The organism is Urechidicola sp. KH5, from assembly GCF_054661455.1.
The window spans coordinates 346029-461371 of the sequence record NZ_BAAFSW010000003.1 but is presented as its reverse complement, the minus strand read 5'-3'; the positions used below and the strand labels follow the sequence as shown (position 1 = coordinate 461371).

Here is a 115343-nt window from a genome sequence, read left to right as displayed (position 1 = left end):
GTTAGAAACTACAGAGAAATTAGAACAATTACGCTTTATAGCTCACGGTATAAAGATTAAAATGGTTCCAACACACGAGCAACCAATAGGTATTGATACTCCAGAAGATCTTCAAGAAGCCATTAAAAAATTAACCAAATGAAATCTTACAAAACAGACAAAATATCTTTAAAAGCAATTCAAGCAATTTATGCCGCATTAATCGTGGGGGTTGTAATTGCAATCGTGGTATTTTATTTTTCTGTAGAGCAAACAATTTTTGTAATTGATGCCGCTAATAGTAAAACTATTTTGGTACCCGTTGGTGCTTTCTTTGGTCTTGCGATTAATAATTTCTTTTTTAATAGAACAGTAAATGCCATTGATAAAGATGTTGATTTGCAAGTAAAATTAGCGCAATATCAAACAGCCAATATTTTGAGAGCCGCCCTTTTGGAAGGTCCAGCATTTTTTGCAATATTTACTTTTAGCAATACAGGAAACATCTATTTTTTAATGTTTGCCATAGCCTTAATAATTGTTATGGCTTTTCATTTTCCTACCAAAGAAAAATTTATTGATGCTTTTGATTTAAGTTTTAAAGAAAAATCAAAATTAGAACACTAATCATACGCCATTTATTTCAGATATTTGCATCGATTTTAATTGTACCATTTTCATGAAGCCAAGTATTCCAAAAGGAACCAGAGATTTTTCGCCAGAGCAGTTAGCAAAGCGAAACTATATATTTAGCACTATTAAAACAGTATTTGAACAGTTTGGATTTCAACCTATAGAAACTCCAAGCTTTGAAAACTCAAGTACTTTAATGGGTAAGTATGGTGAAGAAGGAGATCGTTTGATTTTTAAAATTTTGAATTCTGGTGATTACTATAAAAAATTGAGAAGAATCAAAATAAGTCAAGCTTTGGAGTGGAATAATTTTGATAAGTTTAGTTCAAAGTTTGATGAAATTAATTTGTTTCAAAATTCTATTGAAAGAGATTCTTTATTAGAAAAATATTTTAAAAGTGATATTAATAGGAGTAGAATTAGGAAATACTTGGATAAGGTTAAGGGGGAGTTTGAAATAGAATTTGAAAAGGTAAAAAATTATCCAGAAGAGGCTAAAAAGGTTCATAGAAGTTTAAATCTTAATTTTCTACTCGATATTATTTTAGATTCAGAAAGTGATTCTTCTGAAATTTCTGAAAAGGCCTTGCGTTATGATTTAACGGTGCCATTTGCACGATATGTAGTTCAACATCAAAATGACATTACGTTTCCTTTTAAACGCTATCAAATTCAACCAGTATGGAGAGCAGATAGACCTCAAAAAGGGCGATTTAGAGAGTTTTTTCAATGCGATGCAGATGTAGTAGGCAGCAAGAGCTTACTACAAGAAATAGATTTTATTCAGTTGTATGACACGGTATTTGGTAAGCTTAAATTAAATGGTGTTACCATAAAAATGAACAATCGTAAGATTTTATCTGGTATTGCTGAAATTATTGGTGCTTCTGATAAGTTAATTGACTTTACGGTGGCGCTTGATAAGCTCGATAAAATTGGTAAAGATGGCGTTGTAAATGAAATGATTTCAAAAGGAATATCTGAAGATGCGATTGCAAAAATAGATCCGTTGTTTAGTTTTAATGGTACCAATCAGGAAAAGTTACAACAACTGAAAGGTATGTTATTAGGGTCCGACCAAGGCTTGAGCGGTGTTGAAGAGTTGCAAACCATTGTAGATGCTATAGAAGCTGTTGGTTTAAATTCAGCAACATTAAGTTTAGATGTTACCTTAGCTAGAGGACTAAATTATTATACCGGTGCTATATTTGAAGTAGCTGCTCCAGAGGGTGTAAAGATGGGTTCTATTGGAGGTGGCGGTAGATACGATGATTTAACCGGAATCTTTGGATTAAAAGATGTGAGTGGTGTTGGAATTTCGTTTGGTTTAGATCGTATTTACTTGGTACTAGAAGAACTTGGTTTATTTAAGGAAGTAGCTTTACCACAGCCAAAGGTTGTGTTTTTAAATTTTGATGAAACATCCTTTAAAGCACAATTAAAAGCGATTAGTGCTTTGAGAAAAAATAGTATTTCTTGTGAATTGTATCCTGATACTGCCACAAGTAATAAACAACAAAAGAAACAGTGGAAATACGTTACCAATAGAGCAATTGAATTTGTTGTTCAAAAAGTTGAAGGAGATGTGTTTACACTAAAGAATATGAACTCAGGGGAACAAAAGGAATGTAATTTAAGCGAGTTAATCGAAAACCTTAAATAATTCGTACCTTTGCCCTCCAATCATAAGATTATGTTTGAATTAAAGAACGGAATGAGTAAACAAGAAGAAGCAGATATCATAGGAGATAATCATATATCAACATCTGCAGAAACTCCATTGAGAGAAGATGCATTTGAATTGTCTGATGAAGAAAAAATTGCACGCATAGAAGAAAGTATGCGTGATGTTTTGCATACACTTGGTATGGATTTAACAGACGACAGTTTACAGGGTACGCCAAAGCGTGTTGCAAAGGCTTTTGTAAATGAATTATTTGGTGGTTTAAGACCAGACAAAAAGCCAAAGCTGTCTACTTTTGACAATAAATATAAGTACGGTGAAATGTTGGTAGAAAAGAATATTGTTGTGTATTCTACCTGCGAACACCACTTATTACCAATAGTTGGTAGAGCGCATGTTGCCTATATTTCTAGTGGAAATGTTATTGGTTTGTCTAAAATGAACCGTATTGTAGATTATTTTGCAAAAAGGCCTCAGGTGCAAGAGCGATTAACGATGCAAGTAGTACAAGCTTTACAAGAAGCATTGGGTACAGAAGATGTAGCTTGTGTTATAGATGCTAAGCATTTATGCGTAAACTCTAGAGGAGTGAAAGATATTGAAAGTAGTACTGTAACTTCTGAATTTGGTGGTCAGTTTAAAGACCCACAAAAGAAACAAGAGTTTTTAGAGTATATCAAGCTTGATACAAGTTTTGAATAAACCAAAATATAAATAATTAGAGCCTTGAGAAATCAAGGCTTTTTTTATGGTTAATTACCACTAAGAGGCGTGCCAAAGAGTCCAACTCCTAATTCCGCCCATATAGCAAAAAATAAGAGAATGATTGCCACTATAATTAAGGGGGCAAATTTCTTTCCTTTTAATTTATTGAAGATTAATGTTAACGCAATGCCTAAACAAAATAAAATGATGCCTGCTATTGCAAAGTCCATAAGATCCCAATTAACGTCGCCTTCTAATTGCATAGCAAAAAATGGGATTAATAGAATTAACCAAACGATTATTAAAATTCTTATGAGATCTTTTCTTGTCATGTTATAAAGGTATAAAAAACACACTTAAAATAATTCATGAGAAGATATGCATTGATTGTAAGTAATTTTAATTTCTTTTGACTGTTGCTAGGAACACTACAAAATACCACATGAAAAACGCCTTACTTTTTTTACCAGACATTTTCAGGATTCACAGAGTTTGTTCAAACAACAGAAGTAAACCACAGTCAACATGTAATAGCTGAATTGTTAGAAGTGCTAATTGCTACTAATACACAAGATTTAATTCTTGCTGAGGTAGAAGGCGATGCATTGTTCTTTTCTAAAGAAGCGGTCCCTTCTTTAGAAAAATTATTGGCTCAGATAGAAACAATGTTTACGACATTTTCTTCTCGTTTGAAGTTGTCGTTTAAAATCAGAAGTTTATTTCGAATTTGGATCTATTTTTCAAAGAATGTTGTTTGTATTGGTTATTAAGAAAGCGTTCAAGAAAAACCTTGAAATAAGAATGGTAAACTTATATAATTTTACGACTAATAATTTTATGTCTGTTGTGCAAAATAGTGGTAATCTTTAATTATGGTTTTAATAAAATCTCCAGAAGACAACTTGGGCTGCACATCTAACATGTCACTTATCTTTATTTGAAGCTTAGCAAGTACCTCTTGATTACCTGGTTTTATACCCTTTCTATAAATATCTGTAATAGTTTGTAGATCTTTATCCGTAAGAATTGTTACCTGAGGATATGTTGGTACATAATTTTCGGGTAACTCGACCCAAATTTTTTTTCTTAATTGTTTTTGAGGTTTTAAACTTATAACAGTGGTTCCAGCTGCAATATCGCCTAGACGTTGCCCTTTACCATTAAATAAAATTGTTAATATAGCAATAGATCCAGAGGCTAAGCTAATATCAATAATTCTTAATAGCCACCTCGTTAGGTAACTTCCCATGGTAGGTTTAGATCCATCTAATTTTACAACTCGTATATGGTTTGTTCTTTTACCTGGTGTTTGACCATTCCATAAAATTTCAAAAATTAAAGAATAGAACATAGGTGGTAGCATAAAAATTAATCCTATAGCCCAACTTTCAATAAAATCTAGATTCATGGCATTAAATGCGAGAATAATAATTAAATAATACACACTAATTATCAATGCGTCAATAATGTAAGCACCAATGCGAGTACTTAGATTAGCAACGTTTTGATTAAGAGTAACATTTTGTGCAGTTTCAATTTGAAAATTGTTCATATTTTCACTTAATTTGATGGGGTTTTATTTGTAAGTAGGCGAATATATCAAAATATAATTTGAATACGTATATATTAACTTCTTAGAACAAAATACAACTTTCAATCAACTAATCAACCTCTATGCGTGAAGCGGCATTTGTAAAAAGAAATCAAGAACGTTGGCATTTATTTGAGCAAGTATTAGAAAATAGAGATACAATTGCTCCTGATAAATTAGCTGATTTATACGTTGAAATTACAGATGATTTAAGTTATGCAAAATCATTTTATCCAAATAGTCATGTTGAGATTTATTTAAATTCACTCGCTACAACGGCACATCAAAAAATTTATAAGTCTAAAAAAGAAAGTAAGAATAGGTTAGTTTCTTTTTTTAAGTCTGAATTTCCATTGGAAATGTATCAACATCAGAAACAACTATTAATTGCTTTTTTAACCTTTTTGTTCTTTGCTATAGTTGGGGCGTACTCGGTTTCAGAAGATGGTAATTTTGTACGTGTAATACTTGGTGATGCCTATGTGAATATGACTTTAGAGAATATTGAGAATGGCGACCCTATGGCAGTGTACAAAAAAGCTGGAGAAACAGAAATGTTTTTGGGTATTACTATTAATAATATTAGAGTTGCAATGTATGCTTTTTTATTGGGCATGTTATTCTCGGTAGGCTCACTTTTTATTATGATGCAAAACGGCGTAATGTTAGGGTCTTTTCTATACTTTTTTTACGACAATAATTTGTTTTGGGAATCTTCAAGAACTATTTGGATACACGGCACTATAGAAATTTCTGTTATCATAATTGCCAGTTGTGCAGGCATGGTGCTAGGTAATGGTTTGTTGTTTCCAAAAACCTATTCGAGAATAGACTCATTTAAACGTAGTTTTAAAAGTGGAATGAAAATTATGGTAAGTACCATTCCATTTTTTATTGTGGCCGGATTTTTAGAAGGTTTTGTAACACGTCACACAGAAATGCCAGATTGGTTGGCAATAACAATAATAATAAGTTCATTAGCACTTATACTATTTTATTATGTATGGTATCCAGTTAAAGTGTTTAAACAGCATAATATCAACTAACTAAATAATTATTTTTCATGAATTCAAATTTTATTCAATTTAAAAAAGAACGCGATTTAGGAGCAATTATAAGTGATTGTTTCAATTTTATTCGTCTAAACTGGAAAGGCTATTTCGGAACCATTTTTAGAATAGCAGGTCCGTCTTTAATAGTGTTAATAGTAGCCTTAGGGTTTTATATGTATTCATTGGGTGGTTTTGTTGAGTTGGGTATTAGTGGTAATTTTCAAGATGTATCTGATGGAAATTTCATAGGTATAGCATTATCTCTAGCAGTCGCTTTTATATCAGGAATAGTGTTTTATGTGTTAACTCAATTATCTTCTATGTATTATATAAGAATGTATATTGCAAATAAAGGAGAAGGTATTATTGATAGTAAAGAAGTTTACAAACTAGTAATCGATAAATTTTGGTCGTTTTTAGGATTTGGTATAACAATGATTATTTTAGTTATGCTAGGAACAATGCTATGTATATTACCTGGTATATACTTAGGTGTTGTACTTTCTTTAGGAATACCAATTATGGTGTTTGAAAACAAAGGTATTGGTGATACTTTAAGCCATTGTTTTAGATTAATAAAAGAGCATTGGTGGGAAACATTTGGAATTATGTTTGTTGTAGGATTATTAGTTGGTATTATAGGACAAGCATTTTCTGTGCCTAATTTAATTTATTACTTCTTTAAGATTGGAACATCTGCAATGGATAATGATCCAACAGCGATATTAGATATTTTTTCAGACCCAATTTATTTGGCCTTATTAGCATTCGGATATATCGGTCAGTTCTTTTTATCAACAATTACCTACTTGTCTAATGTATTTATTTATTTTGATTTGAACGAACAAAAAAATATGACGGGTACTCTTGAGTCTATTGATAGTTTAGGCGCTTAGTGCGAAAATATATTCTATATATAGTTTTATTTATAGCAATTGGAGTACATGCTCAAATTGATAGTATTTCTGTGCCAGTAGATAAAAATTCTGAATTAACGATTCGACAATTTGACAATAAACAATTTGAGGCGTATAAAAATGATCCTGATTTTAATTATACCGAACCAGAGAGTAAAACAGGATTATTTAACCAATTCACCAATTGGTTGATACGAGTATTAGAGCGATTGTTTGAATGGCTTTTTGGTGTAGAAGAAGCAGTTGGTTATCTAGCTTCATTTTTAAGATGGCTGCCATATATTATACTTGGGATATTAATTTTAGCGATCGTTTACTTTTTTGTAAAACTCAATGTTAAATCAATAGAAAATTCAAAGAGAGAAAAAGCTTCAGTTTTTTTATCTGATGATGAAGAGATTATTAGAAAACAGCAAATAGAAGCCCTAATTAAACAAGCGGTAAGTGATAGTAATTATAGGTTGGCGGTACGTTTTTATTATTTGTTAATTCTACAAAAACTACAAGAAAAAGAGTTGATAGTTTGGCAACAACAAAAGACCAATGCAGATTATATTCATGAACTTAATTCAAGTGATCTAAGAGTTAAATTTATAGACATTACAAGACTGTATGATTTTGTGTGGTATGGTAGTTTTGAGATTGATGAACAAGATTACTTAAATATTTCACACAAGTTCGAAAGTATAAAAGTAGAGATTGGTGTATGAGTAGAAAGCAAAAAACATACATCGTATTATTATTGTTGCTAATTGGTGCAATCATTTTTTATGAAGCGAGTAAACCTACACCTGTAAATTGGTCACCCTCGTATTCAAGTAAACACAGCATTCCGCTAGGGGCAAAAGTTATGAGAAATGAATTGCAAACGCTTTTTCCGAATAGTAATGTAGTTGATATTAAAGAAGCGCCATATTATTTCTTAAAAGATACAACGCTGAAGGGTACCTATATTTTTGCCAATAATCACATTCCAACAGATGATACTGAATTTGAACATATATTAAAATTTGCGGCTAGGGGTAATGAGGTTTTTATGTCTTCTGAAGGGTTTAAAATAGATACACTAAATATTGATACTGAGCTACTCATTACTTACAATTATTCAGAAAATTTAGTTTACAAGTTTTATCATCAATCATTTAAGAATACAGAATTTTATTTTAATAAATCTTATGATAATTTTCACTTTACTAAGGTAGATACTTTAAAAACTGAAATTTTAGGTGCAACAGGGTATTTAGATAATGAGAACACGCTTTCTGATGAAGGAATTAATTTTATTAGAATTAAAATTGGTAAAGGATATGTTTATTTACACACTTTTCCAATGTTGTTTTCAAATTATGCATTGCTAGACGATTTTGAGAACTCAGACCATGTGAGCATTGTATTATCTTATTTAAATGTAGACACGCCTACTGTGTATTGGGATGAGTATTACAAGGCAGGTAAATCACGTATAGCTTCGCCAATGCATTATATTTTAACCAATCCTGCACTTAAATGGGCATATTATACCGTTATTATTGCGGTATTGCTATTTGTGATTTTCGAAGGAAGAAGAGAACAACGAGTTATACCCATACTATCTCCATTAAAGAATCAAACACTTGCGTTTACAAGAACCATTGCTAATATGTACTATGAAAAATCAGATCATAAACGTATTGCTGAGTATCGAATTAAACATTTGCTAACATATATAAAAAATCAGTTAAGAATTAACCCGCAACCAATCTCTAAAGATTATTATATCAAAGTTGCTGCACGCAGCGGCAATGAATTAGAAGTTATTGAACGACTATTTAATTATTGCAATCGTTTGCATCAAAAAAACACTGTGAATAAAGAAGAATTAATGAAACTAAATCAAATGATAGAATCTTTTAAGAATTCAATCAAAACAAATAGATAAGTATGAGTGAAACAAACGAATCACAAGAACAAAATCTGGAGTCTAAAGAGTCTCTAAACTTTGAATCACGAATTAATTTAGATCCTTTAAAAAAGGCCGTAGCTAATATAAAAACAGAACTTTCGAAAGTAATTATAGGGCAAGAATCTTTTATAGAATTTTTAATTATTGCGTTGCTTTCTGATGGGCACGTTTTAATAGAAGGTGTACCTGGAGTTGCTAAAACAGTTACCGCAAAATTATTGGCTGCAAGTGTAAAGACTAATTTTAGCAGAATTCAGTTTACACCCGACTTAATGCCTAGTGATATTATAGGTACATCTGTTTTAAATATGAAAACATCTGAGTTTGAATTTAAATCGGGTCCAATATTTTCTAACATGGTGTTGATAGACGAGATAAACCGTGCACCTGCTAAAACACAGTCTGCTTTGTTTGAAGTTATGGAAGAACGACAAATAACTGTTGACGGTACTCGATATGCAATGAAAGAGCCTTTTATGGTGTTAGGTACACAAAATCCAATTGAACAAGAGGGTACTTACGCATTGCCAGAAGCTCAATTAGATAGATTTTTATTTAAGATTGAAGTTAATTACCCTAAGCTAGAAGAAGAGATTGCCATTTTAGATTTACATCAAAGTAGAAAAGGAGCTTTGCCACAAGCGGTTATTAGTCCGGTTATTACTGAAAAAGAATTACGTTCGTATAAAATACTATTAAAAGAAATAGTTGTAGAAGAGAAAATTAAGCGATACATAGCCGAAATAGTACATAAAACTAGAAATCATCCACATTTGTTTTTAGGTGCGTCACCTAGGGCAAGTATTTCTGTATTAACCGCATCTAAAACAGCCGCGGCAATAGACGGTCGTGATTTTGTTACGCCAGAAGATGTTAAAAAAGTAATTTACCCAGTAGTTAGACACAGAATTATTTTGACACCAGAAAGAGAAATGGAAGGGGCAACAACAGATCAAGTAATGCAAATGATTGTACAATCTGTAGAAGTGCCACGTTAATTTGAAACAACTTAAATCCATATTTCTACACCAAATAGTATACAAGGTTTTAGCTTTTATTTCTACTATTTTTTTAATTGGTTTTTGGTGGTCATTTAGCTACCAAATAGCAAGGGTATTGTTTCTAGTTTTTGCAGTGCTTTTGGTGTTGGATATATACTTGTTATTCAATTTAAAAGATGGTTTAGTTGGTAAAAGAATGATGACTGAAAAGTTTTCTAATTCTGATGAAAATCCAGTTTTAATTAATTTGAGGAACCAGTATAGATTTAAGATCTTTATTAAAGTTATAGATGAATTACCTTTTCAATTTCAAAAAAGAGATTTTGGAATTCAAACTGAAATAGATTCTTTACAAGAAATAGATTTAGAATACCAACTTAGACCAGTTGAAAGGGGCGAGTATGAGTTTGGTAGGTTGCAAGTATTTGTTTCTTCACCATTTCGATTATTATCAAGAAGATTTACCTTGTCTGTAAAAGAAAAAATTGCCGTGTATCCTTCCTTCATTCAAATGAGAAAGTACGAATTTCTAGCAATTAGCAACAAGTTAAATGCTTATGGATTAAAAAAAATAAGACGTATTGGTCATACCATGGAATTTGAGCAAATTAATGAGTATGTTTTGGGAGATGATATAAGAACTATTAATTGGAATGCTACAGCTAAACATGCAAAATTAATGGTAAACCAATATCAAGATGAAAAATCGCAACCAATTTATTCTTTAATAGATACAGGGCGTTTGATGAAAATGCCTTTTGATGGTTTAAAATTATTAGATTATGCTATCAATTCAACCTTAGCATTTTCTAATATAGCCTTGAGAAAAAATGATAAAGCTGGTATGCTTACCTTTTCTAAAACTGTTGAAAATACTATTGCTGCCAGTAATAAAAAAACGCATTTAAATATTATAAATGAGGCTTTATATGCAGTAGATACAAACTTTAGCGAATCAGATTTTTCTTTATTATATACCCATATAAAAAGAAAATTGAGCCATAGAAGTTTGTTAATGCTTTACACCAATTTTGAGCATATTAACGGTATGAGGCGTCAGTTACCCTCTATTATGGCTTTATCAAAATTACATTTACTAGTAGTCGTGTTTTTTGAAAATACAGAATTAGAAGGTTTAATTAATACCAATTCAGAAGATATTGAAGATGTATATCATAAAGCAATTGCTGAAAATTTTGCAAACGAAAAACAACTGATCGTTAAAGAGCTGCAGGCTAGAGGAGTTCATTGTATCTTAACAAAACCTCAAAGTTTAACCCTAAATGTAATAAATACATACCTAGAGTTTAAAGCTAAAGGACTTATTTAGTTTTAAATGAAAAACTACTGCAATAGGAAGTATTTTATTGCAGTAGTAATTCAACTAACCAATGATAAGGATGAAAACTTATTCAGAAAATCATTTAAATAAATATTAAATCAACGATGTTTGAACTTTTCATAGCTTTTTTTTCCCCACATGCTTTATATAGTTCTTTTCTGAATTCCTTACTATTCAAACATACTTTAATTTGTAATTGAATTACTTGATTTTTCGATTATATGTGATTTAAGATCGATGAATTGTAATTTTTTGTCGATTAAATACTCGTAAACCTATATCTCTCATTTTTAGTGAAATTATTTAAGAGATATGAAAATCTACATTAAAAAGCTGTCTATAATAACATTACTATTAAAATAAAAAGCCTCAACAATTTGTTGAGGCTTTTTATTTAATTATTCTTTAAGACATTACTCATCGGTTAATACCCATTCTCCTTTTTGTAGTAAAGGTATTGCTTGTTTGTATTTTAATTCTTTACTTTCTCCTGTTGCAATACTTTTAATAGTCACACGATCGTTTCTACCAATTTTACGTTCTGTACGAACAAATGTTTCAACTTGTTGTGCTTGTTGAGGTTGGTTGGTAGAAGTCTCAGATCGATTGGCAAACTCTTCTTTTGTTAATTGTACCTTTTCACGTCTAGGTTCTCTAGCAGCAGATACTTGGTCTGCACTTCTTGTAGGAAGCTCTCCTTTAAATAAGAACGACAATACTTCTTTATTAATTTTTTGAAGATTGCTGTTAAACAACTCAAAAGATTCAAATTTGTATATTAACAATGGGTCTTTTTGCTCGTATTGTGCATTTCTAACTGATTGCTTTAACTCATCCATTTGACGTAAATGATCTTTCCATGTATTATCAATAATGGCAAGCGTTACATTTTTCTCAAAATCGTTAATCAACACTTTGCCTTCAGAATTGTAAGCTTCTTGCAAATCAGTAACAACTTGAATAGTTTTAGAACCGTCAGTAAATGGTACAACAATACGTTGGTACTTATTATTTGGATTCTCATACACATCTTTAATTACTGGGAATGCAGTTTTAGCGCTGCGCTCCATTTTATCTTGATAATGCTGATAAACCGATTGATAAAGAGCATCGGTCAACTCACCTTCAGATTTAGAATTAAATTCTTCTTGATTAAATGGCGATGCCATTGAAGAGAAACGAATCAATTCAAACTCAAAGTTATTATAGTCATTCGCAGCTTTATTTTCTTGAACAATCGCAGCGCACGTATCGTAAATCATATTTACAATGTCTACCTGCAAACGCTCACCATATAATGCATGCTTTCTACGTTTGTAGATTACTTCACGTTGCGCATTCATTACGTCATCGTACTCAAGTAAGTTTTTACGAATACCAAAGTTATTCTCCTCTACTTTCTTTTGAGCTCGCTCAATAGATTTCGTAATCATTGAGTGTTGTATGACCTCGCCTTCACCAAGACCCATACGGTCCATCATTTTGGCAACACGCTCACTGTTAAACAAACGCATTAAGTTATCTTCTAAAGAAACATAGAATTGAGAAGAACCAACATCACCTTGTCTACCGGCACGACCTCTCAACTGACGGTCTACACGACGCGAATCATGACGTTCTGTACCAATAATTGCTAAACCTCCTGCATTTAATACATCATCAGATAATTTAATATCGGTACCACGACCTGCCATATTGGTTGCAATAGTTACAACTCCTGGTTGACCCGCTTCAGCAACAATATCTGCTTCTTTCTTATGAAGTTTTGCATTTAATACATTGTGCTTAATCTTGCGCATTGCAAGCATTCTACCCAACAATTCCGAAATTTCTACGGAAGTAGTACCTACCAATACAGGGCGACCTTGCTCTACTAATTTTGTTACTTCATCAATAACAGCATTGTATTTTTCACGAGCTGTTTTATAGACTAAATCTTCACGGTCATCACGTGCTAAAGGTTTGTTAGTTGGAATCTCTACAACATCTAATTTATAAATTTCCCAGAATTCTCCAGCTTCTGTAATCGCAGTACCAGTCATACCTGATAATTTACGGTACATTCTAAAGTAATTTTGTAAAGTTATGGTTGCATACGTTTGCGTAGCAGCCTCAATTTTTACATTCTCTTTAGCCTCTAATGCTTGGTGTAATCCGTCAGAGTAACGGCGACCATCCATAATACGACCTGTTTGCTCATCTACAATAAGAATCTTATTGTCCATTACCACATACTCCACATCTTTCTCAAATAGGGTATAGGCTTTTAGCAATTGGTTCATGGTATGAATTCGCTCACTCTTAACACCAAAGTCTTTATAAATTGCTTCTTTCTCAACCGCAGCTGCTTCAGGTTTTAATCCTTTAGCATCAATTGATGCAATTTCTGTACTCAAATCAGGAAGTACAAAGAAATGATCATCATTGTGATCTTGCGAAAGATGCGCAATACCTTTATCTGTTAATTCGATTGAATTGTTTTTCTCTTCAATTGTAAAGAATAATTCAGCATCAACTTTTGGCATTTCTCTGTTGTTGTCTGCCATGTATTGATTCTCCGTCTTTTGGAGTAATTGTTTTACACCTTCTTGACTTAAATACTTAATTAATGCTTTGTTTTTAGGTAAACCTCTGTAAACTCTTAAAAGTTTGAAACCACCTTCTTTCGTATCGCCTTCAGCAATTAACTTTTTAGCTTCAGATAAAACGCCAATTAAATATTTACGCTGAATATTCACTAATTTGTCGACACTAGGTTTTAATTCGTTAAACTCATGACGATCTCCTTGTGGTGTAGCACCAGAAATAATTAACGGTGTTCTAGCGTCATCAATTAATACAGAATCTACCTCATCTACAATAGCGTAGTTATGGCGGCGTTGCACCAAGTCTTTTGGCGAGTGCGCCATATTATCTCTCAGATAGTCAAATCCAAATTCATTGTTTGTTCCGTAGGTAATATCTGCGTTATAGGCATTTCTACGAGCATCTGAATTTGGTTGATGGTAATCAATACAATCAATACTCAAACCATGGAATTCAAAAATTGGAGCCATCCACGCAGCATCACGTTTTGCCAAGTAATCGTTTACTGTTACAACGTGCACACCTTTACCAGTTAGGGCATTTAAATAAATTGGTAATGTTGCTACCAAAGTTTTACCCTCACCAGTCATCATCTCTGCAATTTTACCACTGTGTAGAACAGAACCACCAATTAACTGAACGTTATAGTGAATCATATCCCAAGTAATTTGCTTACCGGTAGCATCCCAAGTATTGTAATAAACAGCTTTATCTCCTTCTAATTCTACATTGTCTTTTTTGGCAGACAATTCGCGATCGTAAGCAGTAGCAATAACTTCCACAGTTTCGTTTTGTGTAAAACGTTTTGCCGTTTCTTTAACTAGAGCAAAAGCTTCGGCAACAATTTCGTTTAAGACAGCCTCTGAAGCTTCATACGAAGCGTCTTCAAGCTGATCAATTTCATTATAGATTTCTTCTTTACGATCTATGTTTGCGGTTTGCGTTTCTTCTTGTAACGCTTTGATTTGATCTTCAAAAGAAGCAGTAGCTTCTTGAATACGGTTTTTGAACGCAGTTGTTTTAGCTCGTAATTCGTCATTTGACAAAGCTGCCATTTCATGCTCAAATGCTAAAACATTGGTTACAATTGGTTGTAATGCTTTAAGGTCTTTCTTGCGCTTATCGCCAACAAAAACTTTTAAAACAGAATTCAATAAACTCATAATTTTTCTAAAAATTTAGGTGCTCAAAATTAAGCAAAAAAAAAGCCTCAAATGAGACTTTTAATTGATTTTTTATTGTTGATTTTAATACTCTTCTTCGTTCCAAAGATAATCATCTTCAGTAGGATAATCTGGCCAAATTTCTACAATTGACTCATATGTCTCTCCTTCATCTTCTAGGTCTTGTAAGTTTTCTGCAACTTCTAAAGGTGCACCGGTTCTAATAGCGTAATCAATTAACTCGTCTTTCGTTGCTGGCCAAGGAGCATCTGCCAAGTATGAGGCTAATTCTAGAGTCCAATACATAATTTTTTCTTGTTTAGATTTTCTGCAAAAATAATTTTTTTACAAAAACAGCCAAGATAATTAGGATGTTTTTTTAATATTTTTAAGAACTTACTCTTTTTGTTTAGGAATCCATTTGATTTCCTCGATTTTGTTGTCATAAGTCAATTTCCGTGCCAGCACAAAAAGGTAGTCTGAAAGCCTATTTAAATATTGAATAATTGAATGGTTTATTTCTATTATGTTATTGAGCTTTACTGTGTTACGCTCAGCTCTTCTACATACACATCTTGCTATATGACAATATGACACCATTGGGTGGCCACCTGGTAACACAAAGTGGGTCATAGGAGGAAGAGAGGAATCTAACAAATCAATTTGTTGTTCCAGCTGTTGAATATGTATGTTGGAAATTCGATTTATGTTTAATCTATCTTTTCCATTTTTGAGTATTTCCTTCTCTTTTGGAGTTGCTAACTCAGCACCTAGGACAAAAAGGTTATCTTGAATATTTACAATAAGCTCAAAGAGATTTTTACACGAAATATGATCTCTCAATAAACCCAAATAAGAGTTAAGCTCATCAATTGTACCATATGCTTCAATTCGAATATGATCTTTAGATACTCTAGTTCCTCCAAATAGAGAGGTTTCTCCTTTATCTCCAGTTTTTGTATAAATTTTCATACTTAAAAAATAGTTTATTAAACTCTTATTGTAAAGTGTTCTTTAGCCTGCTCTTTTCTAAAAAATACAATTCCCCAAAAAAAAGTATCTATAGTAACGGTTACTTTTGGGTGTTGTTTTATTTCTTTCCATGCTTCTTCCATATCTTTAGTCCAATGTACATCATCAAAAATGAAAACACTGTTGTTATGAACAGAAGATAAACATTGCCTAAAATAATTCAATGTTGGTTCCTTTTGATGGTTGCCGTCAAAATAAATCAAATCATATGTGCCAGCCTTTAAGACTTTTGGTAATGTGTTTGTAAAATCGCCAACAACAAAATTTACATTTTGATAGTCGAAATAATCAAAAGTTTCTTTCGCTGTTTGAATCGTTTGAGGGCAACCTTCAAGGGTCGTTATTTTAGCGTTGGTACTTCCAAGGTGCAAACTAGCGGTACCAATGCCAAGTGAGGTGCCAATTTCTAATATTTTATTTGAATTAAAATATGAAACAATTCGAGCTAATAATTCAGCTCTTTTTTTTGATATTCCTGCCACTTTAGCAATTTTGGATATTTGACGTTGATTGGATTTAAAAATTTTAGAACCTTTTCCAAAATCAGTCACTTCTATTGTATTATTGTTCTGTAATAATTTACTACGATAGTTGTTTAATAATTCAACTTTATTTCTCGATGATTTTTGATAAAAGCATTTTGTAACTAAGTTATAAACAAATGGAGAATGAACTCCGTGTTGATTGGTTGCTTTTTTTAAGAATTTTAGATAAGAAACAATTTGATACCACATAAAGTATTACTGAAATTTAAGCGAAAATAATAGAAATATTGGTGATGTTATCGATTAAAAATTATATTTGCTTACTACTAAAATGGATTTGTTGCATTTAAGTAACTAAAACTAGATTTAATTAAATTTTAAATGATAAAAAGAATTTGTGTGTTGGCTTGCCTTTTGGCGTGTTTTACTAGCTGTTTATCAACTAAGAAGACCAATTATTTTCAAGGTGAACCTACTAAAAATAACGAATTGTATAAATTCAATAATACTCCATACAGGCTTCAAGTAAACGATATCTTACAAATTACCATTAAGTCCAAAAATCCTGAATTGGTTTCTCTTTTTCAATCAGGACAAACGAATAGTAGTGGAGCAAATGCAGGGCAGGGATTATATTTTAATGGATATACAGTTGATTTACATGGTAATATTAGAATTCCATACATTGGAGAATTAAATGTATTGGGGTATACGGAAGAAGAAGTTAGAGAGAAAATAGAAGTAGAATTAAAGAAGTTTATCAAAAACCCTGAAAGTATTTTCGTAACGGTTAAATTATCTGGAATTCAGTTTGTTGTTACGGGAGAAGTAGGCAGTCCAGGTACAGTTACTTTACAGCAAAATCAAGTAACCATAATTGAAGCTTTGGCAAATGCTGGTGAAATTTCAACTTTTGGAAATAGAGAAAAAGTTCAAATACTTCGCAAGACTTTTAATGGTGTTGAAACCTATACTATCGACATGACGGATATTGAGGTTTTTAATAACGAGCATTTTTACATTCAACCAAATGATGTTATTTATGTTGAGGCTCTTGAGCGAAAATCATGGGGTCTGGGTACCAATGGTTTCCAAACATTTACTACTATAGCCTCAATATTTACAGTATTGGTAAGTACAATTTTATTAATTGACAATTTATAAGCCCCTTTGATGAGCAACGAATTTGATTTTTTAAAACCAGGTAAGGAAGATATCACAGATTTAAAAGACTTTCTATTTCGAGTTATTTCTCATTGGAAATGGTTTTTAGTAACCATTCCTATTGGATTGGGAATGGCTTATTACCTTAATATTTCTTCAGAAAAAGCTTATGGTCTACATGCAACTATTTCTGTAAAAGAGCAGCAAAACCCATTATTTGCTACTGGTACAAATATAGCCTTTAATTGGGGTGGTGTTAGCGATAAAGTAGAATCTTTAAGAAGAGTAATTAGTTCACGTTCTCATAATGAACAAGTTGTTCGAGAATTGGAGTTTTATGTGGAATATTTGCAAGAGGGACGATTTAGAGTTGAAGATGTTTATGGTAAAACACCTTTTAATGTGGTATTAGAGCCAAACGGGTTTCAACTATTAAATACACTCATTTATATTAGTTTTATTGATAATGAACGATTTAAACTAACTGTTGATTTTGGTGAATCTAAGGAGGCTAGAATGATTAATTACAATTCAGATGAGCAACATATTTACCCTATTACTCAATCTGTTTTTAAAAGTGAGTTCAGTTTAAATGAACCTTTGACGTTACCTTTTATGCGTTGTGCATTACAGTCAATTCCAGGTAGAGGTAATTTAGCAGGTAAGGAGTACATGATACGATTTAAACCTGTGAATGCTGTTGTTGGTAAATATCAAGCGGTGAGAGCAGAACCGATTAGAAATACTTCTCTTTTATCTGTAACACTTACAGGGCCAAATAAGAATAGATTGGTTGATTATTTAAATGAAACTGTAGAATTATTAGCTGAGAAGCAGTTAAATGATAAAACTAACTACGCTAGACAAACCTTAAAATTTATTGAAGAACAGTTTAAAAATACCCAAGATAGTTTGCGTTTAATTGAAGTAGACATGGGGGTTTATAAAGAAGAACAAGACATTTATAATTTATCAGCTGAAGGGAGTAATATATTTTCAAATACCTTAGATATTGATGAAGCTCAATTAACTTTAAATGAAAGATTAGAATATTATGAGAATCTCATAAATTATATCAATAATCATCAGAGTTTTACAAGTATTCCAGCTCCGGCAGTAATTGGAGTTGAAGATGGTTCTATTGCCGGAGAGGTACAAGTTTTGACTTCCTTATCCTTGAAAAAGTTAAAATTAGCTTCTGAGGTTACTGAGAATCATCCATCACTTGTTAGTTTAAATCAAGAGATTGAAGCTGCTAAAATTGTTTTGCTCGAAAACATTGCTTCGGTTAAGAAGATCTTGGAGGTAGATATAAAGAATAGCCAAAAAAGACTTAATATCTATAATACTAAATTACAAGAATTACCAGAAAAAGAGCAACAATTGTTGAATTTTCAAAGAAAATACGCAATGACAGAATCAAATTATAAATATTTGCTTCAAAAAAGATATGAAGCGGATATAGCAATTGCAGCTAGTGTTTCTGACATTACAATATTAGATAGAGCCAAAGATATGGGACAAGCTTCTATGTTACCAAGAACAGGATTCAATTATATGGTAGGCTTTATGTTAAGTATCATTTTACCTTTATTTATTATTGTAATTAAGGAAGTTTTTGATACGAAAATTCAGACTGTTGAGTCTATTGAGCGTTTAACCTCAATTCCAGTTTTAGGGGTTGTGGGTAGAAAAGTAATTGAAAGTAATTTGGCAGTATTTGAGAAGCCTAAATCTTCAGTTGCTGAGGCATTTAGGGCGCTAAGGTCAAATATTCATTTCTTATTTAGTAGAAATACTAATTTAAATAAATCAAAAACCGTCGTTTTTACTTCTTCAGTAAGTGGAGAGGGAAAAACTTTTTGCTCTATTAATATGGCTACAGTTTTTGCTCTTAGCGGCAAGAAAACTGTATTGGTAGGACTAGATTTAAGAAAGCCAAAAATATTTGGAGAATTTAATTTGGATAGTAATTTAGGAGTGGTGAATTATCTTATTGGCCAATCATCTTTAAAGGAGGTAATTCAAAAAACTCAAATTGAAAATTTAGATTTAATAATATCTGGACCCATCCCTCCAAATCCTTCAGAACTTTTAATTAGTGATGCATCAGCCTCGATGATTAAACAGTTACAAGAAGATTATGAATATGTCATATTAGATACACCCCCAATTGGTTTGGTTACTGATGCCTTTGACATTATTAAATTTGCAGATGTAACGTTATATGTCATTAGACAAGGATTTACACAAAAAGGAATGATCAAAATGGTGAATAGAAAATATGAAATGAATGAAATGAAGAATATAAGTATAGTATTAAATAATTTTAAGGTGAAGTCAAAATATGATATGGGTTACGGTTATGGAAATGGTTATGGTCAAGGTTATCACGACAACGGAAAACGATCTTTATTCCAAAGAATATTTAATAGGTAGAGCATAAACGATGAAAAAGATAAGGTTTGCTATCGTAGGTTGTGGGCATATTGGGAAACGTCATGCTGAAATGGTGTTAAGAGCAAATGAAGCCGAATTAGTTGCCCTTATAGATGTAAAGTCAAAAGCAGATTTGCATATTGAGAATTTTGATGTTCCATTCTTTGAAAGTTTAAATGAATTTCTTTTAAGTAAAATAGAAGTGGACGTAGTTACCATTGCAACTCCAAATGGATATCATGCATCCCAAGCATTGCAAGTTCTAAATTCAGGCTCACATGTTGTAATTGAAAAACCAATGGCATTAACTAAAGCTGATGCTGAGAAGGTTATATTTAAGGCATTACAATTGGATAAACAGGTTTTTGCTGTTATGCAGAATAGATATTCACCACCCTCAGTATGGTTAAAAGAGATTATTGATTCCAATGCACTAGGTGATTTATATTCCGTGCATATCAATAGTTTTTGGAACCGAGATGAACGTTATTATACGGAGGATTCTTGGCATGGTGACAAAAAATTGGATGGTGGTACATTATTTACTCAGTTTTCACATTTTATTGATATAATGTATTGGTTGTTTGGAGATATAACCAATATCAATGCAGTAATGAAAGACTTTAAACATCAAAACATGACCGATTTTGAGGATACAGGTATTGTTAACTTCGAATTTGTTGATGGAGGTTTTGGTAGTTTTAATTTTTCTACAGCAGTTTGGAATAAGAACATGGAAAGTTCAATGACAATTATAGCTGAAAAAGGATCTGTTAAAGTGGGTGGACAATATATGAATGAAGTAGAGTATTGCCATATAGAAGATTATAAAATGCCCGATTTGGAGGCCACCAACCCGGGTAATGATTATGGTACTTACAAAGGATCTGCCCAAAATCATCATTATGTTATTCAAAATGTAATAGATGTCTTAAATAATAAAAAGACTATTACTACAAATGCTTTAGAAGGTATGAAGGTGGTCGATATCATAGAGCGTATTTACCAAAGTGCTAAATAATGCTCTCAAAAAAGCAACAAATTTTTAAACGCCTTTTTGACTTTACCTTTGCCTTGGTAGGACTTTGTTTTGCAATAATTCCTTTATTGATTTTAATATTGATAGCTTCTTTTTCAACTCGATCTTTTGGAATTTTTAAGCAAGAACGGGTTGGCCAGTTTGGTCAAATTTTTGTTTTGTACAAAATTAAGTCAATGAGAAAAGGCGTTACTAAAGGTCATATTACAACCTCTGCAGATATTAGAATTACAAGTTTTGGTAAATTTTTAAGAAACACTAAACTTGACGAATTTCCACAGCTTATTAATGTATTATTTGGTTCTATGAGTTTTGTAGGCCCTAGGCCAGATATTAAAGGGTATGCCGATAAATTGGAAGGTGATGACAGAATTATTTTGTCAGTAAAACCAGGTATTACGGGGCCAGCTACGTTGTATTATTCTAATGAAGCAGAACTTTTAGCAAAACAATCAGATCCTATTAATTATAATAATACCGTTATTTGGCCACATAAAGTTGAGATGAATAGACATTATGTTTTAGAATGGAATTTTCTGAAAGACTTGCGATATTGTTGGAGATCTATTCTACAGGTTTTCCATTAATAAAAACGCTCTCAATTAAATTACTGCCAAAAGCATAAGGTAAATAACCATAACTAGGAATTTCTTTCGTTAAAATAAGATTTGCTTTTTTACCTTTTGTAATACTACCATGGGTTTTTTCTAACCCCATTGCATAAGCACCATTTATAGTTGCTGCATTAATAGCTTCTTCAGGAGTCATTTTCATTTTTATACAAGCTTCCGAAACTACTTGATTCATATTTCCTGAAGGGGTAGAACCAGGGTTGAAGTCTGTAGCCAAGGCAAGAGCTAACCCTTCTGAAATCATTTTTCTTACAGGGGTATACGGAATGCTTAGGAAATAGGAGCATAGCGGCAAGGCAACTGGCATTGTGTTTGAATTTTTTAGAGCATTTATATCTTCAGTTCTCATTAACTCCAGATGGTCTACAGATAAAGCATTATGTGCAATACCTGATTGGATACCCCCAATTGCTGTAAATTGGTTCACATGAATTTTTCCTATCAATCCAAATTCAGCAGCTGCTGATAATAATCGATTTGTATCTTCTACTGTAAAATATCCGGTTTCACAAAAAATGTCAATATATTCCGTAATTTTCTCTGCAACTATAACAGGTAAAAAATCGCTTATTACTGCATCAATATAAGCCGATGAATTTCCATTAAAACTTTTTGGAATAGCATGAGCGGCCAAATAGGTGGCTTTAATGTCAATAGGATAATTTACTTGTAGCTTTTTTATAACACGAAGCATTTTTAACTCTGTCTCAAGCGTTAATCCATAACCAGATTTTATCTCAATAGCTCCCGTACCTAATTTCATAACTTCTTCGAGTCTTTTAGAAGATTGTTGGTATAAATCAGATTCTGAAGTTTCTTGTAGTTTTTTTGCAGAATTAAGTATGCCGCCACCTTCATTGGCTATTTGTTCATAGGTTTTACCTTTTATCCGTGCAACAAATTCTTGTTCTCTGTTTCCAGCATAAACAATATGTGTATGTGAGTCGCACCAAGCTGGTAAAATCATTTTTTCAGAAGCATCAATATTCTTGTCTGCATTGATTTTCGGAAAATCAGACATTTTACCAAAGTCTTTTATAATATCATCTTCTAGAAGTAGATACGCATTTTTAATTGTTGGTAATACTGCCATTTTTGAACCTGACACTTTATCAACTTGCGTTTCTCTTACTTGCAATAATTCTTTGATGTTTGTTATTAATGTCGTCATAATTCAAATGTATAAAAAAAGGCAAAACCTAAGCTTTGCCTTTTTAATAAGTATTTTACTTTATTATTTCAAACTTCCAGTCATATCTGCAGGAATTACCCAAGCGTCATATTCTTCGGCAGTTACATAACCTAGATTGATTGCTTCTTCTTTTAATGTTGTTCCATTCTGGTGCGCTGTATTGGCGATTTCAGCCGCTTTGTAATAACCAATTTTTGTATTCAATGCTGTTACTAACATTAAAGAGTTGTTAAGTAATTGGTTGATTACTTTATGATTTGGTTCAATACCAACAGCACAATTTTCATTGAATGACACACATGCATCACCTATTAATCTAGCTGATTGCAAAAGGTTTGCTGCCATCATCGGTTTAAATACATTCAGCTCGTAATGTCCTTGGGTACCACCAACTGTTACTGCAACATCATTACCCATTACTTGCGCACAAACCATAGTAATCGCCTCTGCTTGTGTAGGGTTTACTTTCCCAGGCATGATAGAAGAACCAGGTTCATTAGCAGGAATGATTAATTCACCAATACCTGATCTAGGACCAGAAGCCATCATACGAATATCGTTGGCAATTTTATTTAATGAAACTGCAATTTGTTTTAAAGCTCCATGTGTTTCAACTATCGCATCATGGGCTGCTAATGCTTCAAACTTATTCTCTGCAGTAACAAATGGTAAACCTGTAAATTCTGCGATATATTTAGCAACTAGTACATCATAGCCATTTGGCGTGTTTAAACCTGTACCAACAGCTGTTCCACCTAAAGCTAATTCAGATAGATGTGCCAAGGTGTTTTTTAGCGCCTTTAAACCATGATCTAATTGAGAAACATAACCAGAAAATTCTTGACCTACGGTTAAAGGTGTAGCATCCATTAAGTGCGTTCTACCAATTTTAACTACATCTTTAAATGCTTCAGCTTTTACTGCTAACGTATTTCTTAAGGTTTCAATTCCTGGGATAGTAGTTTCAACAACCATTTTATAGCATGCTATATGCATACCGGTAGGGAAGGTATCGTTTGAAGATTGCGATTTATTCACATCATCATTTGGTTGAATAGTTTTCTCTCCTTCACCAATTACTTTACCAGCCATTTCATGTGCTCTATTGGCAACAACTTCATTTACATTCATGTTGCTTTGAGTACCAGAACCTGTTTGCCAAATAACTAATGGAAATTGATTGTCATGTTTTCCTTCTAAAATTTCGTCGCAAACCGCACCAATCAAATCTCTTTTATCTTCAGAAAGAACACCTAACTCACAGTTGGTGTAAGCAGCGGCTTTTTTAAGGTAGGCAAAGCCATAAACAACTTCTAGAGGCATAGATGCCGGTGCTCCAATTTTAAAGTTATTTCTAGAACGTTCAGTCTGCGCGCCCCAATACTTGTCAGCAGGAACTTTAACAGTACCCATAGTATCTTTTTCTATTCTATATTCCATGATTTATAAGCTAAATAATTGTGTTACAAAGGTACTAAGAAGTGAGAATTTTTTAATGATTTATAGATAATATTTTGACGTTGAAAACTTAGAAAAAAGTATAAAAAGTACTTGTGTTAAATAAAAAATAAATACTACTTTTGTACTTGTATTAAAACGAAACTTATGGACTTTTCACAATATTCAGGATTTTTACTTTTCTTAACCATTTTTACAATGGGATTTTGGTTAATGATTTTCTTATTGACTTTTGTAATTCCTTATTGGATTATCGGTTATTTAAGAGAAGAGTGGAAACTGCGTAAAACTGAAAAAGCAGTTATTGAAGAATAACGATCCGCTAAAATATTTAAAAGGCTTGTCAAATGTGACAAGCTTTTTTTTTGACTTTTAATTACATATTGTATAAAAAAAACCGAAGCAAATAAGCTTCGGTTCTATTTTATAAAAGTATTTTTCTTTTAGAATCCCATATCTTCACCACCTCCATCATAGTCGCCGCCACCATTTCTTCGGCCGTTGCGTTTTTTCTGTTGGTTGAATCTATAGGTAAATGTTGCTCTAATTTGACGTTGTCTGTACTGAAATTCACTATACCTGTAAGAGAATTCATCAAATGTTGTGGTAGAAATTCTTTTACGAGAATTTAGTAAGTCGCTCACATTTAATGAGATTGTCGCATTCTCTTTTAAAACATCTTTACTAAATGCTAAATTTATTCCTACACGTCCATCCGTTTGTGTTTGAAAGTTTTGAGAAGGAGCTCTATAGTCTACAGTAGTTTGCCAATCAATACCATACGGTAAGTTAACTCTTGAGTTTACTCGAGCAAACCAACTATCGTTATCGTAATCAGGAACTTCACCATTACCATCTCTGGCAGATTTAAAGAAATTTAAACTAGTTGTTAATCTCCAAATTTTAAACGGGTTGTAGTTAAATGAAAACTCCCAACCTAAACGCTGCTCAGATGCAATATTACGAGGTGTTGTAATAGCAATTCCATCTTCATACTCAACAATGTAATCAAATACATCTGTTGCGTAATTATAGTATACAGAAGTATTGAATGTGAATTTATTGAACTTATGTAAGTATCCAATGTCTACTCCATTAGAGATTGAAGGATCTAAATCTGGATTTCCTTTAAAAATGTTTGTCTCACTAACACGAGATGGAAACGGGTTTAAAAAACGTCCTCTAGGTCTTCTTATTCTTCTGTTGTAACCTAATGTTAAACTTGATTCATCATTAATTTCATAAGCTAGGTTAGCAGTAGGGAATAGGTTGGTATATTTTTTCTCGTCTTTGAAGTTAGTGTCGGGCAATTCACTTTCACTTTCAACTTGAACATCAATATTTGTATTCTCTAATCTCAATCCAAATAAAGCAGAGAATGCTCCCCATTTTGTGCCGTATTGCGTGTAAACCGCATTTACATTTTCATTATAAATAAACAGGTTAGATAAATCTGGATTAAATATAAAATCGCCATCATCATTCATTTCTTCAAGAATGTTGTCAGATTCATTATTGTTAATGATAATTCTAACTCCTGCTTCAAACTGTTTTGATTCACCTACAGGCCACACATAATCACTTTGAAGTAAAATTTCTGTTTGATCTTCTAATACGGAAGTACGCTCAAATCCTAATTCTGTAGTTGGAAAAGTTATGGCTTCAATAATATCAGCCATTTCATCATCTTGACTTTTTTCATGTCGAAAATCAACAGTAAGTTTGTGATCGTCTTTGTCAAAAGATTGAATAAAGTTTAGATTAAATTCTAGTTGTTTGTCTAATTCATCTTCTAATTCAAGTCTGTATCCTAGTTGTGTTTCAATCCAATTTTCGGTATAATTAGCATTATCAGCACGAGCTTCATTATCTCTTGTAGCATAGTTGTATAAAGCACTACCAGTTAGCGATGCTTTATCTGTAAACATATATTCTAGACCAAATTGAGTGTTAAAACCTCTTCTTATTCTTTTATATGTCCTGTCTTCAATACTATAGTAATCATCAATGTTTTGCATATCTACAGTTTCGAAATAACCATTACCTGGAGAGTTGCTGTAGTTTAAACCAGTATTTGTAAAGAAATTAACTTTTTTAGTTCTCCAGTTTAAGTTACCAGATAACCCGTAGGCTTCTGGAGTTCCAATAATAGCATTGACAGTACCATTAAATCCTTGGGCTTTTCCTTTTCTTAATATGATATTTAAAATACCTGCAGTACCTTCTGCATCGTATCTGGCTGATGGTGATGTTATAACTTCTACTTTTTCAATAGCCTCAGCAGGTAATTGTTTTAATGCATCGTTACCCAATCCAACCATAGCAGAGGGACGTCCATTAATTAATATACGTACATTTTCATTACCTCTTAAACTAACAGCACCTTCAACATCTACGGTAACAGATGGCACATTGTCTAGTACATCTACCGCATTACCACCTTTAACAGTCATATCTTTACCTACATTAAAAATCTTTTTATCTAACCTTATTTCTACGGTACTTTTTTCGGCAATAATTTCTACTTCTTCTAAAGCTTCTGCGCTTGCATTAAGTGCAATCGTTCCTAAGTAGGTATCTTTTGTTAAATCTAGATTATTTAAAGTTTTTGATTCAAATGATAAAAATTCAATGGTTATATCGTAGTTACCTGCATTTATTTCGATATCGAATCTACCATCTACACCTGTAACGCCTCCGGTTACATTGCCACCATTTGTAGGAGTAATGATTATCGTAGTATATTCTAAAGGTTGACTTGTTTCCTCTTCTGTTACAGTTCCCGAAACATTAATTTTTTGAGCAAATGCAGTGCTTACTAATAAGAGCAATATTAAAAGGTTGAAGTATTTTAACATTGGTTGTAATTTGTTTTCTTTTAAGGATTGCAAATGTAACCGCAGGCATAACCTACTTTCGTTAAAGTACTGTTAAAACAAGTGTATAAATTACACATAAATAATTTAGGAATATTGCTACATGATTTCTTCTATAGCTTCTGCCGGTCGACCAATAACAGCTTTATCACCAATAATAATAATAGGGCGTTCAATTAATTTGGGATTAATTACCATAGCCTCAATAATTTGACTATCAGAAAGTTCTTTACCTTTAAAATTCTCTTTCCAAATAGCTTCTGATTTTCTGACAAGATTTTTAGGGGAGATTCCTAATTTATTGATAATATCTGTTAATTCTGAAGGAGTAGGGGGAGTAGTTAAATAAAGTACCGTTTCAAATTCAATTTTTTTCGCTTCTAGATATGCAACGCCCTCTCTACTTTTTCTGCATCTTGGATTGTGATAAATCTTAACCATTGTTTAATATTTTTCTTCGTCGTCTTTCGAGTCAAAATTAAGGTTTTTATCTTGTTTACTCTGGTTGAATCTCCAAGTAAAAGATAATAATACCTGAGGCTGTTTCCACTGGGTATTTGTATAGGAAATAACATTATCAGGCCAACGAGTTCTTTTTGTTCGATTTGAGTTGAAAACATCTGTGGCAATTAGCGATATTGTTGCCTTGTTATCAAACAAATCTTTATTTGCAGCTATATTCAAATAGGCGTAAGCCTCACGCTCAGAATATGCAGCTTTTGAATTTAAAAAATATTCACCTGTAACTTGTAATGCCACTTCATGTGGCAGATCCATAGCACTTGTAACTTTAGCATTTCCAGTTACATTTGTATTACCGTAATCAAGAATTATAGTTTCATTATTAGAATCTTGATAGGTGAAAATTCCTTCTTGTGTAACATAACGCAAGTCAAATGTCCCCGTTAAATTCCACCAATCATTTGCAGCATAGGTCGCTACCATTTCTGCTCCCAAGAAACTTAAGAAACCAAGGTTTACAGGCGAATTAATCAATTTAGGAACACCATTTACAATTTCACCATTTTCGTAAGTTACAAATTGCCAAATATCGTCGTAATGTCTAAAATATAAAGTGGGATTAAAGTTGAGTTTTGCTTCTTCATTTTGGTTTAAAAAGCTCAATTCGATTGAATTGATATAATATGGTAGTAATTTTTTGTTTCCAACATACGAGGTAGTTTCACTTATTCTTTGCTCAAACGGATTAATACTTGGGTAATCTACACGTTGTAATCCTCTTCTGTAGGAAAGACTCAAACCATGATTGTCAGATAATTTATAATCAATATTAAAGCTTGGGAAATAATCGGTGAAGTTGGTTTTAACTTGTTCTTCTGAATCTAATAATTGAGCATCTAAGCGAGTGTGTTCAATACCAAGCCCAATACCATAAGACCAATTCTCTTGTTCTTGATCAAATTGAATATATCCTCTGTGCCAATCTTCTTTAAAATCAAAAACATTAGAGGTTGAAGGGTCAATTACAAAATCACCGTTTTCAATTATTTTGTTGATAAATGTAGTTTCAATCTTACCCAAATTAGCTTCATACCCAACACCCAAAATCGTTTGGTCATTTATTGGGTAATCATATCCAACGAACCAATAAGTATTTCTTAGTTTTAAATGATCATAAATCAATTCATTATCTAATATTAATTCTTGATAAGGATATAAATCGCGATTAAAAAGTTTTCTGTCTTTTATTTCATTATCATACGAATAAGAGAACTCTGCATAAAATAATTCTCCCAAGCGATCCGTATATTTCTGATAAATACCAGCTATTTCATAAATATCATCATCAAATTGAGTTTCTAATTTTCGTTCAGAAATTAAATTTAGGATATCGTCTTGATCATAATATTTTGTTGTATTTAGATTGTTGTAATCACCATTAAAGAGCGAATAAGTTCCTTCAATATTTACAACTTCATAATCACTTAAATAATAATCGGCTCCAATGGTAGTCTCAAAAACTACATTTTTACGTTCATAGTCTCTTAGTTCTTTTATACTGTTATCTAGAGTTGCATTGGTAAAATATTTGTTTTTTACTTTGGTGTTAGCTGCGGGCTTTCTATGAAATAGATTTGTGTTTGTGTAAAGATTTAGATTACCATTTCTATAATTAATACTTGTGGCTCCTCCATATACTTGTGTTTCATCTAAAGATACAGTGCCAGTAACAGACCCATTTAAACCGTTGTCTATTCCTTTTTTAAGAACAATATTGATAATTCCAGAACTGCTGTCACCACTAAATCTGGCTGATGGGTTGGTTATAACTTCTATTTTTTGAATACTACTGGCGGGGAGGTTTTGCAAAGCCTCAAGTTTTGTTTGAGTAGAGATTCTTCCATTAATCATAATTTTTGGTCTACTACCTCTAATCATAGGTATACCCTCTGCAGTAACAGTAACAGAAGGTACATTACCCAAAACATTGATTGCAGTACCTCCATTAGACACTACATCTTTATCAACATTATATGTTTGTTTATTTAAACTTAAAACTGTTGCAGTATTCGATGTTTGTGTAACTGAAATTTCATTTAAGGCTTCAGTTGAAATTTCTAATTGAATTTCACCTAAGTCAAAATCGTTATTTGATATAGTAATATTTTCAGAGAATGAAGTATAGCCCAAATATTCAAAAGTAGCCGTGTAATTTCCGTTTGAAGCATTCAATTTAAAGCTCCCATTTTTTGATGTAACAGTTCCACTATGCAATGAGTCGGCATGATATAAAGCAACAGTCGCGTATTGCAACCCTTTTTTTGTTAAAGCATCTACTACTTTGCCTTTAACAAAAAAGTCTTGTCCGTACATCAATAGGGAACAAAAAGAAACAAAAAATAAACAAAGGAATTTTTTGGTCATTTAGTAGGGTTGATCACTGGGTTGAATGTTGATTTTTCATGCAAAATTCATTAAAGGTGGCAATATAATTAATTAATGTGAAAAATTAACAAAACGTTAACCGAAATGAACCATTTGTATATAATGGTTAGCATATTGTTCGTTTAAATCATAATCTGATATTCAGATAACAAGTCTTTTAATGGTCTAGCTCCAGTAAATTGTACTGATGCCAATCCGTTTTTTTTGGCAGCTTTAACATTTTCTGGATTATCATCAATAAAAATGGCATTTTCGGCAGAAATGTCAAACCTGTCTAAAATTAATTGGTAAATTTCATCGTGAGGTTTTCTCATTTTTTCATATCCAGAAACGATAACTCCTTCAAAATCTTTAAAGAAAGGGAACAATTCCAATGCTTTATCCCATTTTTCACTACTCCAATTTGTTAAAGCATAAACTCTAAAATCTGTGTTCTTAATTAGGTGCTGTTGTAGTTTAACATTGGCCTCAATAGTACCTTCAAACATTTCTTCCCAACGTTCATAGAATAGTTCTATTTGACTTTTGTAATTAGGGAATTCCTCTATTTTTAATGCTACAGCATCCTTAATAAGTCGGCCACCATCTTGTTCAATATTCCATTCAGATGTACATACATTGTCTAGAAACCATTTTGCTTCCTCTTGAGTATCGAACACATTTTTATACAAATTCATTGGATCCCAGTCTACCAAGACACCTCCTAAATCAAATATTATTGTATCTATATTAGAGTTCATTTGCTGTTTCTTTTTGTCCGTTTAACATTAAAAATGCTTTTAAAAAAGAATCTATATCACCATTCATAACAGCATCTACATTACCTGTTTCATGCGCTGTTCTTACATCTTTCACTAATTTATAAGGGTGCATTACATAATTTCTTATTTGTGACCCCCATTCTATTTTCATCTTACCAGCTTCAATATCATCTCGTGCTTCTTGACGTTTTTTTAGTTCAATTTCATACAACTGTGATTTTAACATTTGCATAGCACGATCTCTATTTTCATGTTGCGAACGTGTTTCAGAGCAAGAAATTTGAATACCTGTAGGTTTATGGGTAAGCTGCACTTTGGTTTCTACTTTATTAACATTTTGACCACCCGCACCACTAGAACGTGCTGTGGTTATTTCTATATCGGCTGGATTAATTGCAATTTCAATAGTATCATCTACCAATGGATAAACATAAACAGATGCAAAACTAGTATGTCTTTTAGCGTTGCTATCAAATGGCGAGATTCGCACCAATCTATGAACTCCATTTTCACCTTTTAAATACCCAAAAGCAAATTCTCCATCAATCTCAATTGTAGCCGTTTTTATACCTGCAACATCACCATCTTGATAATTCAATTCACGCACTTTAAAACCTTGTCGTTCACTCCACATTATATACATACGTAGTAGCATTGCAGCCCAATCACAACTTTCAGTACCGCCAGCACCAGCTGTTATTTGTAACACTGCACTAAGATTATCACCCTCATCAGATAGCATATTTCTAAACTCAATATTCTTTAAAAGTTCTATGGTAGTTTCGTGTTGCTTTATAACATCAGCTTCTTCACCCATATCTTCCTTGTAAAAATCATAGAGAACTTCTAAATCTTCTAAATGTGTTTTTAAAGTATTGTAATCTTCAACCCATTTCTTTTTGCTTCGAAGTCCTTTCATAAAAACTTCTGCCTCTTTAGGATTGTTCCAGAATTCAGGGTTTGCTGTCTGCTCTTCTTCATTCGCTATTTCAATCAACTTTCTATCGATATCTAAGTAGGATCTCAGTTTTTCAATTCGTTGCGAAATATCTTTAATCTGGTCGCTTGTAATCATAAAACAAAAATAGAATTTTATTTAGGATTGCATGGTGCACTGCGTTGAAATTGTCCAACGATTTAATTACTTTTAAGCAAATTTTCAAACAAATGAAACAACTACTTCTCAGCATGTTCTTATGCTTAGCTGTGCAGTCTGTTTTTGCACAATTTTTATCAGATAAAAATGAGGTTATAAAATTCGGTGGTTATTTTGACTTTTACTATGTAGGTTCAGAAGATAAAATCTACTTAGAAGTTTCCGAAATAGACGCAGAATTTCTATATGTGCATGCCATGGCTCAAGGAATTGGTTCTAATGATATTGGCATTGATAGAGGGCAATTGGGTAACGGAGTGGTAGTGAAATTTCAAAAGGCAGGAAATAAATTACTCTTGGTCCAGCCTAACCAGCGATATAGAGCAATAACTGATAATGAGGACGAACGTAATTCAATTACTGAGGCATTTGCAAAATCGGTTCTACACGGGTTTAAAATTATTGAAACTAAAAATAATGTACACTTAATTGATGCTACTGATTTTTTTATGAGAGATGCCCATGGCGTTTCAAATACCTTATCAAGAAATAAACAAGGGAATTATAAATTAGATAAAAGTAAAAGTGCTGTATATCTAGACAGAACAAAGGCGTTCCCTAAGAATGTCGAATTTGAAACAATATTAACTTTTACTGGGAAACCTACAGGAGGTCACATTAGAAGTGTTGCTCCAGATGCATCGGTAGTTACAGTGCATCAACATCATTCATTTGTAGAATTACCAGACAATCAATATAAACCACGAGCGTTTGACCCTAGATCTGGTGGGTATCCAATGAGTTATATGGACTACGCTACTCCTGTAAATCAATCAATCATCAAACGCTTAATATATAGACATCGTTTAGAAAAGAAAGATCCTTCGGCAACTGTGAGCGAGGCTGTAGAACCAATAGTTTATTACTTAGATAGAGGAGCTCCAGAACCTATACGTTCTGCCTTGTTAGACGGTGCTCGTTGGTGGAATCAAGCATTTGAAGCTATTGGTTATAAAGATGCTTTTCAGGTTAAAATGTTACCAGAAGATGCAGATCCTTTAGATTTAAGATACAATGTAATTCAATGGGTACATAGATCTACAAGAGGGTGGAGTTACGGCGGAAGTATTTCTGATCCTAGAACTGGAGAAATAATAAAAGGTCATGTTAGTCTAGGTTCATTGCGAATTAGACAAGATTTTTTAATAGCCCAAGCATTGCAAGCTCCTTATAAGACAGCAACAACTCAAGATCAATTTGCTTTAGAAATGGCCTTGGCTAGAATAAGACAGTTATCGGCACATGAAGTAGGTCATACCTTAGGGTTTGCACATAACTTTTCGGCAAGTACAGTAAATAGATCGTCGGTTATGGATTATCCGCATCCATTGTTAAAAGTAGTTGATAATAAAATTGATTTTTCAAATGCCTATGCTGTTGGTATTGGTGATTGGGATAAGGTTACAGTAGCTTACGCTTATCAAGATTTTGTAGAGAATGAATCTGCGGAGTTACAAGAAATTTTAGATGCAGCCTTTGAAAACGGACATAAATATCTATCTGATGCTGATGCACGACCAACTGGAAGTGCAAGTGCTACAGCCCATTTATGGGATAATGGATCGGATTTAGCTGAAGAGTTAGAAAGTATTTTGGAAGTAAGGTCTTTGGGCTTGGAAAATTTCTCTTTAGCAAATATCAAATCAAAAGAACCATATAGTGTATTAGAAGATGTTTTTGTGCCGTTATATTTATTTCATAGATATCAAACCGAAGCAGTTGTAAAATTGATTGGAGGTTTAGATTATTCGTATGCAGTAAAAAATGGGCCTCATCAAAAAGTAACAAGAGTCGATGGAAAAACAGAACGCAAAGCGCTAGAAGCTTTGTTAAATACATTAGATGTAGAAAACTTAAAAATTTCAGAAGAACATTTAGCACTTTTTCCTCCTAGAGCAATTGGGTACAATAGAACTAGAGAGTCTTTTAAAAGTAAAACCGGTGTGGCATTTGACTACTTTAGTACAGTAAACACAGCTGTTGCGTTACCATTGAGCTTATTACTACACCCAGAGCGTACCAACAGATTAATTCAGCATAAAAGCTTAGAAGATAGTCAATTAGGATTGGATGAACTTATTGATACGTTAATTAAAAACACATTCAAAAAACAGCATAAAAACAATTACAGCAATGAACTTCAGTATGTTGTTAATATTGAATTTTTAAATCAACTTATGGCATTGGCCGTAAGTGACAATTCCTTTTTGCAAACCAAAGCAATTGCCAATGCTAAAATCAATGAAATTAGTTCGATATTAAGTGAAAGTAAAAACATAACGCAATCAGTATATAATCAAGAATTATTAAGAACTATTTCACAATTTAAGAAAGATCCAAGTAAGTTTAAAAAGTCTAGTGCGCCAAAAATGCCAGATGGCTCACCAATTGGAACAAATTAATTATATGACAGTAAATTTTATAAGTGACACAGTTACAAAACCAACATTAGAAATGTTGGAGGTAATGATGCATGCTCAAGTAGGAGATGATGTGTTTAAACAAGATCCGAGTGTAAATGAACTTGAAGCAAAAGCTGCAGCTATGTTTGGTATAGAGGCCGCCTTATTTTTTCCTTCAGGCACCATGGCAAACCAAACAGCTATAAAAGTTCATACGCAACCAGGTGATCAAATGATTTGCGATAAATGGGCGCATGTATATAATTTTGAAGGGGGTGGAGCTGCTTTCAATTCAGGTGTTACATCAGCATTAATTGATGGACATAAAGGTATGTTTACGGCCGCTCAAGTTGAAGAGAAGATTCACCCTAAAGACAATATTCATCTAACCTACTCTAAATTAGTTGCTGTAGAAAACACAACTAATAAAGGTGGTGGTGCTTGTTGGGATTTTGAGGAGTTGAAGAAAATAAGGGCAGTTTGTGATGCCAATAATTTAGGATATCATTTAGATGGAGCGCGCTTATTTAATGCCTTAGTTGCAAAAAACGAAACACCTGCTCAATACGGCGCTTTATTTGACTCTATTTCTATTTGTATGTCTAAAGGTTTAGGAGCTCCTGTAGGTTCACTATTATTAGGTTCTGAAGATTTTATTGCTCGTGCTTTGCGTGTTCGTAAACTATTTGGTGGAGGTATGCGTCAAGCGGGATATTTGGCCGCTGCTGCAGCCTATGCCTTAGATCATCATGTAGATCGATTGGCAGAAGATCATCAAAAGGCAAAATCATTGGAAACTTGCTTGCAATCTGTAAATTGGGTTTCTAAGGTAGAGCCAGTAGAAACCAATATTGTAATCTTTAATGTAAGTGAAGGAGTTCATGAAGATACCTTTATAAAAAATATGGCAGATAAAGGTATTTTGTTAATTGGCATGGGAGAAGGCAAGTTGCGATTGGTTACTCATTTAGAGGTTACGGATGAAATGATGCAAAAAGCAATACATGAATTTAAAAATTATACTCCATGAGAATTTTAATACTACTTTTTAGTTTTGTTGTAGCTACGAGTCTAGCGCAATCAGAAGTTGATTTAAAATTGCAAGCAATAGCTAAGGCGACTTCTCCAGAGCGGCTTGCAAATGACATAGAAACTCTTGCCAATTTTGGTACGCGCCATACCTTGTCTGATACTATTTCGGAAACAAGAGGAATTGGAGCTGCTAGAAGGTGGATTAAAAGTGAATTTGAACAGATATCGCAAGACTGTAATAACTGTTTAGAGGTATCATATAATAGCGATATTGTAAAAGCCGATGGTAGACGTATTGTTTTTGATACGAAGGTAGTTAATGTGGTAGCAATTCAAAGAGGAACAAAGTATCCGAACAAATATGTAATAATGTCTGGAGATATTGATTCTCGCGTAAGCGACCCTAACAATTATACCTCGGATTCTCCTGGAGCAAATGACAATGCTAGTGGAATGGCAGGAGCTCTTGAAGCAGCTCGTATATTGTCTAAATACGAGTTTCCAGTTTCTGTTGTATATGTAGGTCTATCAGGTGAAGAGCAAGGATTGTATGGTGGTAAAATATTAGCTGCTCATGCCAAGGCAAACAATTGGGATATTATTGGAGTGCTAAATAATGATATGATAGGTAACATTCATGGTATTGATGGTGTGATAGACAATAGTACCTTTAGAGTGTTTTCTGAAGCCATTTCTATGGAAGCAACAGATCGCGATAAGCGTTTAATGCGTTTTTATGGTGGAGAAGTTGATGGACCTTCAAGACAATTAGCGCGCTACATAGATAAATTAACAGATGCCTACATGGAAAACCTAGATGCCATCATGATTTATAGACTGGATCGTTTTGGTAGAGGGGGACATCACAGGCCTTTTAATGACGAGGGTTTTGCAGGTGTTAGAATTATGGAAACACATGAAAATTACAATAGACAGCATCAAGATATTCGAACTGAAAACGGAATAGATTATGGTGATGTGCTTTCAGGGGTAAATTTTGATTATGCTGCTAAATTAACTGCTGTAAACTGTATTACATTAGCTGGTTTGGCTTGGGCTCCAGAGGCTCCTGCCAATGTGCAAATAGGTGGAGCGGTGCAACCTTCAACTAGATTAAAATGGGATAAAAGCGATGATAGCGATATTGTTGGGTATAAAGTGTATTGGAGAGCTACGACAAGCGCACAATGGGAGTACAGCACATTTGTAGGCAATGTTCAAGAATATACACTAGAAAATATTGTAATAGACAATTATTTATTTGGTATTGCGGCAGTAGGCAAAAACGGTGCAGAGAGTTTGGTATCGTTTCCTTATGCGTTGATACCAAGAGGGGAGTGATTTTAATTGAATTTTGAAAAGTTTCGCTTAACAACCTGCTAAACGTAGTTCTGTGTTTTAAGAGTAAATATAAAGAATTTGAACAACTATTATCGGAGTAGTGGACTTCCTATTTCACTTCGATAATAGTTCGTCAAATAGATAATTTAATTATCAATATTTGTCAAATTCTGATTATTGAGAACGCAAAATACAGATCCAAATTACGTTTAGGTATAGTTGAGACATCGTTTCGGCTCGATGCCCAACTAGCGTTGATATTTTATAGATAGGCGATTGTGTAATTTGGTTTAGCAGTTTGTTGAAACACATTTCTTTTGGGGTGGGAGTGCAAAGCACGTAGCAACAAAAGTTCAACGTTAGTTGAATGTGTTTCAACGTTTAGTATATGGAAAGTAGGCGATTTAGAAGTACCAAACTTTCGGTTAAGCATTAAGTTGGAAACGGGCCAAAAGCTTTGATTATATTACTATTTCGCCTATTTTTTATATACATTGTTGGCGGTAGTTTTTATTCGACATTTAAATTTTGGTTGTCCACTATAAAATCAAAAGATAAATCTGATAAGCTTTTTCCATTCACAGTGGCACCCCAGGGACCATGACCTTTGCCCTCTAATGGATAATAAACAAAATCAATTTCATTTGTTTCACATATATTTTTTAAATCTTCAGCACTACTAAAAGGTACGGTGGGGTCTTCTGTACCATGAGCTATAAACATTGCTGGGTCATTTGAGTCAAACCTTTCGTATCCATAAATCAATTCTAACACTTCAATTGTATTGTCAGAACCCCAAAAGTCTAAAATCGTTTGCACTTCATATGTTTCAAAAAGGTTAGTTGATGACAAAGTAAAGTCTTCATTTAGAGTGAGTTCGTCCTTATAATCACCTAAATCTGACACCCCAATTCCTATTGATATTGTTGCTCCCGCTGAACCACCACCAATTGTGATATAGTCTGTATTTATATTATAATTATATGCGTTGGCTACTATCCATCTTAAAGCAGCTTTAGCATCCCTTTGTGCAGGGTATATAGCAAAAAATTGGCCAAGATTCGTAGGAGGAATATCGGAAGATCCGTCTATCCATTCTTGTGGTACAGTTCCTTTATTATCTCTAAGTCGATAATCTATTGAAAACACGACAAAACCCCTTGCAGAATAGTAATGAGCCATATCAACGAGGGGTTCCTGTTGCTTTGTCCCTCCCACAAATCCTCCACCATGAATTAACATAAGCACAGGTCGATTTTGTGAATTGTTGTTTGGAACATAAGAATCCATCAATAAAGGCATTACCGAGGAATTAATACTATTCAAGCTGTCATGGCTTAATCCTTCTGCGTAAGTGATGTCTTCCGTAATAGTTACTTCATAGGTAGCATTCCACTTCACTGTTGGTATTGAGGTTTCTGGTATAATTATATTATTATCATCTTTATCACATGAAATCAAAGAAACCATAATTAGTAAACTTGCAAAAATCTGTTTCATTATAATTTAATATTTCATTTTTAGACTCTTAAAATCAGATAAAGTTTAATGTAATTACCGCCAATGTTCTGATATGGTCTGTTTCAATTGATTATATCAGTAGTTAAGCGAGGGTCGTTATTTTTAATTCAAGAGTCAATTAAATTTAATAACATCTAATCTTTCCTCCTCCCAAAATACCACATTAAAAATCCTGAGGTAAAAAACATTATAAGGGAATAAACCACTGCAGGTACACCAATTTCGGCACGTTGTAAAATACTTAAAGCGATAACAATAGCCAATGTTCCGTTTTGAATACCACTCTCTATTGTAATACTAATTGATTGCTTTAAATTAAGCTTAAATAGTTTAGATGTATAATAACCAATTAACATGGTGAGTTCGTTTAAAAGCAAAACTATATAGCCTATTTTTACAAAGGAATCAGCAATGATTTCAGTATTTGCAACTATTAACCCAACAACTACGGCAATAAAAATAACGGTAGATGCAACACGCATGGGTTTTTCCATTCGCTTAGCAAAAGCTTCATTTTTATGTTTTATAAACATACCTATGCTAACTGGTAAAATAGTAATTCCAGTGATTTGCCCCATGGTTTGTACTACTGGTAATTCTATTACAGTCCCACTTTCGTTAACAAAATGAGCTAAACCAAAAGATAGAATTAATGGTATTGTAAAAACTGTCGCAATACTTGTAATGGCGGTTAGAGAGATAGATAGTGCAATGTCTCCTTTTGCCACATGCGTAATTAAATTACTCGTTGCGCCTCCAGGGCATGAAGCAATTAATAATACACCGATAGACAATATCGGATCTATATTAAATATGGTAGCAAACAGAAAACCAATCAGAGGTAAAATCAGCATTTGATTTGTTAGGCCTAGTATGGTTGCTTTAGGGTTTTTAAAAACATTTTTAAAATCATTAATAGTTAGAGTTAATCCCATGCCTAGCATTATAATCGCTAAAGAAATTGGTAAAACTACTGTAGTTAAAATAGAATTTTCCATAAAAACAGATATCCATTAATTGGATAGAGTTTGGTTGTTATAAATATAGCCATAAATGTTAAGGATATGCCAAGAAACCACTTTTTAAAGTGTAAGTTTGTAATAAGCAAATGCGTGCCTCGACTGAAGCACGAAATAATTACAAATGAAAAAATATTCAGTATTGTTAATGGTTTCATTTATTGTAATAGCTTGTTTTGGAACAAATAATTCTAAAAGTGAGCGCAATGAAACTGTTAAAATAGAACCATTAGAATTTATGGAAAATAGGAGTTATGCAACCTTTGGTGGAGGTTGTTTTTGGTGTACGGAAGCCATTTTTGAGCAATTAGAAGGAGTAGAAAAAGTAGCATCAGGTTTTTCTGGTGGGCATATTAAAAATCCTGCTTATAGAGAGGTGATTTCTGGTAGAACAGGACATGCTGAGGTAATACAAATTACCTACAATCCGCAAGTAATTAATTACAATACATTGTTAGAAGTATTTTTTAATACGCACGATCCTACAACATTAAATCGTCAAGGAGCTGATAGAGGTACTCAATATCGTTCTGCAATTTTTTACCATAACGAAGAACAACAAAAAGCTGCAAATAATTTAATAGAAGCGTTGGAAGAAGCCAAAGTTTTTAAAGATCCTATAGTTACAGAAGTGACGCAATTTGATGCTTTTTATGAAGCAGAGCAATACCATCAAGATTATTATGCAAATAATCAAAGTCAGGGGTATTGTCAGGTTGTGATTCGACCTAAATTAGAAAAGTTTCAAAAAGCGTATCGCGATAAACTCAAAAAATCGATGTAATCAAAAAAATATAAGGGAAGTAAAATACTTCCCTTTTTTATTAGTTATATTGTACATATGAAACCCAAATACAAAAAGCTTTTACTCAGTATCTTATTAGATGGTGTTGGTATGCTATCTTTTCTGATCCCAGGTCTAGGTGAATTATTTGATGTTATTTGGGCTCCGTTATCTGCTTATCTAATTTTAAAAATGTACAAGGGAGCATTCTCAAAAGTTGCGAGTATAATCTCTTTTGGAGAAGAAGCAGGATTTATTGGCACAGACGTCATACCAACCTTTACCTTAAGTTGGGTTTATGAACAACTATTTATGAAAGAATCGACAGTAATAGTAAAAGATGTAGAAAGACCTTCTTAGTCTTCAGGAAAAAAACGTTTGAATCCCATTCTTCGCAACATTTTCTTTTCAAAATTCCAGAAAAATTGAAACTGTCCAAAGCACCATCCCACAAGAGGTAATGTAAGTTGGTACACCGGAAAAATTAAGATAATTCTTAAAAACAAATACCAAGCATATGGCTTTGTGGTTTCAGAAGATAGGCCAAGAAATTCAGTAATGGGGCCTGCAACCCAGGCGGCAAAAGAACCATTAATTGCAAATACGATTAATATTGCAACAATTGCCCAGTTTGATTTAATTCCCCATCGTTCTTTTAATTTTTCCATTTCTAAAATTTGGCTCAAAAATACAATTTCAATTGATAATCAAACTAAAAATAGGACTCAATTTTATAAGAGATTAAGCCTATAGATTTTTAAAAATATTGTTAACTTTCAAAATTGTAAAATAAGGATAGATATAGATGAAAAAACTTGCACTGCATTGGAAAATTTTGATAGGAATGGTAATGGGTATTCTCTTTGGTTTATTCATGACATCAGTTGACGGAGGAGCTACTTTTGTTACTAATTGGATAAAGCCTTTAGGGACCATTTTCGTAAAACTATTAAAGTTAATTGCAGTTCCATTAATTATTGCTTCTTTGGTAAAAGGAATATCAGATTTAAAAGATATTTCAAAATTTAAGAACATTGGTATAAGAACTATTGGTATCTATATTGGTACTACTGTAGTAGCAATTACGATTGGTTTATTATTGGTAAATGTTTTTCAACCAGGTAATGGAATTTCTGAAGAAACTATAGAAAAATTAACATCTACATATGCTAATAATAGTAGTGTACAAGCCAAGTTACAAGAAGCAACAAATCAAAAGAATTCGGGACCATTGCAATTTTTAGAAGATATGGTGCCAGATAATGCTTTTAAAGCATTGTCTGATAACTCTGCTATGTTACAGGTTATATTCTTTACTATTTTCTTGGGTATATCAATGCTTTTAATTGGTGAGAAAAAAGCAAAACCTTTAAAAGACTTTTTCGATTCTATGAATGAAGTGGTTTTAAAAATGGTAGATCTAATAATGCTTTCTGCTCCGTATGCTGTTTTTGCGCTTTTAGCAAATGTTGTAGTAACGTCTGATGATCCAGATATTTTATTGGCGCTGCTTAAATATGCCGGAACTGTTGTAACTGGATTGTTATTAATGGTTACATTTTATCTTACCATGGTTGGTTTGATTGCTCGTAAAAATCCTTTGTGGTTTTTAAAAGAATTATCTCCTGCTCAATTGTTGGCGTTTTCAACAAGTTCGAGTGCAGCAACATTACCTGTAACAATGGAACGTGTTGAAGAACACATTGGAGTAGATAAAGAAGTGTCTAGTTTTGTATTGCCAGTTGGAGCAACAATTAATATGGATGGTACAAGTTTGTATCAGGCAGTAGCAGCTGTTTTTATTGCACAAGCGTTGAGTTTTGATTTGACTTTTTCAGATCAATTAACCATAATTTTAACAGCATTATTAGCATCAATTGGGTCTGCTGCAGTACCTGGTGCAGGAATGGTAATGTTAGTTATTGTATTAGAATCTATTGGGTTTCCACCTGAGAAACTGGCTATAGGTTTGGCATTGATATTTGCGGTAGACAGACCATTAGATATGTTGCGCACGGTAATTAATATTACAGGAGATGCAACCGTATCTATGTTGGTGGCAAAATCTGTTGGCAAACTTGGAGATCCTAATATAAAAGAGTGGGACGATCATTATGATGAGGTGAAGTAATGGAGTCATTTAAACTTGTGGGCATATATGTAAGAACAATTAATAAAGATTATCAATCTCGAATAGATATTGGTGCTCTTTGGAAGTGTTGGTTTGAAGAGAATTGTTCTGAAAAAATTTCTTCAAAATTAAATGAAGATATTATTAACTTGTATACCAATTATGTATCTGATGAACATGATTATTACACCACAGTTTTAGGACACCGAGTTGACCAGTTTGCCAATATACCTGAGGGTATGATGGCCATTGAGATTCCCAAATTAAATTATGAGGTTTTCGAATCTAAAGGAATATTACCCCATTGTGTTTTGGATACGTGGGAACATATTTGGAAAAGTGATTTAAATAGAGCTTATATTGCCGATTTTGATGTCTACGATAATAACAGTTTTCATACAGAGCAAGCAGAAGTAAAAACATTTGTTTCAATAAAATAAAATAAACACCTATGAATATTTGTTTTTTAATGTATCCGTGGGAAGAAATAAACCCAGACAACGATACTAGTTTAACTTTGATACACGAATGTGTAAAGAGAGGACATGGAGTTGCACTTTGCACTCCAGAAAGTCTAATGATACAAAATAGTGTAACCAATGCATTTTGTAAAGTGGTAAATAGAATGGAAAAAGTTCCAGCTTCAATGAAGTCTTTTTACAACAAAGCTAAATTGAGAGACGAGATGTTACCGCTCGCAGGTTTTGACGTTTTATTTTTTAGAGCAAATCCGCCGTTAGATCCAATAATGCTAAACTTTTTAGATTCTGTAAAGGACGATGTTTTTATTGTAAATTCTTTGCAAGGTATGCGTGAGGCTAATAATAAACTATATACTGCAGCTTTTGGCGATTCTCACAGCAATATCATTCCTGCAACGCATGTGTCGAAAAACAAAGAAGATTTAGTGCGACAAATCAAACAGTCTAAATCTGACAAAATGATCTTAAAGCCATTAAATGGTTTTGGAGGGTCTGGGGTTATTTTGATTGAAAAATCCGCTAAATTAAATGTCAACTCCTTATTAGATTTTTACATTACTAATAGCGATGGTTCTTCAAACTATGTAATTTTGCAAGACTATATTGAGGGAGCAGATCAAGGAGATATTAGAATTTTACTTTTAAATGGTGATCCTATAGGTGCCATGCGAAGGGTTCCAGGTACAGATGATCATCGTTCAAATGTTTCTGCAGGAGGTTCTGTACAACGTCATACTCTAACAAAACAAGAAAAAGCTTTATGTAAACAAATTGGTCCTAAGTTGGTAAACGATGGATTGTATTTTGTGGGGATTGATGTTATTGGTGGTAAACTAGTAGAAGTGAATGTGATGAGCCCGGGAGGTATTACTTATATCAACAAGGTTTATAAAACCAAATTACAAGTAAAAGTTATTGATTTTGTAGAGAGCAAAGTATTAGACAAACTACAAGCCTTTGAAAAACGTTCGCGTTTGCGTAAAACTGTAGAGGATGCTTAAAATACCTGCACCAATTGTTTCTGTTGAGTGGTTGAATTCAAATTTGGATGCTGATAATTTATTGGTTTTTGATGCTACCATTACCAAGGTAACAGCAAAGAATGAAGGTGCGGAATCCTTTGAATTTATTGAGAATGCACAGTTTTTAGATATTAAAAATGTGTTTTCAAATACCGATGCTACATTTCCCAATACCATGCTTGCATCATCTGAGTTTGAGATAAAAGCGCAAGAAATGGGAGTGAATAACAATAGCTGCATTGTTGTGTATGATCGTTATGGTTATTATTCTGCTGCACGGATTTGGTGGATGTTCAAATCAATGGGGTTTCATAATATTGCTGTTTTAGATGGAGGCTTACCAGAATGGAAACTTAAAAGTTATCCTACTCAAAAAAATGCGAGTACCATTTCAGTTAAAGGAAATTTTAAAGCTGTTTGCACAGAAAATAAAATTATTGACCATCATTCAGTTTTAAAGGCAATTGAAAGCAATGACATAGCCATTATAGATGCTAGAAGTAGCGATCGCTTTTTGGCTCAGGTGGAAGAACCGCGATCTGGTTTGAGAAGTGGACATATACCCAATTCAGAGAATATTCCGTATACTACTTTGTTAAGTGGAACCAAAATGAAATCAGAAAATGAATTGAAATCAATTTTTGAACCAGTAATGAAAAAAGAAGTTATTTTTTCTTGTGGTTCAGGAATTACAGCTTGTGTGCTTGCTTTAGGAGCAACTATAGTAGGATATAATAATTTAAAAGTGTACGATGGTTCTTGGACAGAATGGGGGAGTTTACACGAACTACCAATAGAAAAATAGGATGGAAAGATTATCGGTAGCAAATATCATTAATAAAATAAATGCAGAAGAAACCTTTGAAGCAGTTTCTTATGACTATGCTTTTACCATAAAAATTGAAAGCTATGTTCCATATGTTTGTGGGGCAGTGCACGATGGTCATCAGTTTAGAAAGTCACTTTGGGATAATTGTACTCATACTGAATACGAACGTTGGTTTGAAGAAGACCCAGAAACCAAAGAAATGGTGGCTTGGGCGCCAATAGTAATTGCTGGCTGCGATTCACGGTTTGAATACGATTTAAATAGAGCCCCAGATACGGCTATTTATGAGGATGCTTGGGGTAAAAAATTGTGGCATGAACCAATTTCTATTGAGGAAAAGGCTTTAAGTTTAGCCAAACACCAACAATTCTATAAGGTACTACATGCCTTAATTTCTAAATTAGAAAGTAAGCATGCCTCAGTAATTGTTTATGATATGCATTCGTATAACTGGAAACGATGGACGCGTGAAGTGCCTACGTGGAATTTAGGAACTGCTAATGTAGATAATAAACGATTTAAAAAAGATATAGAAAGTTGGAGCAATATATTAGGCTCTATAGAATTACCGAACAATATAGAGAGTACATCTTTAATTAACGATACTTTTCAAGGCAATGGTTATTTTTTAAAATTTATAACCAATAATTTTGATAACACTTTGGTGTTGGCCACAGAAATTAAAAAGATTTATTGTGATGAATTGGAGCAAATTATGTTTCCAGAAGTAGTGAGAGCTGTTAAAGAACAATTACAAGAATTGCTCCCAAAACACGCGGCAAGATTTAGTGAGAACCACAGATAATAAGGTACATGCATAAGACACAAGAAGAGATATTATTTGAGATAGATGAGCAGATAGATACGCTGGTTAAGAAAATAGAATTACTCAATTATATCAACCCAATAAATATTGAAAAACAGCGCAAAAAGTTTTTTAACTCTAATTTTACTACAGAACCAAAATTTAAATACCCAGAGGTTGATTTTGATACGTTTGAAACCCAACGTGCCTTATTTGCGATTAAAATTAATCTAATAGAAGACCCAATTATTAGGCAGTTGTATGAAGATATAATTTATGAATATTCTGGATTGATTGAGTGTATAAGTACTATTGGTCAGGGTAAGAAGTTTTATTACAACAGTTTACGTTGTTTTGGTACACCTACTGAAAAAACAGTGGAAAATGCAAAATTCATCTTGCATTTTACAACAGATAAGGATGCTAAATTGCTTCCTGAATTTGATGTTGTAGCTACAGAAAAGCAGTTTAGAACTTATTCTAAACGATATGATTTTCAATACAATATTGAACATTCAGATAAGCTGTCAGCCATTGCTATGGTACTTAATAATACACAAACCTTAGTGTTAAATTCAGAATACACATTTTCTCAAACAGACATCGATATATTGACCAACCACGAAATTGGCGTACATATGGTTACTACTTTTAATGGTCTGTTAAATCCATTAAAAATTTTCTCACACGGATTTCCTAGTTATACAGAAACGCAAGAAGGATTAGCAGTTTTTTCTGAGTATATGTCAGATAGCCTAAATTTAAATCGGATGAAGCGTATTGCGTATCGTGTTTTGGCAGTAGATTCGTTAGCGAAAGGGTATAGTTTTTCTGAAACTTTTAGAATGCTACGTGACTATGGTATGAAGAAAAAAGATGCTTTTACCGTGAGTGTTCGTGTACATAGAGGTGGAGGCTTCACCAAAGATTACCTCTATTTAACCGGATTGAAAAAAGTGTATGAGCAATACAAAACGGGGCAGGATCTTTCACCTTTATTAATGGGTAAGGTAACTTTAGAATATAAAGATCAAATAAATTATTTGTTGGGTAAAAACTACGCAGTGGCTCCAAAGCATTATACAGATTCGTATACCGAAAACAACAATTCTAAAAAGGTGTTGACATTTATTTTAGAGAATTTGAAGTAGTTAAATGAAAAAACAATAGCAATTAATCCAAAAAGCGTGCTTTTAAATCAGGTGTAGGTATCATACAATTTTCTCTTTTCCCATACCACTTATACCTATTTTTAGCAATATAATCGTATATAGCATCTCGCAACCTATTTGGTAATATATAGCCAATCTTTGCTAACTTGAATCTTCCACCTAATACATCACAAACCTTTAAAATAGCTTTCGATTTATGATAGAGTTCACCTTCATAAATTAAAATAATTGAATCTAAATCTGAATTATTTTTAGAAAACTGTAACAAAATTTCTTTGGCGGCGTCTGATTGTAAAGAAGCGAATAGGAATTGCTTTTTGTAATCGTTTTTAAGTACAAATTGTACTGAAGTATTACAGAGATTGCATACACCGTCAAAGAGTATGATTGGTTGCTTATTACCTTTTTTCATAAGGCAAAGTTACAAAATCAAAGCCTATTCGTCTTTTAACAAAATCTTAATAGAAAGATGAAAGCGAAATTTTAATTTCGTTAACAAATAATCAAATCAACATGATCAAAATTAAAGGACTACATAAATCCTATCCGATGGGTAACGATTCACTTCACGTACTTAAAGGGCTGGATTTGCACATTAAAGAAGGTGAATTTGTATCTATTATGGGTTCATCAGGATCTGGTAAATCAACCTTGTTAAATATTGTTGGACTTTTAGATGTGCACGATGAAGGCGATTACTACTTAAACGGTCAGTTAATTGAAAATTTAAACGAAAAGAAAGCGGCAGTTTTAAGAAATAAATTTCTTGGATTTGTTTTTCAGTCGTTTAATCTAATCTCGTATAAAACAGCATTAGAAAATGTGGCGTTGCCATTGTACTATGCTGGTATGAATAGAAAAGAGCGCTTAAAGATTGCCTTAGAGTATTTAGATAAAGTTGGTTTAAAAGATTGGGCAAATCATTTGCCAAATGAATTATCCGGTGGGCAGAAACAGCGTGTTGCTATTGCTAGAGCCTTAGTAACAAAGCCAAAAGTAGTTTTGGCCGATGAGCCAACAGGAGCCTTAGATTCTACAACAACAGATTCTGTAATGGATTTGTTGACAGAAATTAACAATGATGGTATGACTGTTTTCGTTATTACACACGAAGAAGAAGTAGCTGCACAAACCAAACGTATCGTTAGGTTGAAAGATGGTGTAATTATTAGTGATGAAGCTGTAGTTCCAACTGTAAGTGCATAATTATGTTTGATTTAGATCGTTGGAGAGAAATATTTGAAGCCATAGGTAAAAACAAGTTACGTACTGTTTTATCTGGGTTTACCATTGCATTTGCAATTTTAATTTTCACCTTGTTATTTGGCGTTGGTAATGGATTAAAGCACACTTTTGAAAGAGAGTTTGCTGGAGATTCTATGTTATCAATTTATCTATGGCCGGGGCGTACTACCAAACCTTATAAAGGTATGCAGAGTGGTCGTAGAATTCAGTTTAAAAATGATGATTTAGACTATATCAATAAAGAATTTGAAAAGAATTTAAATGCGGTTAGTCCAAGAATTATTAGACAATCTCAGGTTATCTACGAAAACAATCAAAATTCTTACCAAATAAGAGCAGTTTACCCTAGTTATCAAGTGTTAGAGTCACTTGAAATGATGGAGGGTAGATTTATTAATATGCTCGATTTAGATAAACGATCTAAAATCGTTGTTATTGGTAGAATGGTAGAGAAAGACTTGTTTGGTGAGTTGAGTGGTATCGGGAAACAAGTAAATGTAAATGGTATATCTTTTAAAGTAATTGGAGTATTCTCTGATCCAGGTGGAGATAATGATGAGCGCTATATATACACTCCATTTACAACCATTCAGCATCTTTACGGTAATACAGATCATTTAGATGGATTTGGTATGACCTATAATCCAGAAATGAGCGTGGATGCGGCCATTGCTTTTGGTAACCGTTTAGAGCGCGCTATGAAAGAACGTCATTTTGTAAACCCTAATGATCAAGGTGCTGTGCGTGTAAATAATTACGCAGAAGGAAATAGAGATGTAAGTCAGTTTATGATGGTGTTGAATATAATCATACTTTTTATTGGTATTGGAACTATGGTAGCAGGCGTGATTGGTATTAGTAACATCATGGTATATATTGTAAAAGAACGAACAAAAGAATTAGGTATTCGTAAAGCATTAGGAGCACAACCAAAGAATATTGTAGGTATGATTATGATGGAATCCATCTTTATTACTGCGGTTTCTGGTTACTTCGGTTTGTTATTGGGTACTTCAATTCTTGAAGCATTAGGAGATTCTTTAGAAACATATTTCATATTGAATCCTAGTGTAGAAACTTATGTGGTTGTTGGTGCAACTATTGTATTGATTATTGCAGGTACTATTGCTGGTTATATTCCAGCCAAGCGTGCTGCGCGTATTAAACCAATTGTAGCTTTAAGAGAAGACTAAGATGAAAATATTCATATTTGACAGAGATACATGGCAAGAAATTTATGGAAGTATCCGTAAAAATAAATTGCGTACCGGTATTACAATTATTGGTGTTATGTGGGGCATTTTCTTGCTTGTTGTGCTTTTAGGAGCCGCAAGAGGTATGGAGAATAACTTTAATAGAATGTTCGGAAACTTTGCGACTAATAGTGTATTTATTTGGGGGCAAAGTACAAGTGAGCCATTCAAAGGATTTCAGGCAGGTAAACGAATAAGTTTAAAAATGTCTGATGTAGAGCATCTGCGTCGAGAAATTGATGGAATAGAAATGATTGTTCCGCGTTTCCAATCTCAAAGTTTGATAGTCAATAATTTTAAAACGGCTACTTTGGGAGTTTATGGTGATTTTCCAGAATTGGATAAAGTTCAAAAAGTAAATTTATTGTACGGGCGTTTTATCAATGATGAAGATATTTTACAAAAACGTAAAGTTTGTGTTATCGAAGAAGAGACATATAAGCAATTATTTGATGTTGGAGAAAAAGCTGTTGGTAGTTATATCAAAATTAATAATGTAAACTACATGGTCATTGGTCATTATCAAAATAAAAGACAAATGGGAGGGCCTTCAGGTGGTGTGCATATTCCTTTTTCGACATTCCAACAAGTGTATAACCAAGGTGATAAAATTGGTTGGATGATGGTTACTGGTAAGATTGATCATGATATCAAACAAATGGAGGCTGATGCTAAATTGATGTTAAGAAATTTGCATAATGTACATCCTGAAGATGAACGTGCATTTGGAAGCTTTAATCTAGGTAACGAAATTAAAAAAGTAACAGGGTTCTTAACAGGAATGCAGTTCTTAACTTGGTTTGTTGGTATAGCAACTTTAATTGCAGGTGTATTTGCAATTGGAAACATATTATTAATTACAGTTAAGGAGCGAACAAAAGAAATTGGTATACGAAGAGCTTTAGGAGCAAAGCCAGCTGAAATTAGAAGACAAATAGTTTTAGAGTCAATTTTCTTAACCACATTAGCAGGTTCTTTAGGGATTATTTTTGGTGGAGTTATTCTAATGTTATTGGATATGTTTGCGACGGGTGGTGAAAATCCTATATTAACAAATCCAACAGTTAATATACCTGTTGTTATGACAGCTTATGCATTCTTAGTAATAATGGGAACCTTAATAGGATTAATTCCTGCTCAAGTAGCAGTGAGTATTAGACCAATAGAGGCTTTAAGAGATGAATAAAGAAATAAAATAAATTTAGAAATCAACAAGAATAAATAATCAAACACATGAAAAAAATTATCATTTTTGGTTCAATAGCAGTTTTACTAGTAGTAGTTTTACTTTGGTTTGGAAAGAAAAATCAAGCAACTGTAGAAACCTATACTACTGATAAATTAATAACAGCCACAATTGAAAATAAAACGGTGGCTACAGGAAAAGTAGTTCCGTTAGAAGAGGTAGAAATTAAACCTAATATCTCTGGTATTATTGATAAGATATACCTAGAAGAAGGTGCAATTGTTCAAAAAGGAGATTTAATTGCTACAGTGAAGGTAGTTCCAAATGAGCAATCTCTAACTTCTGCTAAGGGTAGAATTAGCTCGGTAGAAATTCAGTTGAGCAATGCAAAAATTGTTTACGACAGAAATAAATCTTTATACAATAAAGGTGTTATTTCTAAGCAAGATTTTGAAAACTCTGAATTGGCTTATGATAGAGCAAAGCAAGATTTGCAGAATGCTAAGAACGATTACGAGATTATATTAAAAGGATCTACCGGATCGTCAGGTACAGCAAATACAAACATTAGAGCTACTACTTCAGGAATGATTTTAGAAATCCCGGTAAAAGAAGGCTATCAGGTTATTCAAGCAAACAACTTTAATGCGGGAACAACAATTGCTTTTATTGCAGATATGAGTAAAATGATTTTTGAAGGTAAAGTTGATGAGGCAGAAGTAGGAAAGCTGGATGAAGGAATTGATATTGAAGTTGGGTTAGGTGCTATAGATGAGAAGAAATTCCCTGCTACTTTAACCTTTATTGCTCCTAAAGGAACAGAAGAAAATGGTGCAGTACAGTTTAAGATTAAAGCAGATGTTCAGTTAGATGAAAACTATTTTGTGCGTGCTAACTATAGTGCAAATGCAGAGATTGTATTAGAACGTAAAGACAGCATCCTAGCGATTAAAGAATCATTGTTGCAATTTGATAGAAAAACAGAAAAACCATATATCGAGGTTAAAACTGGAGAGAATCAATTTGAAAGAAGAGATGTGGAAGTTGGATTATCTGATGGAATCAATGCTGAAATTATTAGCGGTGTGACTGAAGAAGATGAAATTAAAGTATGGAATAAAGCCTCTAGAGAAGATACTAATAGAAATTAATATTTCTTAAAGGATATTGATTTTAGTTAGTAAAAAACGCCGAATCCTTTGGATTCGGCGTTTTATTTTTATATCAAATTTTAGTGACTAACTAAATTGTTGCGATACTTTTTCAGCCTTTCGGCTTTCAGAATAATCATAGAATCCTTCTCCAGATTTTACTCCTAATTTTCCGGCTTGAACCATATTTACTAACAATGGACATGGAGCATATTTTGAGTTTTTAAATCCATTATATAATACATTTAAAATTGAAAGGCATACATCTAAGCCAATAAAATCAGCTAATTGCAAAGGCCCCATAGGATGAGCCATACCTAACTTCATAACTTCATCTATTTCTTTTACACCTGCTACACCATTATATAAAGTCTCTACAGATTCATTAATCATAGGCATAAGAATTCGATTAGCCACAAATCCAGGGTAGTCATTTGCCTTAACTGGAATCTTATTTAGTTTTTTAGATAAGTCCGTTATAGTTTCTGTTGTTTCTTTGCTTGTAGAATAACCGTTAATAATCTCTACCAATTTCATTATTGGCACAGGGTTCATAAAATGCATACCAATAACTTGTGCAGGTCTTTTTGTAACTGATGCAATCTCTGTGATAGATATTGAAGATGTATTGCTTGCCAAAATAGTTTCAGGCTTGCAATACATGTCTAATTCTTTAAATATTTGAAGTTTTAAATCAGTATTTTCTGTGGCAGCTTCTACAACAATATCTACATTTTCAACACCTGCTTTTAATTCAGTATAAGCTTCTATGTTCGCTAAAGTAGCAACTTTAACAGCGTTAGTAATTTTTTCCTTAGCAACCATTCTTTCTAAGTTTTTAGCAATGGTAGCTATTCCTTTGTCTAATGCTGTTTGAGATACATCTACTATACGTACTTTGTAACCAAACTGCGCAAAAGTTTGTGCAATACCATTACCCATGGTACCAGCACCTATCACAGCAATATGTTTCATGTTCTCTTATTTAAGATTTTGGAGGCATTGTGCCAAAAACATAGTCCCAAAACGGACTAGAAACACCAAAACATTTGTTAGGGTATTTGTAGTGGTGCAATATATGGTGTCTCCAAATGTATTCAAATCGTTTAGGTGGTGCCATAGTATGAGTAGCCCTGTGCAAGAAAGAATAGAGTAGGTACCCTAAAAAGAATCCAGCAAAAAAGCCCCATGTAAATTCTGCATAACCTATTATGCTAAAAATTACATAGTAAATTCCGAAAAGAATTGATGCCATAATCAAACCAGGAACAGGAGGCATTAACAAACGCTCTGTATCTTTAGGATATAAGTGATGGGAGCCGTGCATAACAAAGTGAAAGCGTTTAACAAATTTATTTTCACTTACCCAATGAAATAGATAGCGGTGCAATAAATATTCAACTAATGTCCAAAAGAAAAACGCAAAGAAAAATAAGCCTAAAAACATTGTTACAGGGGTGTTCTTTATGAAAATAGCTACATAAATAAGTGCCAATACAGCTGAACCATATACAACAATACTTGTAGTCAAGTTTGTTTTAGTTAATGCTTCAAGAATAGGGTTCTTGAAAATCGTTGCTTGTCCTTTGTGATGTTTTGTAGATACTTTTGCCATGGGTTAAAAACAATTAATTATTTGATGTGCAACACGCAATGCTTTTGTACCATCTGTTAATGTTACAATAGGTTTTATATTGTTTACAATTGCGTTTGCAAAGGTTTCTAATTCATCTAAAATAGCGTTGTTTGGAGTGATGTCTGGATTTTCGAAATAAATCTGCTTTTTAACACCCTCAGCATTTTGAAGAATCATAGCAAAATCATCAGGATTTTCCGGCACATCTTTCATTTTCACAACTTCACTTTTCTTCTCTAAAAAGTCGACCGAAATATACGCATCTTTCTGGAAAAATCGCGATTTGCGCATGTTTTTTAAAGAGATTCTACTTGCCGTTAAATTCGCAACACATCCGTTTTCAAATTCAATTCGGGCGTTCGCTATATCAGGTGTTTCAGAGATAACAGATACACCACTAGCATGAACACTTTTGACCTCAGAATTTACAACACTTAGAATAATATCGATGTCGTGAATCATTAAGTCTAATACCACAGGTACATCTGTTCCTCTTGGGTTAAACTCTGCCAACCTATGAGTTTCGATAAACATAGGTGTATCTATTTTATCTTTTACCGCTGTAAATGCTGGATTAAAACGTTCTACATGCCCTACTTGTCCTTTCACGTGATTTTGACTCACTAAGGTTCTAATAGCTTCTGCCTCTTGAAGTGTATTTGTAATCGGCTTTTCTACAAAAATATGTTTACCAGCAGCAATCGCCTCTTTGGCACAATCAAAATGAGATAGAGTAGGAGTAACAATGTCTACTACCTCCACCTTATTAATTAATTCTGTAACAGAATCGAAAGCTCTATATCCAAATTCTTTAGCAACATTTTCGGCGTGTTCTTTTACTGGATCGTAAAAACCAACAAGTTCATATTTAGACGATTGTTGAAGAAGTTTTAAATGAATTTTCCCCAGGTGGCCAGCACCTAAAACACCAACTTTTAGCATGAATTTTTTCTTTGTGCAAAAATACTATTTTTTGACTTGAATTTTAATACTTTTAGGCAAGCAAATTTTAAAAAATATTGAGAGATACCTTAAAACATCAAGGGCTTAGAAATAAGTTGATCGACATTCTGGAGCAAAAAGGAATCAAGCAAGAGGGAGTATTAAACGCAATAGCACGAATACCTAGACATCTTTTTATGGACTCTAGTTTCGAAAATTTTGCCTATCAAGACAAGGCTTTTCCAATTGGTGCAGACCAGACCATATCACAACCTTATACTGTTGCTTTTCAAACTGAGCTTCTAGAGGTTAAGCCAAAACAGCAGATTTTAGAAATTGGTACTGGTTCAGGTTATCAAACAGCAGTATTGTTAGAATTAAATGCTCGTGTTTACTCAGTGGAGCGTCAGAAAGAGCTGTACACAAAAACAAAGACATTTTTACCCAAACTGGGGTATAAGACAAAACAATTAATTTTTGGTGATGGTTATAAAGGCTTACCTGAGCAAGCACCTTTTGATGGTATTATTGTTACAGCTGGTGCACCCTATGTTCCAAAACCATTGTTGAGTCAACTAAAAATTGGCGGCCGCTTGGTTATACCTGTTGGCACAGATTCTCAGATTATGACTTTATACATCAGAAAATCGTCTAAAGAATTTCAAAAATTTGAATTTGGAGATTTTAAATTTGTTCCTATGTTAAAAGAGAAAAACTAGAACTTGTAACTAAAAGCATTAACATTCATTCCTGCTCCAACAGAAGCAAATAATGTTATATCGCCTTTCTGTAATGTATGAGGTTCTAATTCACCATTTAAAATTAAATCTAGTAGGGTAGGAACCGTAGCTACCGATGAATTCCCCAGCCATGACACTGTCATGGGCATTATATCTTCAGGAGCTTTTTTACCGTATAATTTGTAAAAACGTTCTAAAATAGCTTCATCCATCTTACCATTCGCTTGATGTATCAACACCTTCTTTAAATCGTCAATTTCAATATTGGCTTTTTCTAAACAGCTTTTTAAAGCTTTTGGTACTGTTGTGAGGGCGTAGATATACAAACGTCTTCCATTCATTTTAATGTAACGTTCTCCTTGGTTGTGTCCGTTTACATGATAAGATTCTCCCATCACCAGCATTTCAGAAAACTCTAAGGTATCAGATCGCATGGCATGTGATAATATACCAATAGGAGTTTCACTTTCGGTAGCTTCTAAAACGACAGCCCCAGCACCATCAGCATAAATCATTCCGTCTCTATCATGCTGATCGTAAACTCTTGAAAGCACATCAGCACCAATTACCAAAATTCGTTTTGCATCTCCAGATTTAATAAAATAATTGGCTTGAATTACTGCTTGTACCCATCCCGGGCAACCAAAAGTAATGTCATACGCAACAGTTTCAGGATTTTTGATTCCTAATTTATGTTTCACCCTTGCTGCGAGGCTTGGTAAGATATCTACTTGTCTATTATCTGCAGTTATTTCTCCAAAATTATGAGCAACAATAATATAATCCAAACTTTCTTTATCTATGCCAGCGGAAGCTATTGCTTTTTCTGAAGCAAAGAATGCTATATCAGAAGTATTGAGGTCATCAGTAATATATCTACGTTCTTCAATTGTAGTAATTTCCTGAAATTTTGAGATTATTTCTAAATTGTCTTTGGTAATTTTACTTCCATCTCTTTCATAAAAATCGTTTTGTAAGAAATAGTCATTCGAAATTTTCTCGGTAGGAATATAGGCTCCGGTACCTTTAATAATAGAATATAACATAGGGTAGCTACTTTTGCCAAAAGTAGAGTTAAATGGTGTGTACACTTATTTTTGATAAATTCTTCTACGATGCCCAAATACAATATTAGTGCTATATAATATCTTAATATGTTGTAAATAAAAGGAATAAAATAAATATAAATACTATGCCTAAATCAAAATTAAAATTATGCACGCATAGTAAAATGTTGATTTTTTATAAATGTGTTATATTTACACAATACAGATAGCTATGTGCAATAATATGATTTATCATCTTAAGATTTACAAAGAATAAATAGTACATTACATTTACGCTGCTTATATTTAACAAATTAGAACAATTTTTATTTATGAAGAAATTAATCATACTATGTTTGGTTGTTATAACCATGATAGCTTGTAGTAAAAAACGCTATGGTAACCCAACGGTTCTTGTCTTTACCAAAACTGCTGGCTTTGTGCATCCATCAATTCCTGATGGAGTGAAAGCCATAAAGAAATTGGGAGCAGAAAATAATTTTAATGTTGAGACTACAGACAATGCCTCAAAATTTACAGATGACTATTTAAGTCAGTTTTCTGCTGTTGTTTTTATGAGTACTACTGGCGATGTTTTGAATAGTTCTCAAGAAACAGCCTTTGAACGATATATTCAAGCCGGAGGTGGGTATGTTGGTATTCATGCGGCTGCTGATACAGAGTATGATTGGAATTGGTACGGTAGGCTTGTAGGAGCATATTTCTTGAGTCACCCACATAATCAAGAGGCAGACTTTCACATTAAGGATAAATCACATGGAGCTACAAACTTTTTTACTGAAAATGTTTGGAGAAGGTTGGACGAGTTGTATAACTATAATAAAATTTACGATGGTATAAATGTTTTAATCACTATAGATGAAAGTACTTACGAAGGAGGAGAGAATGGGGATTTTCACCCGATGGCTTGGTATCATGAATACGATGGAGGAAGATCGTTTTATACAGGATTAGGACATACAAAGGAAAGTTTTGAAGAACCACTTTACCTTCAGCATTTACTTGGAGGTATTCAATACGCGATTGGCGATAATTTAAAATTAGATTATAGTAAAGCAACATCTAAATATGCTCCAGATGCTGAGCGCTTTTCTAAAAAAATGCTTTCAAGAGGTCAGTTTTTTGAACCGACGGAAATGACCATTTTGCCAAATTTGGATGTACTTATCGCTCAGAGAAGAGGTGAGATTATGCATTATAGTAATAATACCGGCGAATTAAGACAAGTAGCAAAATTAGATGTGTATCACAAAACTTCAACTCCAGGAGTGAATGCAGAAGAAGGTTTAATGGGGTTACAAAAAGATCCAAATTTTGAAGAAAATAATTGGGTATATCTTTATTACTCACCAAAAGGTGATGATTGGGTAAACAGGTTGTCTAGATTTACATTTAAAAATGGAGTTTTTGATTTGGATTCTGAAGTAAATATTTTAGATGTTCATTCACAACGTGAAATTTGTTGCCATACAGGAGGTTCTATTGCATTTGGAGGAGATGGGTTATTGTATTTATCAACCGGAGATAATTCTACTCCATTTAATGAAGAAGGTGCTAAATACGTTAATAACGGTTTTGCTCCTTTAAATGATTTACCAGGTAGTGAGCAGTTTGATGCTCGTCGATCATCGGGTAATTCAAATGATTTGAGAGGAAAAATTTTACGTATTAAAATTAACGATGATGGAAGTTACGATATTCCTGAAGGTAATTTGTTTCCTGTAGAAACTGAAAATACGAGACCTGAAATATATACTATGGGACATCGAAACCCATATAGAATTTCTGTGGATCAAAAGAATGGATATTTGTATTGGGGAGATGTAGGGCCTGATGCAAACAATGATAGTCTTCAAACAAGAGGGCCACGAGGGTACGATGAGTTTAATCAGGCAAAAAAGGCAGGTAACTTTGGTTGGCCATATTTTATAGGAGATAATAAACCTTATAAAGACTATGATTATGCTACAGGGGTAGCAGGTGATTTCTTTGATCCCGAAAAACCTTTAAACGACTCTAGAAATAATACTGGATTAAGAGAATTGCCACCAGCAGAACCTGCAATGGTTTGGTATCCATATGCAGCTTCAACAGAGTTTCCTCAGGTTGGTACAGGAGGTAGAAATGCCATGGCAGGACCTGCGTATTACACAGACATGTATCCGAAAGCAAAAGCTTTACCAGAATATTATAATGAAAAAGTAATTATTTATGAATGGATGCGCGGATGGATGAAGGCTATTACGCTTTTTGACAATGGTGATTTTAATAAAATGGAACCTTTTGCACCCAATGTGAAACTCAATAATATGATTGATTTGGAGGTTGCATCTAATGGTCAATTATATATGTTGGAATACGGTACTGGTTGGTTTCAACAAAATGAAGATTCTGGGTTGAGTATTCTTGAATACAATCCAGGTAATTTGCCTCCTGTTGTCGAGAATTTAAGATCGGATAAGGAATCTGGAATGCTGCCATTAACTATAAATTTTGAAGTTGATGCATCAGATGTTGAAAGCGAAAAATTAAACTATCATTGGAATTTAGGCAATGGGTTTTCTATTAAAACCAACGAACCAAAATTAATCTATACTTATGAAACAGGCGGAGACTATAAAGTGCAGGTATCTGTTACTGATGAAGGTGGTGAAACTGTTCAAAGTGAACTAGTATCTGTAGTAGCTGGTAATGAAACACCTGAAGTAATTATTAATATTAATGGAGGAAACACTACATTCTTTATACCAGGAAAAGCTTTTGAATACGAGGTTGTTGTTAAAGATGAAAATAGTTCTGTGCCTGTAGATATGAGTAATGTATATGTTTCTGTAGATTATTTAGATGGAATGGATCAGGTTAATATGAACCAAGGTCATAAACAAGTAGCAGCAGAGGTTACAGGTAAAGCCTTAACTCTGTCTTTGGATTGCAGAGCATGTCATAAAGAAGATGGAGCATCTATTGGTCCTTCTTATGTGCAAATTTCAGAACGTTACAAATCAGATGATAACGCAGCTTCTTATCTTGCTGATAAGATTAAGAGTGGAGGTGGAGGCGTTTGGGGAGAAACAGCTATGTCTGCGCACCCTGATTTAACAAATGAAGATTTAAGACAAATTACTGCATACATTTTATCGTTAAAGAGAAATAAAAATCAAAAGCCTTCTTTACCAGCTTCTGGTAAGATTATTCCAGAGCAAGCTGCTCCGGGTAAATCTTTAGTTTTAACTGCGAGTTATACAGATGCAGGAGAAGGTACTGTAAAATCTCTAACAGGTACAACTAGAAAAGTATTAGCTAGTAATATGATTGGATTTGGTGGGGATGTTGATGTTGATGGATTTCAGCAGTTTGAGTTCGAAGGTATGCCATTGTTAATTTTACCACAGGCAAAAGGACATTTTGGATTGAAAGACTTAGATTTAACCGATGTAAATTCGGCAAATGTTATTATTCGTTGGCAAGGAGATTTAAATATTCCAGTTGCTTTAACGGCTCATCTTGATAGTCCAGATGGGGCGGTTATTGGAAAAGGAAACATGCTGAAAACGGGGGCGGATAGTGGAGTAGTGCCAATAGGTTTAGCAAATTTGCCTAAAGATGGAAGTTTACATAATGTATACTTCATTTATGAATCTCAAGCGGCAAGTCAGGTGCCAGCAGCATTTATTTTTGTACAGTTTAATTAAGAAAAAGTAGCACTATAAGAAAAGGACGTCCTTAAGAGCGTCCTTTTTTATTTTTTAGAAATAGGAAGTTGATAAAGCAAACTCAATGCACATATAAAGAGCCCTAAAAATTCTCGCGTTCCTTCTAAATACGGTTTTTCATAAACCATTTCACCAAATATTTCTTCTTTTTGATCCGTACCCATCCAATCAATAAAATAATAGAAATGATATAATGAATAGGCTAAAAGCATTCCGATAAGTATCCAAATAAGCTTTTTTGAGAGTTGCTTAAATAATGTTATAATAGGAATTAAGGCCACAATTAAATAGATGGTAAACCAGTGATAAGGGTCGGGGTCATTTAATTGAATAATTGCAGACCACGTAAAAAGAACAAAAAATAAAATACTGATTATTTTACGAGTAAGAGTTGATTTATTTGTGAATGTATTCATTATAAAATCTCTTAATCGTATTTAGCATCAAAGGTGTCGTTCCATTTTCCTTGAACTTTCATTACTTGTTCTAATACATCTCTCACACAACCATAACCACCATTTCTGTGCGATATATAATGAGAAATTCCTTTAATTTCTGGTGCTGCATCTTGTGGGCAAGCGGCTATACCAACTTTAGTCATAACTGGATAATCAGGGATATCATCACCCATATATAAAACTTCTTTATCTTGAAATTCATACATATCCTGAAGCTCATAATACTGATCAATTTTATTGTGAGCTCCTAAATAAATATCAGTAATTCCTAAACCTTGTAATCTTGTTCTTACTCCTTCATTACTTCCTCCAGAAATAATGCAAACTCTAAACCCGGCTTGTAGTGCACATTTTAGTGCATAACCATCTTTTACATTCATTTTTCTAACGAGTTCTCCGTTTTCAAAAACATGTACCCCACCATCAGTTAGAACACCATCAACATCAAAAATAAGCGTGGTAATTTGAGGTAATAATTCTTTGAAGCTTTTATCCATTGATTTTATACGTATTTAAAATTGATTTGGTAATGGTATCGTAAATCTCTAATTGCGAGTCTATCAATTGCTTTTGTTGATTTTTTATGGTTTCGATATCACCTCTTTTTGCTGGCCCTGTTTGAGACTCTAGAGGCATACCAGTTTTTATTTTCTTTATGGTTTCTCTAATTAGAGGTTTTAAAATATCAAATGGGATGTTATGTGTTTCGCAAATTTCATTTGCATGGTATAACATATGGTTTGTAAAGTTATTTGCAAATACAGCAGCAAGATGTATTTTTTTTCGTTGTTCAGAATCTATAAAATATATTTGATTTGAAATGGCACTTCCTAACTTTTCAAGTAATACCAATGAAGTTTCTAAATTTGTTTCTAGGCAAAAAGGAACTTTCTTTATATTCAGTTTTTTGTCTTTATTAAAACTTTGCAAAGGATAAAAAACTCCAATGTTCTTGTGAGGCTTAAGTACTTTCATACTCACTGATCCAGAGGTATGAACAATTAAAGTATTGGTTAATGAAATATTTTGCGTTAAGTCTTTTATCGCATTGTCTGAAACAGCAATAACAATAACATCTACAGGTTTTAAAGCTTTTAAATCGTTTGTAATTGATACCGCACCTTCTAAATGAGTTATATTATCTATGTTTCTACTGTAAACTTCTATCAATTTACAAGACGTACTGTTTAGAAATGCGCTAATTAAATGTGAGGCTACATTTCCGGAACCTATAACACTAACCGAAATCATAGAACGAAGATACATATTTAACCGAATTGAAAACTAAACATATAAGAATTTTGTAATTTTAAACCAGAAATATTTTAAACAATGAAACACTTATTATTTACTTGCGCTTTAGCTACTATCTTATTTATTTCTTGTACTAAAAAAGAAGAAAAGATTGAAGAATCTAAGCCAAAAACAAAAGAAACTGTTATGAATCAAGAAAGCATCCATCAATTTAAAGTAAAAGATTTGTATGGCGAGTCATTTGATTTTGCCTCTTTAAAAGGGAAAAAAGTAATGGTCGTTAATACCGCCTCTGAATGTGGATTGACGCCTCAATACAAACAATTACAGGCTATGTACGATTTATATAAAGACAATAATTTTGTTGTAGTAGGCTTTCCTGCGAACAACTTTGGATCGCAAGAACCTGGAACGGATGTTGAAATAGCATCTTTTTGTAAAGAAAATTATGGAGTGTCTTTTCCTATGATGTCTAAGATTTCAGTAAAAGGTGAAGATATGAATGAAGTTTATACATTCTTAACTTCAAAATCTAAAAATGGATTAGAAGATTCTGAGGTAGCTTGGAATTTTCAAAAGTATCTGATAGATGAATCTGGTCATTTAGTTAAGGTAATATCGCCCAGAGTTTTACCTGATGATCAAGAAATTCAAGATTGGATTAAAAGTTAATGACATCTCTTAATGAAGAAAAAACCACTCAATTTTATTGAGTGGTTTTTTGATTCGGTTAAAACTAATTTAAACTAATTTGGGGTATAGTGTATTTTTTGTGGGGATTAATCAGACACTACTGCTGATTGAATGCTTAAACTAGCTTTAACCTTCGGGGACGAAATAAACTTAAAATCTATTAACGTAGGAATTTGAGTGATTCGCTCATCAAATTTGGTATTGAAATGGTTGTTACTTAAGATAAGCGTAACTAGCTTATTTAAATTCGCAATTTCCGCCGGTATATCACCACTAAAGAAATTATTTCCTAAAGAAAGTTCGGTTAGTTGATTCAAATTTCCAATAGAGGTTGGTAAACGACCTATCATTTTATTATCATATAAACTCAGTACTTCGAGTTTGGTTAGTTTAGTTAATTCATAAGGGATAACACCTTGAATTTCGTTACTACTAACATGAAGAATTTTTAGTTCAGATAAATTACCGATTGAAGAAGGGATACCTCCTGTTATTCGATTATTGAATAAAGTAATCTCTTCGAGTTGAGACGCATTTCCAATACTAACAGGTATTTCTCCTTCTATTTGATTCATAAACAGGATTAAATGAGTAAGGGCTGAATTATTACCTATTGCATCCGGTATATTTCCTGAGATTTTATTGAATGAAAGATTTAATTCTTTGAGTGTTGAGATAGAAGCAATGCTCGTAGGAATAGTACCGCATAATTTATTCATGTGTAAGTTTAGAATCTCTAAACTATTTAATTGGTCAAAAACATTTGGTAAAGTGCCACTAACATTATTAAAACTTAAATCTAAAGCTATTACTTTATCATTCTTCAAAGTAACGCCATACCAAGATTTTACAGGTGTATTTAAATCCCAAGAATTCGTCCAATTATCACCATTAGTAGAATAATAAATAGCCTTAAGAGCTTCTTTCTCCGTTTGAGAAACAGAGGCGAAAATAGGAGCGCACAAGAGTGTGCAAAGGAGGATAAATATGTTAAAAGTTTTCATGGCTGTGGGGACAGTTAGGGTTCGTAAAACCTTTGTAATTCGCTCAAATATAGGGTAAAGGATGTGAAAAAACAAATTATAAATGTATTATTTACAATATTATTTTCATTAAATACAAGAAAATTATTGGAGATGATTCAATAAACTAAGTAATGCTATAGAATAATTATTACCTCTGAATTTATAGTATATTTGTTCAGTTAAGTTTATGTAATATGAAATTAGACATACTTGCTATTGGTGCACATCCAGATGATGTAGAGTTAGGTTGCGGGGCGACAATTGCAAAAGAAATTAGATCCGGTAAGAATGTGGGAATACTAGATTTAACTCAAGGAGAACTTGGAACTAGAGGGTCTGCTGAGATTAGAATGAAAGAAGCAATAGCCGCCGCTAAGATTCTTGGTATTTCAGTTAGAGAGAACTTAAAATTTAAAGATGCCTTCTTTGTGAATGACGAGAGCCATCAATTAGAGGTCATTAAAATTTTAAGAAAATACCAACCAGATGTTGTTTTGTGTAATGCTGTAACTGATAGGCATATTGATCATGGTAAGGGAAGTACTTTAGTTTCAGATGCCTGTTTTTTATCTGGGTTGAGAAAAATAAAGACAGAATTAGACCGAGTAGAGCAAGAAGTTTGGAGACCAAAACGAGTTTACCACTATATACAGTGGCAACCTATAGAGCCAGATTTTGTTGTGAACGTTTCAGGATTTGTCGAAATTAAGCTGGAAGCAGTTAAAGCTTATAGCTCACAATTCTATGACCCTAATAGTAAAGAACCAGTCTCACCTATTTCGAGTAAAAACTTTTTAGATAGTGTTGCCTATCGTGCGAGGGATCTAGGCAGATTAGTTGGTGTAGATGCTGCAGAAGGCTTTACTGTAGAGCGCTATGCAGCCGTAAATTCTTTAGATGATTTAATTTGATTTTTTTGCTGTAAAACGCTTGTTAAAACTATAAAAATATGTATTTTTGCATCCGCAATACAAATGGTGGTTGTAGCTCAGTTGGTTAGAGCGCCGGATTGTGGTTCCGGAGGTCGTCGGTTCGAACCCGATCTTCCACCCAAAAGCTCCTTCAAAAGTGAAGGAGTTTTTTTATGGTTTTTTATGAAAACTTTAGTGTTTTAAGTGGTTGTAATTGATATTTTTGTATCCATTTTAAAATTTAGACCATGAAATCATTTATGTATGTGTTTGTTGCTTTGTTGTCTTTTACTGCTATCGCACAAACTTCTTCAGTAGAAATTGAAAAGAGTAAATTAACTCAAGCTTTAAATTATGGAGATAAAGAGGTAGCAACAAATGCCATGTACAACATTATTGCCATAGAAGGACCGCAAAGTACGTATAAAGATAGTTTAGCTTATTTGTACTTTAATCGTCGTAATTATTTATCGTGTTATTTGGTTGCTCAAGATGTTTTGCAAGTTAGACCAAATAATGAAGAAATATTAGAAATGAGCGCATTTGCATTAGAATCGCTTGGAGCTGGTGAAAAGGCTATTGAAGAATATCAAAAGCTTTTAACAAGTTCAAATAGTAATTATTATGCATATAAAATATCTGAGATGCAATATGAGTTGCAAAAATATGACGATGCCTTCGTGTCTATTCAGAAAGCAGCTTCTTTATCAGATGAAGGTAGACATGTAATAACATATCAAATTAATCAAAACTACAATCAACAGGTAGCGTTAAAAGCTGCTATTCCATATTTAGAAGGAATGATTTATTTAGCAAAATCAGATCAATCTAAAGCGAAAGTAGCTTTTGAAAAGGCAGTTGCTGCTTTTCCAGATTTTATCTTAGCTAAAGAAAAGTTGAATAATATTAACGAGGCTGCAAGTAAGAACTAATAATTACTTGATACCAAAAATCCAGCGAATCAATTTTAATTTGGTTGCTGTATGCGGATAATATTTGATGTTGGGTTCAATCCATGTAGGGCGCTCTAAAATACTTTTATAGTGCGAAAATGCTTTGAACCCAGCTTCTCCATGATACGCCCCTAAACCACTATCTCCAACACCACCATATGCTAAATGATGGTTAGAAATATGCATTATTGCATCGTTTACACAGCCACCTCCATAGGACAATTGCTCGAGAACCATTTGTTTTTCGCTTCGTTTGCCACTGAAGATGTAACAGGCCAATGGTTTTGCTTCGTTTTTAATTCTTGCAATCTCTGATTTTAAATTGGTGAACGAGATGATTGGTAATATCGGACCAAAAATTTCTTCTTGCATTACCGCATCATCAAAAGAAATATTTCGCATAACTGTTGGCTCGATAACCCGATTTTCTTTATTTATATATCCACCATAAACAACTTTAGACTTATCAATTAATTTTTCTAGACGCTCTACATTTTTTGAATTAATAATCTGAACGTAGTTTTTATTATCGATATCAAAATTTGAATTTTTAATTTCTTCAATCAGTAAATTGATAAAGTTATCTTGTACAGATTCATCAACTAAAATATAATCTGGTGCAATGCAGGTTTGTCCTGCATTTAAGAACTTAGCCCAAACTAAGCGTTTAGCAGCCATTTTTAAATTGGCAGATTCAGTCACAAATGTGGGGCTTTTACCGCCAAGTTCTAAAGTAACTGGTGTTAAGTGTTTAGCTGCTGCTTGATAAACAATTCTACCAACAGCCGTACTACCAGTAAAGAAAATCTTATCAAATTTTTGATCTAATAATTTTGTGGTTTCCGAAATACCACCTTCAACCACTGTAAAATAGTTTGGGTTAAAGTTATTTTTTACCAGATTAGAAATTGCTTTACTAACATTAGAAGGAAACTCACTTGGTTTTAAAATAATTGTGCAACCTGCCACCATTGCGGAAACAGCAGGGGCTAAGGCTAAATAGATAGGGTAATTCCATGCACCAATTATTAATGAAACTCCTAATGGCTCCGGTAGTACATAGCTCTTACCTGGCAAATTTACCATATTGGTTGGTTTATGTTTCTTTTTAGCCCAGTTATCAATATTTCTTAAGGCATCTTTTATATCTACATATATCAATGCCAACTCACTTGAAAAAGCGTCGAACTTTGATTTTTTAAAATCGTTATAAATAGCCTCGTATAAAATCTGCTCATTTTCTTTTATAGCTTTTCTTAGATTTTTAAGTTGCTCTTTTCGAAACTTAACATCTTTCGTGATATTGCTATTAAAATAATTTCTTTGATTTTCTACAAGCTGTTTCATCGTTTATAATTTGTCTTTTAAATAGGTTGCTGTAAAGCTCTTTTTATGACTTACTAGTTTTTCTGGTGTTCCTTCAAATATAAGATCGCCCCCTTTTTTGCCTCCTTCTAATCCTAAATCTATAACATAGTCAGCACATTTTATGAGCTCAATATTATGTTCTATAACAATAATGGAATGGCCGTTAGCAATTAAAGCATTAAAGGCAGCTAATAATTTTTTTATATCGTGAAAATGCAATCCGGTTGTCGGCTCATCAAAAATAAATAACGATGTACTTTGTCTTGTTCCTTTTACCAAAAATGAGGCTAGTTTAATACGTTGTGCTTCTCCACCAGAAAGAGTAGAAGAGGATTGCCCTAATTTAACATAACCTAACCCAACATCTTGAAGAGGCTGTAATTTTTTGGCGATTTTCGTTTCGTTATGCTCTCTAAAAAACGCAATTGCATCGTCTACAGTTGCATTGAGAATATCGTTAATTGATTTGCTTTGATACTGAACTTCGAGGATTTCTTTTTTAAATCGTTTTCCTTTGCAAACGTCACATTGTAAATGAACATCGGCCATAAATTGCATTTCTATAGTAACCTCTCCTTCACCTTTGCAAGTTTCGCATCTTCCGCCTTCCACATTAAATGAGAAATGCTTTGGTTTATAATTTCTAATTTTTGAAATTTTTTGTGCTGCGAATAATGTTCGGATATCGTCGTAAACCTTTATGTATGTCACAGGATTTGATCGACTTGACCTACCAATTGGGTTCTGATCTATAAACTCAACGTTTTCTAAAGAAGAAATATCACCTTCTAAAGCAGTAAATTGCCCAAGTTTTTCGCCATAACCAGCTATTTGTTTTTGAATTGCAGGATAAACTATTTTTTTAATAAGAGTGCTTTTACCGCTTCCAGACACTCCTGTTACAACCGTTAACATTTCTAAAGGAAAACTAACGTTGATATTTTTAAGATTGTTATGACGTGCACCTAGTATTTGAAACTTGTTTATAATCTTTCTCCTAGTAGCTGGAATTTCAATTTTTTCTCGTCCGCTTAAATATTTGCCAGTGAGAGACTCGGCTTTTAGAATTTTATTAAAACTACCTTGTGCAACAACTTTACCTCCATAAGTTCCAGCTTCAGGACCAATATCTATAATCAAATCCGCTGCCTTCATGATATCTTCATCGTGTTCAACAACAATTACAGTGTTGCCGATATTTCTAAGATTTTTGAGTACGTTAATGAGTCGCTCAGTATCTTTTGGATGCAGGCCAATACTTGGTTCGTCTAAAATATACATCGATCCTACGAGGCTACTTCCGAGAGAGGTTGCTAAGTTTATACGTTGACTTTCGCCTCCAGATAAGGTGTTTGATGTTCTATTTAAAGTCAAATAACTCAAACCAACATCCGTTAAAAAGGCTAAACGGTTATTGATTTCAAGGAGTAATCGCTCTGCTATTTTTTGGTCGTGTTTAGAAACTTTTAGTTTTTTGAAAAATAATGCAAGCTCATCTAGTGGCATTAAAATTAAATCGCTAATTGTTTTACCATTTACCTGAACAAAGTTAGCCTCTTTACGAAGTCTTGTTCCATTACAAGTTGTACACGTAGTTTTACCCCTGTAACGCGAAAGCATTACACGGTACTGAATTTTGTAACTCTTTTCTTCGAGATGTTTGAAAAACGCATTTAGTCCTTTAAAGTATGAATTACCTGTCCAAATTAATTGTTGCTGTTCTTCGGTTAATTCAAAAAACGGTTTGTGAATTGGAAAATCAAATTTATAGGCATTTTCTACAAGTTTATTTTTGAACTTTAGGAAAGAAGGAGATTTCCAAGGTACAATGGCATCATCATAAATAGATAACCCTGTGTTTGGTATTACCAAATCCTCGTCTATGCCAATTATATTACCATAACCTTCACAGGATGGACACGCGCCGTATGGATTATTAAAACTAAATAAATGAGTGTTTGGTTCTAAAAATTGCATTCCATCTAATTCGAATGCGTTACTGAATACTGTTCGAGTTTTAGAATTCATCTCCTGTAAAGTACAAGCTCCCTTACCTTCAAAAAATGCAATCTGAACTGCATCAGATAGGCGATTGTAAAAATCTTCGTTATGTTTCACAATAATTCTGTCTATTACCAATTCAAAATCTCTACAGTCTTCTATATTTTCGCGTTTTATGAAATCTTCAATTCTAAAAACATCATTGTTAAATAAAATTCTTGCAAACCCTTGTTGAGAGAGAATATCTAAAGATTTCTCAACGCTTCTATCCTCTGAAACATGCATTTTAGCAAGTAATAAAAGCTTTGTTCTCTCTTCTAATGTTTTTATAAAATCTATGACATCTGTAACAGTATCTTTTTTTACTTGTTTACCAGAAATAGGAGAGTAGGTTTTACCAATTCTTGCAAATAACAATTTAAGGTAGTCATAAATTTCGGTAGAAGTACCTACTGTAGACCTAGGGTTTGTACTATTCACTTTCTGCTCTATTGCTATGGCAGGGGCAATGCCTTTGATATATTCAACTTTTGGCTTGTGAAGTCTACCTAAAAACTGGCGTGCATAAGAAGACAAACTCTCTACATACCTTCTCTGACCTTCTGCATACAAAGTATCAAAGGCTAAACTTGATTTACCTGAACCAGATAAACCTGTTATTACAACTAATTTATTTCTAGGTATTGCAATATCTATATACTTTAAGTTGTGCAGGTGCGCTCCTTTAATTAGTATGTTTTCTTTGGGATTTAAGGTAGATATATCTTTAGCCATTTTTGTTATTCAAAATAGGAATAACAGCAAAGATAGAATAAAGTTACACCAAAAATAAACGGTATGTATTTATTAGATAAATTGTATGAATTTGCCATTAAATGGATAAAAAAAATAAAAATAATTTGGAGTTTAAATAAAATTAATCAATATTTGTTACTTACTTAAAATACTTGAACCCTATTACAAACTATTACTTTTAAAGAAAAATTAACTCAAATACGGTAGCTAGCGATGGCGGCTATTGTATGATTTATACTATTAGTAATGGATAATTTAAAAGTATTAGACAGTACGCTTGTCACTCAATACCTAAATGGTGATGAGCAGTGTTTTGAAATTCTCATAACAAGACACAAACAACGCGTTTACAATTTCATTTTTTCGAAAGTATTGGACAGAGATGTTACTGAAGACATTTTTCAGGATACTTTTATCAAAGTAATTAATACTCTTAAACGTGGTAAATACAATGAAGAAGGAAAATTTTTGCCTTGGGTAATGCGTATTTCACACAACTTAATTATTGATCACTTTAGAAGAAATAACAGGATGCCATCTTTTAAAAATACGGATGAGTTTGATATATTTTCGGTTTTAAGTGATAAAGAGTTAAATGCTGAAAAACAATTAATTAAAGAGCAGATCTTGAGTGATGTTCGAAAGATTATTGAAGAATTGCCAGATGATCAAAGAGAAGTACTTAAAATGCGTATATATAAAGACATGAGCTTTAAAGAAATTTCTGAAACTACTGGTGTGAGTATTAACACCGCACTAGGTAGAATGCGCTATGCATTGATAAATATGCGTAAGTTAATTGAAAAGAATAATATTGTTTTGGTAAACTAAGCAATAAATTGGAAAATGCTCCGTTTTAATGATGTAGTAAAATTAAAAAGGAGTATATGATGAAACTTTACATTGAGAAGTCTTCTGAAAAGAAGCAACCTAAAAAAGAAACGATTGATTTTTTATTGGGTTATTCAAAGTCACTTAAAGTGATGAAGTCAAAAAACAAATCGTATGAATTGCGTTTAAATTAATTTAAAAGACCCGAAATAATTTCGGGTCTTTTTTATTTGATACTTTTTCTTCCTATAGTTTTTTGAATAATATCGTTTTCTTGATTCCATCCTCTCGCGGGTGAATATTCTCTTCCATAGAAAATAATTTGAAGATGAAGCTTGTTCCATAATTCTTCTGGAAAAAGACGTTTGGCATCTTTTTCGGTTTGAACAACATTTTTACCATTGCTTAACCCCCAACGATACATTAATCTATGTATATGCGTATCGACAGGAAAAGCTGGTACTCCAAATGCTTGACTCATAACAACACTTGCAGTTTTATGTCCAACTGCGGGTAAAGCTTCTAGTGCTTTCATATCTTGAGGTACTTGACCATTGTGTTTATCAATTAATATATGAGATAAACCGTGGATGCCTTTAGATTTCATTGGGGCCAATCCAACAGGTTTTATAATAGCTTTAATTTCATCTACGGTTAGCTTAATCATAGCATAAGGATTGTCTGCTTTGGCAAAAAGAAGTGGAGTAATAGTATTTACTCTTGCATCAGTACTTTGAGCAGACATTAATACAGCAATTAAAAGAGTGTAAGGATCTTTGTGGTCAAGTGGAATAGGTGTTTCAGGATATATATGTTCTAACGTATCTATTACAAATTTAATTTTTTCTTTTTTTGTCATAATTTAACTGTACTATGAGATTCGAAAGTTAAAAATATTCATATACATTTTCGAACATTTTATTGAAATATCTTAGTAATTTTAGAGTTCTAAATTTTACATTATGACGACATTAAAAATTGGAGATAAGGCTCCCTCTTTTGAAAGTACTGATCAAAATGGGAATACAATAAAACTATCGGATTATATAGGAAAGAAATTGGTGTTATTCTTTTATCCCAAAGCTAGTACCCCTGGTTGTACTGTTGAGGCTTGTAATTTAAGAGATAATTACAATCGTTTTTTGGCACAGGGTTATGACGTACTAGGGGTAAGTGCTGATTCTGCCAAACGACAGCAAAATTTTATTAATAAAAATGAATTGCCTTTTCCTCTATTGGCTGACGAATCTAAGGAGGTTATAGAGGCTTTTGGTATTTGGGGTCCTAAAAAATTTATGGGAAGAGAATACGATGGTATTCACCGGACAACTTTTGTAATCGATGAAAATGGGGTGATTGAGGATGTGATTACCAAAGTAAAAACAAAAGAACATACATCTCAAATATTAGCATAAAAAAAAAGCCTCTCATTGGAGAGGTTTTTTTTATTCTAAATCTTCTAGTTCGTCTAATTCTTCTAAATCTTTTACAGCATCTTCTTCAGATTGTTCTTCTTTTTGCTGAAATTCAATGTCATCTTCAACTTCATTATCTATCAATAATTGCTTACCACTAGATACAATAATCGCAATTAGTGAAATACCAATAACAAATCTTGAAAATCTGTAATGTACATCTATTCTTTTGGCAAAGAAATGAGCTAATAAGCCTAAGATCAATCCTAAGCTAGCTGGAAATATTGCAAGTTCAAATAAGGGTAAAAAAGAAAAAATAATACCTAGTATAGCGGCAATACAACCAGAAATTGCAAAGATTTTAATAAGTGGTTTGTTCATTATATTTTAATTCAGTTATTATTAGTTTTATTTAGAAAACGAAGCAAGTTTTATTTGAACAGCTCCAACAGGAATATTTGCTTTAATTAAGGCGGGTAACCTATCATCATCGGCGGTAATCCAAATGTATTTACCTCCTTTAATATTCTCAATTTCACTACCTCCAAAAGCAACAGAAAGCTTATAACATTCACGTTTACCTAGATTTGCAACGTCAATAAATTCACGACCTCTGTATTCTACAGTAACATATTGCACAGCAGAATCTACGATTAATTCATGCGTTGCACGTTCTCCAATTTGCATACTATTAAAGTCTAATACTCTAGTCTTATAAATTGTAGATACAATGTCTAAAGTATTAGCATCAATTGGTACATCTGTTTTATAATTGTTGTATCCTTTTTTGTTTAAGGTAGAAACAGCTTTATTTGCTTTTCTATTAAATAAATACTTTAATTCCTTTTTATAAGTGCCTTCTTCTATATTTCTTTTGAATAGAGAAGGGAGTAAGGTGTTTTTATCAACATAGGATTCATATAAATCACGAACTCTAAAGTAAGTATCCCATTTAGTATAGGTAGACGCGATACATTTTAATCGTAATAATTCTCTTGTTTTCGTTTTAACTGTTGAAGTCTCCATTTTAACTTCTGCGATATCTGTCATTATACCAGACATATTGTAAGATGCTACAAAAACTAACTTTTCACCACTTTTAATGAATTCGTTGGTTGAAGTAGGTGTTGGTCTAAATCCCATTAAGGCGGTTAGAACCGCTAATAAGGCTATCTTTTTTATCATTCTTAATTAATTAAAATCGTGCGCTTAGTTTTACATTAAATACTCTACCAGTCATATAATTTGGGATGCCATACATACGTTTTGAATATACATCTCGCACCCAAATATTTGTAATTGAGTTTTGTACGTCAAAAATGTTATAGATTTCTGCTCCTAAACTCAATTGTTTAAACGGCTTTCTCCATCCAGTATTGTATTGTTTGTGAGTATCTACTAATACATAAGAAATTCCAACATCTGCTCTTTTATAAGAGTTTAGCCTATTTTGAAATTCATATGGATCTGCATACGAAGGTGAGCCTCCAGGTAGACCAGTGTTAAACACAAGATTTAAATACATTTTTAGATCAGGCATGGTAGGAACATAGTCTTGAAACAAAATACCCAATTTAAATCTTTGGTCTGTTGGTCTTGGTATATATCCGCGATCATCAATATTCTCTTTGGTAGTCATAAAGCCCATGCTCACCCAACTTTCAGTACCAGGTACAAACTCACCATTTAATCGCATATCCAATCCCGCTGCATATGCTTTTGCATTGTTGTTTGCCGAATATCTAATTCGAACATTGTCTATAGTATAAGGATTTATGTCTGTCATATGTTTGTAATATGCCTCAGTTACCAATTTAAATGGTCTGTCCCACATTGTAAAACTATAATCATTACCTACTATAAAATGTAAAGACTTTTGAGATTTAACATCTGGAATTACAGTACCAGTTTGATCTCTCGTCTCACGATAAAATGGAGGCTGATGATATAATCCTGTAGCAAACCTAAAAAGCATGTCTTTATCCCAATCTGGTTTAATTGCAAATTGAGCTCTAGGGCTAAATACGGTTTGACTACTTTGTTCAATACCTTCACCATTTACTGTCCAGTGCTGCGCTCTAATTCCTGCATTATACCAAACTTCATGCTCGCCCCATAAGTCTTTTTTACTCCATTGAGCAAATCCTGAAAATCGATTTACTTGAACATTATTTGTAGCTCGAACACTTGTAAACGGTACTATATCTCCTTCATAAGGCTCATAAGGTTGTTCATTAGGGATATGACCTGGTGGTCTAATAGAAAAGCCAGCAGAATCTATTACTTCCCATTCTCTAAGTCGATCTCGAATATCTTCGTTTTGGTATTTGACACCAAACTCTATCAAATGTTCTTCTTTGCGAAGACTACCTCTTAATTGTACGTTACTAATTAAGGCATCTAAATCATTCCTACCATGATTTAGCTGAGAACCAATACCTTCAGAAAACTCTACTTCTCCAAAATTCTCTGAACCAAAATTGCTATCTACTTCACCTAGATTGTATGATGCTAAAATATCGTAATGCTCAGACTCTTGAGTGTTGTAAGCTGAAGTTGTTAAACTCAGTTGAAAATTTTCATTTACTTGATACGTTCCTTTTAAAGCACCAAAAAGTGTAAGATAATCGTCTTCTTCTTGTCCTTGATAAAAAACAATCAATTCTAAAGGGTCGGCAATAGTCCCAAATTTAGTTCGTCTTGAGATAGGTTCATAATCGTATTGGTTTTGCGAAAAACTACCTAAAAAATCTAGTGTAAAACGATCATTAACTTCGTAAGATAAAAATGTCTGAACATCTGTAAATCTAGGATTGTAATTGGTTTCAGTTTCTCGAGCATTCACCAAAAGACTATTATCTCTATATCGAATACCAACAAGGGCCGACAATTTATTATCAAACATTTTACCTTCAACTGTTACGCTTGCACCTAACAAGCTTAAATCTATACCAGCTGCAAATTGTTGAGGAGTGCGGTAAGTAATATCTAAAACTGATGACATTTTATCGCCATATTTAGCTTGAAATCCTCCAGCAGAAAACTCAACTTTATCTGTCATTTCAGAATTAACAAAACTCAAACCTTCTTGTTGTCCTGAGCGAATTAAAAATGGTCGATATACTTCAATACCATTAACATAAACGAGGTTTTCATCAAAATTACCACCTCTAACATTGTATTGTGTACTTAATTCATTATTGTTGTTTACACCAGCAAAGGTCATAATTAAGTTTTCCACTCCTGCATTTGCTCCGGGAATATTTTTTAATTCTTGTACATCAATACTGGTAACTCCTTTAGCATCTTTTGTACGATCTTCAATTTTAACTTCACTTAATTCTTCTGTTACCAGTTTTAATTTAGGTGAAAAACGCACTGTTTGATTTTTTTGTACAAAAAATCGCTTGCGAAAAGATTGATACGAAATATGGCTGAACGTTATAAATACTTCTTGTTTAGCAGGAATATCGATACTGTATTCTCCATTACTACTTGTACTTACCCCGGTGCTTTCAAAACTAACAGAAACATTTTCTATTGGATTTCCAGCTTCGTCTTTAACAATACCTTTAACTGTAGCCGTTTGCGAAAACATGCCAATACAAAAAAGGAAAAATAAATATAAGAGTGGTTGTTTAGGATTCAATGTAAGTTTATTGATTTGATTATTTCTTTCTATAAAACGTTGCTTCTATTTCATTCGTATTTCCAACTTGATCTTCTACCATAACTTTCAATGTATGTTTTGCCGTATCAAATTTTTTATCAGTAAAATCATAAGTTAAGGTACCATGTTTCGGGCTGTATTCTAGCAAAATCCATTCTCCATCTATTTCACCTCGATACGATTTTAGCCCAGACAAATCATCGCTAACTTTTAAAATCAATTGATTGTAATAGGTCATCCATTGTTTGTCTTTAAAATTATGCAAACGTAAAGATGGCTTTTTAGTATCTGAAGCCAAAGTAAATTGTCCTAAATTTTTTGTAGATGTAGAAAAAGTATTCCCTTTTTTCTTGGTATTCATGTAAATCAGGTAGCCTTTGGAGTTAATAGACGCAATAAATAACTTTTCTTTTGCCTTTTCAGAATAGTTACTTACATCCATACTCAAAGAATAATTAGCGTGCATAGGTAGCTTTTGTTTGCTAATTTCTACAATGGTGTCTTTTATTTCAAGATCTAGGTAAACGTCTTCATAGAAAGCTTTTTTGGGAATTTTAACTTCAATACCACCGTTTTTAAACGTTCCGCCCAATTCAGAATTTACAAAATATGGTGTAGGCGTTACATTTTCTTTAGGAACGGTAATTTCTTGGGTTTTACCTTCTATAGGTACAATCATTTTTTTGACATTACCAGAAAAATCTTTTACGATAATTTCAATATTATAATTTTTCCCTTCCTCGATATGAATGTATCCTTCATTAACAACATTATTATAAATACTTAATTCATTTCTAGGTACAATAAAACAACGCTGGATTCTCTGATTGATATCAGCATATCTTGGGTAGTCTATTAATAGATTAATTAGTTTAGATTCTGCAAATGAAAATATATCTGCAGTTCGACCTATGATTTTTTGCCCGTTTGCAAACATATCGACACTATACACCCCATTCTTGTTTAATGCTCCATCTTGTCTGTCAAATGAAAATATTCCCAATCCTATTGTTCCATTTGCTTCAATTTTATCAGCAATCAAATTACCATCAGCCATTGCTTTAAAATTTAATTGAATAGGGGCATTACTTCCGTTAACCTGAGTACTGTCATTTTGTGGGTACGCCATTAATACGTTGATACTAGGTCTTTTGGTATCTTTTACAGAAATGCCAAAATGCATCGGATTAATAGGTCTTGATTGCTTATCTCTAATTTCAAAATGTAAATGAGGACCAACAAACCCACCCGTACTGCCTGAATAAGCAATTACTTCTCCTTTTTCTATCAATAGTTCAGTTTCTTTTGGGTAAAGTTGAATTTCGTACGTCTCTTTTATATACTGCTGTTTTTTTATATAGGCTTCAATAGTAGGGTTAAACTTTTTTAAATGCGCATAAACCGTTGTATACCCATTAGGGTGTGTAACATATATGGCTTTACCATAACCCCAGTGCGAAATTTTTATTCTTGAAACATACCCTTCTGCAGCTGCAAATACTTTTAAACCTTCTTTCTGTTGGGTTTTCATATCTAAACCAGAATGAAAGTGATTTGAGCGAAGCTCTCCAAAAGTTCCGGATAAATAAATTGGAATATCTAATGGGTATTGAAAATAATCTTTAGGATAATTTGTTTGAGAAAACCCACTAGTTATAAAAAAGAGTAAAATGTAAAAAAAGGTGTTTTTCAACAGTTTTAAATTTTGGCTAAAGTAACAAATTAAACGTTGGAGAACCTATAAAATTATAAGCGTTTGTGCATTAATAAATTAACAATTAATACACGAAATTATCCAAAACAGTTGTTCAATTGCAATAAGAATGTTACATTTGATGCATAGTTTTGGTAGCTTGATGCAAGAGATGGATTCTATTATAAAATCAGCTAATTTACTGGAGAACAATATAGATGCGCTGTTAGAGGTGTATGCGTTTTTAAAAGAAGAAAACGAATTGTTGCATGCAAAAGTAGTCGAGTTAGAGGCAAATCTTAAAGTAGCTCAAGAACAGATACAGGTAAAAGAAAAATCGTATCAAACATTAAAAATTGCCAAAACTATAGAAGGCAGTAGTCAAAGTAAAAGAGATACTAAACTCAAAATAAATGCTTTAATTAGAACAATAGATAAGTGTATTGTTCAGTTAAATGAATAAGTTCTTTTAATGCATGAGCCAAAAGATTAAGATAGCCATTGCCAATCGCATATATCCACTTACTGTTAAAAATGCAGTAGAAGAAGAAGGTATGCGGAAGGCGGCGAGTAAAATTAACGATTTGGTTGCTCAATTTGAGAAGAATTATGCGGTTAGCGATAAGCAAGATGTATTGGCAATGTGTGCTTTACAATTTGCTTCGTTAATTGAGATTCAAGAAATTAAAAATGAGGAAGAATTAAAAGATGTTCAGCAAAAAATTAGTGAGCTAAATCAGAGGATAACAGCTCAACTAAAATAAGTTCTTTAAAATAAACTAGAATACTGCCCACATTAGTAATTGTTCGTAAACTCAACAAGATTAAATTCTGAAGGATGAGTCTAAGTTGCGAAAGCGTGCCGTCTTTGAACGGATTTTTGACCAACTTGTTAGTCCTATTTATGTTTTTTAGGAGTTTGCAGAAACTTCGATTAATGTGGGTTTTTTTTATATCTAAACTAACTATAAATGGATACGTTAATACTACCAATAGTTATTGGTGTTGTTGGTTTAGCAATTGGATTTGTAATTGCTAAAACCCTAGAGAAAAAAAGTGCCTCAGGCGCTATAAGTAGTGCTAAAAAATCTGCAGATGCTATATTAAAACAAGCGAAAAATGATGCGGAAGCCATAAAAAAGGATAAGATTTTACAGGCTAAAGAAAAGTTTTTAGAGTTAAAATCGGAGCACGAAAAAGTAATATTAAATAGAGAAAAGAAAAGTAACGAAGCTGAAAAACGCATTCGTGATAAAGAGTCTCAAGTTTCGCAACAGCTCGACAAAAATAAAAAGTTGCAAAGGGAGCTTGAGAAAAAATCTTCGGACTACGATTACAAATTAGAGTTTGTTGAACGCAAAGAAAATGAGCTAGAAAAAATTCATAAAAAGCAAGTAGAAAACTTAGAAGTAATTTCAGGTTTATCTGCGGAAGATGCGAAAAAGGAATTAATAGCCTCATTGCGAGAAGAAGCAAAATCTGATGCTATGGTATTTATTCAAGATACACTTGAAGAAGCTAAATTAACCGCGGAACAAGATGCTCGTAAAATTATTTTAAATACCATACAGCGTGTAGGTGTTGAGCAAACGGTTGAAAACTGTGTATCTGTATTCAACATTGAATCAGACGACGTAAAAGGTAGAATTATTGGTAGAGAAGGCCGTAACATACGTGCTCTAGAATCTGCTACCGGTGTAGAGATTATTGTAGATGATACTCCTGAAGCCATCATTTTATCTTGTTTTGATCCTGTTAGAAGAGAAATTGCAAGATTATCTTTACACAGTTTGGTAACTGATGGTAGAATTCACCCTGCAAGAATTGAAGAGGTTGTTCGCAAAACTGAAAAGAAAATTCAACAAGAAATAGTTGAAGTAGGTAAGCGAACTGTGATAGATTTAGGAATTCATGGACTTCACCCAGAATTAATTAAGACTGTTGGTAGAATGAAGTTTAGATCTTCTTATGGTCAAAACTTACTACAGCACTCTAGAGAGGTTGCAAAACTATGTGGTATAATGGCTGCAGAAATGGGCTTAAATGCAAAAGCTGCAAAGCGTGCCGGTTTATTGCATGATATTGGTAAGGTGCCAGAAACAGAGAGTGAATTACCTCATGCTATTCTTGGTATGGAGTGGGCTCAGAAGTATGGTGAAAAGCCAGATGTATGTAACGCGATTGGAGCACACCACGATGAGATAGAAATGAAATCATTAATTGCACCAATAGTGCAAGTTTGTGATGCTATTTCAGGTGCAAGACCAGGTGCAAGACGTCAGGTATTAGATTCATATATGCAGCGTTTAAAAGATTTAGAAGATGTTGCTTTCGGATTCTCTGGTGTTCAAAAAGCATATGCAATTCAAGCAGGTAGAGAATTACGTGTGATAGTAGAAAGTGAAAAAGTAAACGATTTAAAGGCAGCCGAATTATCGTTTAATATTTCTCAAAAAATTCAAACGGATATGACTTATCCTGGTCAAGTTCGTGTAACTGTAATTCGAGAAACTAGAGCGGTAAATATTGCAAAATAGTAGAAACGAAATTTAAATAAAAGCTCTCAAGAAATTGAGGGCTTTTTTATTTTCTAGGGTGATATTGTTCCAAAACTTTTCGTAAATGACTACGGTCTACATGAACATATATTTCTGTTGTAGTAATACTTTCATGTCCTAGCATTTGCTGAATAGCTCTTAAATCAGCACCACGCTCTAACAGATGGGTTGCAAAAGAATGCCTAAAAGTATGAGGGCTAATTTTTTTATGAATCCCAGTCTTTATAGTTAAGTCTTTAATAATTGTAAATACCATATTTCTAGTTAAGCCTTTGCCACGACGATTTAGAAATAAGTAATCCTCAAATCCTTTTTTTGGTTGATGATGTGTACGAATTAAGTTTATATATTGATTGATGTATTTTTGAGTGTATGTATTTATTGGTACAAAACGTTGCTTATTGCCTTTGCCAATTACACGAATAAACCCTTCTTCAAAAAATAAGTCTGATAATTGTAAGTTAATTAACTCGCTTACGCGTAATCCACAACTATATAAAGTTTCTAACATTGCTCTATTACGCTCCCCTTGAGGGTGACTTAAATCAATAGCTCCAATCAATACATCAATTTCATTAGTAGATAATGTATCTGGTAATTTTCTTCCAATTTTTGGCGCTTCTATCAAATCAGTAGGGTTTGTTTCTCTATAATTTTCAAAAATTAGATAATCAAAAAAGCTTCTCAAACCAGAAATTATTCGTGCCTGTGTTCTAGGTGCTACTACTTTTGCCACTTCATAAATAAATTGTTGCACTTCTTCATCATTAATTTTATTCGGACTTTTCGAGATCTCATTTGCTTCCAAAAATCCAATAAACTTATGAATATCATTCAAATAACTTTCAATAGAGTTCTGAGAGAGGCCTCTCTCAATTTTTAAATATAATTCGTAATCATGTGCCGATTGATGCCACTTCATTTAATGAATTTGTAATTAAAGTTGTGTTAAAATTCGAAAATAATAATATTCTCAATTTTTAGTTCACAATAAACAACTATATTTGAAATAATTAATTTTAACTAATCAGAATTATGAAAAAGTTTTTAGTAACAGCAGTTATTGCTGTATTTGGAATCAGTGCTTTTGCACAAAATGGAAATTTTAATGCTGGAATTAATTTTGGATTCCCAACAGGAGATGCAAGTGATTTCTCTTCATTTAACTTAAAAGTTGAAGTAAATTATTTATTCGAGGTTTCAGAAGCATTTGATGTTGGACCTTCTATGTCTTATTCTCATTATTTTGGTAAAGAAATAGGTTCAACTGGTATTAATTGGGATGATGTTTCATTCCTACCACTAGCTGCTGCAGCTAGATTTAATGCATCTGATAAATTCGCTGTTGGTGGGGATATTGGTTATGCCATAGGTTTAAGTCCATCTGGAAATGATGGAGGTTTCTATTATCGCCCTTTAGTAGGCTATAATGTTACAGATAATATTATGATTCAAGCATCGTATTCTGGGATTAGCAGAGACGGAGGTACCTTCTCTAATTTTGGTATTGGAGGGATGTATAGTTTCTAATACAACAAATCTCATATATCTTAAAAAGGAAACCAAAATTGGTTTCTTTTTTTTTGGATTTTATTCCTATTTTCGTTTTATGAAACTACTCATTCTCAACGGTCCTAATTTAAATCTTCTGGGTAAGCGTGAACCTACAATCTATGGTTCAGAATCTTTTGAAGATTTCTTTCAAAATTTACAAAAGCAATTTTCTCAAATAGAGCTGTCTTATTTTCAATCGAACATCGAAGGTGAAATAATTGACAAACTACACGAAGTAGGATTTTCTTATGATGGTATCATCTTAAATGCAGCGGCATATACACATACTTCAGTTGGTATTGGAGACGCTGTTAAAGCTATTGAAACACCAGTGATAGAAGTGCATATATCAAATGTACATGCAAGAGAAGAGTTTAGACATACAACCTATATAGGTCCGAATGCCAAAGGAGTTATAGCAGGTTTTGGTTTGCAAAGCTATGTGTTGGCCATTCAAAGTTTTATAGAAAAATAAAGGACGGAAAAATCCGCCCTTTTCTTGATTATAGTTTTCTAACCATTTTAATATCTCCTCTGGAATATGGAGAATCTTCAAGAGGAACTTCTTTAAAACCAAACTTGCGATAGATATAAATGGCATTCTCTAAAGTTGTGTTTGAATAGAGTAGTAGTTCACTCCAACCTTTAGATTTTGCAAAATCTATGCAATGCTGCATTAATTGTTGTCCTATCTTAAACCCTCTGTGTTTAATTGATACCGCCATTTTGCTTAGTTCGAAACCTTCTTGCTCATTCATCAAGGCTACTGTTCCAACAACTTTCTTATCAAAAAGTGCAAAGAAAATGAACCCGCCTTTATCTAAAATATAAGATTTCGGATTTTCTAATACTTCTTTATCATGATCTTCAACATAAAAATAGGCTTCTAACCATTCTATGTTATAATCATAAAAGTATTGAGCGTATTCTGATTTAAATGGTACAATTTCAACAATTTTCATATTTAAATTTTGGTGTCAACAAAGGCGATTAGTTTAGATTCTAATGCAATCGTGTCTTCATAAATGCTTTTCGCTTTAGACAGCAACTCAGTTTTAATAGTTTCATCTTTAATGTCTTTTGCATTGATTCTTACATTAAAGTAGGCTCCTATAACTGCAGTTCTTGCACATAAAGCGCCAACACCAGCATCAGATAAGGAGCTTTGTAAACCTTTATGCAGCATCTCTTGCATCACTTCCATACTATTGTATGCAGTTTCCATTACTTGCAACGGAATTTCAGTTGCATATATAGTCGCATTTTGAATAGCTTGAGTTCTTAATGCCTTTTCCTCTGGGGTTGTTTTCGGCATTCTAAAACTGTCAATTATTTTATTGAATGCATTAGTATCTTCATCAACCAAATACAGTAATTCGTTTTTATATGCTTGACCTTTAGTAGCCCAATTAGAGTAATATTCCCATTGATCATCCCATCCCGCCTTATGAGCAGAAAGATTTGCCACCATGGTGCCTAAAGACACGCCAAGGGCGCCAACATATGCAGATATAGAGCCACCTCCTGGAGCCATAGATTCTCCAGCTGTTTCTTCCGCAAAATCTTTAATAGATAATTCTACCAACTGATGTTGCTTTTCTTTCATAACATATTCAATAATTTTCTCTTGCGGATTAAATGGTTTCAAATCATCTAAGCCCAAAGATTTTACTGAAATTTTAATTTTTTCAGCTTCCGATATTCCCAACGAGCGTTGTTGCTTTCTTAAGAAATAATCTGCAGCATCCAACATTGCTTGCAGTGGAATAAGCCCGATTAATTCAGAACCTGTAACTCTAAGTCCTCTATCTGCAGCAGATTTTACAGTTTCATCAAATGCTTGATGTACGGAGGTAATTGATATGTTCGTAAGATTGTATGAAATCTGCGCAATACCATATTCTTCTATATACCATCCAATACCCTTAACGGCCTTTAATTTACCTGGTATTCTAACAGGATTTCCATCAGAGTCAAGAACTTTTTTACCAGTAATTGGGTTTCCTTCTCTTTTAACCCTTCCAGCTTCGCGAATATCAAAAGCAATGGCATTAGCTCGTCGAGTGGAGGTAGTATTTAGGTTGATATTGTAGGCAATTAAAAAATCTCTTGCAGAGATTGCTGTGGCTCCTGAAGTTTTGGCGGTTTCATTAAATACGGCTGGGCCAAAGTCTGGGGTCCAATTAGGATCTGACAGCTTTTCTTTTAATCCTTCGTATTCACCAGCTCTACAATTGGCCAAATTTTTACGTTTTTCTTCTTTTGCAGCAGCTTCATAGAAATACCCCGGAATACCAAGTTCTTCACCAACTCTTTTACCAAGTTTGTGAGCATAAACTGCGGTTTCTTCCAAAGTAATTCCCGAAATTGGTACAAGCGGACACACATCAGTAGCTCCAAAACGAGGATGCTCTCCCGAATGCTTGCTCATATCAATTAACTCAGAAGCCTTTTTAATTAAACGAAAGGCAGCTTCAATTACTTGCTCTGGTTCTCCTACAAATGTTATGACTGTTCTATTGGTAGCAGCACCAGGATCTACATCTAACAATTTAACACCATCTACTGTATTGGCCTCATTGGCAATGGTGTTTATAATTTCAGAGTCTCTACCCTCACTAATGTTTGGTACGCACTCAATAAGTTGTTTGTTCATACGTTCTTTTTTTACTCTTCAAATTTAGAAATATTGGAATTTATGTTCGTAGGTTTTTATAAACAAATTGTTTAAAACTTCATCTAAATTTTAGGTGTTCAGCTTTTTTAAAATTTATATTTGTGTACTTTTGAAAATATATGACCAAACAGAGAATTGTAATCATTGGCCTTGGGTATGTTGGACTACCTTTAGCGGTAGAATTTGCGAAGAAATATGCAGTTGTAGGCTTTGATATAAATGAAGAGAGAATTAAAGCTTTAAAGAGTGGATTAGATGCTACTTTAGAAGTTGAAATGGAAGAATTGAATTCAGTTCTTGTTTCTACAAAATTTGAGCATGGACTTTACCTTTCAAATTCTATTGAAGATTTAAAAGAAAACGATTTTTTTATTGTTACTGTTCCAACTCCGATAGATGAACACCAAAAACCAGATTTATCTCCATTGGTAGGAGCTACTAAGATGGTGTCAGAGATAATGGGTAAAGATTCCATTGTAATTTATGAATCTACGGTATACCCTGGCGCTACAGAAGAAGTATGTGTGCCTATTTTAGAAGAAGGCTCTGGGTTAATTTATAATCAGGATTTCTTTGTAGGATATTCACCAGAACGTATTAACCCTGGAGATAAGGAACGAACCGTTACTAAAATATTAAAAGTGACTTCTGGATCTACTGATAAATCTGCAGCTGTAATAGATGATTTATATGCCTCGATTATAACCGCAGGAACTTATAAAGCGAGTTCCATAAAGGTTGCAGAAGCTGCAAAAGTGATTGAGAATTCACAACGCGATATAAACATTGCGTTTGTAAACGAATTAGCTAAGATTTTTAAACGATTAGACATCGATACTAATGAAGTGTTAGAAGCGGCAGGAACCAAATGGAATTTTTTACCTTTTAAGCCGGGTTTAGTAGGTGGACATTGTATTGGCGTAGATCCATATTATTTGGCACAAAAAGCTTTAGATACAGGATACAACCCGGAGATAATATTGGCTGGTAGAAGGCTAAATGATAGTATGGGACCTTTTGTGGCGTCAGAAACTGTGAAGTTAATGATAAAGAAGGGGATACCAGTTAAAGGAGCGAATGTATTGGTTATGGGATTGACCTTTAAAGAAAATTGCCCAGATATTAGAAATTCTCGAGCAATAGATGTTGTTAGAGAATTAATGAGTTATGAAACGAATACAGATGTTTTTGACCCTTGGGCTAATGCGTCAGAAGTGCAATTAGAGTATGGTATTGATTTGATTGAAACTTCAAAAACATTGACAAAGAAATATGATGCTATTGTGTTAACCGTTGCGCACAATGATTATAAGAATATTGATATTAAGGCTTTATTAAAAGAGCATCATGTAGTTTTTGATGTAAAAGGAATGTTGCCTAAGGAAAAAGTAGATAGCAGGTTATGAAAAAAGTGCTTGTAACAGGTACGGCAGGGTTTATTGGATTTCATCTTTCTAAGAAATTAGTGAAAGAAGGAATGGAAGTTATTGGTATAGATAACATTAATGACTATTATGATCCGAATTTAAAATTGGCTAGACTTGAAAACCTTGGAATAGATGTTTCTTCAATTGCAGAAGATACTTTAGTTGAAGGTGCTATAAAATTTTTTAAAACAGATCTTAAGAATTTAGATTCGTTAAAGCAGTTATTTGAAACATATCAGTTTGATTATGTGGTTAATTTGGCAGCTCAAGCAGGAGTGCGTTATTCTCTAATTAATCCTCAATCTTATGTAGATAATAATATTACAGGTTTTCTAAATTTGTTAGAGTGTTGCAGGCATTATAAGGTAGAACATTTGGTCTTTGCATCATCGAGTTCGGTGTATGGTTTAAGTGAACAAATACCGTTTCAAGAAGACAATGTAACAGATCACCCTATCGCTATGTACGCTGCAAGTAAAAAAGCTAATGAAATGATGGCGCATTCATACGCACATTTATTTGATATACCATGTACGGGATTGCGCTTTTTTACTGTTTATGGACCATGGGGAAGACCAGATATGGCTTTATATATCTTTACTAAAGCAATGTTAGAAGGCAAAGAGTTTGAAATATTTAACGATGGTAAAATGAGTAGAGATTTTACGTATGTAGACGATATTGTCGAGAGTATTTACAGATTGCTACCTTTAGCACCAAAGAGAAATACAGAATTTGACGCAGCCAAACCTCAAACTTCAAAAAGCTCTGCGCCTTATCAGCTTTTTAATATTGGTAATAACAGTCCTGTTGCGTTAATGGATTTTGTAGGAGCAATTGAAAAAGAATTGAGCATAGAAGGTAAAAAGGTATTTAAACCCATTCAGCCTGGAGATGTGACGGCTACTTATGCCAATGTAGAGAGTTTGTTTGAATATATAGATTTTAAACCGCAAACCTCTATTGAGAAAGGAATTAAAGAGTTTGTGAAGTTTTATTTAGAGTATCAAAAGCGTTAAAAAATGTAAACCCCTATGGCGCTAGAAACAAGAATATACCAAAGACAAAATAATAAGCGAATTTCGACACTTTTAAAAGAGTGTTTTACAGATATTGGCAAATCACTTTTTTTGGCAAAGCAATTAGCCAAAAGAGATATTAAAGCACAGTACCGACAATCTTTTTTAGGGATAGCTTGGATGTTTATAACACCATTGTTCACCTCATTGGTATGGATATTCTTGAGTGCTTCTGGTACAGTGCAATTATCAGACACTGGTATTCCCTACCCATTATATGTGTTTTCTGGAACTCTAATTTGGTCTATAATCGTAGAAGCAATCAATACACCAATGCTAGTTACTAATGCTTCTAAAGGAATTATGAGTAAAATTAATTTTCCAAAGGAAGGCTTGCTATTGTCTGGTATATACAAAATGCTATTTAATAGTAGTGTTAAAGTGTTATTACTGATAGCTTTTGTTGTGATTTATAAAGTAGGTTTTCATACGAGTATTTTATGGTTACCATTGGTGTTGCTAGGTGGAGTATTGTTTGGTACAACCATTGGCTTGTTTATTACTCCTGTTGGTTTATTGTACTCCGATATAAATAAAATTGTATCTATTGGTTTACGCTTTTTAATGTATGCAACGCCTGTAGTATATGCTCTACCTAAAGAAGGTATCATGAAAACTGTAATGGAGTTAAATCCAATCACCCCAATTGTTTTAACAGCAAGAGATGTGATTGTAGGATTTGAACCGTTGTTTTTAAATTACTTTTTAATAGTAGTTTTGGTGTCTGTTCCGTTATTATTTATCGGACTGTTGTTTTATAGGTTTTCAATACCTGTAATTGTTGAACGCATAAGTTAGTATGATGGAAGAAAAGGAAGTTCTCGTTAAAGTAGAAGGTGTTTCTAAAAAGTTTTGCAAAGACTTAAAGCGCAGTTTATGGTATGGTATTAAAGATCTGAACCCTTTAAATAAATCTGAATCTAATGAACTTCGTAAAGATGAGTTTTGGGCAGTTAAAGATGTAAGTTTTGAGCTCCGTAGAGGTGAGTGTCTGGGATTAATTGGGCATAATGGTGCGGGAAAATCTACCTTGTTAAAAATGTTGAACGGTTTGATAAACCCAGACCAAGGTAAAATTACCATACACGGTAAAGTAGGCGCCTTAATAGAATTAGGAGCAGGATTTAACCCCATCCTTACAGGGCGAGAAAACATTTATAACAATGGAGCGGTTTTAGGTTTTACCAAAGAAGATATTGATGCTAAAATTGAAGCAATTATAGATTTTGCCGAAATACGGGAGTTTATAGATATGCCCGTAAAAAATTACAGTTCGGGTATGCAAGTGCGTTTGGGTTTTGCTGTGGCCTCTCAAATGGAACCTGATGTCTTGATTATAGATGAAGTTTTGGCAGTGGGTGATGTAGGTTTTAGGGTTAAATGTTTTAATAGAATATCTGAAATTCTGAAAAATACAGCAGTTCTTTTTGTTTCACATTCGATGCCCCAAGTCGCAAGAATATCTACAAAAATTTTATATTTAAACAAAGGTAATTTAGATTTTTTTGGTGCTGATATTGCAAAAGGATTGAATCTTTATAATGAGAATTTTACAATTGAAAACACCGTTGTAATAGGTGAAGGTATAAGTATCAATTCATCAAAATTATTTAATGAGGAGGGCGAAGAAGTTGAGGAATTTGAGTATGGTGAGAAAATTTGTTTAAAACTAGAATACAAACAAAAATCAGATATAGATAATTACTTCATCAATATAGTAATTATGGATGCTAATTTTAACGGGGTTGCATCTTTTAATTCTATGGAAAGTGATCTAAATCATGATAATAAGGTTCAAGTAACCTTTGAAAATGTTTGTACAAATGGACTTTATTCAATAAATATAAGTTTTGTTGAAATTGAGTTTAAGGGTGAATATAATTTCGGAAGAACTATAGTTAATTACCGAAATTTGAATTCCTTTAGGAGTTCTGGTGGAAATCTTGTTGGTACTGTGTCAATACAAATGAATTCCCAATGGAAATAATTTAAAACTATTCTTAAAAGTATTTCAACGTCGTACTATTAATTAATTTCAGTATATGTTTAAATTAATAAAAAAGTTTAAATTAAATTATAACAAAAAAGTAGAAAAGAGAAAATTTTATAAAGACGATATTTTCATAGTTTCCTATCCTAAATCTGGAAATACTTGGATGAGGTTTCTATTGGCGAATTTATTGACAGATGAAGAGGTGAATTTTCATTCAGCTGTCAAATATATTCCGGATTTTGAGGCTCATTACGATGCTGTAAACTCTATGAGTAGACCAAGATTGTTAAAAAGCCATTCGTTATATAATGAAAATTTTAGTAAAGTCATTTATATTATTAGAGACCCTAGAGATGTTTATGTTTCTTATTTTCACTATTTGAAGAAGCATCTAGAACTTTCAGAGTCAGATTTTAAGACTTTTGTTAGAAATCAAGAATTGCATCCTTCAAGATGGCAAGTTCATGTTTCTTCGTGGCTAGATGATTCAAGAGATAATATTTTACTGATTAAATATGAAGATATGCTTATAAACACTTTTAAAGAGTTAAAAAAAGTTGTTCAGTTTATTGGTTGGAATAAATCTGATTCAGAATTAAAATTGGCAATTGAAAAATCCTCATTTGATTCAATGTCCAAAATAGAAGATGAAAAGGGCCGTCCTTTTATTAATAATGAGGCAAAAAGAAAGAGTACAAAATTTGTTAGATCCGGTAAACAAGGAGATTGGAAGAATTATTTTGATATTGAAGATTTGAACTTTTTGAATAAAGAGTTAAAAAGTGTTGTAGAAAAATTTGGTTATAGAATACTGGAATAGAATGTATAAAAAATTTGAATTGTATAAATTAAAACAAAGGTTTAAAAGAAAACTAAAAAGAGAGTTTGAAGAGTTCAAGATAAAGTTTTCTTTGCTAATTACTAAGCCTGTTTTATCTTCTTCTCCAAGTATTGATGAAGAATCTAAACCCAAAGTTTTAAACCTTAATATAATTGATAGTTGTAATTCTAAATGTGTTATGTGCAATATTTGGAAAAGAGATGAATCACTTGAGATCACTCCGGAGCAACTAAAAGAAATTCTTAGTAATGAGTTGTTTGATAGCCTAGAACATATTGGTGTTACAGGCGGAGAGCCTACCTTGCGAGAAGATTTACCAGAAATTTTTGAGAAGATAATTGAGGCAATCCCTCATGTTAAAGGTTTGAGTACAATTACTAACGCCATAATTGAAGAGGATGTTAAGACCCGAATAGAAGAGGTTAAAGCTGTTTGCGACAGATTTAGCAAGCCATTTTCTGTTATGGTATCTTTAGACGGTTTAGGTAAATCTCATGATAATGTTAGGGGTACAAAGGGAAATTTCAAAACTGCTATTAATGTTATAAACTATTTAAAAAATGAATTAAGTGTGCCTGTTTCTTTTGGATGTACGATTTCAAAAATTAATGTTTGGGACGTAGATGATTTATTGTTTTATGTAAAGCAGAATGGTATATATGGAAGATTTAGAGTCGCTGAAACAATTAATAGACTATACAACCATGATAGAGGAAAAGTTATTCGAAATTTTGATGAAGATGAAACATATCAATTATTGATATTTTTTGAGAAATTGAAATCGAACTACGAGAATAACGAAACCTACAAACGAACATATTCAAGTATACAAAATGTATTAAAGGGTGGGACAAGACTAATTGGATGTCCATATCATAATGATGGAGTCGTTTTAGGTTCAAAAGGTCAATTGAGTTATTGTGCGCCAAAATCTAAAGAAATTGGAAATGCCTTAGATAATTCTGCTATTGATATTTATAGAAATCAAATAAAAGAAAAACAGAGAATTTTAGCTGAAGATTGTGCAAATTGTATTCACGATTATCATGCACCAATCACACCTAATGAGATTAATATTAAAAATAATGAAACGTATTTTAGAAAATATTTGTCAATTGAAAAAGCTGAAGAAAGTCTGAGACTATCAAAATGGGTTGGAAAAGAAGTCAAAAATAAAAATGTTAAAAGAGTATTTATCTTCGGATGGTATGGTACAGAAACGGTTGGTGATAAAGCTATATTAGGTGGAATAATTAATCATTACAAAGAGCATATTTCTTCTGAAATCGAATTTGTAATAGGTAGTATTTATCCTTTTGTTACAGAAAGGACGTGTTTAGAACTTAATATAGAAGCACGAGTAGTATCTACTAGCAATTTTGACTTAATTAAATATGCAAAGAGTTCTGACATTATCGTAATGGGAGGAGGTCCATTAATGGACTTGGAACACCTTTATATTCCATTAATTGGTTTTAAAATTGCTAAAAAGTATAAAAAGAAAACTGTAGTATTTGGTTGTGGATTGGGACCATTAAAATTTGATATATATAGAAATGCAGTTAAGGAAATATTGGATTTAGCTGATGAAGTAATTTTGCGTGATGAAAACAGTATTGAATTTGCTAAAAAAATAGGAATTAATAGAACTATTAAAAATTATGGTGATCCTGCTATGAGATATGTGTTGGCTAATTATGACAAAATTGAAATTGATAAAGAAAATGTTTTATCGTGTTTTCTTAGAGATTGGACATTTGAGTATTTTGATAGAAGTAAAGAAGAATTTGAACTAGTTAAAGAGCGATTTGAATTAGGATTAGCAGAATTGATAAAATCTCAGGCTTCAAAATTGAAAGTTGATCGAATAGAATTTCACCATATGCATAATTTTGTAATTGGTAATGATGATAGAGATTTTTCTAGATATTTTATTAATAGGTTTTTTGAAAATGATCCAAGAGTTTCTTTTAATAAAAAGCTATCAACTGTTGAAAATATTTGTACATCTATGAAAAAATCAAGAATGAATATATGTATGAGATTTCATTCCGTATTGTTTGCAGATACTTTAAATACGAATTTTATTGCTATAGATTACACACTAGGTGGCAAAATACACGGGTATTTAAAAGACAACCAACAGTTGTTAAGAAAAAAAACGATTGATGAAATGATTGAAATGGCAAATAAAAGCTAATTACCTGTGAAAGTTTTATTAATAAATACATTTGATAGATGGGGTGCTGCAAATGCATGTATTCGTTTACATTTGGGGCTTTTAAACAGTGGAATTGACTCAAAACTGTTAGTAAAACACAAATCTAAAGATATTTATAATTCATTTGAGTTTAATTCTGAAAGAATCAATAAATCATCATTTTGGAAAAAACTTTTGGGTTTCCTATCCTATTATAGGATTTTAAAATTTATTTATAAAAGACCAGAAAATTTAGAATACTTTAGCTATCCTGACACGAAGATTGATATTACTAATTCAGATTTATATAAAGAAGCAGATATTATACATTTGCATTGGGTTTCAGACTATATTGATTATACTTCTTTTTTTAAATTGAATGATAAGCCTATAGTTTGGACATTGCACGATATGAATCCTTTTTCAGGAGGAGAACATTATATTGAAAAATTTTATGGTTTAGATGAGTTAGGATTTCCAAAAAAAAGAGATTATACAATTGTTGAAAAAGAACTTTTCAAGAAAATCGTTGAAATAAAGAAAAAATCGATTCGATCTATTCATAAAATAAATCTTGTTATTTTAAATTCTTGGATGGATAAAGAGGTTAAAAAAAGTATTTTTAAGCATTACCCTAGATTTAAGATTCCAAATGGAATATCCTCTGAAATGTTTAAATTGTTGTCAAAAACTAATTGTCGAATTGAACTGAATTTACCTTTAGATACTAGTATTGTATTATTTGTTGCTGACTCTTTAAATAATGAAAGGAAAGGGTTTAATTATTTAAAAAAAGTAATCGATAAGCATAAATTTGATGATATTATTTTTTGCTCAGTCGGTGAAGATTTAAATCATAATTTTAATTCTACAAATTATAAATCATTTGGAAGAATTGAAGAAATTAAACTTTTAAATAAAATTTATTGTGCGGCTGATTTTTTTATTATTCCCTCATTAATTGATAATTTGCCGAGTACGATTATTGAGTCGTTTCTTTCAGGTACACCAGTTCTTGGATTTCCGGTTGGAGGGATTAAATATATGATTAAAAAATACAAAAATGGACTATTGACTGAAAGTATAAATGTAGAAAGTTTGGTTAATGGAATCCAAAAAATGTTAGTATATAAGGATAAATTTGATTCAGAAAAAATTAGAGAAGATGCATTAAATTATTACAGTCAAGAAAATCAAATTGAATCATATATAAAACTGTATAAAGAAATTCTAGATGAATAATATAAAATTGGTAAACCTGTGGTGTCTATTAGAGTAGTAGTACAAGAATATCTGGTGTATTGGTGTCAACAATATATACAGGTGAAGGGTGTTTAAAAAGCATTTTAAAATAATGAAAAAAGGTTTAAAAAGAATAATAAAAAAAACAGTTAGTTCATTTGGTTACAAAATTCAAAAACTAGAAACTCCAACTGTGCGTAATATTGTTGATTCTAACTATACCATGGAAGCTGCATTAAAACGTTGTATTACTAGAGGGTTAACAATTAATACTATTATTGATGTAGGTGCTTCAGATGGCAGATGGTCTAGAAGGTTATTGGGTTTGTTTCCTGATGCTAACTTTTTACTAATTGAAGCTCAGATAGATCATAAGAAAGGGCTTGAAGTGTTTAAAAAAGAGATAGTTAAAGGTGATTATGTTTTGGCAGCCGCAGGAGAAGAAGATGGTAAAATATATTTTGACCACAATGAGTTATTTGGAGGTGTAGCTTCTTCATCTAAAACTAATGATAATTGTATTGAAGTGCCCGTTATATCTATTGATAATGAAGTTGAAAGAAGAAATGTTTTGGGGCCGTATTTGTTAAAATTAGATACGCATGGTTTTGAAGTTCCAATACTTAAAGGAGCGGAAGAAGTCATAAAAAAATCTAGTTTAATAATTATAGAAGTTTATAATTATAACATTACCAAAGATAGTTTGTGTTTTTGGGAAATGTGTGAATATATGAGTGAATTAGGTTTTAGACCAATAGAAATGGTTGATCCAATGATAAGATTGTATGATAAGTCATTTTGGCAAATGGACTTATTTTTTATTCCTAAGACTGATAAGACTTTTAAATATATTGAATATCGCTAAAGTGTCGTTAATTACATCACCAAAGGTGTCCATAATAACACCAAACTTCAATCAAGAAAGGTTTTTAGAAAAAACTATACTATCCGTTTTGGGACAGAATTACCCCAATATTGAATATATAATTATCGATGGTGGAAGTACAGATAGGTCAATAGATATTATTAAAAAATATTCAAGTAAACTCTCATATTGGTTAAGTGAAGAAGATGGTGGAATGTATGAAGCTATTAATAAAGGATTCAAAAAATCAACTGGAGATATTTTATGTTGGATTAATAGTGACGATATTATTCATTCTAATGCGATTTCAAAAGTAGTTAAAATGTTTACGGATAATATTTCTTTACAATGGTTACAAGGTTTTCCTAATGTAATTGATGAAGAGGGAAAAGAGTTTTATAAAAGGAATCCTATGTCAAATCAATTGTATTTTTATTCTAATTTTTTTAAAATCGAACAGTTATTTATTCAACAAGAGTCTACTTTTTTTAAAAGAGATTTATGGGAGGAATCAGGTGGAAAACTAAATACTAATTATGATTTAGCTGCAGATTTTGATCTTTGGCTTCGTTTTTTTAATCATGCAGATTTATATTGTACACATCACAAATTGGGGGCGTTTAGAAAGCGAGAAGGGCAGAAGTCTGAAAATATTAAAGAGTACTTATCGCAGGCAGAGCAAAGTATTAAAGAAAATTATAAGAGATTGCCGTTTATTTCTAAATTAAAAATTGGATTTTATAATTCATTTGGAGACATAAATTATTTTAAAAGAAACAAATGGCTTGATTGATATATGTCACTAGTCTCCATTATAATGCCCACTTATAATTCTGAAGATAGTTTAATAACTGCTTTAGAGAGTTTGTTAAATCAAACCAATCAAGATTTTGAAGTATTAGTAATTGATGGTGCTTCTACTGATACTACTCTTCAAATATTAGAATGCTATAAGGATAAATTGTCACGATTAAGAGTTTTTTCTGAAAAAGATAATGGTATTTATGATGCAATGAATAAGGGAATAAAATTAGCCAAAGGAAAATGGTTATATTTTATGGGGAGTGATGATTCGTTATTTGAGTCTGTAACTTTAGAAAAAGTAAATACAGTGCTTTCTGAAACATCAGCAAGTGTAGTTTATGGTAATGCAAAAATAATTGGAGATACTGGATGGGCGAAACATAATGAGATTTATGCAGGAAAATTTAATTTAACAAAGCTATTGAACCAAAATATATGTCATCAAGCTATGTTTTATGATTCCAAATTTGTTAAAGAAGTTGGAGATTTCAATCTAGATTATAGGAAAAGTAGTGATTGGGATTATAATCTACGTTGTTGGTCAAAACAACCTTTTGAATATATGAATATTATAGTGGCAAATTTTTCAGCTGGCGGTTTTTCTAGCAATAGTTCTGATGATAACATTGCTGAAGATTTTGTAGGAAATGTGATGCGCTATTTTAAATGGAATTTGTTTCATCCATATTTGAATTCAAAAAACTTTGTGTACTACCGTAAGGTACAACATTTAAAGCGAGAAAAATATGCGCTTTGGTATGGTATAAAAGAACTATTATATAAGATAAGAAAGAAAATTTATGGCTAAGAACAAATTTGCGTTTACCATATGCTCCAATAATTACTTAGGGCAAGCCAATGCGCTAAAGGATTCTTTTTTGCGTCATAATAAAGATTTTCAGTTCTATATTTTTTTGGTTGATGAGTTTAGTGATGCAATTGACTATAGTATTTTTGAACCTGCTACGCTTATTTTAGCAAAAGATATACGAGGCATAGACTTTAATGCACTATTGGCTAAGTATTACATTATTGAATTGAATACCAATGTTAAAGCAAGTGCATTTAAGCATTTGATATCATTAAATCCAAATTTGGAAGCGATTTATTATTTAGATCCAGATTTATTTTTTTATGATAGTTTACACGCTATAAATAAAGTGCTTCAAGATAAAGCTATGGCGCTTACGCCTCATATTTTAACACCAATTGCTAGAGATGGTAAGTTTCCTGATGAAAATACTTTTTTGCAATTTGGTGTTTTTAATTTAGGTTTTATTGGGTTGAGTCCTCAACATCAAGAAGCATTACAAATGTTGGACTGGTGGGAACATAGAATACTAAATTATGGTTTTGATAGGCCACAGAAAGGCTATTTTGTAGACCAGTTATGGATGAATTTCGCGCCTATTTTTTATGACAAGATTGAGATAATAAAATCTTTCGGATATAATATGGCTCCATGGAATTTGCATGAGCGTAATATTGTTGAACATACAGATGATGTTATAAAGCTTAATGATGGCAATGATTTAGTGTTTTATCATTTTAGTAAAATAACATTAGATGATGAAAATATATCTAGAGAGTTTAATAGATTTAAGTTATCTGATTTACCTTTGTTAAAACAACTATATATGGGCTATTATGAAGCTCTAAAAGGGAGTAAATATGAAGAGTTTAAAAAGATAAATATAGCTTATGATATAAAAACAAGAACGTCAGAGCTGGAAGCAAAGATAAAACCAAAACCAAAACAGAACACCTTAGAATTTCTATTAAAAAAAGTATACAAAGCTTTAAAAAAGTAGTATGATATCCATAATTACAGTTAATTATAATAATGCTAAAGGCTTGTTGGAAACGCTAAAAAGTGTGCATAGTCAAACATATGATACTTTTGAGCATATAGTTATTGATGGCGCTAGTACAGATTTTAGTTTAGAGGTAATAAAAGGGTATAAAACAAGTATAGATTATTATATTTCAGAACCAGACAATGGTGTTTATCATGCTATGAATAAGGGCCTTAGGCAAGCTTCAGGAGACTATGTTTTATTTTTAAATAGTGGAGATACGCTAGAAAATGAAACAATTTTAGAAACTGTAGCTAAGCAAGTAAATGGTGAATATGGTTTGTATTATGGAAATATAAATCTGATATATAAAGAATCAGAAAAATTGAAGACCTATCCACAAGAGCTAAATTTTAATTTCTTTTTTGAGAGTTCGTTACCCCATCCAGCAACATTTATAAAAAGAAAATTATTTGATTCTATTTTTTATTATAATGAGAATTATAAAATAGTTTCTGATTGGGAATTCTTTTTATGTGCTGTTTGCAAACATGAGGTATCCTATTGCTATCTTAATATGGTTATTTCTAATTATGATATGTCTGGTATTTCTTCTGTTGAAGAAAATAAAAGTTTGATAATACAAGAAAAGAATAGCGTATATAAAACCCATTTTAAATGGTTGTACAAAGACTATCGAGACCTAAAATCGTTTAAAACTCAGTTTTTAAATAAACGATCTAAAACTTTTTTGGAGTTAGAAAAATTTAAAGTTACAAGAGGTTTACAAAGCATTTTATTTTTTGTGTTTAATACTTTAGTTAAATTTAAAAAATTACTTAAAAGAACAATCAATAGGTAATATGAAAGAAGAAATTGAGCTGTATAATCAAGCCTTAAAACTATTTCCAGTATCTTAACGATTTTGGATAACTAATTATAAAATGCATACTACCAACATATCCATAATTGTTCCTTGTTATAATCAGTCAGAGTATTTAAAAGAATCTCTAACATCTGTACTAGAGCAAAATTATAATAATTGGGAATGTATTATTGTCAATGATGGTTCAACAGATGCTTCAGAAGAAATTGCGAATCTTTGGGTAGAAAAAGACTCTAGATTTAAATATATAAGTATTAAAAATGGAGGCTTAAGTAATGCTAGGAATTTAGGTATTGCAGCAGCTAAAAGTAATTATATTTTACCCTTAGATGCAGATGATAAAATATCTAAAGACTATGTACAACTTGCTTTAAAAGCATTTGAATGTGATAACCAATTAAAAGTAGTTTATTGTAAGGCTAAAAAATTTGGTATGGTTAATGAATTATGGAATTTAGCACCTTTTTCATTAAAGAGTTTAGCAACAACAAACATGATTTTTTGCTCCGCCATATTTCGAAAAGCAGATTGGAAATCAATAGGTGGTTATGATATAAATATGCTGTATGGTTTAGAAGATTGGGAATTTTGGATTTCTCTTTTGAAAAATGGTGGTAAAGTAAAGCAGTTAGATGAAATAGGGTTTTATTATAGAATAAAAGAGTCTTCTATGATTACGAATCTTACAGAAGACAAAAGGCAACATCTCTATAATTATGTGAGTATTAAGCATGCAGATTTTTATGTAAACCAATTTGGAAGTTTTCAAGAATTGTTGAGGCAAAGATTTGAATTGAAAAAAATGAATCGCGATTTATCAAAGGACAAAAAACATGCTTTAAAAGTATTAATCAAGTCATTGTTTAAGTAATATAATGGTAGAGGTTTCTGTTATCATACCTAATTATAATCATTCAGAATTTTTAGAGCAAAGGCTAAATTCTGTATTCAATCAATCTTTTCAGGATTATGAAGTTATAATTTTAGACGATGCATCAACAGATGCAAGTATAGCTATTCTTAACAATTTTAAAAATCATCCTAAAGTTTCTCATTTTATTGTTAATAAGCAAAACTCAGGCAGCCCTTTTAAACAATGGAAAAAAGGTTTAGAATTAGCGAACGGAAAGTACATTTGGATTGCGGAAAGCGATGATTATTGTGATGCCGATTTTTTAAAAAAATTATTAGAACTTAATGCCAAAAACAACAATCATTTAGATCTTATCTATTCACAGTCAATTGATGTAGATGAGAATGAAACTATAATAGAAAATAGGCTGTCTTACACAGCTAATTTTCTGCCAAATATTTGGGAAACAGATTTTGTTATTAGTGGTGAAGATTTTATAAAGAACTACCTTAAAGTAAAATGTGTTATACCAAATGCAAGTGCTGTATTGTTTAAAAAACAATTAGTAACGAACGAGGTGTTAGCTTCTGGTTTTTTAGATATGAGAATTTGTGGAGATTGGTTTTTTTGGATTTTGATTTCAAAAAATGCAACTATTGGATTTGTTAGTGAACCGCTCAATAAATTTAGATATCATAAAAATGTCACTAGGCGTCAAATTAGTTTTGAGAAGCAGTATCATAGATGTCATGAAGAGAAGTTAATTAGAGATTATTTAGACAAACATTATCAATTAACACAAGATGAGGAAGCAATGGTTTTGTATGAAAAATGGTTTGTTAAAAATAAAATAGCAAACCTTTTAAAAAAGCACTTTTATACAGTTAAGTTAAAACACCATTCTTTATTTAATTATATCATCCAGTATTTTAAAGTTCACAATACTTGGAAAAAGTTTTTAACCAAAATTTCAGTATGAAAATAGCCATTGTTTTGCATACTTTCCCAGTGCTTTCAGAGACATTTATTGTCAATCAAATTTGCTCGTTGCTAGACAATAACCATGAGGTTGAAATTTTAGCTTTTAATAAAGGTGATGTTACACTACTTCATCAAAATGTGAAAGACTATAATTTACTTCAAAAGGTCAAGTATTATACTAAGATACCAACTAACAAACTAAAGCGATTTGGGCTCTTTTCTAAAAAAATATTTAGTGGCGATGTATTTCAAGTATTGAAAACAATTAATGTGTTTAAGTTTGGTGTAAAAGCCCTAAGTTTAGAACATTTCTATAGAAATCAGTGGTTCTTACAAAATAATGAGTTTGACATTATACATTGCCATTTTGCACAACTAGGTATGTTTATAGCGCAATTGAAGAGTGATGGTTTTTTAAAAAACGAGACTCTTTTTACCTCTTTTCATGGAGTGGATATTTCTCCAAACAAAATAGAGCAATACAAGAAAAATTATAAAATTTTGTTCAAGTATATGCATGCGTGCACTTACAATTCCAAATATTCATTAAAGATTTTACAGCAGATAAATAGCACGTACTCTGGATATAAATTTTTACCAGTTGGTTTAAACACCAATTTTTTTAAGCCTACACATCAGCAAAAAATGGATAATATTTTTAGAATTTTATTTTGTGGACGCTTGGTATCTTTCAAAGGTCCAGATATTGCTGTTGAAATTATTGAAGAATTAATCAATCTTAATTATAATGTTCATCTTACTGTAGTTGGAAATGGAGAGCTGAATGATGTGTTGTATAAAAAAATTAGAGATAACAATTTAGAACCTTATATTACTTTAAAAGGTTCTTTAACACAAGATCAAATTATAGCTCTTATGAATCTTTCTGACGCTTTCTTATTGCCAGGTATCGTCGATTCTAATGGAAGAGCTGAAAATCAAGGTTTAGTGATACAAGAAGCACAATCAATGGCGTTACCAGTAGTAGTTTCTGATGCCGGTGGAATGAAATATGGACTCATTGATCAAGTTACTGGTTATGTCGTACAATCTAAAAACATCAATGGTTTTGTTCAGAAACTGGAGCGCTTAATATCTAATGAAAATTTAAGAACAAAAATGGGGAAAGCAGCAAGAAATTATGTTGTGACCACATATGATAATCAGGTGTTATATAACCAGCTGATTTCATATTATAAAAATGCTTAAAATTAGATGACAGTTTTACATATAAATACAAATGATAAAGGTGGAGCAGCAAATGCTTGTATTCGTATACATGAAGAATTGCTAAGACAAGGGGTGAAATCTAGAATGTTATTTTTAAATAAATCTAAAGATAATATTCCACATGCTCATTACTTTAATAAAAAGTTATCCTTTTTTAGAAGAGTAGAGTTAAAACTAAAATCAATTTTTTTTAAAAATATTGATATAAGAACAACCTATGATGTTGAGTGGTTTTCTTTTCCTAAAACTAATTATGATATTACAACGCATTTTTTATACAAAGAAGCAGATATTATTCAGCTTAATTGGGTGTCTGGATTTTTAGATGAACCTTCCTTTTTTAAAAAAAATGTTAAACCGGTTGTTTGGAGAATGCCAGATTTATACTGTTGTGGGGCAGGTTATCATTACGAAAAAAATTTTCCAACTGAACGTTTAAGAACAGTTTTAAACAAGAATTTTGCTATTAGAAAAAAGGTTTTTAAAAAAGCTAATATTCACTTTGTCGCAATTTCAAATTGGGTTTATCAAAAGGCACAAGAAAGTGAGTTAATAAATAGCTTTCCAAAATCAATTATTCATAATGGATTAGATTTATCAAAATTTAAACCTGTTGAAAAAGTTGAAGCTAGAAAACTCCTAAACTTGCCACAAGATAAAACCATTCTTCTGTTAGGAGCAGACCAAATAAACACAAAACGAAAAGGTTTTTTCGATGCTTTAGAAGCGATAGACATGTTAGAGCACAAAGGTTTGCAACCGGTAGTTTTTGGGAAAACTAAAACGAGTTTGTCATCGCAAATAATCAACTTAGGTTATATAGATTCTTTAGATAAGCTCATTCAAATATATTCTGCTTCAGATGTATTTTTAATGCCATCTATAGAAGAAGCTTTTGGCCAAGTAACGATTGAAGCGCTTTCCTGTGGAATACCTGTGGTGTCTTATCCAAATGGGGGGAGTTTAGATATTATTAGAAATGGTCAAAATGGTGAAATTGCTAATGATTTTTCTGTTAAAGCCCTAAGTACTGCATTGCGCAAGGCTTTGTATACAAACTATGACTCTGAAGTGATAATAGAAGACATTAAAATCAGATTTGATATAAAGGATAAGGTTAAAGAATATATTGAAGTATATAATAATTTTCAAAAATGAAAAATAACGATTTAATGATTGTCATTTTAAGCTATATACGCAAAGTAATAAGTTTAATATATTCAAATAATAAAGAATATAGAATTAAAAACAGAAAAGTTGACTACTACGATCAAGATGCGTCTGATCAAATAAAAAAATTATTGGAAGGGGATAAGCCATGTATGATTGCCAGATTTGGTAGTATTGAGTTGGATACTATTCATTTTTACAAAAAAACTCAGAATAATATTTTGAGTAGATATTTAAATTATATGTTAAGTGATGTTAATGAGTTAACTTGGTCTGATAACTTAAAATTTAGAATGCAAAATAATACAGGTTTTTTTCCAGCTACTAATGAATCTTTAAATAGATTTAGTGAGTTAGTTATAGAAGATATTAAAAATCTTGATATTTTAGGTTCTTGGTTGTCAAAAGAAAAAACCTTTAAAAAAGAATTAAAATCTGTTAAGAGTATTAGATTAGGTGATATGGTTCCTTTTATTAGAAATCATCCATGGAGTTCTGCATTAGAGAATAAGAATGTTCTAATTATACATCCTTTTGATGAGAGTATTGAAAAACAGTTTTTAAATAGAAAAGCTATTTTTAAGAATAAAGAAACTTTACCAGATTTTAATTTGATAACCTATAAACCGATACAGTCATTTGCAGGTAATTATAAAAATTTAGAATTTAATAGTTGGTTTGAAGCTTTAGAAAAAATGAAGGATGACATTATGAAAATAGATTTTGATATTGCAATTTTAGGTTGTGGATCATATGGATTTACATTAGCGAGTTTTATTAAAGATTTAGGTAAAAAAAGTGTGCATTTAGGAGGAGCTACCCAACTTTTGTTTGGAATTATAGGGAAAAGATGGGAAAATGAATACGATATGAAGTATCTAATTAATGATAATTGGATTAGACCTAATATAAATGAAAGGCCACAAAATTTTCAATCAATTGAAAATGGATGTTATTGGTAAAAAAATCAATGATGTATAAAATATCTATCATAACCATAAATTTAAATGATAAAATAGGTTTGGAAAAAACAATCAAAAGTGTTGTTAGTCAGACCTACATTTCTTTGGAGTTTTTAATTATTGATGGAGCTTCTACCGACGGAAGTTTAGATGTTATAGAAACACAAAAAGAGCATATACATTGCCTTATTTCAGAAAAAGATTCAGGTATTTATAATGCGATGAATAAGGGTATACAAAGAGCCAAGGGAGATTATCTATTGTTTTTGAATAGTGGAGATATTTTAACTTCAAATACTGCAATTGAAGATTTTGTAACACATACAAATTTTAATGGCGACATAATTTATGGTGATTATAAGTTTAAGAAAGGCGAAAAGATATATCCAGATACTTTAACACCATTCTATTTTTTAAGAACTTCACTACCACATCAAAGCACATTTTTTAAAAAGGAAGTTTTCGAAACTATGGGTTTGTACGATGAAAGTTTGAAAATTGCTTCGGACAGAGCATTCTATATCAAGAGTTTTTTGAGCAATCAAATCAAATTTCAACATGTTAATTATGCGTTGACACTTTTTGATTTGGAAGGATTGAGCAATAATGCCAAACATTTAGAAATAAAAAGAAAAGAAGATACGAGAATATTTAAAGAGTATTATGGATCGTTTTATAATGATTACATTAAGTATGTGAGTCTGGAACAAGAATTATCAAAGCTTAAGAGGAAATCATTGAAAGGTGTTTTAAAGAGGTTGAAAAAGCGATTGTATAAATGAATTCACAGCCATTAGTTTCAGTAATTGTACCTACATTTAACAGGCCACAATATCTAAGAGATACGCTTCAAAGTATTGTAGAACAATCGTATGCCAATATTGAAGTTTTAGTAGTTGATGACGGCTCAGATGAAGAGTATGCTAGCGATATATGTAAGCAGTTTTCGAATTGCACATACTTTAAAAAAGAGAATGGTGGGGTTTCTTCAGCAAGAAATTATGGAATTGAAAAGGCTAAAGGAGATTTTATTGCCTTTTTAGATGATGACGATCTTTGGAAGCCTCATAAAATAGAACAGCAATTAAACATTTTGAAAATACATTCTGATGTAGATTTGGTGCACTCTTCGGCAGAAGTAATAGATCAATATGGTATTCTTACAGGAGAGATTATTGGAGCATCTAAAGGGAAGGAACATAAAAGAACGGGTTATGTTTTTTGGAAGGCATATTGCAATTGGTTAGTAAAATCCCCAACACCTCTTATTAGGAGAGGGGTATTTAAAAGAGGTTTAAGATTTGATGAAAGAATCAAATCGGGAGAAGATATGGACTTTTATAATAGACTGTTTTTTTATCATAAGATTTATTGCCATTCTGATTCTCTAGCTTATTATAGAGTTTATCAAGATAATTCGAGATTGTCTTTGAACAATGAAAACTATAAAGAAGCAAGGGTTTTAATGTATGATAATTTTAGAACGATTAAAATTGGCAACCCAATAATTAGATATCGATTGGCACATTTATTCTTAAAAAGAATTGTAAAAAAAGTGTATTTTTCAGAATACAAATTATCTTTTTTGGATATGTTTGTTTTTCCGATAAAAAAAATGAATCAAATAGTACTTGATGCGAAAAGGAGTAAACCCTAATAAGAATATTCTAACTGAAAAAAATGAGCGTAGGCATCAAGTAATAATTCCTGTATTCGTGCCTAATCATTCAAATTATTTTAAAGATAGTTTTACGATTTTAAAATGTTGTTTAGAGTCTTTGATAATCACTTCTAACAGTCAATTATTTATTACAATTGTTGATAATGGTAGTTGTGAGGATGTCAGAAAATACCTTCAGAATTTGTTAAATGCGTCTAAAATCCAAGAGCTCATTCATACTTCAAATATTGGTAAGTTTAATGCGATTGTTAAAGGTGTATCTGGCCATCAGTTTGATTTCATAACCATAGCAGATGCAGACGTTCTTTTTATGCATGGTTGGCTGCAAAAAACGTATGAAGTATTCAATAATTTTGACAAGGCTGGAGTTGTGTCAACAACTCCAAGTTCTAAAATGTATAAGTATTTAACGGCTAACATTATTTTTAAGTATATCTTTTCAAATAAGCTTAAATTTACTAGAGTAGAAGATAGTCACGCAATGAAAATGTTTGCAGATAGTGTAGGTAATCCAGATTTGTACAATCAATATCACCTTAATAAATATCTTACCCTGGAACAGAATGGTTGTATTGCAGTTGTTGGTGCTGGCCATTTCGTGGCCACTTATAAATCAAAAGTTTTTTCTTCGTTATTAAATGAAAAAATTAATTCTAAATTGGGAAAAGAAATACGTCTTGTTTTAGATTATCCAGCTTTTAGATTTAACTATTTCAGACTCTCTACTAATGGCAATTATACCTATCATATGGGAAATACTTTAGAGAATTGGATGTTTAATAAATTAGAAGAAATTAAAGAAAAAAGGAGTGAATCAATTTTAGAACATAATATGTCTTCATTTAAAAATAATACCAATATATTTTCTAAATTCCGTATCTATATATTTTTAGAATTTTTATTAAATAAAAAGTTGTTTTTAAACTTTTTCTTAAAACTCAAAGGTCTTACAAAAGAAGAAAGTAATAATTATTAGTGTAAAGTGATATTAAAGTTTTGTAAAAGAATATTAACTAAGGTTTTAAATACCCCTCTCGATTATAAAAACGTGTCTGTTCAGGGGCAAGTATCAGGTATTCATAATGTTAACTTTAAGGGGGGGAATAAAATAGGTTCAAATTGTAATTTTTCAGGTGAAATAACTGTTGACTATAGAACCACTTTGGGAAATAATAATTATTTACATGGTAAAATTCAAGTGGGAAAATATTGTCAATTTGGAGCTGATGTAGCATTACACGCTACAAATCATCCATCAACGTACTTATCAACATATATTAATAAAAATTTGTTTAATGGAGAACTAAAATCATTGAAGCAAGAGGGTAAAATAATTGTTGGTCATGACGTTTGGTTAGGTCATAGTGTTGTTATAGTGGGAAATGTTAACATTGGGAATGGAGCAATTATTGCGGCTGGTGCTGTTGTTACTAAAGATGTAGAGCCGTTTTCATTGGTCGCTGGTGTTCCTTCTAAAAAAATTAAAATGCGTTTTTCGGATGAGATTATAGAAGAAATTCAAGAATTAAAGTGGTGGGATATGAATGATGAGGAATTAGAAAACAAAAAGGCCTTATTTTTTAGAAACCTCAAAGATTTAAAAACGATATATTAATAGAATGAAGTCTTTTATAATTGCCGAAATAGGACAAGCTCATGAAGGGAGCTTAGGAATACTACACTCCTATATAGATGCCGTTGCAACTACTGGTGTTGATGCCATAAAGTTTCAAACACATATTGCAGAAGCAGAAAGCAGTTCCTTTGAACCATTTCGAGTAGAGTTTTCTAAACAAGATAAAACCCGTTTTGATTATTGGAAACGCATGGAGTTTTCACTTGATGAATGGAAAGAAATAAAACAGCATTGTGATGAAGTAGGCTTAGAGTTTATGAGCTCACCATTTAGTAATGCAGCTGTAGATTTATTAGAAGAAGTGGGAGTAAGGAGATATAAAATTGGATCTGGTGAGGTGAACAATTTTTTGTTATTAGAAAAAGTTGCACAAACAGGAAAGCCTATCATTATATCATCAGGAATGAGTTCTTTTGAAGAATTAGATAAAACAGTAGCATTCTTAAAAAAAAGAGGAGCAAATTTCTCTGTACTGCAATGTACAACTTCTTATCCAACTCAACCTAAACAATATGGATTGAATGTAATTCAAGAGTTGAAGGAAAGATATCATGTTTCAATTGGTTTTTCAGACCATTCATCAGACATTTCCACTTGTATTGCAGCAACAGCTTTGGGAGCAGAATTAATAGAATTCCATGTCGTTTTTGATAAAACTATGTTCGGTCCAGATGCTAAATCTTCACTTACAATTAAAGAAGTAAAAAAATTAGTTAATTCTGTAAAAAAAGTGTCAATTGCTTTAGAAAACCCGATTGATAAGTCAGATAATTCTAAGTTCAAAGATTTGAAAGCTATTTTTGAAAAATCTTTAGCTATCAATAAAGATTTAGAGAAAGGTCATGTGTTAACTTTCTCTGATTTGGAATCAAAAAAACCTAAAGGTTATGGTATTTTAGCAAATGAGTTTAAAGATGTAATTGGGAAAAAGTTGATTGAAGATATGAAGCAATGGGATTTTTTAAACTATAAGGATTTAGAGTCATGAAAAGAAAGATTTGCGTGGTAGTTACCGCGCGTCCATCATATAGCCGAATTAAATCAGCGTTGAATGCAATTGTTAATCATCCTAAGCTTGAATTACAGCTTGTTGTTGCAGGTTCAGCCTTGTTAGGTCGTTATGGGAATGCGGTAGATTTTATTGAAAACGATGGTTTTGAAATAGCAGAAAAAGTCTTTATGGTGTTAGAAGGTGAGAACCCTACTGCTATGGCAAAAACTACAGGTTTGGGGGTCATGGAACTTTCTAATGTTTTTTATAAGTTGCAACCCGACGCTGTTTTAACAATAGCGGATAGGTTTGAAACCATTGCAACTTCAATAGCGGCTTCTTATCAAAATATACCTTTAGTGCACATACAAGGTGGAGAAGTAACTGGTAATATTGATGAAAAGGTTCGACATGCAAATACTAAATTTGCCGACTTGCATTTAGTTGCATCAGAAGATGCCAAGGCAAGGGTAATTAAGTTAGGAGAAAGACCGGAATTTGTTATTAATACAGGTTGTCCTTCAATTGATTTAGCGAAGGAAATTTTAGATGCTCCTGAATTAAATTTTGATCCTATTGAGAAATACGGTGGAGTGGGAAATCAAATAGATTGGAAAACGGGATATCTAGTTGTTATGCAGCATCCAGTAACAACTGAGTACGAAACTTCTAAGGATGATGTTACCAAAACATTAACGGCTATTGATGAATTAGGAATTCCAACATTTTGGTTTTGGCCAAATGTTGATGCCGGATCAGATGGTACTTCGAGTGGTATTAGGAGGTATAGAGAATTGAGTAATCCTAAGCACATTCATTTTTTTAAGAACATGGAGCCAAAAGATTTTTTAAGGTTATTAAAAAATTCTAAATGTTTAATTGGAAATTCAAGTGTAGGTATAAGAGAATGTGCATTTTTAGGAGTACCTGTGGTTAATATAGGTACGCGTCAGCATAGAAGACAGCGAGGAGTAAATGTGATTGATGTAGATTATGATATTGATTCAATTAAATCTGGTGTAAAAGACAGAATGAAAATGAAAACTTTTAAATCTGAGACTATTTATGGTACTGGCGAATCTGGAAAAGTTATAGCAGATGTTTTGGCAACATCACCATTACTTTTTCATAAAACGATTACTTATTAAATGAAGATTTTGGGTTTAATACCAGCGAGAGGAGGATCTAAAGGAGTACCTCGAAAAAATATACGGTTATTAAATGGTAAACCGCTAATTGATTACACAATTTTGGCAGGTCAGCAATCTAATTTAATTACAAAATTAATTGTTAGCTCCGAGGATGAAGAGATAATAAATCATAGTTTGGCTATGAATGTGTCAGTTCCTTTTCAAAGGCCAGAAAGACTAGCCACAGATGAGAGTCCTACAATTGACACTATAATTCATGCAATAAATTATTTTGAAAGCAAAGGAGAGTATTTTGATGCGGTGTGTTTATTGCAAGCAACTTCTCCTTTTAGGAGCACAGATTTTATTGATAGAGCAATACGTAAATTTAAAGAAGCAAACTCGGATTCACTAGTTTCAGTTACTCAAGTTCCTCATCAGTACAATCCACATTGGGTATTCGAAGAAAATGATAATAGTTTATTGGAGATTAGTACTAAAGATGATTTTATAATTGCACGTAGACAAGAATTACCAAAGGCATTTATTAGAGATGGTTCTATCTATATAACAAAAACAAAAGTGTTAAAAGAGTATAAAAATGTGTTAGGTAAAAAGATTGCATATATCGTATCTGATTTTGAACCTATAATAAATATCGATACTCAAGAAGATTGGACGCTTGCAGAAGATTATTTGAAAAATAAGCTAAAATGAAAGTAAAAATATCATTTGTTAGTCCTGTATATAATTCAGAGAAAATTATTCTTAAACTAATTGATGAGATTCATAAAGTTATGCAGAGCATAAATGAATCTTATGAAATTATTCTAGTTGATGACAGAAGTCAAGATAATAGTTGGGATGTAATGAAAGAAATTTCTCATTCTAATAATAATGTAAAATCAATACGTTTAAGTAAAAATTTTGGACAGCATCCGGCTATAATGGCAGGTCTTTCAATGATAGAAGGCGATTGGGTAGTAGTTTTAGATTGTGATTTACAAGATCAACCAAAAGAAATTATAAAACTATATGATAAGGCAAAAGAAGGTTTTGATGTTGTATTAGCAAAACGAAAATTTAGAAAAGATGGTTATTTAAAAAAATTATCTTCTCAGCTATTTTCAATGGTTTATAGTTTTTTTACAAATACCAAATACGACAATGAAGTTGCGAATTTTGGTATTTATAACAGAAAAGTTATAAAATCAATATTAGAGGTATCAGATTATATTAAATTTTTCCCACTATTTGTAAAATTCGTTGGTTTTAAAACTGTAGCAATACCCGTAGAGCATTCTGAAAGAGAAATTGGAAAGTCAAGCTATAGTTTTTTTAAATTATTAAGCTTAGCCTTTAATACAATTATTTCATTCTCAAATAAACCTTTAAAATTAATTGTCAAGTTTGGGCTTTTGATCTCGTTCATTTCATTTGTATTTGGTTTGTACAATTTGTATCTAGCGATTAGTGAAAAAATCGAAGTTTTAGGTTATAGTTCAATTATAATTTCGATATGGTTTTTGTCTGGAATACTTATTACAATAATAGGTGTAACGGGTATTTATGTTGGGAAAATATTTGATCAAACCAAAAACAGACCAGTTTTTATAATTGATGAAATTGTTAAAACTGTAGTGAAATGAGATTTACATTATTTTTAATGACTGAAAAGGGCTTTCTTGTACTTAAAAAATTAGTAGAACAAGAATTATCAGAATCAATAGACTTAGTAATAGTAGGTATTGATAAATCAGTGAGAAATGATTTTAGTAGTGATATTATTTCTTTATGTCAGAATTCTAATTTGCCTTTTCGATTATCTTCAGAGAAAGGTTTAGAATTTAAATCAAGTTATGGTTTGGCGGTTTCTTGGCGTTGGTTAATAGATATTAAAAATTTAAAATTAATTGTACTTCACGATTCAATTTTGCCAAAATATAGAGGCTTTTCTCCTTTAGTGAATTCTTTATTAAATCAAGAAAAATATATTGGTGTGTCTGCTATATTTGCTTCAGAAAAATTTGATAGAGGACCAATAATTTTGCAAAAAAAAATTGAAATTTCTTATCCTATTAAAATACAAGATGCAATTAAAAAAATTGTTTTATTGTATCAAGAAATTGTAGTTTCTATATTTAGAATGGTTGTACAACAAGAAGAAATTAATTCTTTTCCTCAAGATGAAACCTTGGCTAGTTATAGTCTTTGGCGCAATGAAGAGGACTATAGAATCGATTGGAATAATGATGCAAGTTATATCAAAAGATTTGTTGATGCCGTTGGGTATCCTTATAATGGAGCCTGTTGTTTTATAAATGATAATAAAATTATTGTTAATGAAGTTGAGGTAATTAATGATTTTGTAATAGAAAATAGAACAATAGGAAAGGTGTTATTTATAGAAGAGGGTAGACCTTTTGTTGTATGTAAGACAGGTATTATTAGAATTGATAATGCATGTTTTGAACAAACAAAAGAAAGTATCATTCCTTTTAAATTTATAAGAACTCGATTTAAATGAAAATACCGTTTAACAAACCTTATTTAACGGGGAAAGAAAGTGAATACATACAAGATGCAGTAGCTTTAGGTAAAATTTCGGGAAATGGTATTTATACTAATAAATGTCAGGTATATTTTGAGAATAAATATAATTTTAGTAAATGTTTACTCACTACGTCCTGTACAGATGCTCTTGAAATGGCAGCTATTTTGGCAGATATAAAACAAGGGGACGAGGTAATTATTCCTAGTTTCACCTTTGTATCTACTGCTCAGGCATTTATTAGACAAGGAGCTACAATAGTTTTTGCAGATTCATATGCTTATAATCCAAACATCGATGCGGAGAAAATAGAGCCATTAATTACTCCCCAGACCAAAGCTATAGTTGTTGTTCATTATGCTGGTGTAGCTTGCGATATGAAAAAAATTATGGCTATTGCTGCCAAATACAATCTTATTGTTGTTGAAGATGCAGCCCAGGCAATAGATTCATTTTATAATGATATTGCTCTTGGTTCAATAGGTCATATGTCTACCTTTTCTTTTCATGAGACTAAGAATATTATTTCTGGAGAAGGAGGTATGTTGGTAGTAAACGATGATAGATTTATTTCTAGGGCAGAAATTATTTGGGAAAAGGGAACCAATAGAGCAGCTTTTTTTCGCGGAGAAATTGATAAATATAATTGGGTAGATATAGGGTCATCTTTTTTACCTTCTGAGATAATCGCGGCCTTTTTATGGGCACAAATCGAGAATCTTGAGAAGATACAATTAAAAAGAAAAACAATTTGGAATATGTATTTTAATAAGCTTAAAAACTGGGCTTCTTCAAATAATATTGAATTGATGCATATTCCTGATTTTGCTTCTAACAATGCCCATATGTTTTATTTAATTTGTGAATCAAACCAACAGAGACAGAGTATTATTAAGCATTTAAAGTCTAATCAAATTATGGCTGTTTTTCATTATATAAGTTTGCATTCAAGTCCTTTTTATGAAAATAAACACGATGGTAGAATTCTAGAAAATTCTGATAAATTTACAAATAGACTTTTGAGGTTACCTCTCTACGTAGGTCTTGATATTGATAGAGTTGTGATGAAAATATGTGAGTTTGGTCATAATGAATAATGTTTTATTGTTTTCTAGAAGAATACTTCAAATTGTGGTATTGGGCTATTTTGTTTTAGCTATATTACATTTTGTGAATTTACCTATTGGATTAGGAGACGAACAACTTTTTATATCGGATTTGAAATATATTAAGAAATTTGGATGGTCAGAGGCAATCTCAAAAGGTATTTCTATTCCTTATATGCTCCTTGTATATCCGCTATCAACATTTTTTGAAGATTATTTATCGATGCGATTGATAAATTTAATTTTATTAACTTTTTTTTTCGTTTATATATTATATAGAAAAAAAGGAAACACTCCATTTTCATATTTCTTATTCTTTTTTAGTACGGTATACTACTTTTTTATTGGAACAAACGATGCAGTATTTATCATTGGAATTGTAATTTTTTTGAATGAAGTAAATACTTTACAAAAAAGCAATCGTTGGAATGCGTATCTGGCGATAGGTGCATTAATTATTTCTACCTTTTCCAGAGAATTAATAATTGTTTATTTTCCTATAGTTTTAATTGGTATATATATCATTTATTTAAAAAGAGGCTTAAAAAAAAATCATGTGATTTACAGTGTAATTCTTTGTGCATTTTTTTTCCTATTAAACGTCCCTTCAATAAATACGAATCGAAAACTCTCTTTTGATTCAAAACTACCTCCTATAGATGTCAAAGCTACTTGGGTTCAAAGACAATATTTAGCTCAATTGATGGTAAATAATAATATTTTAAGTAATTACCAGCATCCTACATGGAAACAAACAGATGAGTATTTAAGAATTAATGGAGAAAAGTCTTTGCCAAAAAATATCTATGAGAGTATATTTTTTGATTTTAGCATGACCATAAAAGAGTTTTTTAAAGATTTGTTTTCATGTTTTTATTTAGGGTTTCGACAATTAGGATTGATACTTTTTATCCCACTTTTCTTTTTTATGAAAAACATAATTAGAAATAAACAGTTTAAAGCTGAGATGTTTGTTCCTATTTCGCTAATCATAATGTTTTGTATTTTTTCATTTATTATTATTTCATATGTTGAATTACGTTGGTTATCACCTTTTTTAATTATGATGATTTTTAATTATAATGATTTGGAAAAAAACAAGTTAATTAATGAAAAAGTATTAATATTTAACAACCTTATATTAATAATATTGACTTTTTATGGTAGCTTTAAACTTATGAATAAATTATTATTGGAAATTTAAATGAAGAAGGTAGGGATTATTATTCCAGATGGTACAGGAATCAGAAATTATTTGTTTTCAGACCTTATAAAGGGTTTGAAAAAACATGGTAATATTGTATTATTTCATGCGGTTTCGAGTGAAGCTATCAAGGAAATTACTACTGTGCAAAATGAGAGTTTTGAATGTGTTGAAATCCCTTCTTTTAGAGAGACATTAAAGCAACGATTTATACGTGAACTTATTTGTTTAAGTAGGCTAGTGCACAATGCCAAATTAGTCAACAATAAGTCTATCAAAACCAATTGGAGACCAAGTAAATCAAAGCTAAAAACAAAATTATTTTACGGGTTAATAGAATTTTGCGCTCCATATTTTTCAAAGAGTTATACTCGTATTTTGAAATTAGAAGACAAATTAGTTGTTTTAATGCAAAGTAATAATGAAGAATATCTGAATTTACTTCAAGATGTAAAGCCTGATATTTTGTTTTCTACACATCAAAGAGCGTTAACTGCCTTACCATTGCTTGAGGCTGCGCATAAATTAAATATAGATACAATTGGCGCCATTTTTTCATGGGATAATTTACCAAAAGCTAGGTTAACACTTAGAACCAACAAATATATTGTTTGGTCTGAGTATATGAAAAATGAGGTAAATACATTTTATCCAGAAATAGAGGAAGAAAATATTGTAATTACTGGTACACCTCAATTTGAATTTTATTATAAAAATGAACTATTTAGCTCAAAAGATGAATTTTGTTCGCAATTCAATTTAGATCCAAATAAGAAAATATTGTGTTTCTCCGGTGATGATGTGCGAACTTCTCCATTTGATCCACAATATTTAATGGATGTAGCGCAGGTTATACATGAAAATAATCTGCCAATTCAAATTTTATTGCGCAGAGCTCCTGTTGATTTTAGCCGTAGATATGAGACTATAGTTGAAAAATATGTAAATATTATTAAGGTAGCAGAGCCATTATGGCATGCAATTTCCACGGATGTTTCTAAATGGCAAACTATTTTTCCAACGTATAAAGACGTAAAATTGCTTGTAAATACAGTGCGATATTCAGATGCTGTCATTAATTTAGGATCCACGATGGCACATGATTTTGCTGTATATAATAAACCTGCAATTTATTTTAATTACAACCCAGTTAAAAATGATAAATGGAAAGTTGAAAAGATATATGAATATCAGCATTTTAGGTCAATGGGCAATCTAAAGCCAGTGATCTGGTTAAATAGGAAAGAGGATATTAAAAACACGTTGATTCAGGTGATGCAAGGTGATGTTTATTTAGATAATACTGATTGGTTAAATTTAATTGCGGAAAATAGGCAAAAAGCTTCTGAAAACATTTCTAATTTCATTTCTAAATGCATATAGTTTACCTTACCAACGAATTTCCAGAAATCAATAAAAATCATGGTGGTATTGGTACTTTCATAGATATTTTATCTCAACATCTTGTTGAAAATAATATAAATGTTAGTGTACTAGGAGTTTCTAGTGCAAAATCTTTTGAAACAATTACGGATAAAGGAATTAGACTAATAAATATTCAACAATCTAATTGGCCTTTTGGTAAGTTTATTCAAAATTCTATTAGAATAAATAAAGCGCTTCTAAATTTATCCAGTAAAGTTCAGATTGATATTATTGAGGGTAGTGAATTATCTTTTGCGTTTATCTCAACTAAAATAAAATGTAAAAGAGTTATAAGAATGCATGGCGGGCATCATTTTTTCGCGTATACAACAGGAAAGAAAACAGCCTTTTGGAGATCTTTTCAAGAGAAGCGTTCTTTTAAAAAAGCTAATTATTTGATTGCAGTAAGTAACTACGTTGGAGAAACATCCAAAAGACTGTTAAAATTTAATAAAGAATATTCAATTATTTACAACTTTGTTAATAATAGTATTTTTAAGCCTAAGAGCGATGCCGTAAAAAAGGATCATACAATTTGTTTTGTAGGAACTATTTGTAAGAAAAAAGGTGTGAAGGAGTTGATAGAGGCATTCAAATTAACTATTCAAGAAATTCCAGATGCTACATTGCATATAATTGGTAGAGATTGGATAGACGATGAATATGGTTCTTATACATCATATGTGAAAACTGCAATTCCAGATCAACTTTCTAAATCAATCCATTTTTATGGAGCTGTTGATTATCATAAATTACCTGAAATAATAGCATCTATGTCAGTATGTGTTTACCCTTCTCATAGTGAATCATTTGGTTTAACACTTGTTGAGGCAATAGCCATGAACAAAACCATAATAGCCAGTGATATAGCACCCTTTAAAGAAATAATAGAATTAAATCATTCCTGGATTTTTATAAATCCTTTCGATGCTAAAAACTTTTCTAATACACTAATTCATTTATTGAAGAATGAGAATTTAGCAACAGCATTGGCACAAGAAATTAATCATACAGTTATGAATAAATTTGACCTAAATAAATTAGTCAATCAAAATATAGAATTTTACAAAAGCATACTTTGAAATTTGTCGTAGTAACACATATAGCGCATAAAAAAAAGGGAAATAATTTTTTTTCATACGAACCCTATGTTCGAGAAATGAATTTATGGTTTAAGTGTGTTGATAAAGTGAGAATAGTAGGTGCATTTACCAATGATAAAATTAATAACATTGAATCTCCATATATCCACAACAATTTAACGCTAAAAACTATTCCTGAGATCGATATAACTAGCTTTAAAAATTCAGTTAAGGCAATAGTGAGCATTCCATTGATTTGTTTTAAAATATATAAGGCAATGAAATGGGCTGATCATATACACTTAAGGTGCCCAAGTAATATTGGATTAATATCTGCTTGCATTCAAGTTTTCTTTCCAAATAAACCCAAAACAGTTAAATATGCTGGTAATTGGGATCCAAAAAGTAAGCAACCTTGGAGTTATAGATTGCAGAAAGGGATACTTTCAAATTCATTTTTGTCGAGAAATATGAAAGTGTTAGTGTATGGAGAATGGCCAAACCAAACCAAAAACATAGTGCCTTTTTTTACAGCAACATATAGTGAAAAAGAGTTGATTCCAATTCCTTTAAAAAGTTTAAAGAGTCAAATACAATTGATTTTTGTAGGAGGCTTAACACCTGGTAAGCAACCGCTAATTTCAATTCAAGTTTGTCACTCTTTATTAAAATTAGGTAAGGATGTTTCTTTAGATATATATGGTGAGGGCGTTGAAAGAGCTCGTTTAGAAGAATATATAGCAACTAACAAATTGCAATCACATGTTCGATTACATGGTAATGTATCTAAGGAGTATATTAAAAAGGCTTTTCAAAAAAGTCACTTTCTTCTTTTTATTTCAAAATCTGAAGGTTGGCCAAAAGTTGTTGCAGAAGCCATGATGTGGGGTTGTATTCCAATAACATCAAAAGTATCTTGTATTCCATTTATGTTAGCTGATGGTAAAAGAGGGAGTTTGGTAAATGCTAATGTTCATGAAATTTCTTCAGAAATATTAAGTTATTTAGAATCTCCTGAAATGTACTTTCAAAAATCCAAGAATGCTGTAAAATGGTCTCAAAAGTTTACACTAGAGTATTTCGAATCTCAAATTAAATTGCTATTAAAAAATTAAAAGTCATACAATTAATTGATTCATTGGC

The 115343-nt window shown here is 32.2% G+C and carries 111 protein-coding genes, 1 tRNA gene and 1 other RNA gene (2 of these 113 cut by a window edge); 78 read left to right on the top strand and 35 right to left on the bottom strand.

Features of this window, described 5'->3' with window-relative positions:
* The 4 genes in view from kdsB to folE are tightly spaced (at most 52 nt apart) and all read left to right on the top strand, a layout consistent with a single transcriptional unit that may run on beyond the window.
* On the top strand, positions 1 to 142 hold the end of the coding sequence (gene kdsB / locus ACYQ5R_RS10545) for a 3-deoxy-manno-octulosonate cytidylyltransferase (RefSeq protein ID WP_460190904.1). It extends 590 nt beyond the left edge of the window; only the last 142 of its 732 coding nucleotides appear in the window; its start codon lies off the left edge, out of view; the stop codon is at positions 140 to 142.
* Positions 139 to 606 (top strand): hypothetical protein, encoded by a 468-nt coding sequence (locus ACYQ5R_RS10540; protein ID WP_460190903.1) that lies wholly within the window; start codon positions 139 to 141, stop codon positions 604 to 606. The genes kdsB and ACYQ5R_RS10540 overlap by 4 nt, the downstream gene beginning before the upstream one ends.
* Positions 607 to 658: 52 nt before the next feature.
* A complete protein-coding gene (hisS, locus tag ACYQ5R_RS10535; RefSeq protein ID WP_460190902.1) occupies positions 659 to 2275 on the top strand; it encodes a histidine--tRNA ligase in 1617 nt (538 codons plus the stop codon).
* Between the two features lie 51 nt (positions 2276 to 2326).
* On the top strand, positions 2327 to 2998 hold the full coding sequence (gene folE / locus ACYQ5R_RS10530; protein ID WP_460191001.1) for a GTP cyclohydrolase I FolE: 672 nt from the start codon (positions 2327 to 2329) through the stop codon (positions 2996 to 2998).
* A gap of 50 nt (positions 2999 to 3048) precedes the next feature.
* Here the strand turns inward: folE and ACYQ5R_RS10525 are convergent, their stop codons facing one another.
* A complete protein-coding gene (locus ACYQ5R_RS10525) occupies positions 3049 to 3333 on the bottom strand; it encodes a hypothetical protein (RefSeq protein ID WP_460190901.1) in 285 nt (94 codons plus the stop codon).
* A gap of 216 nt (positions 3334 to 3549) precedes the next feature.
* Here ACYQ5R_RS10525 and ACYQ5R_RS10520 point away from each other — a divergent pair, with 216 nt between their 5' ends.
* Positions 3550 to 3771: a DUF2652 domain-containing protein gene (locus tag ACYQ5R_RS10520; RefSeq protein ID WP_460191000.1), complete on the top strand. Its 222-nt coding sequence runs from the start codon at positions 3550 to 3552 to the stop codon at positions 3769 to 3771.
* A gap of 65 nt (positions 3772 to 3836) precedes the next feature.
* Here ACYQ5R_RS10520 and ACYQ5R_RS10515 read toward each other — a convergent pair whose 3' ends face one another.
* Positions 3837 to 4553, bottom strand: coding sequence for an RDD family protein (locus ACYQ5R_RS10515; RefSeq protein ID WP_460190900.1), 717 nt, complete (start codon positions 4551 to 4553; stop codon positions 3837 to 3839).
* Between the two features lie 122 nt (positions 4554 to 4675).
* Here ACYQ5R_RS10515 and ACYQ5R_RS10510 point away from each other — a divergent pair, with 122 nt between their 5' ends.
* The 6 genes from ACYQ5R_RS10510 to ACYQ5R_RS10485 all read left to right on the top strand — a co-directional run bounded on the left by ACYQ5R_RS10510 (position 4676) and on the right by ACYQ5R_RS10485 (position 10834).
* Positions 4676 to 5638 carry a stage II sporulation protein M gene (locus ACYQ5R_RS10510; protein ID WP_460190899.1) on the top strand — a complete coding sequence of 321 codons (963 nt, stop codon included), beginning with the start codon at positions 4676 to 4678 and terminating at the stop codon, positions 5636 to 5638.
* A gap of 17 nt (positions 5639 to 5655) precedes the next feature.
* The gene (locus tag ACYQ5R_RS10505; protein WP_460190898.1) at positions 5656 to 6540 is read left to right on the top strand and encodes a hypothetical protein; all 885 of its coding nucleotides are present in this window, start codon (positions 5656 to 5658) and stop codon (positions 6538 to 6540) included.
* The gene (locus ACYQ5R_RS10500) at positions 6540 to 7271 is read left to right on the top strand and encodes a DUF4129 domain-containing protein (RefSeq protein ID WP_460190897.1); all 732 of its coding nucleotides are present in this window, start codon (positions 6540 to 6542) and stop codon (positions 7269 to 7271) included. The genes ACYQ5R_RS10505 and ACYQ5R_RS10500 overlap by 1 nt, the downstream gene beginning before the upstream one ends.
* Positions 7268 to 8479: a DUF4350 domain-containing protein gene (locus tag ACYQ5R_RS10495; protein ID WP_460190896.1), complete on the top strand. Its 1212-nt coding sequence runs from the start codon at positions 7268 to 7270 to the stop codon at positions 8477 to 8479. Before ACYQ5R_RS10500 ends, ACYQ5R_RS10495 begins: the two co-directional genes overlap by 4 nt.
* Positions 8480 to 8481: 2 nt before the next feature.
* Positions 8482 to 9501, top strand: coding sequence for an AAA family ATPase (locus ACYQ5R_RS10490; protein WP_460190895.1), 1020 nt, complete (start codon positions 8482 to 8484; stop codon positions 9499 to 9501).
* A 118-nt stretch (positions 9502 to 9619) separates the two neighbouring features.
* Complete coding sequence (locus tag ACYQ5R_RS10485; RefSeq protein WP_460190894.1) at positions 9620 to 10834, top strand: DUF58 domain-containing protein; 1215 nt, start codon at positions 9620 to 9622, stop codon at positions 10832 to 10834.
* 425 nt (positions 10835 to 11259) lie between these two features.
* Here ACYQ5R_RS10485 and secA read toward each other — a convergent pair whose 3' ends face one another.
* The 4 genes from secA to ACYQ5R_RS10465 all read right to left on the bottom strand — a co-directional run bounded on the left by secA (position 11260) and on the right by ACYQ5R_RS10465 (position 16361).
* Positions 11260 to 14595, bottom strand: a complete 3336-nt coding sequence (secA, locus tag ACYQ5R_RS10480) for a preprotein translocase subunit SecA (protein ID WP_460190893.1) — start codon at positions 14593 to 14595, stop codon at positions 11260 to 11262.
* A gap of 84 nt (positions 14596 to 14679) precedes the next feature.
* Positions 14680 to 14901 (bottom strand): DUF2795 domain-containing protein, encoded by a 222-nt coding sequence (locus tag ACYQ5R_RS10475; RefSeq protein WP_460190892.1) that lies wholly within the window; start codon positions 14899 to 14901, stop codon positions 14680 to 14682.
* 90 nt (positions 14902 to 14991) lie between these two features.
* On the bottom strand, positions 14992 to 15567 hold the full coding sequence (locus tag ACYQ5R_RS10470) for a cob(I)yrinic acid a,c-diamide adenosyltransferase (protein WP_460190891.1): 576 nt from the start codon (positions 15565 to 15567) through the stop codon (positions 14992 to 14994).
* A gap of 17 nt (positions 15568 to 15584) precedes the next feature.
* Positions 15585 to 16361, bottom strand: coding sequence for an O-methyltransferase (locus tag ACYQ5R_RS10465; RefSeq protein ID WP_460190890.1), 777 nt, complete (start codon positions 16359 to 16361; stop codon positions 15585 to 15587).
* 132 nt (positions 16362 to 16493) lie between these two features.
* Here ACYQ5R_RS10465 and ACYQ5R_RS10460 point away from each other — a divergent pair, with 132 nt between their 5' ends.
* The 4 genes from ACYQ5R_RS10460 to ACYQ5R_RS10445 are packed head-to-tail and all read left to right on the top strand — an operon-like array spanning position 16494 to position 21341.
* Positions 16494 to 17276, top strand: a complete 783-nt coding sequence (locus ACYQ5R_RS10460) for a polysaccharide biosynthesis/export family protein (protein ID WP_460190889.1) — start codon at positions 16494 to 16496, stop codon at positions 17274 to 17276.
* Between the two features lie 9 nt (positions 17277 to 17285).
* Positions 17286 to 19715, top strand: coding sequence for a GumC family protein (locus ACYQ5R_RS10455; protein ID WP_460190888.1), 2430 nt, complete (start codon positions 17286 to 17288; stop codon positions 19713 to 19715).
* A gap of 10 nt (positions 19716 to 19725) precedes the next feature.
* On the top strand, positions 19726 to 20736 hold the full coding sequence (locus ACYQ5R_RS10450; RefSeq protein WP_460190887.1) for a Gfo/Idh/MocA family protein: 1011 nt from the start codon (positions 19726 to 19728) through the stop codon (positions 20734 to 20736).
* On the top strand, positions 20736 to 21341 hold the full coding sequence (locus ACYQ5R_RS10445) for a sugar transferase (protein WP_460190886.1): 606 nt from the start codon (positions 20736 to 20738) through the stop codon (positions 21339 to 21341). The genes ACYQ5R_RS10450 and ACYQ5R_RS10445 overlap by 1 nt, the downstream gene beginning before the upstream one ends.
* Here the strand turns inward: ACYQ5R_RS10445 and hutI are convergent.
* Together hutI and fumC are read right to left on the bottom strand one after the other, a co-directional pair.
* A complete protein-coding gene (hutI, locus tag ACYQ5R_RS10440; protein WP_460190885.1) occupies positions 21319 to 22557 on the bottom strand; it encodes an imidazolonepropionase in 1239 nt (412 codons plus the stop codon). The two genes, ACYQ5R_RS10445 and hutI, sit on opposite strands and share 23 nt — an antisense overlap.
* A gap of 63 nt (positions 22558 to 22620) precedes the next feature.
* Entirely contained in the window at positions 22621 to 24018 is a 1398-nt protein-coding gene (gene fumC, locus ACYQ5R_RS10435; RefSeq protein WP_460190884.1) for a class II fumarate hydratase, read from the bottom strand.
* 165 nt (positions 24019 to 24183) lie between these two features.
* Between fumC and ACYQ5R_RS10430 the strand changes: the two genes are divergently transcribed.
* The gene (locus tag ACYQ5R_RS10430; protein WP_460190883.1) at positions 24184 to 24351 is read left to right on the top strand and encodes a hypothetical protein; all 168 of its coding nucleotides are present in this window, start codon (positions 24184 to 24186) and stop codon (positions 24349 to 24351) included.
* A 128-nt stretch (positions 24352 to 24479) separates the two neighbouring features.
* Here ACYQ5R_RS10430 and ACYQ5R_RS10425 read toward each other — a convergent pair whose 3' ends face one another.
* The 5 genes from ACYQ5R_RS10425 to prfB all read right to left on the bottom strand — a co-directional run bounded on the left by ACYQ5R_RS10425 (position 24480) and on the right by prfB (position 31655).
* Positions 24480 to 26894: a TonB-dependent receptor gene (locus ACYQ5R_RS10425; RefSeq protein ID WP_460190882.1), complete on the bottom strand. Its 2415-nt coding sequence runs from the start codon at positions 26892 to 26894 to the stop codon at positions 24480 to 24482.
* A gap of 117 nt (positions 26895 to 27011) precedes the next feature.
* The gene (gene arsC / locus ACYQ5R_RS10420; RefSeq protein WP_460190881.1) at positions 27012 to 27353 is read right to left on the bottom strand and encodes an arsenate reductase (glutaredoxin); all 342 of its coding nucleotides are present in this window, start codon (positions 27351 to 27353) and stop codon (positions 27012 to 27014) included.
* A 3-nt stretch (positions 27354 to 27356) separates the two neighbouring features.
* The gene (locus tag ACYQ5R_RS10415; RefSeq protein ID WP_460190880.1) at positions 27357 to 29798 is read right to left on the bottom strand and encodes a TonB-dependent receptor; all 2442 of its coding nucleotides are present in this window, start codon (positions 29796 to 29798) and stop codon (positions 27357 to 27359) included.
* 143 nt (positions 29799 to 29941) lie between these two features.
* Positions 29942 to 30559: an HAD family hydrolase gene (locus ACYQ5R_RS10410; RefSeq protein ID WP_460190879.1), complete on the bottom strand. Its 618-nt coding sequence runs from the start codon at positions 30557 to 30559 to the stop codon at positions 29942 to 29944.
* A complete protein-coding gene (prfB, locus tag ACYQ5R_RS10405; RefSeq protein WP_460190878.1) occupies positions 30549 to 31655 on the bottom strand; it encodes a peptide chain release factor 2 in 1107 nt (368 codons plus the stop codon). Before prfB ends, ACYQ5R_RS10410 begins: the two co-directional genes overlap by 11 nt.
* Positions 31656 to 31747: 92 nt before the next feature.
* Between prfB and ACYQ5R_RS10400 the strand changes: the two genes are divergently transcribed.
* Genes ACYQ5R_RS10400 through ACYQ5R_RS10390 form a run of 3 tightly spaced genes read left to right on the top strand, consistent with a single transcriptional unit; the run spans position 31748 to position 36511 of the window.
* Positions 31748 to 34138 carry a zinc-dependent metalloprotease gene (locus ACYQ5R_RS10400; RefSeq protein ID WP_460190877.1) on the top strand — a complete coding sequence of 797 codons (2391 nt, stop codon included), beginning with the start codon at positions 31748 to 31750 and terminating at the stop codon, positions 34136 to 34138.
* Between the two features lie 4 nt (positions 34139 to 34142).
* Positions 34143 to 35168 (top strand): threonine aldolase family protein, encoded by a 1026-nt coding sequence (locus ACYQ5R_RS10395; protein ID WP_460190876.1) that lies wholly within the window; start codon positions 34143 to 34145, stop codon positions 35166 to 35168.
* Positions 35165 to 36511, top strand: a complete 1347-nt coding sequence (locus ACYQ5R_RS10390) for a M28 family metallopeptidase (protein ID WP_460190875.1) — start codon at positions 35165 to 35167, stop codon at positions 36509 to 36511. Before ACYQ5R_RS10395 ends, ACYQ5R_RS10390 begins: the two co-directional genes overlap by 4 nt.
* 510 nt (positions 36512 to 37021) lie before the next feature.
* Here the strand turns inward: ACYQ5R_RS10390 and ACYQ5R_RS10385 are convergent.
* Both ACYQ5R_RS10385 and ACYQ5R_RS10380 read right to left on the bottom strand, forming a co-directional pair.
* A complete protein-coding gene (locus tag ACYQ5R_RS10385) occupies positions 37022 to 38011 on the bottom strand; it encodes a carboxylesterase family protein (RefSeq protein WP_460190874.1) in 990 nt (329 codons plus the stop codon).
* A gap of 155 nt (positions 38012 to 38166) precedes the next feature.
* Positions 38167 to 39030, bottom strand: a complete 864-nt coding sequence (locus ACYQ5R_RS10380) for a bile acid:sodium symporter family protein (protein ID WP_460190873.1) — start codon at positions 39028 to 39030, stop codon at positions 38167 to 38169.
* A gap of 145 nt (positions 39031 to 39175) precedes the next feature.
* Between ACYQ5R_RS10380 and msrA the strand changes: the two genes are divergently transcribed.
* Positions 39176 to 39835, top strand: coding sequence for a peptide-methionine (S)-S-oxide reductase MsrA (gene msrA / locus ACYQ5R_RS10375; protein ID WP_460190872.1), 660 nt, complete (start codon positions 39176 to 39178; stop codon positions 39833 to 39835).
* Positions 39836 to 39892: 57 nt separating this feature from the next.
* Entirely contained in the window at positions 39893 to 40195 is a 303-nt protein-coding gene (locus ACYQ5R_RS10370; RefSeq protein WP_460190871.1) for a hypothetical protein, read from the top strand.
* On the opposite strand, the gene ACYQ5R_RS10365 is transcribed toward ACYQ5R_RS10370, so the two are convergent.
* The gene (locus ACYQ5R_RS10365) at positions 40192 to 40503 is read right to left on the bottom strand and encodes a DUF6787 family protein (protein ID WP_460190870.1); all 312 of its coding nucleotides are present in this window, start codon (positions 40501 to 40503) and stop codon (positions 40192 to 40194) included. The genes ACYQ5R_RS10370 and ACYQ5R_RS10365 overlap by 4 nt on opposite strands.
* 137 nt (positions 40504 to 40640) lie before the next feature.
* Here ACYQ5R_RS10365 and ACYQ5R_RS10360 point away from each other — a divergent pair, with 137 nt between their 5' ends.
* The 6 genes from ACYQ5R_RS10360 to ACYQ5R_RS10335 are packed head-to-tail and all read left to right on the top strand — an operon-like array spanning position 40641 to position 46255.
* Positions 40641 to 41966: a dicarboxylate/amino acid:cation symporter gene (locus ACYQ5R_RS10360; RefSeq protein WP_460190869.1), complete on the top strand. Its 1326-nt coding sequence runs from the start codon at positions 40641 to 40643 to the stop codon at positions 41964 to 41966.
* Positions 41966 to 42406 (top strand): GyrI-like domain-containing protein, encoded by a 441-nt coding sequence (locus tag ACYQ5R_RS10355; protein ID WP_460190868.1) that lies wholly within the window; start codon positions 41966 to 41968, stop codon positions 42404 to 42406. Before ACYQ5R_RS10360 ends, ACYQ5R_RS10355 begins: the two co-directional genes overlap by 1 nt.
* Before the next feature lie 11 nt (positions 42407 to 42417).
* The gene (gene gshB / locus ACYQ5R_RS10350) at positions 42418 to 43449 is read left to right on the top strand and encodes a glutathione synthase (protein ID WP_460190867.1); all 1032 of its coding nucleotides are present in this window, start codon (positions 42418 to 42420) and stop codon (positions 43447 to 43449) included.
* Entirely contained in the window at positions 43442 to 44275 is an 834-nt protein-coding gene (locus ACYQ5R_RS10345; protein ID WP_460190866.1) for a sulfurtransferase, read from the top strand. The genes gshB and ACYQ5R_RS10345 overlap by 8 nt, the downstream gene beginning before the upstream one ends.
* Before the next feature lies 1 nt (position 44276).
* A complete protein-coding gene (locus tag ACYQ5R_RS10340; protein ID WP_460190865.1) occupies positions 44277 to 45104 on the top strand; it encodes an N-formylglutamate amidohydrolase in 828 nt (275 codons plus the stop codon).
* Positions 45105 to 45112: 8 nt separating this feature from the next.
* Positions 45113 to 46255, top strand: a complete 1143-nt coding sequence (locus ACYQ5R_RS10335; RefSeq protein ID WP_460190864.1) for a flavohemoglobin expression-modulating QEGLA motif protein — start codon at positions 45113 to 45115, stop codon at positions 46253 to 46255.
* 22 nt (positions 46256 to 46277) lie between these two features.
* Here ACYQ5R_RS10335 and ACYQ5R_RS10330 read toward each other — a convergent pair whose 3' ends face one another.
* A complete protein-coding gene (locus ACYQ5R_RS10330) occupies positions 46278 to 46688 on the bottom strand; it encodes a thiol-disulfide oxidoreductase DCC family protein (protein ID WP_460190863.1) in 411 nt (136 codons plus the stop codon).
* Positions 46689 to 46789: 101 nt separating this feature from the next.
* Between ACYQ5R_RS10330 and ACYQ5R_RS10325 the strand changes: the two genes are divergently transcribed.
* Genes ACYQ5R_RS10325 through ACYQ5R_RS10310 form a run of 4 tightly spaced genes read left to right on the top strand, consistent with a single transcriptional unit; the run spans position 46790 to position 51111 of the window.
* On the top strand, positions 46790 to 47482 hold the full coding sequence (locus ACYQ5R_RS10325) for an ABC transporter ATP-binding protein (protein ID WP_460190862.1): 693 nt from the start codon (positions 46790 to 46792) through the stop codon (positions 47480 to 47482).
* 2 nt (positions 47483 to 47484) lie between these two features.
* The gene (locus tag ACYQ5R_RS10320) at positions 47485 to 48714 is read left to right on the top strand and encodes an ABC transporter permease (RefSeq protein ID WP_460190861.1); all 1230 of its coding nucleotides are present in this window, start codon (positions 47485 to 47487) and stop codon (positions 48712 to 48714) included.
* 1 nt (position 48715) lies between these two features.
* Positions 48716 to 49960, top strand: coding sequence for an ABC transporter permease (locus ACYQ5R_RS10315; protein ID WP_460190860.1), 1245 nt, complete (start codon positions 48716 to 48718; stop codon positions 49958 to 49960).
* Between the two features lie 47 nt (positions 49961 to 50007).
* Entirely contained in the window at positions 50008 to 51111 is a 1104-nt protein-coding gene (locus tag ACYQ5R_RS10310) for an efflux RND transporter periplasmic adaptor subunit (RefSeq protein ID WP_460190859.1), read from the top strand.
* A gap of 87 nt (positions 51112 to 51198) precedes the next feature.
* Here ACYQ5R_RS10310 and ACYQ5R_RS10305 read toward each other — a convergent pair whose 3' ends face one another.
* The 3 genes from ACYQ5R_RS10305 to ACYQ5R_RS10295 are packed head-to-tail and all read right to left on the bottom strand — an operon-like array spanning position 51199 to position 53689.
* Complete coding sequence (locus tag ACYQ5R_RS10305; RefSeq protein WP_460190858.1) at positions 51199 to 52086, bottom strand: 3-hydroxyacyl-CoA dehydrogenase family protein; 888 nt, start codon at positions 52084 to 52086, stop codon at positions 51199 to 51201.
* A 10-nt stretch (positions 52087 to 52096) separates the two neighbouring features.
* Positions 52097 to 52726: a sterol desaturase family protein gene (locus ACYQ5R_RS10300; RefSeq protein ID WP_460190857.1), complete on the bottom strand. Its 630-nt coding sequence runs from the start codon at positions 52724 to 52726 to the stop codon at positions 52097 to 52099.
* Between the two features lie 3 nt (positions 52727 to 52729).
* Positions 52730 to 53689 (bottom strand): Gfo/Idh/MocA family protein, encoded by a 960-nt coding sequence (locus tag ACYQ5R_RS10295; protein ID WP_460190856.1) that lies wholly within the window; start codon positions 53687 to 53689, stop codon positions 52730 to 52732.
* 77 nt (positions 53690 to 53766) lie between these two features.
* Here ACYQ5R_RS10295 and ACYQ5R_RS10290 point away from each other — a divergent pair, with 77 nt between their 5' ends.
* A complete protein-coding gene (locus ACYQ5R_RS10290) occupies positions 53767 to 54408 on the top strand; it encodes a protein-L-isoaspartate(D-aspartate) O-methyltransferase (RefSeq protein ID WP_460190855.1) in 642 nt (213 codons plus the stop codon).
* On the opposite strand, the gene ACYQ5R_RS10285 is transcribed toward ACYQ5R_RS10290, so the two are convergent.
* Positions 54405 to 55475, bottom strand: coding sequence for a 3-oxoacyl-ACP synthase III family protein (locus ACYQ5R_RS10285; RefSeq protein ID WP_460190854.1), 1071 nt, complete (start codon positions 55473 to 55475; stop codon positions 54405 to 54407). The genes ACYQ5R_RS10290 and ACYQ5R_RS10285 overlap by 4 nt on opposite strands.
* 332 nt (positions 55476 to 55807) lie before the next feature.
* Here ACYQ5R_RS10285 and ACYQ5R_RS10280 point away from each other — a divergent pair, with 332 nt between their 5' ends.
* Positions 55808 to 59188: a ThuA domain-containing protein gene (locus tag ACYQ5R_RS10280; RefSeq protein WP_460190853.1), complete on the top strand. Its 3381-nt coding sequence runs from the start codon at positions 55808 to 55810 to the stop codon at positions 59186 to 59188.
* A 47-nt stretch (positions 59189 to 59235) separates the two neighbouring features.
* Here the strand turns inward: ACYQ5R_RS10280 and ACYQ5R_RS10275 are convergent, their stop codons facing one another.
* From ACYQ5R_RS10275 to ACYQ5R_RS10265, 3 genes are read right to left on the bottom strand one after another with little or no spacing between them, the layout of a single operon-like run.
* Positions 59236 to 59625: a transmembrane 220 family protein gene (locus ACYQ5R_RS10275; RefSeq protein ID WP_460190852.1), complete on the bottom strand. Its 390-nt coding sequence runs from the start codon at positions 59623 to 59625 to the stop codon at positions 59236 to 59238.
* Positions 59626 to 59636: 11 nt separating this feature from the next.
* Positions 59637 to 60164, bottom strand: a complete 528-nt coding sequence (locus tag ACYQ5R_RS10270) for a KdsC family phosphatase (protein WP_460190851.1) — start codon at positions 60162 to 60164, stop codon at positions 59637 to 59639.
* Positions 60157 to 60933: a Rossmann-like and DUF2520 domain-containing protein gene (locus ACYQ5R_RS10265; RefSeq protein WP_460190850.1), complete on the bottom strand. Its 777-nt coding sequence runs from the start codon at positions 60931 to 60933 to the stop codon at positions 60157 to 60159. The genes ACYQ5R_RS10270 and ACYQ5R_RS10265 overlap by 8 nt, the downstream gene beginning before the upstream one ends.
* Before the next feature lie 66 nt (positions 60934 to 60999).
* Between ACYQ5R_RS10265 and ACYQ5R_RS10260 the strand changes: the two genes are divergently transcribed.
* Positions 61000 to 61593 (top strand): glutathione peroxidase, encoded by a 594-nt coding sequence (locus ACYQ5R_RS10260; protein ID WP_460190849.1) that lies wholly within the window; start codon positions 61000 to 61002, stop codon positions 61591 to 61593.
* 107 nt (positions 61594 to 61700) lie between these two features.
* Here ACYQ5R_RS10260 and ACYQ5R_RS10255 read toward each other — a convergent pair whose 3' ends face one another.
* The gene (locus tag ACYQ5R_RS10255) at positions 61701 to 62618 is read right to left on the bottom strand and encodes a Two component regulator three Y domain protein (RefSeq protein WP_460190848.1); all 918 of its coding nucleotides are present in this window, start codon (positions 62616 to 62618) and stop codon (positions 61701 to 61703) included.
* 215 nt (positions 62619 to 62833) lie between these two features.
* On the opposite strand from ACYQ5R_RS10255, the gene bshB1 reads away from it, so the two are divergent.
* The 3 genes from bshB1 to ACYQ5R_RS10240 all read left to right on the top strand — a co-directional run bounded on the left by bshB1 (position 62834) and on the right by ACYQ5R_RS10240 (position 64482).
* Positions 62834 to 63550, top strand: coding sequence for a bacillithiol biosynthesis deacetylase BshB1 (bshB1, locus tag ACYQ5R_RS10250; protein ID WP_460190847.1), 717 nt, complete (start codon positions 62834 to 62836; stop codon positions 63548 to 63550).
* A 65-nt stretch (positions 63551 to 63615) separates the two neighbouring features.
* Positions 63616 to 63691: transfer RNA gene (locus ACYQ5R_RS10245), tRNA-His, on the top strand.
* 107 nt (positions 63692 to 63798) lie between these two features.
* Positions 63799 to 64482, top strand: a complete 684-nt coding sequence (locus ACYQ5R_RS10240) for a tetratricopeptide repeat protein (RefSeq protein ID WP_460190846.1) — start codon at positions 63799 to 63801, stop codon at positions 64480 to 64482.
* 3 nt (positions 64483 to 64485) lie between these two features.
* On the opposite strand, the gene ACYQ5R_RS10235 is transcribed toward ACYQ5R_RS10240, so the two are convergent.
* Together ACYQ5R_RS10235 and uvrA are read right to left on the bottom strand one after the other, a co-directional pair.
* Entirely contained in the window at positions 64486 to 65850 is a 1365-nt protein-coding gene (locus ACYQ5R_RS10235) for an aldehyde dehydrogenase (protein WP_460190845.1), read from the bottom strand.
* Between the two features lie 3 nt (positions 65851 to 65853).
* A complete protein-coding gene (gene uvrA / locus ACYQ5R_RS10230; RefSeq protein ID WP_460190844.1) occupies positions 65854 to 68646 on the bottom strand; it encodes an excinuclease ABC subunit UvrA in 2793 nt (930 codons plus the stop codon).
* Positions 68647 to 68913: 267 nt separating this feature from the next.
* On the opposite strand from uvrA, the gene ACYQ5R_RS10225 reads away from it, so the two are divergent.
* Positions 68914 to 69498: an RNA polymerase sigma factor gene (locus ACYQ5R_RS10225; protein WP_460190843.1), complete on the top strand. Its 585-nt coding sequence runs from the start codon at positions 68914 to 68916 to the stop codon at positions 69496 to 69498.
* A gap of 56 nt (positions 69499 to 69554) precedes the next feature.
* On the top strand, positions 69555 to 69692 hold the full coding sequence (locus tag ACYQ5R_RS10220; protein ID WP_460190842.1) for a hypothetical protein: 138 nt from the start codon (positions 69555 to 69557) through the stop codon (positions 69690 to 69692).
* 32 nt (positions 69693 to 69724) lie between these two features.
* Here the strand turns inward: ACYQ5R_RS10220 and ACYQ5R_RS10215 are convergent, their stop codons facing one another.
* Positions 69725 to 70357 carry an endonuclease III domain-containing protein gene (locus ACYQ5R_RS10215; protein WP_460190841.1) on the bottom strand — a complete coding sequence of 211 codons (633 nt, stop codon included), beginning with the start codon at positions 70355 to 70357 and terminating at the stop codon, positions 69725 to 69727.
* 103 nt (positions 70358 to 70460) lie between these two features.
* On the opposite strand from ACYQ5R_RS10215, the gene bcp reads away from it, so the two are divergent.
* Positions 70461 to 70913: a thioredoxin-dependent thiol peroxidase gene (gene bcp, locus ACYQ5R_RS10210; protein WP_460190840.1), complete on the top strand. Its 453-nt coding sequence runs from the start codon at positions 70461 to 70463 to the stop codon at positions 70911 to 70913.
* A 30-nt stretch (positions 70914 to 70943) separates the two neighbouring features.
* Here the strand turns inward: bcp and ACYQ5R_RS10205 are convergent, their stop codons facing one another.
* The 4 genes from ACYQ5R_RS10205 to ACYQ5R_RS10190 form a co-directional block, all read right to left on the bottom strand.
* Positions 70944 to 71294 (bottom strand): hypothetical protein, encoded by a 351-nt coding sequence (locus ACYQ5R_RS10205; RefSeq protein WP_460190839.1) that lies wholly within the window; start codon positions 71292 to 71294, stop codon positions 70944 to 70946.
* A 27-nt stretch (positions 71295 to 71321) separates the two neighbouring features.
* Positions 71322 to 72098: a DUF3108 domain-containing protein gene (locus ACYQ5R_RS10200; RefSeq protein ID WP_460190838.1), complete on the bottom strand. Its 777-nt coding sequence runs from the start codon at positions 72096 to 72098 to the stop codon at positions 71322 to 71324.
* A 10-nt stretch (positions 72099 to 72108) separates the two neighbouring features.
* The gene (locus tag ACYQ5R_RS10195) at positions 72109 to 74511 is read right to left on the bottom strand and encodes a TonB-dependent receptor (protein ID WP_460190837.1); all 2403 of its coding nucleotides are present in this window, start codon (positions 74509 to 74511) and stop codon (positions 72109 to 72111) included.
* 70 nt (positions 74512 to 74581) lie between these two features.
* Entirely contained in the window at positions 74582 to 76276 is a 1695-nt protein-coding gene (locus ACYQ5R_RS10190; protein ID WP_460190836.1) for a M23 family metallopeptidase, read from the bottom strand.
* 130 nt (positions 76277 to 76406) lie between these two features.
* On the opposite strand from ACYQ5R_RS10190, the gene ACYQ5R_RS10185 reads away from it, so the two are divergent.
* From ACYQ5R_RS10185 to rny, 4 genes are all read left to right on the top strand, one after another.
* Positions 76407 to 76739 carry a hypothetical protein gene (locus ACYQ5R_RS10185; RefSeq protein ID WP_460190835.1) on the top strand — a complete coding sequence of 111 codons (333 nt, stop codon included), beginning with the start codon at positions 76407 to 76409 and terminating at the stop codon, positions 76737 to 76739.
* A 13-nt stretch (positions 76740 to 76752) separates the two neighbouring features.
* Positions 76753 to 77040 carry a cell division protein ZapA gene (locus ACYQ5R_RS10180; RefSeq protein ID WP_460190834.1) on the top strand — a complete coding sequence of 96 codons (288 nt, stop codon included), beginning with the start codon at positions 76753 to 76755 and terminating at the stop codon, positions 77038 to 77040.
* A 49-nt stretch (positions 77041 to 77089) separates the two neighbouring features.
* A non-coding RNA gene (gene ssrS, locus ACYQ5R_RS10175) (6S RNA) lies at positions 77090 to 77197 on the top strand.
* A gap of 50 nt (positions 77198 to 77247) precedes the next feature.
* Positions 77248 to 78813, top strand: a complete 1566-nt coding sequence (rny, locus tag ACYQ5R_RS10170) for a ribonuclease Y (RefSeq protein ID WP_460190833.1) — start codon at positions 77248 to 77250, stop codon at positions 78811 to 78813.
* 46 nt (positions 78814 to 78859) lie between these two features.
* Here rny and xerD read toward each other — a convergent pair whose 3' ends face one another.
* A complete protein-coding gene (gene xerD, locus ACYQ5R_RS10165) occupies positions 78860 to 79756 on the bottom strand; it encodes a site-specific tyrosine recombinase XerD (protein ID WP_460190832.1) in 897 nt (298 codons plus the stop codon).
* A gap of 113 nt (positions 79757 to 79869) precedes the next feature.
* Here xerD and ACYQ5R_RS10160 point away from each other — a divergent pair, with 113 nt between their 5' ends.
* Both ACYQ5R_RS10160 and aroQ read left to right on the top strand, forming a co-directional pair.
* Positions 79870 to 80364, top strand: a complete 495-nt coding sequence (locus tag ACYQ5R_RS10160; RefSeq protein ID WP_460190831.1) for an outer membrane beta-barrel protein — start codon at positions 79870 to 79872, stop codon at positions 80362 to 80364.
* A gap of 79 nt (positions 80365 to 80443) precedes the next feature.
* A complete protein-coding gene (gene aroQ / locus ACYQ5R_RS10155; RefSeq protein WP_460190830.1) occupies positions 80444 to 80863 on the top strand; it encodes a type II 3-dehydroquinate dehydratase in 420 nt (139 codons plus the stop codon).
* A gap of 28 nt (positions 80864 to 80891) precedes the next feature.
* On the opposite strand, the gene ACYQ5R_RS10150 is transcribed toward aroQ, so the two are convergent.
* Both ACYQ5R_RS10150 and ftcD read right to left on the bottom strand, forming a co-directional pair.
* Positions 80892 to 81350 (bottom strand): GNAT family N-acetyltransferase, encoded by a 459-nt coding sequence (locus ACYQ5R_RS10150; protein WP_460190829.1) that lies wholly within the window; start codon positions 81348 to 81350, stop codon positions 80892 to 80894.
* 2 nt (positions 81351 to 81352) lie between these two features.
* Positions 81353 to 83044, bottom strand: coding sequence for a glutamate formimidoyltransferase (gene ftcD, locus ACYQ5R_RS10145; RefSeq protein ID WP_460190828.1), 1692 nt, complete (start codon positions 83042 to 83044; stop codon positions 81353 to 81355).
* A 140-nt stretch (positions 83045 to 83184) separates the two neighbouring features.
* Here ftcD and ACYQ5R_RS10140 point away from each other — a divergent pair, with 140 nt between their 5' ends.
* The 32 genes from ACYQ5R_RS10140 to ACYQ5R_RS09985 all read left to right on the top strand — a co-directional run.
* The gene (locus tag ACYQ5R_RS10140; protein WP_460190827.1) at positions 83185 to 84471 is read left to right on the top strand and encodes a nucleotide sugar dehydrogenase; all 1287 of its coding nucleotides are present in this window, start codon (positions 83185 to 83187) and stop codon (positions 84469 to 84471) included.
* On the top strand, positions 84468 to 85511 hold the full coding sequence (locus ACYQ5R_RS10135) for an NAD-dependent epimerase (protein WP_460190826.1): 1044 nt from the start codon (positions 84468 to 84470) through the stop codon (positions 85509 to 85511). Before ACYQ5R_RS10140 ends, ACYQ5R_RS10135 begins: the two co-directional genes overlap by 4 nt.
* A gap of 15 nt (positions 85512 to 85526) precedes the next feature.
* A complete protein-coding gene (locus ACYQ5R_RS10130) occupies positions 85527 to 86369 on the top strand; it encodes an ABC transporter permease (protein WP_460190825.1) in 843 nt (280 codons plus the stop codon).
* Between the two features lies 1 nt (position 86370).
* On the top strand, positions 86371 to 87558 hold the full coding sequence (locus tag ACYQ5R_RS10125) for an ABC transporter ATP-binding protein (protein WP_460190824.1): 1188 nt from the start codon (positions 86371 to 86373) through the stop codon (positions 87556 to 87558).
* Between the two features lie 55 nt (positions 87559 to 87613).
* Entirely contained in the window at positions 87614 to 88384 is a 771-nt protein-coding gene (locus tag ACYQ5R_RS10120) for a sulfotransferase domain-containing protein (protein WP_460190823.1), read from the top strand.
* A 1-nt stretch (position 88385) separates the two neighbouring features.
* Positions 88386 to 90605 carry a polysaccharide pyruvyl transferase family protein gene (locus ACYQ5R_RS10115; RefSeq protein WP_460190822.1) on the top strand — a complete coding sequence of 740 codons (2220 nt, stop codon included), beginning with the start codon at positions 88386 to 88388 and terminating at the stop codon, positions 90603 to 90605.
* 6 nt (positions 90606 to 90611) lie between these two features.
* Entirely contained in the window at positions 90612 to 91847 is a 1236-nt protein-coding gene (locus tag ACYQ5R_RS10110) for a glycosyltransferase (RefSeq protein ID WP_460190821.1), read from the top strand.
* A gap of 112 nt (positions 91848 to 91959) precedes the next feature.
* Entirely contained in the window at positions 91960 to 92712 is a 753-nt protein-coding gene (locus ACYQ5R_RS10105; RefSeq protein WP_460190820.1) for an FkbM family methyltransferase, read from the top strand.
* 1 nt (position 92713) lies between these two features.
* Positions 92714 to 93505, top strand: coding sequence for a glycosyltransferase family 2 protein (locus ACYQ5R_RS10100; protein WP_460190819.1), 792 nt, complete (start codon positions 92714 to 92716; stop codon positions 93503 to 93505).
* Between the two features lie 24 nt (positions 93506 to 93529).
* Positions 93530 to 94324: a glycosyltransferase family 2 protein gene (locus ACYQ5R_RS10095; RefSeq protein ID WP_460190818.1), complete on the top strand. Its 795-nt coding sequence runs from the start codon at positions 93530 to 93532 to the stop codon at positions 94322 to 94324.
* Positions 94317 to 95327 (top strand): hypothetical protein, encoded by a 1011-nt coding sequence (locus tag ACYQ5R_RS10090; protein ID WP_460190817.1) that lies wholly within the window; start codon positions 94317 to 94319, stop codon positions 95325 to 95327. Before ACYQ5R_RS10095 ends, ACYQ5R_RS10090 begins: the two co-directional genes overlap by 8 nt.
* Position 95328: 1 nt before the next feature.
* Entirely contained in the window at positions 95329 to 96174 is an 846-nt protein-coding gene (locus tag ACYQ5R_RS10085; protein WP_460190816.1) for a glycosyltransferase family 2 protein, read from the top strand.
* An 82-nt stretch (positions 96175 to 96256) separates the two neighbouring features.
* The gene (locus ACYQ5R_RS10080) at positions 96257 to 97069 is read left to right on the top strand and encodes a glycosyltransferase family 2 protein (protein WP_460190815.1); all 813 of its coding nucleotides are present in this window, start codon (positions 96257 to 96259) and stop codon (positions 97067 to 97069) included.
* Between the two features lie 4 nt (positions 97070 to 97073).
* Entirely contained in the window at positions 97074 to 98030 is a 957-nt protein-coding gene (locus ACYQ5R_RS10075; RefSeq protein ID WP_460190814.1) for a glycosyltransferase family 2 protein, read from the top strand.
* On the top strand, positions 98027 to 99241 hold the full coding sequence (locus ACYQ5R_RS10070; protein WP_460190813.1) for a glycosyltransferase: 1215 nt from the start codon (positions 98027 to 98029) through the stop codon (positions 99239 to 99241). Before ACYQ5R_RS10075 ends, ACYQ5R_RS10070 begins: the two co-directional genes overlap by 4 nt.
* 6 nt (positions 99242 to 99247) lie before the next feature.
* Entirely contained in the window at positions 99248 to 100420 is a 1173-nt protein-coding gene (locus tag ACYQ5R_RS10065; protein ID WP_460190812.1) for a glycosyltransferase, read from the top strand.
* Positions 100417 to 101394, top strand: coding sequence for a hypothetical protein (locus ACYQ5R_RS10060; RefSeq protein ID WP_460190811.1), 978 nt, complete (start codon positions 100417 to 100419; stop codon positions 101392 to 101394). The genes ACYQ5R_RS10065 and ACYQ5R_RS10060 overlap by 4 nt, the downstream gene beginning before the upstream one ends.
* Entirely contained in the window at positions 101382 to 102176 is a 795-nt protein-coding gene (locus ACYQ5R_RS10055) for a glycosyltransferase family 2 protein (protein WP_460190810.1), read from the top strand. The genes ACYQ5R_RS10060 and ACYQ5R_RS10055 overlap by 13 nt, the downstream gene beginning before the upstream one ends.
* On the top strand, positions 102173 to 103051 hold the full coding sequence (locus ACYQ5R_RS10050) for a glycosyltransferase family 2 protein (protein ID WP_460190809.1): 879 nt from the start codon (positions 102173 to 102175) through the stop codon (positions 103049 to 103051). The genes ACYQ5R_RS10055 and ACYQ5R_RS10050 overlap by 4 nt, the downstream gene beginning before the upstream one ends.
* Positions 103029 to 104051 (top strand): glycosyltransferase family A protein, encoded by a 1023-nt coding sequence (locus tag ACYQ5R_RS10045; protein WP_460190808.1) that lies wholly within the window; start codon positions 103029 to 103031, stop codon positions 104049 to 104051. Before ACYQ5R_RS10050 ends, ACYQ5R_RS10045 begins: the two co-directional genes overlap by 23 nt.
* 6 nt (positions 104052 to 104057) lie before the next feature.
* Positions 104058 to 104690, top strand: a complete 633-nt coding sequence (locus ACYQ5R_RS10040; protein ID WP_460190807.1) for a CatB-related O-acetyltransferase — start codon at positions 104058 to 104060, stop codon at positions 104688 to 104690.
* A 4-nt stretch (positions 104691 to 104694) separates the two neighbouring features.
* Positions 104695 to 105699 carry an N-acetylneuraminate synthase family protein gene (locus ACYQ5R_RS10035; protein WP_460190806.1) on the top strand — a complete coding sequence of 335 codons (1005 nt, stop codon included), beginning with the start codon at positions 104695 to 104697 and terminating at the stop codon, positions 105697 to 105699.
* Positions 105696 to 106850 (top strand): UDP-N-acetylglucosamine 2-epimerase, encoded by a 1155-nt coding sequence (gene neuC / locus ACYQ5R_RS10030; RefSeq protein ID WP_460190805.1) that lies wholly within the window; start codon positions 105696 to 105698, stop codon positions 106848 to 106850. Before ACYQ5R_RS10035 ends, neuC begins: the two co-directional genes overlap by 4 nt.
* Entirely contained in the window at positions 106851 to 107549 is a 699-nt protein-coding gene (locus tag ACYQ5R_RS10025) for an acylneuraminate cytidylyltransferase family protein (protein WP_460190804.1), read from the top strand.
* Positions 107546 to 108481 (top strand): glycosyltransferase family 2 protein, encoded by a 936-nt coding sequence (locus ACYQ5R_RS10020; RefSeq protein WP_460190803.1) that lies wholly within the window; start codon positions 107546 to 107548, stop codon positions 108479 to 108481. Before ACYQ5R_RS10025 ends, ACYQ5R_RS10020 begins: the two co-directional genes overlap by 4 nt.
* Positions 108478 to 109359, top strand: a complete 882-nt coding sequence (locus ACYQ5R_RS10015; protein WP_460190802.1) for a methionyl-tRNA formyltransferase — start codon at positions 108478 to 108480, stop codon at positions 109357 to 109359. The genes ACYQ5R_RS10020 and ACYQ5R_RS10015 overlap by 4 nt, the downstream gene beginning before the upstream one ends.
* Positions 109356 to 110480: a dTDP-4-amino-4,6-dideoxygalactose transaminase gene (gene rffA, locus ACYQ5R_RS10010; RefSeq protein ID WP_460190801.1), complete on the top strand. Its 1125-nt coding sequence runs from the start codon at positions 109356 to 109358 to the stop codon at positions 110478 to 110480. The genes ACYQ5R_RS10015 and rffA overlap by 4 nt, the downstream gene beginning before the upstream one ends.
* Entirely contained in the window at positions 110473 to 111693 is a 1221-nt protein-coding gene (locus ACYQ5R_RS10005) for a hypothetical protein (protein ID WP_460190800.1), read from the top strand. The genes rffA and ACYQ5R_RS10005 overlap by 8 nt, the downstream gene beginning before the upstream one ends.
* On the top strand, positions 111694 to 113076 hold the full coding sequence (locus ACYQ5R_RS10000; protein WP_460190799.1) for a hypothetical protein: 1383 nt from the start codon (positions 111694 to 111696) through the stop codon (positions 113074 to 113076).
* Complete coding sequence (locus ACYQ5R_RS09995) at positions 113067 to 114200, top strand: glycosyltransferase family 4 protein (protein WP_460190798.1); 1134 nt, start codon at positions 113067 to 113069, stop codon at positions 114198 to 114200. The genes ACYQ5R_RS10000 and ACYQ5R_RS09995 overlap by 10 nt, the downstream gene beginning before the upstream one ends.
* Positions 114197 to 115315 carry a glycosyltransferase gene (locus ACYQ5R_RS09990; protein ID WP_460190797.1) on the top strand — a complete coding sequence of 373 codons (1119 nt, stop codon included), beginning with the start codon at positions 114197 to 114199 and terminating at the stop codon, positions 115313 to 115315. Before ACYQ5R_RS09995 ends, ACYQ5R_RS09990 begins: the two co-directional genes overlap by 4 nt.
* Positions 115316 to 115338: 23 nt before the next feature.
* Positions 115339 to 115343: the 5' portion of a glycosyltransferase family 4 protein gene (locus ACYQ5R_RS09985; RefSeq protein ID WP_460190796.1), read on the top strand. It continues 1030 nt past the right edge of the window; only the first 5 of its 1035 coding nucleotides appear in the window; the start codon lies at positions 115339 to 115341; its stop codon lies off the right edge, out of view.

Bases quoted from the DNA above. Each gene is read 5' to 3' on its own strand.
- ACYQ5R_RS10540 (WP_460190903.1), top strand. From the start codon at position 139: ATGAAATCTTACAAAACAGACAAAATATCTTTAAAAGCAATTCAAGCA.
- hisS (WP_460190902.1), top strand. From the start codon at position 659: ATGAAGCCAAGTATTCCAAAAGGAACCAGAGATTTTTCGCCAGAGCAG.
- folE (WP_460191001.1), top strand. From the start codon at position 2,327: ATGAGTAAACAAGAAGAAGCAGATATCATAGGAGATAATCATATATCA.
- ACYQ5R_RS10525 (WP_460190901.1), bottom strand. From the start codon at position 3,333: ATGACAAGAAAAGATCTCATAAGAATTTTAATAATCGTTTGGTTAATT.
- ACYQ5R_RS10515 (WP_460190900.1), bottom strand. From the start codon at position 4,553: ATGAACAATTTTCAAATTGAAACTGCACAAAATGTTACTCTTAATCAA.
- ACYQ5R_RS10510 (WP_460190899.1), top strand. From the start codon at position 4,676: ATGCGTGAAGCGGCATTTGTAAAAAGAAATCAAGAACGTTGGCATTTA.
- ACYQ5R_RS10505 (WP_460190898.1), top strand. From the start codon at position 5,656: ATGAATTCAAATTTTATTCAATTTAAAAAAGAACGCGATTTAGGAGCA.
- ACYQ5R_RS10495 (WP_460190896.1), top strand. From the start codon at position 7,268: ATGAGTAGAAAGCAAAAAACATACATCGTATTATTATTGTTGCTAATT.
- ACYQ5R_RS10490 (WP_460190895.1), top strand. From the start codon at position 8,482: ATGAGTGAAACAAACGAATCACAAGAACAAAATCTGGAGTCTAAAGAG.
- secA (WP_460190893.1), bottom strand. From the start codon at position 14,595: ATGAGTTTATTGAATTCTGTTTTAAAAGTTTTTGTTGGCGATAAGCGC.
- ACYQ5R_RS10475 (WP_460190892.1), bottom strand. From the start codon at position 14,901: ATGTATTGGACTCTAGAATTAGCCTCATACTTGGCAGATGCTCCTTGG.
- ACYQ5R_RS10470 (WP_460190891.1), bottom strand. From the start codon at position 15,567: ATGAAAATTTATACAAAAACTGGAGATAAAGGAGAAACCTCTCTATTT.
- ACYQ5R_RS10465 (WP_460190890.1), bottom strand. From the start codon at position 16,361: ATGTGGTATCAAATTGTTTCTTATCTAAAATTCTTAAAAAAAGCAACC.
- ACYQ5R_RS10460 (WP_460190889.1), top strand. From the start codon at position 16,494: ATGATAAAAAGAATTTGTGTGTTGGCTTGCCTTTTGGCGTGTTTTACT.
- ACYQ5R_RS10455 (WP_460190888.1), top strand. From the start codon at position 17,286: ATGAGCAACGAATTTGATTTTTTAAAACCAGGTAAGGAAGATATCACA.
- ACYQ5R_RS10450 (WP_460190887.1), top strand. From the start codon at position 19,726: ATGAAAAAGATAAGGTTTGCTATCGTAGGTTGTGGGCATATTGGGAAA.
- ACYQ5R_RS10445 (WP_460190886.1), top strand. From the start codon at position 20,736: ATGCTCTCAAAAAAGCAACAAATTTTTAAACGCCTTTTTGACTTTACC.
- hutI (WP_460190885.1), bottom strand. From the start codon at position 22,557: ATGACGACATTAATAACAAACATCAAAGAATTATTGCAAGTAAGAGAA.
- fumC (WP_460190884.1), bottom strand. From the start codon at position 24,018: ATGGAATATAGAATAGAAAAAGATACTATGGGTACTGTTAAAGTTCCT.
- ACYQ5R_RS10430 (WP_460190883.1), top strand. From the start codon at position 24,184: ATGGACTTTTCACAATATTCAGGATTTTTACTTTTCTTAACCATTTTT.
- ACYQ5R_RS10425 (WP_460190882.1), bottom strand. From the start codon at position 26,894: ATGTTAAAATACTTCAACCTTTTAATATTGCTCTTATTAGTAAGCACT.
- arsC (WP_460190881.1), bottom strand. From the start codon at position 27,353: ATGGTTAAGATTTATCACAATCCAAGATGCAGAAAAAGTAGAGAGGGC.
- ACYQ5R_RS10415 (WP_460190880.1), bottom strand. From the start codon at position 29,798: ATGACCAAAAAATTCCTTTGTTTATTTTTTGTTTCTTTTTGTTCCCTA.
- ACYQ5R_RS10410 (WP_460190879.1), bottom strand. From the start codon at position 30,559: ATGAACTCTAATATAGATACAATAATATTTGATTTAGGAGGTGTCTTG.
- prfB (WP_460190878.1), bottom strand. From the start codon at position 31,655: ATGATTACAAGCGACCAGATTAAAGATATTTCGCAACGAATTGAAAAA.
- ACYQ5R_RS10400 (WP_460190877.1), top strand. From the start codon at position 31,748: ATGAAACAACTACTTCTCAGCATGTTCTTATGCTTAGCTGTGCAGTCT.
- ACYQ5R_RS10395 (WP_460190876.1), top strand. From the start codon at position 34,143: ATGACAGTAAATTTTATAAGTGACACAGTTACAAAACCAACATTAGAA.
- ACYQ5R_RS10390 (WP_460190875.1), top strand. From the start codon at position 35,165: ATGAGAATTTTAATACTACTTTTTAGTTTTGTTGTAGCTACGAGTCTA.
- ACYQ5R_RS10385 (WP_460190874.1), bottom strand. From the start codon at position 38,011: ATGAAACAGATTTTTGCAAGTTTACTAATTATGGTTTCTTTGATTTCA.
- ACYQ5R_RS10380 (WP_460190873.1), bottom strand. From the start codon at position 39,030: ATGGAAAATTCTATTTTAACTACAGTAGTTTTACCAATTTCTTTAGCG.
- msrA (WP_460190872.1), top strand. From the start codon at position 39,176: ATGAAAAAATATTCAGTATTGTTAATGGTTTCATTTATTGTAATAGCT.
- ACYQ5R_RS10370 (WP_460190871.1), top strand. From the start codon at position 39,893: ATGAAACCCAAATACAAAAAGCTTTTACTCAGTATCTTATTAGATGGT.
- ACYQ5R_RS10365 (WP_460190870.1), bottom strand. From the start codon at position 40,503: ATGGAAAAATTAAAAGAACGATGGGGAATTAAATCAAACTGGGCAATT.
- ACYQ5R_RS10360 (WP_460190869.1), top strand. From the start codon at position 40,641: ATGAAAAAACTTGCACTGCATTGGAAAATTTTGATAGGAATGGTAATG.
- ACYQ5R_RS10355 (WP_460190868.1), top strand. From the start codon at position 41,966: ATGGAGTCATTTAAACTTGTGGGCATATATGTAAGAACAATTAATAAA.
- gshB (WP_460190867.1), top strand. From the start codon at position 42,418: ATGAATATTTGTTTTTTAATGTATCCGTGGGAAGAAATAAACCCAGAC.
- ACYQ5R_RS10345 (WP_460190866.1), top strand. From the start codon at position 43,442: ATGCTTAAAATACCTGCACCAATTGTTTCTGTTGAGTGGTTGAATTCA.
- ACYQ5R_RS10340 (WP_460190865.1), top strand. From the start codon at position 44,277: ATGGAAAGATTATCGGTAGCAAATATCATTAATAAAATAAATGCAGAA.
- ACYQ5R_RS10335 (WP_460190864.1), top strand. From the start codon at position 45,113: ATGCATAAGACACAAGAAGAGATATTATTTGAGATAGATGAGCAGATA.
- ACYQ5R_RS10330 (WP_460190863.1), bottom strand. From the start codon at position 46,688: ATGAAAAAAGGTAATAAGCAACCAATCATACTCTTTGACGGTGTATGC.
- ACYQ5R_RS10325 (WP_460190862.1), top strand. From the start codon at position 46,790: ATGATCAAAATTAAAGGACTACATAAATCCTATCCGATGGGTAACGAT.
- ACYQ5R_RS10320 (WP_460190861.1), top strand. From the start codon at position 47,485: ATGTTTGATTTAGATCGTTGGAGAGAAATATTTGAAGCCATAGGTAAA.
- ACYQ5R_RS10315 (WP_460190860.1), top strand. From the start codon at position 48,716: ATGAAAATATTCATATTTGACAGAGATACATGGCAAGAAATTTATGGA.
- ACYQ5R_RS10310 (WP_460190859.1), top strand. From the start codon at position 50,008: ATGAAAAAAATTATCATTTTTGGTTCAATAGCAGTTTTACTAGTAGTA.
- ACYQ5R_RS10305 (WP_460190858.1), bottom strand. From the start codon at position 52,086: ATGAAACATATTGCTGTGATAGGTGCTGGTACCATGGGTAATGGTATT.
- ACYQ5R_RS10300 (WP_460190857.1), bottom strand. From the start codon at position 52,726: ATGGCAAAAGTATCTACAAAACATCACAAAGGACAAGCAACGATTTTC.
- ACYQ5R_RS10295 (WP_460190856.1), bottom strand. From the start codon at position 53,689: ATGCTAAAAGTTGGTGTTTTAGGTGCTGGCCACCTGGGGAAAATTCAT.
- ACYQ5R_RS10285 (WP_460190854.1), bottom strand. From the start codon at position 55,475: ATGTTATATTCTATTATTAAAGGTACCGGAGCCTATATTCCTACCGAG.
- ACYQ5R_RS10280 (WP_460190853.1), top strand. From the start codon at position 55,808: ATGAAGAAATTAATCATACTATGTTTGGTTGTTATAACCATGATAGCT.
- ACYQ5R_RS10275 (WP_460190852.1), bottom strand. From the start codon at position 59,625: ATGAATACATTCACAAATAAATCAACTCTTACTCGTAAAATAATCAGT.
- ACYQ5R_RS10270 (WP_460190851.1), bottom strand. From the start codon at position 60,164: ATGGATAAAAGCTTCAAAGAATTATTACCTCAAATTACCACGCTTATT.
- ACYQ5R_RS10265 (WP_460190850.1), bottom strand. From the start codon at position 60,933: ATGTATCTTCGTTCTATGATTTCGGTTAGTGTTATAGGTTCCGGAAAT.
- ACYQ5R_RS10260 (WP_460190849.1), top strand. From the start codon at position 61,000: ATGAAACACTTATTATTTACTTGCGCTTTAGCTACTATCTTATTTATT.
- ACYQ5R_RS10255 (WP_460190848.1), bottom strand. From the start codon at position 62,618: ATGAAAACTTTTAACATATTTATCCTCCTTTGCACACTCTTGTGCGCT.
- bshB1 (WP_460190847.1), top strand. From the start codon at position 62,834: ATGAAATTAGACATACTTGCTATTGGTGCACATCCAGATGATGTAGAG.
- ACYQ5R_RS10240 (WP_460190846.1), top strand. From the start codon at position 63,799: ATGAAATCATTTATGTATGTGTTTGTTGCTTTGTTGTCTTTTACTGCT.
- ACYQ5R_RS10235 (WP_460190845.1), bottom strand. From the start codon at position 65,850: ATGAAACAGCTTGTAGAAAATCAAAGAAATTATTTTAATAGCAATATC.
- uvrA (WP_460190844.1), bottom strand. From the start codon at position 68,646: ATGGCTAAAGATATATCTACCTTAAATCCCAAAGAAAACATACTAATT.
- ACYQ5R_RS10225 (WP_460190843.1), top strand. From the start codon at position 68,914: ATGGATAATTTAAAAGTATTAGACAGTACGCTTGTCACTCAATACCTA.
- ACYQ5R_RS10220 (WP_460190842.1), top strand. From the start codon at position 69,555: ATGATGAAACTTTACATTGAGAAGTCTTCTGAAAAGAAGCAACCTAAA.
- ACYQ5R_RS10215 (WP_460190841.1), bottom strand. From the start codon at position 70,357: ATGACAAAAAAAGAAAAAATTAAATTTGTAATAGATACGTTAGAACAT.
- bcp (WP_460190840.1), top strand. From the start codon at position 70,461: ATGACGACATTAAAAATTGGAGATAAGGCTCCCTCTTTTGAAAGTACT.
- ACYQ5R_RS10205 (WP_460190839.1), bottom strand. From the start codon at position 71,294: ATGAACAAACCACTTATTAAAATCTTTGCAATTTCTGGTTGTATTGCC.
- ACYQ5R_RS10200 (WP_460190838.1), bottom strand. From the start codon at position 72,098: ATGATAAAAAAGATAGCCTTATTAGCGGTTCTAACCGCCTTAATGGGA.
- ACYQ5R_RS10195 (WP_460190837.1), bottom strand. From the start codon at position 74,511: ATGTTTTCGCAAACGGCTACAGTTAAAGGTATTGTTAAAGACGAAGCT.
- ACYQ5R_RS10185 (WP_460190835.1), top strand. From the start codon at position 76,407: ATGTTACATTTGATGCATAGTTTTGGTAGCTTGATGCAAGAGATGGAT.
- ACYQ5R_RS10180 (WP_460190834.1), top strand. From the start codon at position 76,753: ATGAGCCAAAAGATTAAGATAGCCATTGCCAATCGCATATATCCACTT.
- rny (WP_460190833.1), top strand. From the start codon at position 77,248: ATGGATACGTTAATACTACCAATAGTTATTGGTGTTGTTGGTTTAGCA.
- xerD (WP_460190832.1), bottom strand. From the start codon at position 79,756: ATGAAGTGGCATCAATCGGCACATGATTACGAATTATATTTAAAAATT.
- ACYQ5R_RS10160 (WP_460190831.1), top strand. From the start codon at position 79,870: ATGAAAAAGTTTTTAGTAACAGCAGTTATTGCTGTATTTGGAATCAGT.
- aroQ (WP_460190830.1), top strand. From the start codon at position 80,444: ATGAAACTACTCATTCTCAACGGTCCTAATTTAAATCTTCTGGGTAAG.
- ACYQ5R_RS10150 (WP_460190829.1), bottom strand. From the start codon at position 81,350: ATGAAAATTGTTGAAATTGTACCATTTAAATCAGAATACGCTCAATAC.
- ftcD (WP_460190828.1), bottom strand. From the start codon at position 83,044: ATGAACAAACAACTTATTGAGTGCGTACCAAACATTAGTGAGGGTAGA.
- ACYQ5R_RS10140 (WP_460190827.1), top strand. From the start codon at position 83,185: ATGACCAAACAGAGAATTGTAATCATTGGCCTTGGGTATGTTGGACTA.
- ACYQ5R_RS10135 (WP_460190826.1), top strand. From the start codon at position 84,468: ATGAAAAAAGTGCTTGTAACAGGTACGGCAGGGTTTATTGGATTTCAT.
- ACYQ5R_RS10130 (WP_460190825.1), top strand. From the start codon at position 85,527: ATGGCGCTAGAAACAAGAATATACCAAAGACAAAATAATAAGCGAATT.
- ACYQ5R_RS10125 (WP_460190824.1), top strand. From the start codon at position 86,371: ATGATGGAAGAAAAGGAAGTTCTCGTTAAAGTAGAAGGTGTTTCTAAA.
- ACYQ5R_RS10120 (WP_460190823.1), top strand. From the start codon at position 87,614: ATGTTTAAATTAATAAAAAAGTTTAAATTAAATTATAACAAAAAAGTA.
- ACYQ5R_RS10115 (WP_460190822.1), top strand. From the start codon at position 88,386: ATGTATAAAAAATTTGAATTGTATAAATTAAAACAAAGGTTTAAAAGA.
- ACYQ5R_RS10105 (WP_460190820.1), top strand. From the start codon at position 91,960: ATGAAAAAAGGTTTAAAAAGAATAATAAAAAAAACAGTTAGTTCATTT.
- ACYQ5R_RS10095 (WP_460190818.1), top strand. From the start codon at position 93,530: ATGCCCACTTATAATTCTGAAGATAGTTTAATAACTGCTTTAGAGAGT.
- ACYQ5R_RS10090 (WP_460190817.1), top strand. From the start codon at position 94,317: ATGGCTAAGAACAAATTTGCGTTTACCATATGCTCCAATAATTACTTA.
- ACYQ5R_RS10085 (WP_460190816.1), top strand. From the start codon at position 95,329: ATGATATCCATAATTACAGTTAATTATAATAATGCTAAAGGCTTGTTG.
- ACYQ5R_RS10080 (WP_460190815.1), top strand. From the start codon at position 96,257: ATGCATACTACCAACATATCCATAATTGTTCCTTGTTATAATCAGTCA.
- ACYQ5R_RS10075 (WP_460190814.1), top strand. From the start codon at position 97,074: ATGGTAGAGGTTTCTGTTATCATACCTAATTATAATCATTCAGAATTT.
- ACYQ5R_RS10070 (WP_460190813.1), top strand. From the start codon at position 98,027: ATGAAAATAGCCATTGTTTTGCATACTTTCCCAGTGCTTTCAGAGACA.
- ACYQ5R_RS10065 (WP_460190812.1), top strand. From the start codon at position 99,248: ATGACAGTTTTACATATAAATACAAATGATAAAGGTGGAGCAGCAAAT.
- ACYQ5R_RS10060 (WP_460190811.1), top strand. From the start codon at position 100,417: ATGAAAAATAACGATTTAATGATTGTCATTTTAAGCTATATACGCAAA.
- ACYQ5R_RS10055 (WP_460190810.1), top strand. From the start codon at position 101,382: ATGTTATTGGTAAAAAAATCAATGATGTATAAAATATCTATCATAACC.
- ACYQ5R_RS10050 (WP_460190809.1), top strand. From the start codon at position 102,173: ATGAATTCACAGCCATTAGTTTCAGTAATTGTACCTACATTTAACAGG.
- ACYQ5R_RS10045 (WP_460190808.1), top strand. From the start codon at position 103,029: ATGCGAAAAGGAGTAAACCCTAATAAGAATATTCTAACTGAAAAAAAT.
- ACYQ5R_RS10035 (WP_460190806.1), top strand. From the start codon at position 104,695: ATGAAGTCTTTTATAATTGCCGAAATAGGACAAGCTCATGAAGGGAGC.
- neuC (WP_460190805.1), top strand. From the start codon at position 105,696: ATGAAAAGAAAGATTTGCGTGGTAGTTACCGCGCGTCCATCATATAGC.
- ACYQ5R_RS10025 (WP_460190804.1), top strand. From the start codon at position 106,851: ATGAAGATTTTGGGTTTAATACCAGCGAGAGGAGGATCTAAAGGAGTA.
- ACYQ5R_RS10020 (WP_460190803.1), top strand. From the start codon at position 107,546: ATGAAAGTAAAAATATCATTTGTTAGTCCTGTATATAATTCAGAGAAA.
- ACYQ5R_RS10015 (WP_460190802.1), top strand. From the start codon at position 108,478: ATGAGATTTACATTATTTTTAATGACTGAAAAGGGCTTTCTTGTACTT.
- rffA (WP_460190801.1), top strand. From the start codon at position 109,356: ATGAAAATACCGTTTAACAAACCTTATTTAACGGGGAAAGAAAGTGAA.
- ACYQ5R_RS10005 (WP_460190800.1), top strand. From the start codon at position 110,473: ATGAATAATGTTTTATTGTTTTCTAGAAGAATACTTCAAATTGTGGTA.
- ACYQ5R_RS10000 (WP_460190799.1), top strand. From the start codon at position 111,694: ATGAAGAAGGTAGGGATTATTATTCCAGATGGTACAGGAATCAGAAAT.
- ACYQ5R_RS09995 (WP_460190798.1), top strand. From the start codon at position 113,067: ATGCATATAGTTTACCTTACCAACGAATTTCCAGAAATCAATAAAAAT.